The organism is Agrococcus sp. UYP10 (genome assembly GCF_040547205.1).
Taxonomy (GTDB): domain Bacteria; phylum Actinomycetota; class Actinomycetes; order Actinomycetales; family Microbacteriaceae; genus Agrococcus; species Agrococcus jenensis.
Map to the genome: position 1 here is coordinate 562,942 of NZ_JBEPPG010000001.1, position 111,050 is coordinate 673,991.

At 72.6% G+C, this 111,050-nt stretch carries 113 protein-coding genes and 1 tRNA gene (2 of these 114 only partly in view); 17 read left to right on the plus strand and 97 right to left on the minus strand.

Annotated elements, in window-relative coordinates; genetic code table 11:
- Positions 1-499, minus strand: the 5' portion of a protein-coding gene (truA, locus tag ABIB37_RS02725) for a tRNA pseudouridine(38-40) synthase TruA (protein WP_354256423.1). It extends 326 nt beyond the left edge of the window; 499 of the gene's 825 nt are visible here — the first part of the coding sequence; it begins with the start codon at positions 497-499; the stop codon falls past the left edge of the window.
- 90 nt (positions 500-589) lie between these two features.
- Here truA and ABIB37_RS02730 point away from each other — a divergent pair, with 90 nt between their 5' ends.
- Positions 590-2,377 carry a glycoside hydrolase family 15 protein gene (locus tag ABIB37_RS02730; RefSeq protein WP_354256426.1) on the plus strand — a complete coding sequence of 596 codons (1,788 nt, stop codon included), beginning with the start codon at positions 590-592 and terminating at the stop codon, positions 2,375-2,377.
- 58 nt (positions 2,378-2,435) lie between these two features.
- Here the strand turns inward: ABIB37_RS02730 and rplQ are convergent, their stop codons facing one another.
- The 20 genes from rplQ to ABIB37_RS02830 form a co-directional block, all read right to left on the minus strand.
- Entirely contained in the window at positions 2,436-3,023 is a 588-nt protein-coding gene (gene rplQ, locus ABIB37_RS02735) for a 50S ribosomal protein L17 (protein ID WP_123697082.1), read from the minus strand.
- Between the two features lie 36 nt (positions 3,024-3,059).
- A complete protein-coding gene (locus ABIB37_RS02740; protein WP_123697081.1) occupies positions 3,060-4,049 on the minus strand; it encodes a DNA-directed RNA polymerase subunit alpha in 990 nt (329 codons plus the stop codon).
- A 99-nt stretch (positions 4,050-4,148) separates the two neighbouring features.
- Positions 4,149-4,547, minus strand: coding sequence for a 30S ribosomal protein S11 (rpsK, locus tag ABIB37_RS02745; RefSeq protein WP_123697080.1), 399 nt, complete (start codon positions 4,545-4,547; stop codon positions 4,149-4,151).
- Between the two features lie 24 nt (positions 4,548-4,571).
- Positions 4,572-4,949 (minus strand): 30S ribosomal protein S13, encoded by a 378-nt coding sequence (rpsM, locus tag ABIB37_RS02750; RefSeq protein WP_123697079.1) that lies wholly within the window; start codon positions 4,947-4,949, stop codon positions 4,572-4,574.
- 258 nt (positions 4,950-5,207) lie between these two features.
- Entirely contained in the window at positions 5,208-5,321 is a 114-nt protein-coding gene (gene rpmJ, locus ABIB37_RS02755) for a 50S ribosomal protein L36 (protein ID WP_004008316.1), read from the minus strand.
- 68 nt (positions 5,322-5,389) lie between these two features.
- On the minus strand, positions 5,390-5,611 hold the full coding sequence (infA, locus tag ABIB37_RS02760) for a translation initiation factor IF-1 (RefSeq protein WP_123697078.1): 222 nt from the start codon (positions 5,609-5,611) through the stop codon (positions 5,390-5,392).
- A 116-nt stretch (positions 5,612-5,727) separates the two neighbouring features.
- Positions 5,728-6,621 carry a hypothetical protein gene (locus tag ABIB37_RS02765; RefSeq protein ID WP_354256435.1) on the minus strand — a complete coding sequence of 298 codons (894 nt, stop codon included), beginning with the start codon at positions 6,619-6,621 and terminating at the stop codon, positions 5,728-5,730.
- Between the two features lie 99 nt (positions 6,622-6,720).
- Positions 6,721-7,839, minus strand: a complete 1,119-nt coding sequence (locus ABIB37_RS02770) for a mannitol-1-phosphate 5-dehydrogenase (RefSeq protein ID WP_354256438.1) — start codon at positions 7,837-7,839, stop codon at positions 6,721-6,723.
- Positions 7,839-8,270, minus strand: a complete 432-nt coding sequence (locus ABIB37_RS02775) for a PTS mannitol transporter subunit IIA (protein WP_123697075.1) — start codon at positions 8,268-8,270, stop codon at positions 7,839-7,841. The genes ABIB37_RS02770 and ABIB37_RS02775 overlap by 1 nt, the downstream gene beginning before the upstream one ends.
- Before the next feature lie 13 nt (positions 8,271-8,283).
- Positions 8,284-9,849 carry a PTS mannitol transporter subunit IIBC gene (locus ABIB37_RS02780; RefSeq protein WP_354256441.1) on the minus strand — a complete coding sequence of 522 codons (1,566 nt, stop codon included), beginning with the start codon at positions 9,847-9,849 and terminating at the stop codon, positions 8,284-8,286.
- A 31-nt stretch (positions 9,850-9,880) separates the two neighbouring features.
- Complete coding sequence (locus tag ABIB37_RS02785) at positions 9,881-10,135, minus strand: HPr family phosphocarrier protein (protein WP_354256444.1); 255 nt, start codon at positions 10,133-10,135, stop codon at positions 9,881-9,883.
- 113 nt (positions 10,136-10,248) lie between these two features.
- A complete protein-coding gene (locus ABIB37_RS02790; RefSeq protein WP_354256447.1) occupies positions 10,249-11,016 on the minus strand; it encodes a hypothetical protein in 768 nt (255 codons plus the stop codon).
- A complete protein-coding gene (locus ABIB37_RS02795) occupies positions 11,013-11,903 on the minus strand; it encodes an ABC transporter ATP-binding protein (RefSeq protein WP_354256450.1) in 891 nt (296 codons plus the stop codon). The genes ABIB37_RS02790 and ABIB37_RS02795 overlap by 4 nt, the downstream gene beginning before the upstream one ends.
- On the minus strand, positions 11,900-12,517 hold the full coding sequence (locus tag ABIB37_RS02800; protein ID WP_354256453.1) for an ABC transporter ATP-binding protein: 618 nt from the start codon (positions 12,515-12,517) through the stop codon (positions 11,900-11,902). Before ABIB37_RS02800 ends, ABIB37_RS02795 begins: the two co-directional genes overlap by 4 nt.
- Positions 12,514-13,656, minus strand: a complete 1,143-nt coding sequence (locus ABIB37_RS02805) for a hypothetical protein (protein WP_354256455.1) — start codon at positions 13,654-13,656, stop codon at positions 12,514-12,516. The genes ABIB37_RS02800 and ABIB37_RS02805 overlap by 4 nt, the downstream gene beginning before the upstream one ends.
- Positions 13,653-14,051 carry a hypothetical protein gene (locus ABIB37_RS02810; protein WP_354256458.1) on the minus strand — a complete coding sequence of 133 codons (399 nt, stop codon included), beginning with the start codon at positions 14,049-14,051 and terminating at the stop codon, positions 13,653-13,655. Before ABIB37_RS02810 ends, ABIB37_RS02805 begins: the two co-directional genes overlap by 4 nt.
- Positions 14,048-14,599 (minus strand): hypothetical protein, encoded by a 552-nt coding sequence (locus ABIB37_RS02815; RefSeq protein ID WP_354256461.1) that lies wholly within the window; start codon positions 14,597-14,599, stop codon positions 14,048-14,050. Before ABIB37_RS02815 ends, ABIB37_RS02810 begins: the two co-directional genes overlap by 4 nt.
- A 14-nt stretch (positions 14,600-14,613) precedes the next feature.
- The gene (locus ABIB37_RS02820; RefSeq protein WP_354256463.1) at positions 14,614-15,195 is read right to left on the minus strand and encodes a stage II sporulation protein M; all 582 of its coding nucleotides are present in this window, start codon (positions 15,193-15,195) and stop codon (positions 14,614-14,616) included.
- Between the two features lies 1 nt (position 15,196).
- Positions 15,197-15,475, minus strand: a complete 279-nt coding sequence (locus ABIB37_RS02825) for an uberolysin/carnocyclin family circular bacteriocin (protein ID WP_354256464.1) — start codon at positions 15,473-15,475, stop codon at positions 15,197-15,199.
- Positions 15,476-15,560: 85 nt separating this feature from the next.
- Entirely contained in the window at positions 15,561-15,764 is a 204-nt protein-coding gene (locus ABIB37_RS02830) for a hypothetical protein (RefSeq protein ID WP_354256466.1), read from the minus strand.
- Between the two features lie 152 nt (positions 15,765-15,916).
- Here ABIB37_RS02830 and ABIB37_RS02835 point away from each other — a divergent pair, with 152 nt between their 5' ends.
- Entirely contained in the window at positions 15,917-16,390 is a 474-nt protein-coding gene (locus ABIB37_RS02835; protein WP_354256468.1) for a helix-turn-helix domain-containing protein, read from the plus strand.
- Positions 16,335-16,823: an ImmA/IrrE family metallo-endopeptidase gene (locus ABIB37_RS02840; protein ID WP_354256471.1), complete on the plus strand. Its 489-nt coding sequence runs from the start codon at positions 16,335-16,337 to the stop codon at positions 16,821-16,823. The genes ABIB37_RS02835 and ABIB37_RS02840 overlap by 56 nt, the downstream gene beginning before the upstream one ends.
- On the opposite strand, the gene map is transcribed toward ABIB37_RS02840, so the two are convergent.
- The 24 genes from map to ABIB37_RS02960 all read right to left on the minus strand — a co-directional run bounded on the left by map (position 16,750) and on the right by ABIB37_RS02960 (position 29,535).
- Complete coding sequence (gene map / locus ABIB37_RS02845; RefSeq protein WP_354256474.1) at positions 16,750-17,580, minus strand: type I methionyl aminopeptidase; 831 nt, start codon at positions 17,578-17,580, stop codon at positions 16,750-16,752. The two genes, ABIB37_RS02840 and map, sit on opposite strands and share 74 nt — an antisense overlap.
- On the minus strand, positions 17,580-18,161 hold the full coding sequence (locus ABIB37_RS02850) for an adenylate kinase (protein ID WP_123697064.1): 582 nt from the start codon (positions 18,159-18,161) through the stop codon (positions 17,580-17,582). The genes map and ABIB37_RS02850 overlap by 1 nt, the downstream gene beginning before the upstream one ends.
- Complete coding sequence (gene secY, locus ABIB37_RS02855) at positions 18,162-19,493, minus strand: preprotein translocase subunit SecY (RefSeq protein ID WP_123697063.1); 1,332 nt, start codon at positions 19,491-19,493, stop codon at positions 18,162-18,164.
- A 60-nt stretch (positions 19,494-19,553) separates the two neighbouring features.
- A complete protein-coding gene (rplO, locus tag ABIB37_RS02860) occupies positions 19,554-20,018 on the minus strand; it encodes a 50S ribosomal protein L15 (protein ID WP_354256478.1) in 465 nt (154 codons plus the stop codon).
- Entirely contained in the window at positions 20,011-20,199 is a 189-nt protein-coding gene (gene rpmD, locus ABIB37_RS02865; protein WP_123697061.1) for a 50S ribosomal protein L30, read from the minus strand. Before rpmD ends, rplO begins: the two co-directional genes overlap by 8 nt.
- On the minus strand, positions 20,196-20,915 hold the full coding sequence (gene rpsE, locus ABIB37_RS02870; protein WP_123697060.1) for a 30S ribosomal protein S5: 720 nt from the start codon (positions 20,913-20,915) through the stop codon (positions 20,196-20,198). Before rpsE ends, rpmD begins: the two co-directional genes overlap by 4 nt.
- Positions 20,912-21,283, minus strand: a complete 372-nt coding sequence (rplR, locus tag ABIB37_RS02875) for a 50S ribosomal protein L18 (protein WP_123697059.1) — start codon at positions 21,281-21,283, stop codon at positions 20,912-20,914. The genes rpsE and rplR overlap by 4 nt, the downstream gene beginning before the upstream one ends.
- A complete protein-coding gene (gene rplF / locus ABIB37_RS02880; protein WP_123697058.1) occupies positions 21,283-21,819 on the minus strand; it encodes a 50S ribosomal protein L6 in 537 nt (178 codons plus the stop codon). Before rplF ends, rplR begins: the two co-directional genes overlap by 1 nt.
- A 6-nt stretch (positions 21,820-21,825) precedes the next feature.
- Positions 21,826-22,224, minus strand: coding sequence for a 30S ribosomal protein S8 (gene rpsH, locus ABIB37_RS02885; protein ID WP_123697057.1), 399 nt, complete (start codon positions 22,222-22,224; stop codon positions 21,826-21,828).
- Positions 22,225-22,306: 82 nt separating this feature from the next.
- Positions 22,307-22,873, minus strand: coding sequence for a 50S ribosomal protein L5 (gene rplE, locus ABIB37_RS02890; protein ID WP_123697056.1), 567 nt, complete (start codon positions 22,871-22,873; stop codon positions 22,307-22,309).
- Entirely contained in the window at positions 22,866-23,237 is a 372-nt protein-coding gene (gene rplX, locus ABIB37_RS02895; protein WP_123697055.1) for a 50S ribosomal protein L24, read from the minus strand. Before rplX ends, rplE begins: the two co-directional genes overlap by 8 nt.
- Before the next feature lie 3 nt (positions 23,238-23,240).
- Positions 23,241-23,609, minus strand: coding sequence for a 50S ribosomal protein L14 (gene rplN / locus ABIB37_RS02900; protein WP_123697054.1), 369 nt, complete (start codon positions 23,607-23,609; stop codon positions 23,241-23,243).
- Between the two features lie 26 nt (positions 23,610-23,635).
- Entirely contained in the window at positions 23,636-23,920 is a 285-nt protein-coding gene (gene rpsQ, locus ABIB37_RS02905; protein WP_123697053.1) for a 30S ribosomal protein S17, read from the minus strand.
- Complete coding sequence (rpmC, locus tag ABIB37_RS02910) at positions 23,920-24,255, minus strand: 50S ribosomal protein L29 (RefSeq protein ID WP_123697052.1); 336 nt, start codon at positions 24,253-24,255, stop codon at positions 23,920-23,922. The genes rpsQ and rpmC overlap by 1 nt, the downstream gene beginning before the upstream one ends.
- On the minus strand, positions 24,255-24,674 hold the full coding sequence (rplP, locus tag ABIB37_RS02915; protein ID WP_123697051.1) for a 50S ribosomal protein L16: 420 nt from the start codon (positions 24,672-24,674) through the stop codon (positions 24,255-24,257). The genes rpmC and rplP overlap by 1 nt, the downstream gene beginning before the upstream one ends.
- Before the next feature lie 3 nt (positions 24,675-24,677).
- On the minus strand, positions 24,678-25,400 hold the full coding sequence (gene rpsC, locus ABIB37_RS02920) for a 30S ribosomal protein S3 (RefSeq protein WP_123697050.1): 723 nt from the start codon (positions 25,398-25,400) through the stop codon (positions 24,678-24,680).
- Positions 25,400-25,768 (minus strand): 50S ribosomal protein L22, encoded by a 369-nt coding sequence (gene rplV / locus ABIB37_RS02925; protein ID WP_123697049.1) that lies wholly within the window; start codon positions 25,766-25,768, stop codon positions 25,400-25,402. The genes rpsC and rplV overlap by 1 nt, the downstream gene beginning before the upstream one ends.
- A gap of 25 nt (positions 25,769-25,793) precedes the next feature.
- Positions 25,794-26,075 carry a 30S ribosomal protein S19 gene (rpsS, locus tag ABIB37_RS02930; RefSeq protein WP_123697048.1) on the minus strand — a complete coding sequence of 94 codons (282 nt, stop codon included), beginning with the start codon at positions 26,073-26,075 and terminating at the stop codon, positions 25,794-25,796.
- A gap of 12 nt (positions 26,076-26,087) precedes the next feature.
- Positions 26,088-26,927 (minus strand): 50S ribosomal protein L2, encoded by an 840-nt coding sequence (rplB, locus tag ABIB37_RS02935; protein ID WP_123697047.1) that lies wholly within the window; start codon positions 26,925-26,927, stop codon positions 26,088-26,090.
- Positions 26,928-26,946: 19 nt separating this feature from the next.
- A complete protein-coding gene (rplW, locus tag ABIB37_RS02940) occupies positions 26,947-27,246 on the minus strand; it encodes a 50S ribosomal protein L23 (protein WP_123697046.1) in 300 nt (99 codons plus the stop codon).
- Positions 27,243-27,917, minus strand: a complete 675-nt coding sequence (gene rplD, locus ABIB37_RS02945; RefSeq protein ID WP_354256489.1) for a 50S ribosomal protein L4 — start codon at positions 27,915-27,917, stop codon at positions 27,243-27,245. Before rplD ends, rplW begins: the two co-directional genes overlap by 4 nt.
- Before the next feature lie 2 nt (positions 27,918-27,919).
- Positions 27,920-28,570, minus strand: coding sequence for a 50S ribosomal protein L3 (rplC, locus tag ABIB37_RS02950; RefSeq protein WP_354256492.1), 651 nt, complete (start codon positions 28,568-28,570; stop codon positions 27,920-27,922).
- A gap of 8 nt (positions 28,571-28,578) precedes the next feature.
- On the minus strand, positions 28,579-28,887 hold the full coding sequence (rpsJ, locus tag ABIB37_RS02955; RefSeq protein ID WP_021010896.1) for a 30S ribosomal protein S10: 309 nt from the start codon (positions 28,885-28,887) through the stop codon (positions 28,579-28,581).
- A gap of 390 nt (positions 28,888-29,277) precedes the next feature.
- On the minus strand, positions 29,278-29,535 hold the full coding sequence (locus ABIB37_RS02960; protein WP_123697043.1) for an Rv0909 family putative TA system antitoxin: 258 nt from the start codon (positions 29,533-29,535) through the stop codon (positions 29,278-29,280).
- Between the two features lie 135 nt (positions 29,536-29,670).
- Between ABIB37_RS02960 and ABIB37_RS02965 the strand changes: the two genes are divergently transcribed.
- Positions 29,671-30,633, plus strand: coding sequence for an arginase family protein (locus ABIB37_RS02965; RefSeq protein WP_354256496.1), 963 nt, complete (start codon positions 29,671-29,673; stop codon positions 30,631-30,633).
- Here the strand turns inward: ABIB37_RS02965 and ABIB37_RS02970 are convergent.
- The 6 genes from ABIB37_RS02970 to hutH all read right to left on the minus strand — a co-directional run bounded on the left by ABIB37_RS02970 (position 30,614) and on the right by hutH (position 38,195).
- On the minus strand, positions 30,614-31,729 hold the full coding sequence (locus ABIB37_RS02970; RefSeq protein WP_354256499.1) for an FAD-dependent oxidoreductase: 1,116 nt from the start codon (positions 31,727-31,729) through the stop codon (positions 30,614-30,616). The genes ABIB37_RS02965 and ABIB37_RS02970 overlap by 20 nt on opposite strands.
- A complete protein-coding gene (locus ABIB37_RS02975; protein WP_354256502.1) occupies positions 31,726-32,457 on the minus strand; it encodes a methyltransferase domain-containing protein in 732 nt (243 codons plus the stop codon). Before ABIB37_RS02975 ends, ABIB37_RS02970 begins: the two co-directional genes overlap by 4 nt.
- A gap of 11 nt (positions 32,458-32,468) precedes the next feature.
- Positions 32,469-33,614 carry a type III polyketide synthase gene (locus ABIB37_RS02980; protein ID WP_354256505.1) on the minus strand — a complete coding sequence of 382 codons (1,146 nt, stop codon included), beginning with the start codon at positions 33,612-33,614 and terminating at the stop codon, positions 32,469-32,471.
- Positions 33,615-33,678: 64 nt separating this feature from the next.
- Positions 33,679-34,881, minus strand: a complete 1,203-nt coding sequence (gene hutI, locus ABIB37_RS02985) for an imidazolonepropionase (protein WP_354256508.1) — start codon at positions 34,879-34,881, stop codon at positions 33,679-33,681.
- A gap of 12 nt (positions 34,882-34,893) precedes the next feature.
- A complete protein-coding gene (gene hutU / locus ABIB37_RS02990; protein WP_354256511.1) occupies positions 34,894-36,552 on the minus strand; it encodes a urocanate hydratase in 1,659 nt (552 codons plus the stop codon).
- Positions 36,552-38,195: a histidine ammonia-lyase gene (gene hutH / locus ABIB37_RS02995; protein WP_354256514.1), complete on the minus strand. Its 1,644-nt coding sequence runs from the start codon at positions 38,193-38,195 to the stop codon at positions 36,552-36,554. Before hutH ends, hutU begins: the two co-directional genes overlap by 1 nt.
- A 126-nt stretch (positions 38,196-38,321) precedes the next feature.
- Between hutH and ABIB37_RS03000 the strand changes: the two genes are divergently transcribed.
- A complete protein-coding gene (locus tag ABIB37_RS03000) occupies positions 38,322-39,128 on the plus strand; it encodes an IclR family transcriptional regulator (protein ID WP_354256517.1) in 807 nt (268 codons plus the stop codon).
- A 41-nt stretch (positions 39,129-39,169) separates the two neighbouring features.
- Here the strand turns inward: ABIB37_RS03000 and ABIB37_RS03005 are convergent, their stop codons facing one another.
- Positions 39,170-40,402 carry an MFS transporter gene (locus tag ABIB37_RS03005; protein WP_354256520.1) on the minus strand — a complete coding sequence of 411 codons (1,233 nt, stop codon included), beginning with the start codon at positions 40,400-40,402 and terminating at the stop codon, positions 39,170-39,172.
- A 70-nt stretch (positions 40,403-40,472) separates the two neighbouring features.
- On the opposite strand from ABIB37_RS03005, the gene ABIB37_RS03010 reads away from it, so the two are divergent.
- Entirely contained in the window at positions 40,473-41,384 is a 912-nt protein-coding gene (locus tag ABIB37_RS03010; protein ID WP_354256523.1) for a LysR family transcriptional regulator, read from the plus strand.
- A gap of 18 nt (positions 41,385-41,402) precedes the next feature.
- Here the strand turns inward: ABIB37_RS03010 and ABIB37_RS03015 are convergent, their stop codons facing one another.
- From ABIB37_RS03015 to rpoB, 29 genes are all read right to left on the minus strand, one after another.
- Positions 41,403-42,065 carry a hypothetical protein gene (locus ABIB37_RS03015; protein WP_354256526.1) on the minus strand — a complete coding sequence of 221 codons (663 nt, stop codon included), beginning with the start codon at positions 42,063-42,065 and terminating at the stop codon, positions 41,403-41,405.
- Positions 42,066-42,168: 103 nt separating this feature from the next.
- Entirely contained in the window at positions 42,169-42,399 is a 231-nt protein-coding gene (locus ABIB37_RS03020) for an SCO4848 family membrane protein (protein ID WP_354256529.1), read from the minus strand.
- Positions 42,392-42,958 (minus strand): dTDP-4-dehydrorhamnose 3,5-epimerase family protein, encoded by a 567-nt coding sequence (locus ABIB37_RS03025; protein WP_354256532.1) that lies wholly within the window; start codon positions 42,956-42,958, stop codon positions 42,392-42,394. The genes ABIB37_RS03020 and ABIB37_RS03025 overlap by 8 nt, the downstream gene beginning before the upstream one ends.
- A 77-nt stretch (positions 42,959-43,035) precedes the next feature.
- A complete protein-coding gene (locus ABIB37_RS03030) occupies positions 43,036-43,461 on the minus strand; it encodes a DUF1801 domain-containing protein (protein ID WP_354256535.1) in 426 nt (141 codons plus the stop codon).
- Between the two features lie 48 nt (positions 43,462-43,509).
- On the minus strand, positions 43,510-44,274 hold the full coding sequence (locus ABIB37_RS03035) for a hypothetical protein (protein WP_354256538.1): 765 nt from the start codon (positions 44,272-44,274) through the stop codon (positions 43,510-43,512).
- 88 nt (positions 44,275-44,362) lie between these two features.
- Positions 44,363-45,556: an elongation factor Tu gene (gene tuf, locus ABIB37_RS03040; protein WP_123697029.1), complete on the minus strand. Its 1,194-nt coding sequence runs from the start codon at positions 45,554-45,556 to the stop codon at positions 44,363-44,365.
- A gap of 150 nt (positions 45,557-45,706) precedes the next feature.
- Positions 45,707-47,821 carry an elongation factor G gene (gene fusA / locus ABIB37_RS03045; RefSeq protein WP_123697028.1) on the minus strand — a complete coding sequence of 705 codons (2,115 nt, stop codon included), beginning with the start codon at positions 47,819-47,821 and terminating at the stop codon, positions 45,707-45,709.
- Positions 47,822-47,912: 91 nt separating this feature from the next.
- Positions 47,913-48,383, minus strand: a complete 471-nt coding sequence (gene rpsG / locus ABIB37_RS03050; protein WP_123697027.1) for a 30S ribosomal protein S7 — start codon at positions 48,381-48,383, stop codon at positions 47,913-47,915.
- A complete protein-coding gene (gene rpsL / locus ABIB37_RS03055; protein WP_021010916.1) occupies positions 48,383-48,757 on the minus strand; it encodes a 30S ribosomal protein S12 in 375 nt (124 codons plus the stop codon). Before rpsL ends, rpsG begins: the two co-directional genes overlap by 1 nt.
- Positions 48,758-49,014: 257 nt before the next feature.
- Positions 49,015-49,635 carry a hypothetical protein gene (locus tag ABIB37_RS03060; RefSeq protein ID WP_354256543.1) on the minus strand — a complete coding sequence of 207 codons (621 nt, stop codon included), beginning with the start codon at positions 49,633-49,635 and terminating at the stop codon, positions 49,015-49,017.
- Positions 49,632-50,423, minus strand: a complete 792-nt coding sequence (locus tag ABIB37_RS03065) for a hypothetical protein (RefSeq protein ID WP_354256546.1) — start codon at positions 50,421-50,423, stop codon at positions 49,632-49,634. Before ABIB37_RS03065 ends, ABIB37_RS03060 begins: the two co-directional genes overlap by 4 nt.
- Positions 50,420-51,025 (minus strand): hypothetical protein, encoded by a 606-nt coding sequence (locus ABIB37_RS03070; protein ID WP_354256549.1) that lies wholly within the window; start codon positions 51,023-51,025, stop codon positions 50,420-50,422. Before ABIB37_RS03070 ends, ABIB37_RS03065 begins: the two co-directional genes overlap by 4 nt.
- A gap of 43 nt (positions 51,026-51,068) precedes the next feature.
- Entirely contained in the window at positions 51,069-52,289 is a 1,221-nt protein-coding gene (locus tag ABIB37_RS03075) for a hypothetical protein (RefSeq protein WP_354256552.1), read from the minus strand.
- A gap of 21 nt (positions 52,290-52,310) precedes the next feature.
- Positions 52,311-52,619 carry a hypothetical protein gene (locus tag ABIB37_RS03080; protein ID WP_354256555.1) on the minus strand — a complete coding sequence of 103 codons (309 nt, stop codon included), beginning with the start codon at positions 52,617-52,619 and terminating at the stop codon, positions 52,311-52,313.
- A gap of 168 nt (positions 52,620-52,787) precedes the next feature.
- On the minus strand, positions 52,788-53,075 hold the full coding sequence (locus tag ABIB37_RS03085) for a WXG100 family type VII secretion target (RefSeq protein ID WP_123697022.1): 288 nt from the start codon (positions 53,073-53,075) through the stop codon (positions 52,788-52,790).
- Between the two features lie 163 nt (positions 53,076-53,238).
- Positions 53,239-53,526: a WXG100 family type VII secretion target gene (locus ABIB37_RS03090; protein ID WP_123697022.1), complete on the minus strand. Its 288-nt coding sequence runs from the start codon at positions 53,524-53,526 to the stop codon at positions 53,239-53,241.
- 70 nt (positions 53,527-53,596) lie between these two features.
- Positions 53,597-58,168 carry a type VII secretion EssC family protein gene (locus tag ABIB37_RS03095; RefSeq protein ID WP_354256558.1) on the minus strand — a complete coding sequence of 1,524 codons (4,572 nt, stop codon included), beginning with the start codon at positions 58,166-58,168 and terminating at the stop codon, positions 53,597-53,599.
- A gap of 10 nt (positions 58,169-58,178) precedes the next feature.
- Positions 58,179-58,907, minus strand: a complete 729-nt coding sequence (locus ABIB37_RS03100; RefSeq protein ID WP_425453410.1) for an FHA domain-containing protein — start codon at positions 58,905-58,907, stop codon at positions 58,179-58,181.
- Positions 58,900-60,393 (minus strand): serine/threonine-protein kinase, encoded by a 1,494-nt coding sequence (locus ABIB37_RS03105; RefSeq protein WP_354256561.1) that lies wholly within the window; start codon positions 60,391-60,393, stop codon positions 58,900-58,902. The genes ABIB37_RS03100 and ABIB37_RS03105 overlap by 8 nt, the downstream gene beginning before the upstream one ends.
- Entirely contained in the window at positions 60,390-61,865 is a 1,476-nt protein-coding gene (locus ABIB37_RS03110) for an FHA domain-containing protein (protein WP_354256564.1), read from the minus strand. The genes ABIB37_RS03105 and ABIB37_RS03110 overlap by 4 nt, the downstream gene beginning before the upstream one ends.
- On the minus strand, positions 61,862-62,689 hold the full coding sequence (locus ABIB37_RS03115; protein WP_354256567.1) for a PP2C family protein-serine/threonine phosphatase: 828 nt from the start codon (positions 62,687-62,689) through the stop codon (positions 61,862-61,864). Before ABIB37_RS03115 ends, ABIB37_RS03110 begins: the two co-directional genes overlap by 4 nt.
- A complete protein-coding gene (locus ABIB37_RS03120; RefSeq protein WP_354256570.1) occupies positions 62,686-64,236 on the minus strand; it encodes an RDD family protein in 1,551 nt (516 codons plus the stop codon). Before ABIB37_RS03120 ends, ABIB37_RS03115 begins: the two co-directional genes overlap by 4 nt.
- Positions 64,233-66,548, minus strand: coding sequence for a transglutaminase TgpA family protein (locus tag ABIB37_RS03125; RefSeq protein WP_354256573.1), 2,316 nt, complete (start codon positions 66,546-66,548; stop codon positions 64,233-64,235). Before ABIB37_RS03125 ends, ABIB37_RS03120 begins: the two co-directional genes overlap by 4 nt.
- A complete protein-coding gene (locus ABIB37_RS03130) occupies positions 66,545-67,945 on the minus strand; it encodes a DUF58 domain-containing protein (protein ID WP_354256575.1) in 1,401 nt (466 codons plus the stop codon). The genes ABIB37_RS03125 and ABIB37_RS03130 overlap by 4 nt, the downstream gene beginning before the upstream one ends.
- Complete coding sequence (locus ABIB37_RS03135; RefSeq protein WP_354261510.1) at positions 67,942-68,910, minus strand: AAA family ATPase; 969 nt, start codon at positions 68,908-68,910, stop codon at positions 67,942-67,944. Before ABIB37_RS03135 ends, ABIB37_RS03130 begins: the two co-directional genes overlap by 4 nt.
- Positions 68,911-68,953: 43 nt before the next feature.
- Entirely contained in the window at positions 68,954-75,037 is a 6,084-nt protein-coding gene (locus ABIB37_RS03140; RefSeq protein WP_354256578.1) for an Ig-like domain-containing protein, read from the minus strand.
- Between the two features lie 172 nt (positions 75,038-75,209).
- Positions 75,210-76,802 carry a hypothetical protein gene (locus ABIB37_RS03145; RefSeq protein WP_354256581.1) on the minus strand — a complete coding sequence of 531 codons (1,593 nt, stop codon included), beginning with the start codon at positions 76,800-76,802 and terminating at the stop codon, positions 75,210-75,212.
- Between the two features lie 167 nt (positions 76,803-76,969).
- Positions 76,970-80,857 carry a DNA-directed RNA polymerase subunit beta' gene (rpoC, locus tag ABIB37_RS03150; protein ID WP_354256584.1) on the minus strand — a complete coding sequence of 1,296 codons (3,888 nt, stop codon included), beginning with the start codon at positions 80,855-80,857 and terminating at the stop codon, positions 76,970-76,972.
- 37 nt (positions 80,858-80,894) lie between these two features.
- Positions 80,895-84,365: a DNA-directed RNA polymerase subunit beta gene (rpoB, locus tag ABIB37_RS03155; RefSeq protein WP_354256586.1), complete on the minus strand. Its 3,471-nt coding sequence runs from the start codon at positions 84,363-84,365 to the stop codon at positions 80,895-80,897.
- 265 nt (positions 84,366-84,630) lie between these two features.
- Here rpoB and ABIB37_RS03160 point away from each other — a divergent pair, with 265 nt between their 5' ends.
- The 4 genes from ABIB37_RS03160 (at position 84,631) to ABIB37_RS03175 (ending at position 87,691) form a co-directional block, all read left to right on the plus strand.
- Positions 84,631-85,467, plus strand: a complete 837-nt coding sequence (locus tag ABIB37_RS03160; protein WP_502914024.1) for a spermidine synthase — start codon at positions 84,631-84,633, stop codon at positions 85,465-85,467.
- Positions 85,468-85,620: 153 nt separating this feature from the next.
- Positions 85,621-86,193 carry a hypothetical protein gene (locus ABIB37_RS03165; RefSeq protein ID WP_354256591.1) on the plus strand — a complete coding sequence of 191 codons (573 nt, stop codon included), beginning with the start codon at positions 85,621-85,623 and terminating at the stop codon, positions 86,191-86,193.
- 101 nt (positions 86,194-86,294) lie between these two features.
- Entirely contained in the window at positions 86,295-86,753 is a 459-nt protein-coding gene (locus ABIB37_RS03170) for a SprT-like domain-containing protein (protein WP_354256594.1), read from the plus strand.
- Positions 86,750-87,691, plus strand: coding sequence for a spermidine synthase (locus tag ABIB37_RS03175; protein ID WP_354256596.1), 942 nt, complete (start codon positions 86,750-86,752; stop codon positions 87,689-87,691). The genes ABIB37_RS03170 and ABIB37_RS03175 overlap by 4 nt, the downstream gene beginning before the upstream one ends.
- On the opposite strand, the gene ABIB37_RS03180 is transcribed toward ABIB37_RS03175, so the two are convergent.
- A complete protein-coding gene (locus ABIB37_RS03180; protein WP_354256599.1) occupies positions 87,637-89,058 on the minus strand; it encodes an MFS transporter in 1,422 nt (473 codons plus the stop codon). The genes ABIB37_RS03175 and ABIB37_RS03180 overlap by 55 nt on opposite strands.
- A 221-nt stretch (positions 89,059-89,279) precedes the next feature.
- Here ABIB37_RS03180 and ABIB37_RS03185 point away from each other — a divergent pair, with 221 nt between their 5' ends.
- On the plus strand, positions 89,280-90,197 hold the full coding sequence (locus ABIB37_RS03185) for an endonuclease domain-containing protein (protein WP_354256602.1): 918 nt from the start codon (positions 89,280-89,282) through the stop codon (positions 90,195-90,197).
- A gap of 112 nt (positions 90,198-90,309) precedes the next feature.
- Here the strand turns inward: ABIB37_RS03185 and mgrA are convergent, their stop codons facing one another.
- The 4 genes from mgrA to ABIB37_RS03205 are packed head-to-tail and all read right to left on the minus strand — an operon-like array spanning position 90,310 to position 93,711.
- On the minus strand, positions 90,310-91,368 hold the full coding sequence (gene mgrA / locus ABIB37_RS03190; protein ID WP_354256605.1) for an L-glyceraldehyde 3-phosphate reductase: 1,059 nt from the start codon (positions 91,366-91,368) through the stop codon (positions 90,310-90,312).
- A complete protein-coding gene (locus ABIB37_RS03195) occupies positions 91,365-91,835 on the minus strand; it encodes a hypothetical protein (RefSeq protein WP_354256608.1) in 471 nt (156 codons plus the stop codon). The genes mgrA and ABIB37_RS03195 overlap by 4 nt, the downstream gene beginning before the upstream one ends.
- 55 nt (positions 91,836-91,890) lie before the next feature.
- Positions 91,891-92,430 (minus strand): NUDIX hydrolase family protein, encoded by a 540-nt coding sequence (locus ABIB37_RS03200; RefSeq protein WP_354256611.1) that lies wholly within the window; start codon positions 92,428-92,430, stop codon positions 91,891-91,893.
- Between the two features lie 42 nt (positions 92,431-92,472).
- Entirely contained in the window at positions 92,473-93,711 is a 1,239-nt protein-coding gene (locus tag ABIB37_RS03205) for a hypothetical protein (RefSeq protein WP_354256613.1), read from the minus strand.
- Positions 93,712-93,803: 92 nt separating this feature from the next.
- On the opposite strand from ABIB37_RS03205, the gene ABIB37_RS03210 reads away from it, so the two are divergent.
- Positions 93,804-94,442, plus strand: a complete 639-nt coding sequence (locus tag ABIB37_RS03210; protein WP_354256616.1) for an alpha/beta hydrolase — start codon at positions 93,804-93,806, stop codon at positions 94,440-94,442.
- A gap of 104 nt (positions 94,443-94,546) precedes the next feature.
- A complete protein-coding gene (locus ABIB37_RS03215) occupies positions 94,547-95,260 on the plus strand; it encodes a LysR substrate-binding domain-containing protein (protein WP_354256619.1) in 714 nt (237 codons plus the stop codon).
- A 44-nt stretch (positions 95,261-95,304) separates the two neighbouring features.
- Here the strand turns inward: ABIB37_RS03215 and ABIB37_RS03220 are convergent, their stop codons facing one another.
- The 4 genes from ABIB37_RS03220 to ABIB37_RS03235 form a co-directional block, all read right to left on the minus strand.
- Positions 95,305-96,150, minus strand: coding sequence for a DUF2188 domain-containing protein (locus ABIB37_RS03220; RefSeq protein WP_354256622.1), 846 nt, complete (start codon positions 96,148-96,150; stop codon positions 95,305-95,307).
- 237 nt (positions 96,151-96,387) lie between these two features.
- Positions 96,388-96,478, minus strand: a tRNA-Ser gene (locus ABIB37_RS03225).
- 11 nt (positions 96,479-96,489) lie between these two features.
- On the minus strand, positions 96,490-97,029 hold the full coding sequence (locus tag ABIB37_RS03230; protein ID WP_354256625.1) for a GNAT family N-acetyltransferase: 540 nt from the start codon (positions 97,027-97,029) through the stop codon (positions 96,490-96,492).
- Positions 97,026-97,394 (minus strand): VOC family protein, encoded by a 369-nt coding sequence (locus tag ABIB37_RS03235; RefSeq protein WP_354256628.1) that lies wholly within the window; start codon positions 97,392-97,394, stop codon positions 97,026-97,028. Before ABIB37_RS03235 ends, ABIB37_RS03230 begins: the two co-directional genes overlap by 4 nt.
- 143 nt (positions 97,395-97,537) lie before the next feature.
- Between ABIB37_RS03235 and radA the strand changes: the two genes are divergently transcribed.
- Positions 97,538-98,896 (plus strand): DNA repair protein RadA, encoded by a 1,359-nt coding sequence (gene radA / locus ABIB37_RS03240; RefSeq protein ID WP_123696996.1) that lies wholly within the window; start codon positions 97,538-97,540, stop codon positions 98,894-98,896.
- A gap of 101 nt (positions 98,897-98,997) precedes the next feature.
- On the opposite strand, the gene ABIB37_RS03245 is transcribed toward radA, so the two are convergent.
- From ABIB37_RS03245 to ABIB37_RS03260, 4 genes are all read right to left on the minus strand, one after another.
- Positions 98,998-99,660, minus strand: coding sequence for a hypothetical protein (locus ABIB37_RS03245; protein ID WP_354256631.1), 663 nt, complete (start codon positions 99,658-99,660; stop codon positions 98,998-99,000).
- 25 nt (positions 99,661-99,685) lie between these two features.
- Positions 99,686-100,174 carry an amino-acid N-acetyltransferase gene (locus ABIB37_RS03250; protein ID WP_354261512.1) on the minus strand — a complete coding sequence of 163 codons (489 nt, stop codon included), beginning with the start codon at positions 100,172-100,174 and terminating at the stop codon, positions 99,686-99,688.
- Positions 100,175-100,350: 176 nt separating this feature from the next.
- Complete coding sequence (locus ABIB37_RS03255; protein WP_354256634.1) at positions 100,351-103,293, minus strand: cell wall-binding repeat-containing protein; 2,943 nt, start codon at positions 103,291-103,293, stop codon at positions 100,351-100,353.
- A 180-nt stretch (positions 103,294-103,473) separates the two neighbouring features.
- Positions 103,474-105,954, minus strand: coding sequence for an ATP-dependent Clp protease ATP-binding subunit (locus ABIB37_RS03260; RefSeq protein WP_123696992.1), 2,481 nt, complete (start codon positions 105,952-105,954; stop codon positions 103,474-103,476).
- Positions 105,955-106,133: 179 nt separating this feature from the next.
- Between ABIB37_RS03260 and ABIB37_RS03265 the strand changes: the two genes are divergently transcribed.
- From ABIB37_RS03265 to ABIB37_RS03275, 3 genes are read left to right on the plus strand one after another with little or no spacing between them, the layout of a single operon-like run.
- The gene (locus ABIB37_RS03265) at positions 106,134-106,880 is read left to right on the plus strand and encodes a hypothetical protein (RefSeq protein WP_354256637.1); all 747 of its coding nucleotides are present in this window, start codon (positions 106,134-106,136) and stop codon (positions 106,878-106,880) included.
- On the plus strand, positions 106,880-107,128 hold the full coding sequence (locus ABIB37_RS03270) for a helix-turn-helix domain-containing protein (protein ID WP_354256640.1): 249 nt from the start codon (positions 106,880-106,882) through the stop codon (positions 107,126-107,128). The genes ABIB37_RS03265 and ABIB37_RS03270 overlap by 1 nt, the downstream gene beginning before the upstream one ends.
- A gap of 27 nt (positions 107,129-107,155) precedes the next feature.
- Positions 107,156-108,568, plus strand: coding sequence for a CPBP family intramembrane glutamic endopeptidase (locus tag ABIB37_RS03275; protein WP_354256643.1), 1,413 nt, complete (start codon positions 107,156-107,158; stop codon positions 108,566-108,568).
- A 95-nt stretch (positions 108,569-108,663) separates the two neighbouring features.
- Here the strand turns inward: ABIB37_RS03275 and ABIB37_RS03280 are convergent, their stop codons facing one another.
- The 3 genes from ABIB37_RS03280 to ABIB37_RS03290 form a co-directional block, all read right to left on the minus strand.
- On the minus strand, positions 108,664-109,662 hold the full coding sequence (locus tag ABIB37_RS03280) for an IS481 family transposase (protein ID WP_354261514.1): 999 nt from the start codon (positions 109,660-109,662) through the stop codon (positions 108,664-108,666).
- Positions 109,663-109,756: 94 nt separating this feature from the next.
- Positions 109,757-110,035, minus strand: coding sequence for a hypothetical protein (locus ABIB37_RS03285; protein WP_354256646.1), 279 nt, complete (start codon positions 110,033-110,035; stop codon positions 109,757-109,759).
- 100 nt (positions 110,036-110,135) lie between these two features.
- A protein-coding gene (locus tag ABIB37_RS03290; protein WP_354256649.1) for a lysine--tRNA ligase crosses the window boundary here: on the minus strand, positions 110,136-111,050 show its 3' portion. The gene runs 837 nt beyond the window's last position; only the last 915 of its 1,752 coding nucleotides appear in the window; its start codon lies off the right edge, out of view — the gene reads right to left on this strand; the stop codon is at positions 110,136-110,138.

Here is a 111,050-nt window from a genome sequence, read left to right on the forward strand (position 1 = left end):
GCGGCTTGCAGAAGGCCGCGAAGTCGCGCAGCCCGACGAGCTCGGCCGCCGTGCGGCGCATGGCGTCGACGTCGAGCGCCTGCGGCACGTGCGCGGCGGTGCGCCGCTCGAGCGGGTCGGCGGGACCCGCGACGATCCGGTAGCGGTACGAGCGCGACACGGCCGAGAAGCGCGCGTCGAAGCCGGCGGGCGCGACCGACGCCGCCCGCACGACGAGGTCGCCCTCGGGCGCCGCGAGCCTCGAGAGCCGGTGCGCGAGGCGCTGCGGCCGCTCGGCAGCGTCCGCCGCGATGGCGACGGGCACGTCCGCGTGCGCGACCTGCCCGCTCGCGTGGACGCCGGCATCCGTGCGGCCCGCGACCGTCACCCGCACGGGCTCGCGGGCGATCGTCGCGAGCGCCCGCTCGAGCTCTCCCTGGCACGTGCGCAGCCCCGGCTGCGCCGCCCAGCCGGCGAACCCGCTGCCGTCGTAGGCGAGGTCGAGGCGGATGCGCGGCATGCAGCAACCCTATGCACCGAGCATCCGGGGTCGCGCCGCTCGCACAGCGCCCTGGACAGGCCGCGGAGGTCGGCTCGATAGCCTCGCGACATGCCGACACCCCCGCAGCCCATCGAGGACTACGCCGTGATCGGCGACCGCACCACCGCCGCGCTCGTCGGCCGGGACGGCTCCATCGACTGGCTGTGCCTGCCCCACTTCGACTCCCCCGCGTGCTTCGCCGCCATGCTCGGCGAGCGCGAGCACGGCCGCTGGCGGATCGGCCCGACCGGCCCGGCGACGACCACGCGCCGCTACCTGCCCGGCAGCCTCGTGCTCGAGACCACGCACGAGACGGCGACCGGCACGGTGCGCATCACGGATGCGATGCCGACGGGCGACGACCGCGCCGACGTCGTGCGCATCATCGACGGCGTCGACGGCGTCGTCGAGCTCGAGCAGGACCTCGTCGTGCGCTTCGGCTACGGGCGCGTGCCGCCGTGGTTCCGGCGGATGCGCGAGCACGGCGAGGAGGTGCTCGTGGCGATCGCGGGGCCCGACCGGCTCGTGCTGCGCGGCGCGCCGCTGCCGAGGGCGCACCGGCACGCGCACCGCGCGACCTTCGAGGTGCGCGCGGGCGAGCGCTTCGAGCTCGACCTCTGCTGGCAGCACTCGTGGCTGCCGATCGCCGAGCCCGTCGGCGAGGCGGAGGTCGTGCGCACGACGATCGCCGAGTCGTCCGACTGGCTCGCGAGCCTCGACTACGAGGGCCCCTACCTCGAAGCGGTGCAGACGAGCGTGCTCGTGCTGCGCGCCCTCACCGACGACGCGACCGGCGGCATCCTGGCCGCCCCGACCACGTCGCTGCCCGAGTCGCCCGGCGGCGAGCGCAACTGGGACTACCGCTTCACCTGGCTGCGCGACGCATCGCTCTCGGTCGACGCGATGCTCGCCGTCAGCCTCGACGAGCGCGTGGGGCTGTGGCGCGACTGGCTGCTGCGCGCGATCGCCGGCGACCCGGCCGACATGCGCATCATGTACCGCCGCGACGGCGGGCGGGAGCTGCCGGAGCTCGAGCTCGACCACCTCCCCGGCTACGGCGGCGCGAGGCCCGTCCGGATCGGCAACGGCGCCGCCGAGCAGCGCCAGCACGACGTGCTCGGGCAGGTGATGCTGACGCTCGAGCGCCTGCGCGACATCGGGCTCGCCGACACCCTCGACGCCTGGCACCTGCAGCGGGCGCTGCTCGACGAGCTCGCGACGCACTGGGAGCAGCCCGACCACGGCCTGTGGGAGATGCGCGGCGAGCCGCAGCGGTTCACGCACTCGCGCGCCATGATGTGGGCTGCCTTCGACTGCGGGGTGCGCGCGGTCGAGAGCGGCTGCGACGGCGACCCGACGCGCTGGATCGAGCTGCGGGACCTGCTGCGCGACGAGGTGTTGACCCTCGGCTTCGACACCGCCACCGGCTCGTTCCGCCAGCACTACGACACGAGCGAGGTCGACGCGTCGCTGCTGCAGCTGCCGACGATCGGCATCGTCGACGCGCGGGACCCGCGCTTCCTCGGCACGATCGCGCGCATCGAGCGGGAGCTGCTCGTCGACGGGCTGCCGCTGCGGTACCGCACGACGGGCGTCGACGGCCTCGCCGGGGACGAGCATCCGTTCGTGCTGTGCGCCTTCTGGCTCGTCATCGCCTACGCGCAGTGCGGCCGGCTCGACGACGCGCGCGCGCTCATGGAGCGACTCATCGCGCTCCGCAACGACGTGGGGCTGCTCGCCGAGGAGATCGACCCCGCCACCGGCCACCACTGGGGCAACTTCCCGCAGGCCTTCTCGCACCTGGGGCTCGTGCTCGCGGCGGCGGAGATCGCGAAGGCCGAGCGGCGCGCCGGCTGATCGCGCCGCGCACGACGAAGGGCCCCGCTCGCGCGGGGCCCTTCGTCGTGGGGTGGACCTACTTGGTCTCGTCCTTGGCCGGCTCAGCCTCGACGGCCTCGTCGCCCGCCTCGGGCGCCTCGGTGGTCGCGACGTCAGCCGCAGCGGCGTCGGCCTCGGCTGCCTCGGTCGGGTCGACCACGGCCTCCTCGACCGGAGCCTCGTCGACCTTGGCCTCCTCGGCCTGCTGGTCGGCGGCTGCCGACGTCGCGGCGGCGGATGCCTTCGACTTCGAGACCTTCTTCTGCACCGGCTCGAGCACGAGCTCGATCTGCGCCATCGGGGCGTTGTCGCCCTTGCGGAAGCCGAGCTTCGTGATGCGGGTGTAGCCGCCCTCGCGCTCGGCGACGAGCGGCGCGATCTCGGTGAAGAGCTCGTGCACGACGCCCTTGTCGCCGATCACGCCGAGCACGCGACGACGCGCGTGCAGGTCGCCGCGCTTGGCGAACGTGATGAGGCGCTCAGCGATCGGGCGGAGGCGCTTGGCCTTCGTCTCGGTCGTCTTGATCGACTTGTGCGTGAAGAGCGCGGCCGCGAGGTTCGCGAGCAGCAGGCGCTCGTGCGCAGGACCGCCTCCGAGGCGGGGACCCTTGGTGGGCTTGGGCATGGTTCGTTTCCCTCTAGTTCTTCAGTCGGCCCGCGTTCAGCGAGCGTCCTCGTCGTAACCGCTGTAGAAGTGCGCGCCGTCGAAGCCGGGCACCGCGTCCTTGAGGGACAGGCCGAGCTCGACGAGCTTGTCCTTGACCTCGTCGACCGACTTCTGGCCGAAGTTGCGGATGTTCATGAGCTGCGTCTCGCTCAGCGCCACGAGCTCGGACACCGTGTTGATGCCCTCGCGCTTGAGGCAGTTGTACGAGCGGACCGACAGGTCGAGCTCCTCGATCGGCGTGGCGAGCTCGCCGGAGCCGATGGCCTCGGCCGGCGCCTGGCCGATCTCGATGCCCTCCGCCTCGGCGTTCAGGTCGCGCGTCAGGCCGAACAGCTCGACGAGCGTGCGACCGGCCGACGCGATGGCGTCGCGCGGCGTGATCGCCGGCTTCGCCTCGACGTCGACGACGAGCGAGTCGAAGTCGGTGCGCTCACCGGCACGCGTCGCGTCGACGCGGTAGGTGACCTTGAGCACGGGCGAGTAGATCGAGTCGATCGGGATGACCCCGGCCTCGGCGAACTCGTCGCGGTTCTGCGCAGCCGAGACGTAGCCGCGGCCGCGCTCGATCGTGAGCTCGAGCTGCAGCTTCGCCGAGTCGTTCAGCGTCGCGAGCACGAGCTCGGGGTTGTGGATCTCGACACCGGCCGGAGCGGTGATGTCGGCGGCCGTCACCGTGCCCGCGCCCTGGCGCGAGAGGTAGGCGACCACGGGCTCGTCGTGCTCCGACGAGACCACGAGCTGCTTGATGTTGAGGATCATCTCGGTGACGTCCTCCTTCACACCGGCGATCGTCGAGAACTCGTGCAGGACGCCATCGAGACGGATGCTCGTGACGGCTGCGCCGGGGATCGACGACAGGAGGGTGCGGCGGAGGGAGTTGCCGAGGGTGTAGCCGAAGCCTGGCTCGAGCGGCTCGATCGTGAACCGCGAGCGGTGCTCGGCGATGATCTCCTCGGTGACAGTGGGGCGCTGGGCGATCAGCACGTGTCGGTTCCTTTCGGTCGCGAGTCCGCTATATGACTCGCGTGTTCAGTGACGGCGGAATGCCGGGCGGGCGTGGACCGCCCGCCCGGCAGGAGCGACTTAGTTGCGGCGGGGCTTCGGCGGGCGAACGCCGTTGTGCGCCTGCGGCGTCACGTCGTGGATCGCACCGATCTCCAGGCCGGCGGCCTGGAGCGAGCGGATCGCCGTCTCACGGCCGGAGCCTGCGCCCTTGACGAAGACGTCGACCTTCTTCATGCCGTGGTCCTGCGCCTGGCGGGCAGCCGACTCGGCTGCCAGCTGGGCGGCGTAGGGCGTCGACTTGCGCGAGCCCTTCATGCCGACCGCACCGCCCGATGCCTGCGTGATGACGGCGCCGGTGGTGTCGGTGATCGACACGATCGTGTTGTTGAACGTCGACTTGATGTGGGCCTGGCCCACGGCGATGTTCTTCTTGTCCTTGCGACGCGGCTTGCGGACCGCGGACTTGGGAGCTGCCATTGTTCTCTACCTCTTCCCCGCGGCCTAGCGGCCGGCCTTCTTCTTGCCGGCGACCGTCTGCTTCTTGCCCTTGCGGGTGCGCGCGTTGGTCTTGGTGCGCTGGCCGTGCACGGGGAGACCGCGACGGTGGCGGATGCCCTGGTACGAGCCGATCTCGACCTTGCGGCGGATGTCCGCGGCGACCTCGCGACGGAGGTCGCCCTCCACCTTGAACGTGCCCTCGATGTGGTCGCGGAGCACGACGAGCTGGTCGTCCGTGAGGTCCTTGACGCGCGTGTTGCGATCGATGCCGGTGGCCTCGAGCGTTGCGATCGACCGGGTGCGGCCGACGCCGAAGATGTACGTCAGTGCGATCTCCACGCGCTTGTCGCGCGGGATGTCGACACCTGCGATGCGTGCCATCGTGTGTCTCCTTCAGGAGTGGTTGAGAGGTGTGGAGCAGCGGAGGTGCCTGGGCCTCTCCCCAAGGTGTCGCCCTCGTGAGAGAGCTCTTACCGCTGCTGGGTGCAACCCCATCCCGCTGGGATGAGGTTCGTATTGAGTTGTGCCTGCGCTGCCGTGGACAGCCGGCTTTCGTGACGCGCGCGCCTTGGGCGCGTGCTCCTCGACCTCAGATGCCGTCGCGCGCGACGCGACTGCGTCGCTCCGCGCGCTGCGGCATCAACCCTGCCGCTGCTTGTGGCGGGGGTTCTCGCAGATGACCATCACGCGACCGTGCCGGCGGATGACCTTGCACTTGTCGCAGATGGGCTTGACGCTGGGGTTGACCTTCATGTGTGCTTTCCTCGCTGGCCTCGTGCTCGCGCGAGTGCGCGAGCCGTTCCTTGTCCAGCAGCCAGTGGTTACTTGTAGCGGTAGACGATGCGACCGCGACTGAGGTCGTATGGGCTCAGCTCCACGATCACTCGGTCTTCCTGCAGGATGCGGATGTAGTTCTGCCGCATCTTGCCGGAGATGTGTGCGAGCACCACGTGCCCGTTCGAGAGCTCGACGCGGAACATCGCGTTCGGGAGCGCTTCGATCACCGAGCCTTCGATCTCGATGACGCCGTCTTTCTTGGCCATAGCCTCTTCTGTAACGTTTGGTTGCCGGTCATGCGAGTGCCGCGCACAGAGGGCGCGCGACACCAACGGTCAACTCTACGCGGGGTGCGGTTCGCAATGCAAGCCGGGCGTGTCGCTCACCGGTGCACGACGATCGAGCCCCACAGCATCGCCCGGTCGCGACGCGCGCGCTTCGCCGCCTCGTCGTCCATCGTGGTCGCGAACGACCGCGCGATGACGGGTCCGCCCGGGGCGACCGCACGCACGGCGGCCTTCCGCAGGTCGCGCACCCAGCGCTCATCCGCCCCGTCGACCACGTTCGAGAGCGAGACCGCGTCGTAGCGGCCGAGCTGCGAGCGCTCGAGGTGGTCGAGGAGCGGCTCGTCGATCCACTCGATCGCCGCCGGGTCGACGGCGGGCAGCCGGTGCCCTGGCAGGTCCTCCCCCAGCAGCAGCCGCCAGGCGTACGGGTTGCCGCTCGGCGGGTGCTTGCGGAGCGCGCGAGCGATGCGGCCGCGGATGGCCTCCTCGAAGTGCGGCGGGATGGGCGTCGAGAAGTCGCGCAGGATGAGCGCCGAGAGCGCGCCGGCGGGCCCGAGCATCGTGCGCAGGATCGATGACAGCGTGCGGTTGTCGAGCCGTGCCTTCCACTCCGCGGCGGCGCGGAGCGGGTCGTCCTCCTGCAGGAACTGCCGCACCCGCCGGCGGCTCCACGCCGGGCTCGCCGCGCGCACCATGCCGCGCCCGACGTCGAACAGCCGCTCCGCCGCCCCGGGCTCGAACGGCCCGCCCTCGACTCGCCGGCGGGCGTAGTCGAGCTGCTCGCGGTTCGCGCCGAGCGCGGACACCCGGTGACCGGCGGCGGCGAGCGCCGCGGCGAGCTCGCCCGCCCCGGCGGTGACCAGCACGCGGCTCGCCGGCGCGAGCTCGTCGAGCTCGATCCGCGGATCGCTCCAGTCCCAGCCGTGCAGCAGCCGCTGGCGCGGGTTGGCGCTCGAGCGGCCCTTGCGCCGCGAGCCCCGGGTCAGCACCGCCGGCTCCGCGTCAGCACGGCGCTCCGCGCGCCGCCACCCGCTCGACCCACCGCATCCGCCATGCTCCGATCCTGCCGCACCGGGATGGACGGACGCTCAGCCCTTCGCGGCCTGCACCACGCCGACGAGCTGCGCCTGCAGCGGCCCGCCGTCGATGCCGCTCACCTCGGCGACGAACGCCGCCGGGTCGAGCTCGGCGAGCAGCCGCTGCAGCTCGGCCGCCTGCTCGTCGCTCTCGGCGTCGAAGCGCAGCGCGCTCGCGTAGGCGGCGACGAGGGCGTCCGCCGACTCGCCGCGCTCGGCGAGCTCGGCGGCCGGCTGCACGAAGCGCTCGTGCCGCGACAGCTTGCGCAGCGGCTGGCGGCCGATCCGCTCGCACGTGTCGGGCAGCGCGGGGTTCTCGAAGCGCGCGATCGCGCGAGCCACGTAGGCTGCGTGCTCGTCGGGGTCGAAGCCGAACTTCGCCACGAGCAGCCGCGACGTGTCGGCGAGCGAGGCCTCGACCGCTGCGCGGATCTCGGGCGACTGCAGCGCCTCGGCGATCGTCTCGATGCCGGCCGCGTAGCCGGCGTACGCGGTCGTGGCGTGGCCCGTGTTCACCGTGAACAGCTTGCGCTCGATGAAGGGCGCGAGGTCGTCGACGAAGTGGGCGTCCGGGATCGTCGGTGCCGTGCCGCCGAACGGCCCTCGATCGATCGACCACTCGAAGAAGTCCTCGACCACGACGTCGAGGCCGTGCGGGTCCTGCGGTGGGATGATGCGGTCGACGGCCGTGTTGGCGAACACCGCTCGGTCGGCCAGCTCGGGGGCGCCGTCGAGCACGAGCTCGCGCAGCGTGTCGGAGGCGCCGATCGCGTTCTCGCACGCCATCACCGTCACCGGGTCCCCGTCGCGGAGCGCGAGCCCGGCGCGGATCACCGGGGCGATGAAGCGCAGCACCGTCGGGCCGACGGCGCACGTGACGACGTCGGCCTCCGCGACCGCGCGGGCCGCCGCATCCGGGTCGGCCGACGAGTCGATGCCCGTGAACCCCGTGACCGTGTGGATCCGGGCCTCCGGCCCCACCTCGCGCACCTGGTACGCATCGGCCTGCTGCAGCATGCCGATGAGCTCGGGGTTGACGTCGACGAAGGTCACGTCGTACCCGGCGCGGTGCAGGATCAGCCCGACGAAGCCGCGGCCGATGTTGCCGGCGCCGAAGTGGACGGCCCGCATCACTCGTTGACGTCGCCGAGCAGCTCGAGGATCGCCGCCGCGTCGGGGGCGGCCTCGAGCTTGGCGACCTCGTCCTCGTCGGCGAAGACGATGGCGATCTTCGACAGGATCTCGAGGTGCCCGCCGTCCTTGCCGGCGATGCCGACCACGAACTTCACCGGGTTGCCGTCCCAGTCGAGCGGCTCGTCGTAGCGCGCGACCGAGAGCGCCGAATCGAGGATCGCGCCCTTCGACTCGTTCGTGCCGTGCGGGATGGCGAGCAGGTTGCCCATGTACGTCGACACGCTCGCCTCCCGCTCCCGCATGGCGTCGGCGTAGTCGGTCGTGACGGCGCCCGCGGCGACGAGCATGTCGGCGGCCTCCTGGATCGCCTCGTCCTTCGTGGCGGCCTTCGGGGTGGTCGTGATCTGCTCGATCGAGAGGACGGGCATGGGGCTCCTTCTGCTACTGCGCGTTGGACTCGTCGACGAGGCGGACGACCTCGTCGTACTTCGGGCTGTTCATGAAGTTCTCGACCGAGACGTGCATGGCGTCGGGCGTGCGCTGCCGCGCGCGGTCGGTGAGGTCGCGGTGCGTGACGATCAGGTCGGCCGTCGACGCGTCGAGGTTGGCGATCGCGATGTTCGTGACCTCGACCCCCTCGATGCCCGCCTTCTTGATCTTGTTGCGCAGCACGCTCGCGCCCATCGCGCTCGAGCCCATGCCGGCGTCGCACGCGAAGACGATCTTCCGGATCGGCTCTGCAGCGACGGAGGTGCCGCCTGCTGCACCGGCCGGCGCCGTGGCGCCCGGCGCTCCCGATGCGGCGGTCAGGTTCGACAGGTGCGCCGACTCCTTGCCCTTGTTCGCCGTCGTCTGCGCGACCGCGGCACCGAGCGCGTCGTCGCCCGCCGCCTCGCGCTCGAGGTCGCGCTTGCGACCCGCGCGCAGGATGACGGCCGCCACGGCGAACGTCACCGCGGTCGCGATGACGACGGAGAGCAGCACGCCCACGAGGTTGCCGCCGCCGACGAGGCCGGCCTGGACTGCCACGGCGAAGATGCTGCCAGGGGCCGCGGGACCGGCGAGGCCCGTGTTCAGCAGCATGTTCGTCGCGACGCCGGAGGCGCCGCCGAGCACGAGCGCGAGGATGAGCGTCGGCTTCATGAGGGCGTACGGGAAGTAGACCTCGTGGATGCCGCCGAGGAACTGGATGATCGCCGCGCCCGGAGCGGTGGCGCGCGCGGCGCCGACGCCGAAGACGGAGAACGCGAGCAGCAGGCCGAGGCCCGGGCCGGGGTTCGCCTCGAGCAGGAACAGGATCGAGCTGCCGTCGTTCGCCACCTCGGTGGTGCCGAGCGGGGTGAGCACGCCGTGGTTGATCGCGTTGTTGAGGAAGAAGACCTTCGCCGGCTCGATGAGGATCGAGGCGAGCGGCAGCAGGCCGGTCTCGACGAGCCAGCCGACGGCGCCGCCGACGACCGACATGATCCAGTTGACGATCGGGGCGACGATGTAGAAGCCGACGAGCCCCATGAGGAAGGCGACGATGCCCGCCGAGAACATGTTGACGAGCATCTCGAAGCCGGCCTTGACCCTGCCGTCCCAGAGCTTGTCGAGCTGCTTCATGACCCATGCCGACAGCGGGCCGAGGATCATCGCGCCGATGAACATGTGGACGTAGCCGAGGCCGCCCTCGCCCTCGGCGTTGATCCGGTCGATGAGCAGGTCGGAGCCGGCGATCGCGCCCATGACGGCGAACGCGCCGACGACGGCGCCGCGCGTCTCGTAGACCATCCGGCCGCCGGTGCCGGCGATGAGGATGGGGAGCAGGTAGTGGATCGTCGGGCCGACGATCGTGGCGAGCCCCTCGTTCGGGAACGGGCCGACGGGGATGAAGAGCGCGGTGAGGATGCCCCACGCGATGAGCGCCGGGATGTTCGGCATGATCATGCCGGAGAGGAAGGTGCCGAACTTCTGGACGGCGACGCGAGCGCCGCCCGTCTGAGCCGGTGCTGCGGTGGTGGTCATGGTCGACTCCGTGCTGGTGCCAGTGCCTGGGTCAGGCGTCGTGATCGGTGGAGAGGAGCTGCTCGAGCTCGTCGAGCTTCGCCTCGTCGTCGGAGGCGATCGTCACCTCGTCGCCCTTCGAGACGCCGAGCGAGATGACCGACAGGATGCTGGCGGCGTTGACCTGCTTGTCGCCCTTCGTGACGGTGACGGGGCTGGACGCCTTCGCCGCAGCCTGCGCGAACAGGGATGCGGGGCGGGCGTGGAGCCCGTGCGCGGACTCGACGGTGACGGTGCGCTCGGCCATGGTGCTCCTTCGCGGTCGGGCCTGGGCGGCCCGAGATCGCTGTCACGCTACCACCGGTGCTCGGGCGCCGGGGGACGCGTGTGCGGCGCTCCGGCGCGACGTCCCCGGGCGGGTCAGCGCGGCTGCGCGCCACGGGCTCGCAGCCACGCCGCGAGCGCCGCGGCGGCAGTCCATCCGAGCACGCTCGCGAGCAGCAGCGGGAGCTGCGCCGGTGACGGCCCGTCGAGCACGACCCCCTCGCCGACCGGCACCTCGGCGAGCGATCGCAGCGCGATCCCGGGCAGCAGCCACCACCTGGCGTCGGCGACCGGGGTGATCGCGAGCAGCCCGGCGAGCGCCGGCTCGGCCACGAGCGGCAGGCCTGCCCCGATGCCGAGGGTCGCGAGCGGCGACCGCGTCGCGTGCGCGAGGCACACCAGCCACACCGACCAGACGGCGATGGCGCCGAGGTGCGCCGCGGCGGCCACGGGCAGCGCCCGGAGCGCCGACGCATCGACGAGCGCGGCACCGACCGCGGCGGACGCGATCGCGACCGCGCCGAGCCCGACGCCGACGCCCACGGCCGGCACCGCGCCCGCCGCGAGCCTGCGCCCGACGTGGGGCACCGCGAGCGCCGCGTGCATCCACGAGCCGTCGCTGTATGGGCCCGCGACGGCGAGGGCGGCGAGCACGGCGACCGCGACGGCCGCCGCCGAGCCGCGGGAGACGACGACCGTGCTCGCCTCGATGGCGGCGGCGTCGAAGGGCAGCACGAGCGCGGCCATGGCGAGCCCGCCGACGCACGATCCGGCGGCAGCCAGCACGACGGCCCACCCCAGTCGCCGTCCGCGCATCGCCGCGAGCTCGGCGGCCGCGAGGGTCCGGAAGCGCGGCCGCGTCACGGCGCAGCCCCGACGGCCGCGGCGAAGGCGTCGCTCAGCGACGTGCGTCGGGGTGCGAGCTCGGTCAGCAGCACGCCGAGGCGCGCCGCGACGCGGGCGATCGCGGGCGCATCCAGCTCGCGCACCGCGAGCGCGTCGCCGCTGCGGCGGTGCACGACGGCGCCCGCCGCCTGCAGCGCCCTCGCGAGCCGAGGCTGGTCGAGCGAGCGCACGAGCACGACCGGCGCAGCGTGCGCGCGCAGGAACGCCTCGGTCGGGCCCTCGAAGCGCACGGCTCCGGCGTGGAGGCAGACGAGCCGGTCGAGCAGCGGCTCCGCCTCGTCGAGCGCGTGCGCCGACAGCAGCACCGCGCCCCCGGCGTCGGCGTGCGCCCGCAGCCGCGCCGAGAGCCATCGGCGGCCGCCGGGGTCGAGCCCGTCGAACGGCTCGTCGAGCACGAGCACGCGCGGCTCGGCCAGCAGCGCTCCGGCGATCGCGAGCCGGCGGCGCTGACCGAGCGACAGCGTGCGGATGCGTCCGTCGACGCCCGAGAGCCCGACCTCGGCGAGCGCCCGACGTGCTGCGCCGCGGTCGAGGCCGGCGCGGAGGGCGAGCGCGTCGAGGTGCTGCGCGGCGGTCTGGCCCGGTGCGGCGCCGAGCACGTCCGGGCAGCAGCCGAGCATCGCCGCCGGTGCCTCGAGGTCGGCGTAGGCCATCCCTGCCACCCTCGCGATCCCGCCGCCGGCCTCGAGCCCGACGATGCGGCGCAGCGTCGTGGTCTTGCCCGCGCCGTTGACCCCGACGAAGCCCGTCACCGCGCCCCACGGCACGGTGAACGCGACGCCGTCGAGCACCGTCCGCCCGCCGAACGCCGCCGTGAGCCCCGCGACCTCGATGGCCGCCCTCACGGCGAGGTCCGTGCCCGCCGCGAGAGGTCGAGCGCGCACCCGCCCCACTCGCGCCGCCCGTGGTCGACCACGAGCACGAGCCGCTCCAGCGCCCACGCATCGATGCGCCGGCGGAGCGCCTCCTCGGCGGCCTCGTCGACGCCGAGCAGCGGCTCGTCGAGCAGCAGCACCGGCGCGGCGCCCAGCGTGGTGAGCCGCACCCAGGCGCGGCGCGCCTCGCCGGTCGAGAGCGCGTCGGCCCGATCGTCGAGCCGGTCGGCGAGGCCCTCATCGGCGAGCGCGCCGAGCGCCTCGAGGGCGGGCACGGCTGCGGCTCGGGCGAAGAGCGCCGCGTGCCGCCGGAGCGCCACGTGGCCGAGGAGCGCGATCTCGGTGCGGCACACGCGCCGCAGGTCGCGCGCCGCGCGCGCGTCGGCGCGCACCCCGCAGATCCGGACGTCGCCGACGGCCGGGGCGATGCCGCCCGCGAGCAGCTCGATGAGCGTGCTCTTGCCGGCGCCGTTGGCGCCGCGCACCCGCACGAGGCCCGGCCCCGAGAGCGAGAGGTCCGGCACGGGCACGGCGTGCCGGCCGCGACGCACGGCGCCGACGCCGCGGACCTCGATCGCGATCATGTGAGCCTGCGCGCGAGCACGGCGGCGCCGAGCGCCGCGATGGCGATCGGGGTCGCGACGAGCCATGCCGTCGCGGCGCCGGAGAGCAGCGCGCACGTCGTCGGTGCCGCCGCGAGCGCGAAGACGACGCTCCGCGCGAGCACCGCCGTCGGGTCGGGCGCGAGCACGAGCACGACGAGGACGGCACCCGCGATCGCCGCCGCGCCGAGGCCCGCGCGCAGTCCCGCGTCCGTCCCGGCGAGCGCCCCGGCCGCGCTCCCCACGACGAGCCCGACGGCCGCCGCCGCCGATGCCCCCGCCGCGGCGGCTCGGGCGACGAGCCCGACCGCTGCTGCACTGCAGTCGACGAGCGTCGCCTGGAGCCGGAGCCATGGTCGGGCGTCGACGACGAGGCCGTCGCCCGCGATCCAGCTGGCGGCGGCGATGGCCGCGGCCCCGACGGCGACGTCTGGCGGCGCGGCCTGGAGCACGGATGGCAGGGCCGGCCACGGCGCGACCCGCACGACCGGCAGCGCGACCGCGAGCGTCCCCACGGCCGCGAGCCGACGCGCCGCGAGCGTGCGCAGCGTCGTGCCGGCGGCGCCGACCGTGAGCCGCGCACCGGCGCGCAGCGCCGGCAGCACCGCGGCGAGCGCGCCGACGACGACCGCGGCGCCGACGGCGAGCGCTGCGGCCGGTGCGCCGCGAACCGCCAGCACGGTGGCCGCGGCCGCCCCGAGCACGGAGGTCGGGACGACCGCAGGGACGCCCACCGCGAGCGCGCCCATCCGAGCGAGCGGTGCGCCGCCGAGGTCGAGCGCGCACAGCAGCGGCGCGCAGCGCGCGAGCGCCACCGCGAGCGACGGCGGTGCGCCGAGCACGACGCGCCCGACCGGCGCGACGAGCGCGGCGAGGACGATCGCGGCGGCGACGGGTCCGCTCCCCCACGCCGCCCGCGCGAGCTCCGTCGCGACCGCGAGCGCCATGACGAACGCCGTCGCGATGCCGACGCCTGCGCCGGCGAGCGGCCACCGCAGCGATCGCACCGCCTCGGGCGGCAGCCGGAGGGGCAGCATCGCCGTCGCCAGCACGCCGGCCGTCGGGGCGAGGTCCGCGCGCAGCCCTCGAGGCGCGTGCCGGACGCGCGCCCCGCTCGTCATCCGCGGTCCCGCGGCTCGGAGCCCAGCAGGTGGTAGGCACCGGTCGCAGCACCCGCGACCACGACGGCCCACCCCAGCGCGGTCGCGAGCGCGGATGCGCCCAGCCCGATCGTGACGGCGGCGACGAGGCCGAGGCACAGCGAGGCGATGCCCGCGAGCGGGAAGCGCAGCCGGCCGTCGAGCAGCGCCGGCACGGTCGCGACGATCGCGAGCACCGAGAGCGCGAGCGCGAGCGGCGACGCGAGGTGCGCGCGACCGGCGGGGAGCTCGGCGGCGGCGAGCAGCGCCACGAGCGCGGCCGAGCCGAGCAGCGACACCGCCGCGAGCGTCCGGACGCCGACGGCGCCGAGCGGCACCCGGACCGCGAGCAGCGGCAGTCGGAACGAGCGCGTCATCCGAGGCACAGCAGCACCGCCGTCGCACCGGTCGCCGTGAGCGACCTGGCGTAGGACGCGAGCGACGAGCGCGCGTCCCGGAACGCCACGGGCACGAGCGCCGCGACCGCCGCGGCGCAGAGCCACACGGGCCAGGAGCGCTCGACGGCGGCGACACCCTCGGCCAGCGCGGCGACCTGCAGCCCGAGGACGATCGCGGCGAAGGCTGCGCCGCCCACGCCGAGCCTCGCACGGCCGCGGCGCGTGCGGAGCGCACGCGGGCCGAGCGCACGCTCCAGCAGCGCGGCGAGCAGCGCGCCGAGCCCGAGCAGGAGCAGGTGGATCGCGACCGCCGCGCCCGCCCCGACGGCGGTCGCCGCACCCGCGAGCTGCGGGTCGCCGAGCGCCTCTGCCTGCTCGGTGACCGCGGCCTCGGCGACGGCGAGGAACGCCGGCATCCGCAGGCACAGCAGGGCCGCGGCAGCGGCGATGACGACGGCCCACATCCCGGGCGAGGTGCCCGCCTCGCTGCCGGCTCGCACGCCGGTCATGCCCGATGGGTGGATCATGGTGCTCCTCTCGATCAGCGGGCGTGCCCGGCGATGACGACGGCTTCGATGCACGCGCCGATCACGACGAGCACCGCGGCGAGGAGGGTCAGCGCGAGGCTCGTCGGCAGCGCGCTCCCGTAGGCGGCGGAGAACCGCGTCCTGCTCCCTCGAGCGGCCGTCGCGATGACCGCGTGGACGGTGGGCAGCACGCCCGCGCCGGCGGCCAGCACCACCGCGGTGAGCTCGAACGCGATGTACGGGCCGACGCGCGCGAGCGCCTCCACCGGGCCGAGCGCCGCGAGCACCGCGGCGCCCGACAGGCCGAGCCCGGTGCCGAGCACGACGCCGGCGACGACGGTGAGCGTGCCGAGCGTGGGCGCTCCGGCCGCCAGGAGCGCGATCGCGCCCAGGTTCCGCACCGCGATCGCGCCGACGTCCCGGTCGCCCGCGAGCACCGCGGTGTCGAGGTCGCCGGCGGCCAGCGCCGCGGCGTTGCGCGCCGCGAGCGCACCGGCGGGGGCAGCGGTCGCGGCGACGACCGCGCCGAGCGCGAGCGATGCGAGGGCGACCGACACCCCCGCCGACCGGGGCGTCGCGAGGGTGCCGGCGGGCATCTCAGGCCATCGCCAGCCTGCGCAGCTTGCGCTTGAGGTACCAGACGATGGTCGAGATGACCGCGCCGGCGATGCCGCCGCCGAGGATGATCGAGACGACCGCGAGCGCGGCTCCGCCGATCTCGACCGCGGTCACGATCTGCGTCGCCGCCGCCGCGGACAGCCCGAAGCTGCCGACGAGCCAGGCGAGCGACAGGCCCGCCATCGCCAGCCCGACCACCGCGACGCCCGCCGACGCGGCCCACACCGCGGCCCTGGCCCTGCGCGTCTTCATGTGCATGTGCTTCCTCCTTCGTCGCACCCGCTTGCCGGGTGCCCGTGCCTGTCGGCACGAGTCGGTGGGTCGCGGCGAGTGGCGGCGCGCATCAGCCCGCGCTCCCGCGGAGCCCGATCGCGATCGCGGCGGTCAGCCGGGCGACCAGCCCCGCCGGCGGCTCCATCGCGCCGCTCTCGACGCCCATGACCGTCGCGAGCGGTGCGCCGGCGAGCAGCGCGAGCTCGGCCTGGCTGAGGCCCACGCGCGTCCGGAGCGCCATGAGCGTCGCTCCGATGCGTGATTCGACCGCCATGCGGCAAACCATGCCAGGTTTTCGACGGTTGCGCAAGTGCTTTTCGGAGCCGGTGTGGGGAAAAGCGCCTCTCGAGTCGACATCGGTCGAGAAGCAGCCCGCTTGTGCCGCGCCCGGGGCGGATACGCTGACCCTCGACGAGATGAGGTCGCATGTCCATCCACCTCCGAGGAGCGAGCGCGAGCGAGCGCCAGCGCTACGGCGAGCTCGTGCGCCCTGCCCGGATGCGCCAGGGCCTCAGCCAGAAGGCGCTCGCCGCGCTCGCCGACGTCGACCGCACGACCGTGAGCAACATCGAGCGCGGATCCGGCGCGCCGCAGGAGGACGTGCTGCGTCGCCTCTTCGCCGCCCTGGGCCTCGCGACGGATGCGCGGCCGCAGGACCCCGACGTCGAGCTGTGGACGGCCGTGATGGCCGAGCTGCTGTCGAACGTGCCGCCGGACCGCCGGCACCTGGCCGCCGACGCCGCGATCGCGACCCTCGCGGCGCACGTCCGCGCGGGCGGCGTGTCAGCGGGCGAGGCTACGGTGACCGCGATCGCAGACGCCGACGGCACCGAGGAGCACCTGCATGGACTTGCGGCGAGGCGCGGCAGCGCTCGCAGGGACGAGCCCCACGCTGACTGAGCTCGTCGCCCTGTGCCGCGAGGCCGGGGTCGAGATGCGGGTCGTGCGCCTGCCGCCGGACTGGCTGGGTGCCTACGACGACGCCGGCCGCCGCATCCTGCTCGCCCGCGGCCTGACCCCGGTCGAGCAGCGCTGCGTGCTCGCGCACGAGCTGGGCCACGCGCTGCACGGCCACGCCGGCGGCTCGCCGGCCGACGAGCGCGCGGCCGAGCGATTCGCCGCCCGCGTGCTCATCGACCCGGTCGCGCTGCGCGCCGCATCCGCGTGGGCGCGCGACGACCACGAGCTCGCCGACGAGCTCGGCGTCACGGTCGAGGTCGTGCGCGACTACCGGGCGCTGCCCGGTAGCGCCGCGTGCGTCAGCGCTCGGGGATCGGCACCGGCACGACCCCGAGCGGCGCGAGCGCCGCGGCGCCGCCGTCGAGGGCGGTGAGCACCCAGATGCCGCCGCTGTGGACGGCCACCGAGTGCTCCCACTGGCACGCGTCGGAGCCGTCGGCGCTGCGCACGGTCCAGCCGTCGCCGTCGACGGTCGTCTCGGCGCCGCCGGCGTGGATGATCGGCTCGATCGCGACGCACAGGCCGGGCTTCACGGCCGGCCCGACGACGCGGGTGCGGTAGTTGAACACCGGGGGGTCCTCGTGCATGCGGGTGCCGATGCCGTGCCCGATGTAGTCCTCGTCGATGCGGAAGTCGCTGTTCGCGTCGATGTGGTCCTCGACCGCGGCGCCGACCTCGCCGAGCTGCCGCGCGCCCGCGAGCGCGGCGATCCCCGCCCAGAGGGCGCCGCGCGTGACGTCGCTCAGGCGCTCGCGCGCCGCGGTGCGCTCGGGATCGCCGCCGGGCACCACGACGCTGATCGCGGCGTCGCCGTGGAAGCCGCCGATCGTCGCGCCGCAGTCGACGGTGACGAGGTCGCCCGGCTCCAGCACGCGATCCCCGGGGATGCCGTGCACCACGACGTCGTTGACGTTGACGCACAGGGTGTGCTCGTAGCCCGGCTCGAGCTGGAAGTTCGGCACCGCGCCGTGCTCGCGGATGACGCGCTCCGCGATGCGGTCGAGCTCGAGCGTCGTGACGCCTGCCCGGACGGCCGACTCGACCGCCTGGAGGGCGAGCGCCGTGATCCGGCCCGGCTCGCGCATGGCGGCGAGCTCGCGGCGCGACTTGTAGGGGCCGCGGCCGCGCATCACGCCGTGATGCCGCGCTCGGCGAGCCCGGCGAGCACGCGCTCGGTCACCTCGTCGACGGGCCCGATCCCGTCGACCTCGACGACGAGCCCGCGCTCCTCGAAGATCGCCACGAGCGGTGCCGTCTCGCGCTCGTACACGTCGAGGCGGTGGCGGATGACCTCCTCGGAGTCGTCGCTGCGGCCCTGGAGCTCGGCACGGGCCAGCAGCCGGCGCACGACCTCGTCGGTGTCGGCGACCAGGCGCACGACGGCGTCGAGCTGCTCGCCGCGGTGGAGGTTGACCCCGTCGAGGAACTCGACCTGCCCGGCGGTGCGCGGGTAGCCGTCGAGCAGGTAGCCCTGCTCGGCGTCCGGCTGGGCAAGGCGGTCGTCGATGAGCTCGTTCGTGAGCTCGTCCGGCACGTACTCCCCCGCGTCGAGGATGGCCGTGACCCGCTGGCCGAGCTCGGTCTGCTCCTTGATGTTCTGCCGGAAGATGTCACCGGTCGACACCGCCGGCACCCGGAGCGCCTCGGCGATGCGTGCTGCCTGCGTGCCCTTGCCCGCACCGGGCGGGCCGACGATGAGGAGGTTCGGCATCTAGCGGATCAGCCCTTCGTAGTGGCGCTGCTGCAGCTGCGCGTCGATCTGGCGGACCGTCTCGAGGCCGACGCCGACGATGATGAGGATGGACGCGCCGCCGAACGGGAAGTTCTGGTTGGCCCCCACTGTCGCGAGCGCGATCAGCGGGATGAGCGCGACGAGGCCCAGGTACAGCGAGCCCGGGAACGTGATGCGCGTCAGCACGTAGTCGAGGTACTCGGCCGTCGGGCGGCCGGCGCGGATGCCCGGGATGAAGCCGCCGTACTTCTTCATGTTGTCGGCGACGTCCTCCGGGTTGAAGGTGATCGCGACGTAGAAGTACGTGAAGCCGACGATGAGCAGGAAGAACACCAGCATGTAGAGCGGGTGGTCGCCGGTCGTGAAGTTCGCCTGCACCCACAGCACCCAGTCGGCCGGCGTGGTGCCGTCGGCGGGCATGTTGAACTGCGCGACGAGCGCCGGCAGGTAGAGCAGCGACGAGGCGAAGATGACGGGCACGACGCCGGCCATGTTGACCTTGATGGGGATGTAGGTGGACTGACCGCCGTACATCCGTCGGCCGACCATGCGCTTCGCGTACTGCACCGGGATGCGCCGCTGCGACTGCTCGACGAAGACGACGAGGCCCATGATGAGGACGCCGACGAGCAGCACCATGATGAAGGTGTTGGGACCCTGCGTCTCGAAGATGATGCCGAGGGCGCCGGGGAAGGTCGCGGCGATCGACGTGAAGATGAGCAGCGACATGCCGTTGCCGATGCCGCGCTCGGTGACGAGCTCGCCGAGCCACATGATGAGGCCGGTGCCGGCGGTCATCGTGATGATCATGAGCGCGATCGACCACCAGGAGTCGTTCGTCAGCAGGTTCTGGCACTGCGGCAGCGACGGGCCGCCGGTGGACGAGAACAGCGCGCCGGAGCGGGCGACCGTGATGAGGGTGGTCGACTGCAGCACGCCGAGCGCGATCGTGAGGTAGCGCGTGTACTGCGTGAGCTTCGCCTGGCCCGACTGGCCCTCCTTGTAGAGGGTCTCGAAGTGGGGGATGACGACGCGGAGCAGCTGCACGATGATCGACGCCGTGATGTACGGCATGATGCCCAGCGCGAAGATGCTCAGCTGCAGCAGCGCGCCGCCGGAGAACAGGTTGACGAGCTGGTACAGGCCGGTCGCGGTCTGGTTCGCGGCGATGCACGCCTGCACGTTGCTGTAGTCGACGAACGGCGCGGGGATGAACGACCCCAGCCGGAACACCGCCACGATGGCGAGCGTGAAGAGGATCTTCCGACGCAGGTCGCGCGTCTTGAAGATGCGTGCGATGGCACTGAACACGTGCAGCCTTCCGAGAATGGCAATCGGGGCGGCCCGCGCACGGACCGCCCCTCAGCCTACTTACTTGACGGAGCCGCCAGCGGCCACGATCTTCTGCTCTGCAGCAGCCGAGACCTTGTCGACGCTGATCGTCAGCGCGACCGACAGCTCGCCGCCGGCGAGCACCTTGACGAGCTCGTTCTTGCGGACGGCGCCCTTGGCGACCAGGTCGGCCACCGTCACGTCACCGCCGCCGGGGAACAGCTCGTTGAGCTGCCCGACGTTCACGACCTGGTACTCGGTGCGGAACGGGTTCTTGAAGCCGCGCAGCTTCGGAGCGCGCATGACGCTCGTCAGCTGGCCGCCCTCGAAGCCGGGGCGCACGGAGTAGCGGGCCTTGGTGCCCTTGGTGCCTCGACCGGCCGTCTTGCCCTTCGACGCCTCACCGCGACCGACGCGCGTGCGCGCCTTCTTCGCGCCCGGCGCGGGCCGGAGGTGGTGGACCTTGAGCGCCGGCAGCTCGGCCGACTCGTTCTTGTCAGTCATTCTCGATCTCCTCGACCTTGACGAGGTGCCGCACCGTGTTCACGTAGCCGCGGTTCTGCTGGGTGTCCTCGCGCTCGACCGACTGGCCGATGCGCTTGAGGCCCAGCGAGCGCAGCGTCTCGCGCTGGTACTGCTTCTCGCTGATCACAGACTTGATCTGCGTGATCTTCAGCTTGCTCACTTGGATGCCGCCTTCGCGATCTCGGCCTCGTGCTTGGTGTGCTCCGCCTCGGCGCGCAGCAGGCGAGCCGGGACGACGCGGTCCACGTCGAGGCCACGACGAGCAGCGACCGCACGGGGCTCCTCGAGGGCGCGCAGCGCAGCCACCGTCGCGTGGACGATGTTGATGGAGTTCGACGAGCCCAGCGACTTGCTCAGCACGTCGTGGATGCCGGCGCACTCGAGCACGGCGCGCACGGGGCCGCCCGCGATGACGCCGGTACCGGCGGCAGCGGGACGGAGCAGCACGACGCCGGCAGCGGCCTCGCCCTGCACCGGGTGCGGGATCGTGTTGGCGATGCGAGGGACGCGGAAGAAGTTCTTCTTCGCCTCCTCGACGCCCTTCGAGATCGCCGTGGGGACCTCGCGCGCCTTGCCGTAGCCGACGCCGACCATGCCGTCGCCGTCACCCACGACGACGAGCGCCGTGAAGCTGAAGCGGCGGCCGCCCTTGACGACCTTCGAGACGCGGTTGATCGTCACGACGCGCTCGAGGAACTGGTTCTCCGTGCGGTCGTCGCGACGGCCGCGCTCGTTGCGCGTGCCGCGATCGCGGCTGCCGCGCCGCTGCTCGCGGGGCTCGTCGCGGTGGTCCGACGACGTCGCGGCATCGGCGGCCGGAGCCGTCGCAGCCTGCGTGGTGTCCGTCACCTGCGTGTCCTTGTTCTCTTCGCTCACAGTCCCAGCCCTGCCTCTCGTGCGCCATCGGCGATGGCCGCGACGCGACCGGCGTAGCGGTTGCCACCTCGGTCGAACACGACAGACTCGACGCCTGCCGCCTTGGCGCGCTCGCCGACGAGCTCGCCGACGCGCTTGGCCTTCGCCGTCTTGTCGCCGTCGAACGCGCGGAGGTCAGCCTCCATGGTCGACGCGGACGCGACGGTGATGCCCTGCGAGTCGTCGACGACCTGCACGAACACGTGGCGTGCCGAGCGGGTGACGACGAGGCGCGGCATCGAGCCGGTGCCGACGATCTTCTTGCGGAGACGTGCGTGGCGACGACCGCGGGCAGCCGACTTGCTCTTGCCTCGGGTACCGATGCCCATCACTTACCAGCCTTTCCAGCCTTGCGGCGGATCTGCTCGCCCGCGTAGCGGACGCCCTTGCCCTTGTAGGGCTCGGGCTTGCGCAGCTTGCGGATGTTCGCAGCCACCTCGCCGACGGCCTGCTTCGAGATGCCGCTGACGGTGAGCTTGTTGTTGCCCTCGACCGCGAACGTGATGCCGGCGGGCGGCTCGACGTTGACGGGGTGCGAGAAGCCGAGCGCGAACTCGATGCCCGTGCCCTTGGCGGCGACGCGGTAGCCCGTGCCGACGACCTCGAGGGACTTCGAGTAGCCCTCGGTGACGCCGACGATGTCGTTGGCGATGAGGGTGCGGGTCAGGCCGTGGAGCGAGCGCGACTGGCGCTCGTCGTCCGGGCGCGTGACCTGGATCTGGCCGTCGGCGACCTCGACCTGGATCGGCTTCGCGATCGGGGTCTGCAGCTCGCCCTTCGGGCCCTTGACGGTGACGACGTCGTCGTGCACCGTGATCTCGACACCAGCGGGGATGTCGATGGGGAGTCGTCCGATTCGTGACATGTCAGCTCACCACACGTAGGCGAGGACTTCCCCGCCGACGCCCTTCTGCTCGGCCTCACGGTCCGTGAGGAGGCCCGAGCTCGTCGACAGGATGGCGACGCCGAGGCCGCCGTGGACCTGAGGGATCTCGGTCGAGCGTGCGTACACGCGGAGTCCGGGCTTCGAGACCCGCTTGAGGCCGGCGATCGCGCGCTCGCGGTTGCCGCCGTACTTGAGGCTGAGGGTCAGCGTCTTGCCGACGCGGGCATCCTCGACCTTCCAGGCCGAGATGAAGCCCTCGCGCTCGAGGATCTCGGCGATGCTCGCCTTGAGGGTCGACGACGGCAGCGTGACCTCGTCGTGCATCGCCGTGTTGGCGTTGCGCAGACGCGTCAGCATGTCGGCGACCGGATCGGTCATCGTCATGGGTGGTTCTCCGTTCTGGTTTCGCTGCCCGTTCCGCGGACAGCGACCTTGAAGCTGCTCGGCGCCGGCGGCGCCGATGGGGTCAGGAGTCGGTCTTGAAGGGGAAGCCGAGCGCCTTGAGCAGCGCGCGACCCTCGTCATCCGACTTCGCCGTCGTGACGACGGTGATGTCGAAACCGCGGACGCGGTCGATCTTGTCCTGGTCGATCTCGTGGAACACGGACTGCTCCTGGAGGCCGAAGGTGTAGTTGCCGTTGCCGTCGAACTGCTTCGGGCTCAGGCCGCGGAAGTCGCGGATGCGCGGGAGGGCGAGCGTCAGCAGACGGTCGAGGAACTCCCACATGCGGTCGCCGCGGAGGGTGACGTGCGCGCCGATCGGCATGCCGTCGCGCAGCTTGAACTGCGCGATCGACTTGCGAGCTGCGGTCACCATCGGCTTCTGCCCCGTGATGAGCGTGAGGTCGCGGATCGCGCCCTCGATCACCTTCGAGTCGCGCGCGGCCTCGCCGACACCCGTGTTGACGACGATCTTCGTCAGTCCGGGCACCTGCATGACGTTGCCGAAGCCGAACTCCTCGCGGAGCTGCGGCACGATCGTCTCGCGGTACTGCTGCTTGAGCCTGGGCAGGCGCACTGCGGTGTCAGTCATTGGTCTTGATCTCCTTGCCCGACTTCGTCGCCACGCGGATCTTCTGCGTGGTGGTGACGCCGTTCTTCTCGACCGACGTGACCTCGCGACGGACGCGCGTGGGCTTCTTCGACTCGGGGTCGACGAGCGCCACGTTCGAGATGTGGATCGGGGCCTCGTGGGTCTCGATGCCACCCGTGCGGGTGCCGCGGTTGGTCTGGCCGACCTTGATGTGCTTGGTGACGAGGTTGACGCCCTCGACGATCACGCGGTTCTGCTCGCGCAGGACCTCGATCACGCGACCGGTCTTGCCCCGGTCGCCGCCGCGCGACTCGCGCGCGCCGGCGATGACGACGACGAGGTCGCCCTTCTTGATGCTGGCCATGGGTCAGATCACCTCCGGTGCGAGCGAGACGATCTTCATGAAGCGCTTGTCGCGGAGCTCGCGACCGACCGGACCGAAGATGCGCGTGCCGCGCGGGTCGCCGTCGTTCTTCAGGATGACTGCTGCGTTCTCGTCGAACTTGATGTAGGAGCCGTCGGGACGGCGGGTGGACTTCACGGTGCGGACGATGACGGCCTTGACCACATCGCCCTTCTTGACCGCACCACCGGGGATGGCGTCCTTGACCGTGGCGACGATCGTGTCGCCCAGTCCGGCGTAGCGGCGGCCGGAGCCGCCGAGCACGCGGATGGTCAGGAGCTGCTTGGCGCCGGTGTTGTCGGCGACCTTGACGCGGGATTCCTGCTGGATCATGTCTGGATCTCCTTCGAGGCCGAGGCCTACTTGGCCTTCTCGAGGATCTCGACGAGGCGCCAGCGCTTGGTGGCGCTCGTCGGACGGGTCTCTGCGATCAGGACGCGGTCGCCGATGCCGGCGGCGTTCTGCTCATCGTGCGCCTTGACCTTCGACGACTTGCGGAGCACCTTGCCGTACAGCGGGTGCTTGACGCGGTCCTCGACCTCGACGACGACGGTCTTCTCCATCTTGTCGGAGACGACGTAGCCGATGCGCGACTTGCGGTAGCCGCGCTGGGCGGCCTCGCCCGTGGGCTGCTCGGTGGCCATCACTGCTCCTCAGACTTCTCGGCCGCGTCGGCCGTGGTGGCCTCGTCGGCCTTCTTGGCCTCGTCGGCCTTCTTGGACTTCTTCTTGTCCGCTGCCTTCTCGACGGGCGCCGGGGAGGCGCTGATGCCGAGCTCGCGCTCGCGGATGACGGTGTAGAGCCGCGCGATGTCGCGCTTCACGGCGCGCAGGCGGCCGTGTGCGTCCAGCTGGCCGGTGGCCGACTGGAAGCGCAGGTTGAACAGCTCTTCCTTCGCCCGCTTCAGCTCGACGACGAGTCGCTCGTCGTCCATGGTTGCGAGCTCGGCGGGCATGAGCTCCTTGGAACCGATCGCCATTATGCGTCAGCCTCCTCGCGCTTGATGATGCGTGCCTTGAGCGGCAGCTTGTGGATGGCTCGCATCATCGCCTCGCGTGCGAGCTCCTCGTTGACGCCGGCGACCTCGAAGAGGACGCGGCCGGGCTTGACGTTCGCGACCCACCACTCGGGCGAGCCCTTGCCGGAACCCATGCGGGTCTCGGCGGGCTTCTTCGTGAGGGGGCGGTCCGGGTAGATGTTGATCCACACCTTGCCGCCGCGCTTGATGTGGCGCGTCATGGCGATACGTGCGGCCTCGATCTGACGGTTCGTGACGTAGGCAGGCGTGAGCGCCTGGATGCCGTAGTCGCCGAACGACACCTTGGTGCCACCGGTGGCCTGACCGCTGCGCTTCGGGTGGTGCTGCTTGCGGTGCTTGACTCGACGGGGAATCAGCATGGTTTACGCCTCCACTGGTGCGTCGCGACGGGGGCCGCGACGCTCGCGCTGCGGCTTCTGGTTCGCCTGCTCGCGAGCGAGCTCGCGGTTGGTGAGCTCACCGTTGTAGATCCAGACCTTCACACCGATGCGACCGAAGGTGGTCTTGGCCTCGTAGAAGCCGTAGTCGATGTTCGAGCGGAGCGTGTGCAGCGGGACGCGGCCCTCGCGGTACTGCTCGCTGCGGCTCATCTCGGCGCCGCCGAGGCGGCCGGAGACCTTGATCTTGACGCCCTTGGCGCCGGCGCGCTGCGCCGACTGCAGGCCCTTGCGCATCGCGCGGCGGAACGCCACGCGAGCGCTGAGCTGCTCCGCGATGCCCTGCGCGACGAGCTGTGCCGAGGCCTCGGGGTTCTTGACCTCGAGGATGTTCAGCTGGATCTGCTTGCCGGTGAGCTTCTCGAGGTCGGCGCGGATGCGCTCGGCCTCGGCGCCGCGGCGGCCGATCACGATGCCCGGGCGGGCGGTGTGGATGTCGACGCGGACGCGGTCGCGGGTGCGCTCGATCTCGATGCGGGCGACGCCGGCGCGGTCGAGGCTCGTGGACAGCATCTTGCGGATGCGGATGTCCTCGGCCACGTAGTCGGCGTAGCGCTGCCCCGGCTTGGTCGACTCGGCGAACCAGCGCGACACGTGGTCGGTGGTGATGCCGAGGCGGAAGCCGTACGGGTTGACCTTCTGTCCCATTACTTCTCGTCCTCCGTGGTCGGCGTCGCGAGCACGACGGTGATGTGGCTCGTCCGCTTGTTGATGCGGAACGCGCGACCCTGTGCACGCGGCTGGAACCGCTTGAGCGTGGTGCCCTCGTCGACGAATGCGCGCGACACGTACAGGTCGGCGTCGTCGAGGAACTCGTTCGTCGCGTCGGCCTTGACCCGGGCGTTCGCCATCGCCGAGGCGACGAGCTTGTACACCGGCTCCGAGGCGCCCTGCGGGGCGAACTTCAGGATCGCGAGGGCTTCCTCGGCCTGCTTGCCGCGGATCATGTCGACGACACGGCGGGCCTTCTGAGGGGTCACGCGGATGTGACGAACGCGAGCGATCGACTCAACCATTGCCTTCTCCTTCTTCGCCGCCGCCTTAGCGGCGACGACCCTTCTTGTCGTCCTTCACGTGTCCACGGAAGGTGCGGGTGGGCGCGAACTCGCCCAGCTTGTGACCGACCATCGTCTCGGTGACGAAGACCGGGATGTGCTTGCGACCGTCGTGCACGGCGATCGTGTGGCCGAGCATGGCCGGCACGATCATCGAGCGGCGCGACCAGGTCTTGATGACGTTCTTGCTGCCGGCCTCGTTCTGGCGAACCACCTTGATGAGGAGGTGGTCGTCGACGAACGGACCCTTCTTGAGGCTGCGGGGCATCGGACTCTCCTACTAGCGCTTCTTCTTGCCGGTCGAGCGGCGGCGGACGATGAGCTTGTCGCTCGGCTTGTTCGGCCGGCGGGTGCGACCCTCGGACTGGCCCCACGGGCTGACGGGGTGGCGACCACCGCTCGTCTTGCCCTCGCCGCCACCGTGCGGGTGGTCGACCGGGTTCATCGCGACACCGCGGACGGTCGGACGGACGCCGAGCCAGCGCTTGCGACCGGCCTTGCCCCAGTTGATGTTCGACTGCTCGGCGTTGCCGACCTCGCCGATCGTGGCGCGGCAGCGTGCGTCGACGTTGCGGATCTCGCCCGACGGCAGGCGGAGCTGCGCGTAGGGACCGTCCTTGGCGACGAGTCGCACCGAGGCGCCGGCCGAGCGGGCCAGCTTGGCGCCGCCACCCGGACGGAGCTCGATCGCGTGGATGACCGTACCCGTGGGGATGTTGCGCAGCGGCAGGTTGTTGCCGGGCTTGATGTCGGCGCCTGCGCCCGACTCCACGATGTCGTCCTGCTTGAGCTTGTTCGGCGCGATGATGTAGCGCTTCGTGCCGTCCTCGAAGTGCAGCAGCGCGATGCGCGCCGTGCGGTTCGGGTCGTACTCGATGTGCGCGACGCGGGCGTTGACGCCGTCCTTGTCGTTGCGACGGAAGTCGATGACGCGGTACTGGCGCTTGTGACCGCCACCGATGTGACGCGTCGTGATGCGACCGCTGTTGTTGCGACCGCCCGTCTTGGGGAGCGGGCGCAGCAGCGACTTCTCGGGCGTCGATCGGGTGATCTCAGCGAAGTCTGCGACGGATGAGCCGCGACGACCGGGGGTCGTCGGCTTGTACTTGCGAATGGCCATGGTCTTGTTCCTTCCGTCCCTAGCCGACAGTCGTGAAGATGTCGATCGAGCCGGACTTCAGCTTGACGATGGCGCGCTTGACGTCTTTGCGCTTGCCGGTGCCGAAGCGGGTACGGCGCGTCTTGCCGACGCGATTGAGGGTGTTGACGCGCTCCACCTTGACGCCGAAGATCTTCTCGATCGCGAGCTTGATCTCGGTCTTCGTGGCGCGCGGGTCCACCTCGAACGTGTAGCTGCCCATGTCGATGAGGGCGTAGCTCTTCTCCGACACGATCGGGCGGATGATGATGTCGCGAGGGTCCTTGTTGTAGCCGCTCATCGGTTCTCGTCCTTCTCTGCCTCATCGGCCTTCGGGGCCTTGGGGGACTTGGCGGCGACGAACGCCTCGTAGGCGGCCTTCGTGAAGACGAGGTCGTCGCTCACGAGCACGTCGTAGGCGTTGAGCTGGTCCCACGTGAGCACGTGCACCTCGGGGAGGTTGCGCACGGCGAGCGAGGCACCCTCCTCGGCGCGGTCGAGCACGACGAGGATGTTCTTCGCGACGCCGAGCGCTGCGAGCATCTCGACGGCGACGCGCGTCTTGGGCGTGCCCTCCGTCGCGAACGACTCGACGACGTGCAGGCGGCCACCGCGAGCGCGGTCCGACAGCGAGCCGAGGAGCGCGGCGGCGATCATCTTCTTGGGGGTGCGCTGCGAGTAGTCACGCGGCGTCGGTCCGTGGACGATGCCACCACCGGTCATCTGCGGGGCGCGGATCGAGCCCTGACGAGCGCGGCCGGTGCCCTTCTGCTTGAACGGCTTGCGGCCGGCACCGGAGACCTCGCCACGACCCTTGGTCGAGTGCGTGCCCTGGCGTGCGGCAGCGAGCTGCGCGACGACGACCTGGTGGATGAGCGGAACGTTCGTCTGGACGTCGAAGATGCTCGCGGGCAGCTCGACCGAGCCTGCCTGCTTGCCCTCGGCGTCGACGATGGCGACCTGGGTGGTCATGCTCAGGCTCCCTTCACAGCGTTGCGGACGAACACGAGTCGGCCGCGGGCACCGGGGACGGCGCCCTTGACGAGCATGAGGCCCTGCTCGAGATCGATCGAGTGGACCGTGAGGTTGAGCACCGAGACGCGCTCGCCACCCATGCGGCCGGCCATGCGCATGCCGCGGAAGACGCGGCTGGGCGTGGACGAAGCACCGATCGAGCCGGGCTTGCGGTGGTTGCGGTGCGCACCGTGCGATGCGGAGACGCCGGCGAAGTTGTGGCGCTTCATGACACCGGCGAAGCCCTTGCCCTTCGACGTGCCGATGACGTCGACCTTCTGGCCGGCGGCGAACAGGTCGACGCTCAGCTCCTGGCCGAGCTCGAACGCGTCGGCGTTGTCGGTGCGGACCTCGGTGAGGTGGCGGCGCGGCGTGACGCCGGCGGCCTGGAAGTGGCCGGCAGCGGGCTGGTTGACCTTGCGCGGGTCGATCTGGCCGGCGGCGATCTGGATGGCTGCGTAGCCGTCCTTCTCGGGCGTGCGGATCTGCGTGACCACGTTCGGCGTGATCTCGAGCACCGTGACGGGGACGAGCTTGTTCTGCTCATCCCAGACCTGGGTCATCCCGAGCTTCGTGCCGAGCAGGCCGCGAGTCGTCGTGATCTTCGACATTGCGTTCCTTAGAGCTTGATCTCGATGTTGACGTCAGCGGGCAGGTCGAGGCGCATGAGCGAGTCGACCGCCTTCGGCGTCGGGTCGATGATGTCGATGAGTCGCTTGTGCGTGCGCTTCTCGAAGTGCTCGCGGCTGTCCTTGTACTTGTGAGGAGACCGGATCACCACGACCACGTTCTTCTCGGTCGGGAGGGGCACCGGGCCCACAACCGTCGCGCCCGCACGGGTCACGGTGTCGACGATCTTGCGCGCCGAGGAGTCGATGACCTCGTGGTCGTACGACTTCAGTCGGATGCGGATCTTCTGTCCCGCCATGGCTGACTCTCTTCCTGTCGACGCAGCCTGGGAGGGCTGCTCGCAACGCACCTGTCGATGCACCGCTGTTCTTCTGTCAATGCCCGCGAGGGGCGCGCACCGCACCGAGCACGGACATGCCATGCTCGAGTTCGGCGAAGTTCTTCTGTGTCGGCTGCCCGCGGCCCAGGATCGTGATCGTCCTGTGCACTGCCAGGGCAGTGAGCGGCGTGAGACGCCGCGTTTGCAACCTGTCGATTCTCGCACGGATGCGGATGCTCGTGCAACCCGGGCGTGTCGCGCCGAGTCGGCAGTGCTGGCGCGGCGGTCGCCGCGCGGGACGTCGGCCGCGGCCGCGCCCGGACATGCGGATGGGCGGGGTTCGCACCCCGCCCCTCGGTCGACCGCGCGCTAGTGGCGCGGTGCGTCGTCCTGCGGCTGCACCGTGGCAGCGTCTGCGTCGTCCTGCGGGAGCGCGGCGTCCGCGCCGCCCTGCCCGAGGAACCGGTCCGCGTGCTCCTGCACGGAGTCGGTGCGGTCGGCGAAGCGCCCGCCGCTGAGCCTGTCGAAGCCGTCGCCTGCGCCCTGGATGATCCGGTCGCTGGTCTGCTCGCCCTGCTCGCTGCTGAGCGCTTCCTTCGCCTTGTTCACGAGATCGCCGATGCCCATGCACGCCTCCTGCCTACGCTCGCGACGGTCGCGGCGTGAGGACACCGAACCACACGAGCCTCTGCGGCGCCAGTGAGCTGGCCCAGCGCTTGGGCGGCATCACGGTCCGGCGCGAGCCATCGGTACGCTCGCGGCATGTCGCCGACCCCGCCCACAGCCCCGGCCGCGCCCGCGGCCACTCCGCTGGCCACTCCCCTGCCCGACGACCCCCGCTGGCCGCGAGCGGGCGCGTGGCCGGCGCTCGACGACGGCGACGAGCGGCTCGACGCCGTCGTCCTCGGCATCGGCACGCACGCGACCTCGCTCAGCGCCACCGGCGCGCACGCGACCCCGGCGGCGGTGCGGGAGGCGCTGCGGCGCTACTCGCCGCACGCGGCGGGCACGCAGGTCGACGCGCTGCGGGTGGCCGACGCCGGCGACGCGGTCGACCCGGACCGCGACGAGGATGCCGCGACCGCGCTCGTCGCCCGCGCGGCGGGACGCGCGCGGCTCGTGATCGCGATCGGCGGCGACAACGCCGCCGCCGTCCCCGCGGCGCTCGGGAGCTGGGGCGCGTCGATCGGCACCGCCGGCCTCATCACGATCGACGCGCACCACGACCTGCGCGACGGGCGCAGCAACGGCTCCCCCGTGCGGCGCCTGCTCGAGGCGGGGCTCGACGGGCGGCGCGTGGTGCAGCTGGGCATCCAGGACTTCGCGAACTCCGCCGAGTACGTGCAGCGCGCGCGGGACGCGGGCATCACGACCATCTCCCGCGACGAGCTCGAGCAGCAGCCGCTCGCGGCGATCGCGGCGCGCGCGGTGTCGATCGCCGCGGCCGAGGGCGGACCGGTGCACCTCGACGTCGACGTCGACGCGTGCGACCGCTCGGTGGCGCCCGGCTGCCCGGCCTCGACTCCCGGCGGGCTGAGCGCCTGGCAGCTGCGCACCCTCGTGCGGGCCATCGTCGGCCACGGGGCGGTGCGCTCCGTGGACCTGACCGAGGTCGACGCGACCGCCGACGCCGAGGACGGCCGCACGGTGCGGCTCACGGCCCTGTGCGTGCTCGAGTCGCTCGCGGGCCTCGCGGGGCGAGCGGTCACAGCCCCCGCATCGTGAACGCCGCCCGCACGGCCGCGCTCCCGGGCGGCACGGCGAGCGCGCGCACGAGCGCGAGCCGGGCCTCGAGCTCCGCCCGGCCCGCGGGCGCGCCCATCGCCATGTTCCATGCCGCGCGCCGCATCGCGCGCTCGGCGGCGCGGCGGCGCGCGCGCTCGTAGGCGGCGAGCACCGCCTCGGTGTGCGCGGTCCCGGCCAGGGCGAGCGCCGCGTCGAGCGCGAGCCCGTCGAGCCAGCCGAGGCTCATGCCCTGCCCGCCGATCGGGCTCACCTCGTGCGCGGCGTCGCCCACGAGCACGACGCGACCGCGCACGAAGCGCTCCGCGAGGCGCTGGCGCGCGAGGAAGGCGCTCGTCGTGGCGTCGGCCGGCAGCCGCGGCGGGTCCGGCACGCGCTGCTCGAGGATGCGCTGCAGCTGCGCCGTCGTCATCGCCGGCTCGGGTGCGTCGAGCCGCGCGACCCAGCGCCGCTGCCCGCCCGGCATCGGGAACGACTCGACGATGCCGCCGGGCTCGAGGTGCAGCATCGCGGTCGCACCGGCGCGGGTGGCGTCGGGCGCGTCGGCCATCGCGTAGCCGCCGACGCCGCGGCGCGGCAGCATCCGGATGCCGAGCAGCTGCCGGGTCGTGCTGCGGATGCCGTCGGCGCCCACCGCCCAGCGCGCGAGGACCGCGCCATCGCCGCGCGTCGCGAGCGCGACCCGCTCGCCGTCGTCGTCGAGCCCGGCGAGCTCGACGCCGGTGCGCAGCGCCCCGGGGGCGAGCGCGTGGAGCCGCTCGCGCAGCAGCGCCTCGGTGCGGTGCTGGGGCAGCGCGAGGATGGGCCGGCCGCCGAAGCGCACGCGGGCGAGCAGCCTGCCCCGGCTGAGCGCGACGCCCGAGCGGATCTCGGTCGCCTCGTCGCGGACCGCCGCGCCGATGCCCGCGGCGTCGAGCGCGGCGAGCCCGGGCGGATGGATGCCGATCGCACGCGACGCCCGCGACGGCTCGGTGCGCCGCTCGAGCACGACGACGTCGGCGCCGCGCTGCGCGAGCAGGCACGCGAGGTGCAGCCCGACCGCGCCGCCGCCCACGATCGCGATGTCGTGGTCGCTCACGGCCGGGACCGGACGGGCTGTGCCCGCACGAGCTCGAGCCGGAACGGCACGCCCCGCCGCACGCTCCAGCCCGGCGGCACCGCGGCCGCCAGCTCGGCGGGCGTGTGGCTGCGCCGGATCGACGTCAGGCCGTCCGCGCGGATGTACGACCCGCGCAACAGCGTGGGCTCGAACGGCAGCGTGCCGGCCGCGAAGCCCGCGTAGGCGAGCGCGGAGCGCGCGATGTCGGCGTGCACCGCGACGCCGCCGGGGGCGAGCAGCGCCTCCGAGTCGGCGAGCAGCGCGCCGAGCTCGCGGGACGAGAGGTGGTGCAGCACGTGGTTCGAGACGACGACGTCGAAGCGCTCGCCGTCGGCGACGAGGTCGCCCGTCGCGGCCTGCCGCAGCTCGAGCCCCGGCACCGCGGGCTGCGCCCGGGCGTAGGCGATCGCGCGCGGCTCCGGGTCGATCGCCACCACCTCGAGGGCGCCGCCGTCCCGTGCGGCCCACTGCAGCACCCGGCGCGGCAGGTCGGCGCCGCCGGTGCCGACGTCCAGCAGCCGCACGGCGCCACCCGCGCGCAGGCGCGGACGGATCCAGCGGCGGTAGATCGCGCGCCGGCCGGAGACGACGGCGTTGACGAGGTCGAAGCGCGCGTAGGTGCGCGCGAGCATCGCCGGGTCGCAGCCCGGGTCGTCCATGAGCTCGCGCGCGTCCTCGTCGCGCGCGCGCAGCCGTCGGAGCGGCACGGCGGCCCCGCTCAGCCTCGGACGGTGAGCAGCGCCGACTCGACCGTGAGGCCCGGGCCGAACGCCATCGCCGCGACGCGGTCGCCGTCGGCGGCACCCGGGTCGCGCAGGATGCGGTCGAGCACGAAGAGCACGGTCGCGCTCGACATGTTGCCGAAGTCGCGCAGCGTCTCGCGCGCCGGCACGAGCTGCGACTCGGACAGCGCGAGCGTCGACTCGACGTGGTCCAGGATGCTGCGCCCGCCGGGGTGGATGGCCCAGTGGTCGATCGCGCCGCCCACCGCGCCGTCGCGCAGCGCGTCGACGAGCGGCGGCTCCGACTCGAGCAGCGGCTCGATCGCTCCGGTCACGTGCTCGCCGATGAGCGACGGGACCGCGTTCGACAGCACCATCTCGAAGCCGTGGTCGCCGATGCGCCACGCCATCGCGCCCTCGCCCTGCGGCGTCGTGCGCGTGGCGAAGGCGTCGAGGGCGAAGCCGCGCTCGCCGGGCTCGAGCTCGCGCGCGGTCACGATGCCTGCGCCCGCGCCGTCGCCGAAGAGCGACGTCGCGACGATGGTGTCGGGGTCGTTCGACGTGCGCAGGTGCAGCGTGCACAGCTCGACGCTCACCACCAGCACGACCGCCTCGGGGTCGGCCTGGCACAGCTGCGTCGCGAGCCGCAGCGCGGGCATCGAGGCGTAGCAGCCCATGAAGCCGAGGTGGTAGCGCTGCACGCCGGCGCGCAGGCCGAGGTCGCGCGCGATGACGAAGTCGGGCCCGGGCGCGTAGAACCCGGTGCACGAGACCGTGATGACGTGGGTCACGTCGGCCGCCTCGATGCCCGGCACCGCGGCGATCGCCGCGCCGCCCGCCTCGACGTAGAGCCGCGAGGCGTGCTCGGCGTAGACGTCGTTGCGCAGCCGCGTGCCGGGGTCGAGCAGCAGGCCGCTCGCGCGGTCGTAGAAGGCGGGGTCCTCGGCGGGCGGGCCGTCGAGCGTCAGCTCCTCGAGCACGGTGTAGCGGCGCTCGATGCCCGAGAGCCCGAACGAGGTCGAGACGATGCGCTGCGCGAGCCGCGACAGCCCCGGCTGCGAGCCGAACACCTCCTGGACGTCGGTCTGCACGAGCTGCGTCGCCGGCACGGCCGTCGACAGTCCTCTGAGGCTCACGGTCATGTCGCGAGCGTAGTGGTGCACCTTTGGAGCGGCCCTGGACGCGGCGAGCGTGCGCCGCTCCCGATCACACCACCCGCTCGCCCGCCCGCCAGAGCGCGTGCACGAGCGGTACGCCCGGCCGGTAGGCGAGGTGCGCGATCGACGGCGCGTCGAGCACCTGCAGGTCGGCGCGAGCCCCCGGGCGGATGCGCCCGAGCGGCGCGAGCGCGCGGCCGTCCGGCCCGATGCGCGGCGCATCGCGGTCGATCGCGACGGCGCCGCCGAGCGTGGCCGCGCGCACCGCCTCCTCGATCGTGAGCCCCATCTGCAGCACCGCGGTCGCGACGCAGAACGCCATCGAGGTCGTGTAGGACGTGCCGGGGTTGCAGTTCGTGGCGATCGCGACGACCGCGCCGGCGTCGAGCAGCCGGCGCGCCGGCGCGAGCGGCATGCGCGTCGAGAGGTCGCACGCGGGGAGCACGGTCGCGACCGTGCCGCGGCCGCCGTGCCAGCTCTCGGCGAGCAGCAGCACCTCCTCCTCGTCGAGGAACGCGACGTGGTCGACGCTCAGCGCGCCGAGCTCCACCGCGAGCCGCACGCCGGGGCCGGGGCCGAGCTGGTTGCCGTGCACGCGCAGCGCGAGCCCGGTGGCGCGGGCCGCCTCGAGGACCCGCCGCGACTGCCGCTCGTCGAAGGCGCCCCGCTCGCAGAAGACGTCGACCGCGTCGACGTGCGGCGCGACGGCCGCGAGCATGTCGCCGACGACGAGGTCGACGTAGGCCTCGTCGTCCGACACCTCCGCGGGCACGAGGTGCGCGCCCAGGAACGTGACCGAGTCTGCGCGGCCCGCGGCGATGCGCGCCGACCGCAGCTCGTCGGCGACCGTGAGGCCGTAGCCGGTCTTCGTCTCGAGCGCGGTGGTGCCGCCGCGCAGCGCCTCGTCGGCGAGCCGGTCGAGGTTGGCGGCGAGCTCGGCGTCGGTCGCCGCGCGCGTGGCGGCGACCGTGACGCCGATGCCGCCGGCCGCGTACGCCTCCCCCGCCATGCGGGCCTCGAACTCGGCGGTGCGGTCGCCGGCGAACACGAGGTGCGTGTGGCTGTCGACCCAGCCGGGCAGCACCGCGCGCCCGCCGACGTCGACGAGCTCGTCGGCGGCCGGCGCGGCGGATGCCTCGCCGACCCACGCGACGAGGTCGCCGTCGACGACGACGGCCGCGTCCCGCAGCCGGCCGAGCTCGTCGTCGTTCGTCGTCAGCTCGGCGATGCCGGTGAGGAGCGTGCTCGCCACGTCAGCGCCGCCTCACGCGCGATCGCGCATCGGCACGCGCACGTCGTGCTCGGCGGCGAACGTCGCGGCCTCGTCGTACCCGGCGTCGACGTGGCGGATGACGCCCATCGCGGGATCGTTCGAGAGCACGCGCGCGAGCTTCTCGGCGGCGAGCTCGGAGCCGTCGGCGACGGTCACCTGCCCGGCGTGGATCGAGCGGCCGATGCCGACGCCGCCGCCGTGGTGGATCGAGACCCAGCTCGCGCCGGACGCCGTGTTGACGAGCGCGTTGAGCAGCGGCCAGTCGGCGATCGCGTCGGAGCCGTCGCGCATGGCCTCGGTCTCGCGGTAGGGGCTCGCGACCGAGCCGGAGTCGAGGTGGTCGCGGCCGATGACGACGGGCGCCGAGAGCGTGCCGTCGGCGACCATCTCGTTGAAGCGCAGCCCGGCGCGGTCGCGCTCGCCGGCGCCGAGCCAGCAGATGCGGGCAGGGAGCCCCTGGAACTGCACGCGCTCCTGCGCCATCCGGATCCACGTCGCGAGGTGCGCGTCGTCGGGGAAGAGCTCGAGGATCGCCTCGTCGGTGCGGCGGATGTCCTCGGGGTCGCCCGAGAGCGCGGCCCAGCGGAACGGGCCCTTGCCCTCGCAGAAGAGCGGGCGGATGTACGCCGGCACGAACCCGGGGAACGCGAACGCGTCGTCGTAGCCGCCGAGCCGCGCCTCCGCGCGGATCGAGTTGCCGTAGTCGAACACCTCGGCCCCCGCCGCCTGGAACCCGACCATCGCCTCGACGTGGCGCGCCATCGAGGCGCGCGCACGCTCGGTGAAGCCCTCGGGGTCGCGCCGCCGCTCGCCGTCCCAGTCCTCGAAGGCGACGCCGCTCGGGAGGTAGGCGAGCGGGTCGTGCGCGCTCGTCTGGTCGGTGACGATGTCGATCGGCGCCCCCATGGCGAGCAGCTGCGGCACGACGTCGGCGGCGTTCCCCAGCAGGCCGATCGAGAGCGGCGTGCCGGCGTCCCGCGCCTCGACGGCGCGCGCGAGCGCATCCTCAATCGTCCTCGCCTCGACGTCGAGGTAGCGGTGCTCGATGCGCCTCGCGATGCGGCTCGGGTCGACGTCGACGCAGATGGCGACGCCGTCGTTCATCGTGACGGCGAGCGGCTGCGCGCCGCCCATGCCGCCGAGCCCGGCGGTGAGCGTGATCGTGCCTGCCAGGCTGTCGCGGCCGAGCGCACGCGCGACGGCGGCGAACGTCTCGAACGTGCCCTGCAGGATGCCCTGCGTGCCGATGTAGATCCAGCTGCCGGCCGTCATCTGCCCGTACATCGTGAGCCCCTCGGCCTCGAGGCGGCGGAACTCGGGCCACGTCGCCCAGTCGCCCACGAGGTTCGAGTTCGCGATGAGCACGCGCGGCGCCCACGCGTGCGTGCGCATGACGCCGACGGGGCGCCCCGACTGCACGAGCAGCGTCTCGTCGTCCTCGAGCGTCGTGAGCTCGCGCACGATCGCGTCGAACGACGCCCAGTCGCGGGCCGCCTTGCCGGTGCCGCCGTAGACGACGAGCTCGTCGGGGTGCTCGGCCACCTCGGGGTCGAGGTTGTTCATGAGCATCCGCAACGCGGCCTCCTGCTGCCAGCCCTTCGTGTGCAGCTCGCTGCCGCGGTGGGCTCGGACCTCGCGTGCGCCGTCCATCATCGGTCTCCTTCGTCGTTCGTGTCGGTGTCGGTCGCGGCGGTCGTGCGCCCCGCGCGGACGGCGAGGTCGCCGTCGGCGGCCCAGGAGCGCATGCGGTCGGTCAGCCCTGCCGCGAGCAGCACCGCCCCGTTCCAGACGTGCAGCCGCGTGGCCTCGATGTCCCGGGCCAGGAAGCGGTCGGGGCCGATCCCGGGCACGTGCTGCCGCAGCAGCGCGATCGCCTCGCCCGTGCGCTGCCCCGGCGGCTCGGCGCGCAGCTCGATGCCGCGCGCGGCGGTCATCACCTCGATCGCCAGCACGCGCTCGAGCCCGTCGATCGCGCGGCGCAGCTTGCGCGCGCCGCCCCAGCCCATCGAGACGTGGTCCTCCTGCATCGCGCTCGACGGGATGGAGTCGACGGATGCGGGGACGGCGAGCCGCTTGAGCTCCGACACGATGCCCGCCTGCGTGTACTGCGCGATCATGAGCCCCGAGTCGACGCCGGGGTCGTCGGCGAGGAACGGCGGCAGCCCGAAGGAGCGCGACGGGTCGAGGAACCGGTCGCTGCGCCGCTCGCTCATCGATGCGACGTCCGCGATCGAGATGGCGAGGAAGTCGAGCACGGCGGCGATCGGCGCGCCGTGGAAGTTGCCGTTCGAGACGACGCGGCCGTCCGGCATGACGACCGGGTTGTCGATCGCGCTCGCGAGCTCGACCTCGGCGACGCGCTCGGCGTGCGCCGCGGTGTCGCGCGCGGTGCCGTGCACCTGCGGCGCGCACCGCAGCGAGTAGGCGTCCTGCACGCGGGTGTCCTCCGGCCCCTTGTGGCTCGCCACGATCGCGCTGCCGCGCAGCAGCGCCGCGATCTGCGCGGCGCTCGTCGCCTGGCCGGCGTGCGGCCGGAGCGCCATGAGGTCGGCCGCGAACGGGGCGTCGGTGCCGAGCAGGCCCTCGACGCTCATCGAGGCCGCGAGGTCGGCGGTGTCGAGCAGCCGGTCGAGGTCGGCGAGCGCGAGGCACAGCATCGCGAGCATGCCGTCGGTGCCGTTGACGAGCGCGAGCCCCTCCTTCTCGGCGAGCACGACGGGCGCGAGGCCTGCCTCCGCGAGCGCCGTGGCCGCATCCATCGTCACCACCTCGCTCGTGCCGGGCTCCGCACGCGGCCGATCGACCTGCACGATGCCCTCGCCCATCGCGGCGAGCGCGACGTGCGAGAGCGGCGCGAGGTCGCCGGAGCAGCCGAGCGAGCCGTACTCGCCGACGACGGGCGTGATCCCCGCGTTGAGCATCCCCGCGTAGAGCTCGGCGGTCGCGCGGCGGATGCCCGTGCGGCCGGTCGCGAGGGTCTGCAGCCGCAGCAGCATGAGGCCGCGCACGACCTCGCGCTCGACCGGCTCGCCGCTCGAGGCGGCGTGCGAGCGGATGAGCGACTGCTGCAGGCGCGTGCGGTCGGCCGGCGCGATCGCGGTGTTCGCGAGCGCGCCGAAGCCGGTGGAGATGCCGTAGTGGGGGCGCACGTCGGCGGCGAGGTCGTCGATCACGGCGCGAGCCGCGTCGATGCGCTCGAGCGCCGCCGTGCTGAGCACGACCTCCGCGTCGAAGCGGGCGACCTGCACGACGTCGTGCCTGCTGAGGGGGGCGTCTCCGATGATCACTGGCATGCCCCCATTCCACTGCCGCGCGCCCGTCGCCGCATCGGCTCCGCATCCATTGCCGTCTGAGATCTCAGACTTGGGTACGCTCGCTGTCCACCGGGCAACGGCCGGGCGGCGAGGGCGGAGGGGCGGATGGCGGTGCCGAGGATGCCGGCGGCGCGGAGCGCGCTGCGCGTGCTGTCGCTGCTGGCCGAGCAGGCGGGGCCCGTGCGCGCGGCGACGATCGCGCGCGAGCTCGGGCTCCCGCGCTCGAGCGCCTACCAGCTGCTGCAGGTGATGCGCGACGAGGGCTTCCTCGTGCACTACCCGGAGCTCGGTGCGTGGGGGCCGAGCGCACGCGTGCAGCAGATCGGCTCGAGGGTCGCGGCCGCCACGCGGCTCGAGCGGCTCGCGCAGCCCATCCTCGACCGGCTCGTCGCCGCCGCGACGGTGCCGGCGACGAGCCACCTCGCGGTGCTCGCCGGCAGCGACGTCGCCTACGCGGGCCGCGGCGAGGGCAGGCGCTCCCCCGCGACCGTGTCGCGCGTCGGCGTGCGGCTGCCGGCGGTGCGGACAGCGACCGGCCGCGCGATGCTGGCAGCGCTCGGGGACGACCAGGTGCGCGCGCTGCTGCCGCACGACCGCGACCTGGTCGGCGAGCGGCCGGCGACGCGCGCAGCGCTGACGACGATGCTCGCCGCGGTGCGGCGGCGCGGGTGGGCGACCGAGGAGGGCGAGGTCGACCCCGCCTACGGCTCGGTGGCTGCCGCGGCCTTCGACGCGGCGGGCGTGCCCGCGGCGTCGGTCGGCCTCACCTTCCGGCTGCTGGACGCGGGGCCGGTCGACGGCCCCGCGTGGGCGGCGCTCGGCGAGCGGTGTGCCGCCGCCGCGGCGGAGCTCGGGCGCCGCCTCGGCGCGGCGCGGGCGGGGCTCGAGGCGACGCAGCCCGACGGGTCCTAGCGGGCCGGGTCCTAGCGGGCCGGGTCCTAGCGGCCCGAGTCCTAGCGGGCCGAGGCCGCCTGCATCGCGCGGCGCTCGGAGCGCTCCGCGCGCGCGGCGACGAGCGACAGCACGAGCGAGACGACGACGAGCCCCATCGCGCACGCCGTGAGCGCGGGCCAGCCGGCGGCCTCGAAGGGCAGCCCGAGCGCCCAGCCGACGACCGCCGACCCGACGTAGAAGCCGATCGTGTAGAACGCGCCGGCCTGCGACCGCGCGATCGCGCTCGCCCGCGCGCCGACCTGCGAGGCGGCGGTGGCGTGCGCCAGGAAGAAGCCGAGCGTCGCGAGCACGAGGCCCACGATCACGACCGGCAGCGGCGGCAGCGCGAGCAGCGCGAGGCCGACGAGCATGGTGCCGTGGCCCGCGAGCATCGTCGCGCGCGCCCCGATCCGGCCGGCGACCCAGCTCGACGAGCGCGACCCGATCGTGCCGGCCGCGTAGGCGACGAAGATGAGCGACGCGACCGCGGGGGCGAGCGCGTACGGCGGTGCCTCGAGGCGGAACGCCAGGTAGTTGTAGACGCCCACCTGCACGCCGACGAGCAGGAAGGCCTGCAGGTAGAGCGACCGCAGGCCGGGCCCGCGGAGCGCCTCGGCCATGCGGCGGCGGCGCGGTTCGGCCGCGGGCGGCGGCCCCGCGGTCCTGCCGCGGATGGCCAGGAGGAAGACGACGATCGCCGCAGTGCCGACCGCGACGACCACGAGCACGGCCCAGCGCCATCCGACGAGCGGCGCGAGCGGACCGACGACCAGTCGGCCGGCGGCGCCGCCCACCGAGGTGCCGGCGATGTACGCGGCTGCGACGGCGGCGGCCGCGCGACCGCTCAGCCGCTCGTACGCGACCGCGACGCTCAGCGCCGGGACCGCGCCGAGCATGGCGCCGCCCACGAACCGCACGGCGAGCAGCACCTCCGTGGTCGGCGCGAGGACCACCGCCGCCGACAGCACGATCGAGCCGATCGCCGCGAGCCGCATCATCGCGAGCCTGCCGAAGCGGTCGGCCGCGAACGCCCACGGGACCACGGAGGCCGCGAGGCCGGCGGTCGCGAGCGAGACGGTGAGCGCAGCCTCGGAGGGGCTCGCGCCCAGCTCGCGGGCGAGCTGGGGCAGCGCTCCCTGGATCGCGTAGAGCTGTGTGAAGGTCGCGAGCCCGAGCGCCAGGAGCGCGACGGTGAGCCTGCGGGGCGTGATCGCCGCCGCAGGACGCTCGAGGGTGGCGGATGCGGCGGACACGGCTCCGACGCTAAGCCATCGTCAGACGCATGACCAATGCCGCTCGGCGGGCATCCCATACGCTGAGCGCATGCATGCCGAGCCGCACGACGCACGCCTGCTGCGCGACCTGCCCGTGCTCGTCGCCGTGCGGCGCACCGGCACCGTCACCGCCGCGGCCGACGAGCTCGGCATCCCGCAGCCGAGCGCGACGCGAGCGCTGCAGCGGATCGCCGGCGTCGTCGGCGCCGCGGTCGTGCGGCGGGCGGGCAGGGGCGTCGCGCTCACGCCGGCGGGCGACGCGCTCGCCGACGCCGGGGAGGCGGCCCTGCGATCGATCGACGACGCCCTCTCGGCGATCGCCCGGGCGGGCGAGATCGGCGCGAGCGAGCTCGGCATCGCGTTCCAGACGATGCTCGGCGAGCGGCTCGTGCCCGAGGCGATCCGACGGTTCCGGGCGCGCTGGCCCGCGGTCGCGCTGCGGCTGCTCCACGGCTCCCGCGCGACGTGCCTCGAGGCGCTCGCCGGCGGCACCGCAGACATCGCCGTCGTGGCGAGCCCGCCGCCATCCCGCGGCGCCGTGACGATGCTCTACGCAGAGCCGCTCGTCGCGGTCGCCGCCCCCGACCATCCGCTCGCCGGCATGCACGAGGTGTCGGTGGAGGCGCTGCGCACCTGGCCGCAGATCATGCTCGCGCCGGGCTTCGGCATCCACGACGCCGTCCAGTCGCTCTTCGCCTCGGCGGGCGAGGTGCCGGAGCCGGCGTTCGAGGTGGGCGACTACCGCGCGGCGCGCGGCCTCGCCGCGGCAGGGCTCGGCGTCGCCGTGCTGCCCCCGAGCCCCGCGCGCATCGACGACGGCGCGCGCGAGGTGCCGGTGCGCCATCCGCTCGCGCGGCGCGAGATCGGCGCCGTCGTCGCGGACCCGCAGGAGCCGGCCGTGCAGGAGCTGCTGCGCGCGCTCGTCGAGGCCGCGGCGCGACGGGTGCCCGGCGCCACCTGAGCAGCGCCGGGCGACCGGTCAGCGGGGCACGCCGCCGTCGTAGGGGTCGTCGAGCCCGCTGGGGTCGTCGCCGCCCGACGTCGGCCGCAGCACGCCAGGACCCTGCGGGGCGTCGGGACCGGTGGGCGCACCGGGCGTCGCGGGCGCACCGGGCGCACCAGGGGCATCGGGCAGCACCGGGACCTCCGGCGCCTCCGGGCTGCTCGGGTCGGGACCGCCGGGCACGTCCGGCGCGCCGGGCCCCGGCTGGAGCGGCTCGTCGGGCACGTCGGGCGCGCCGTCGCGCTCTGCCTCGAGCTCGGCGATGCGGGCCTTGTGCTCGTCGATCGCGTCGAGCCCCTCCTGCACCGACCGCGTGTAGCGCTCGCCCGTCGCCTCCGCCGTGAAGTCGGCCTGGCCGTCGTACTGCACGTTCGGGTCCGGAGCGGGCGGCTCTCCCCCGGTGGGCACCGGCGGCTGCTCGCCGTCCGGCCCCGGCTCGTCCGCGCCGTCGAGCGGCCCGGCCGCGTCACCACCGGGCAGGGGCGCGTCGCCGTGCTCGCCGTGCCCGACGCGCGTCGTCGCGCGGTCGGTCGCCGTCTCGCCGTCGGCGCCCGCGGTCGCGCCGTCGGTCGCCGTGCGCAGCGGCTTCTCGTCGTCGAGCGGCTGGTCGCCGCCATCGCGGATCGGGCTGTCTGCCATGGTCGCACCTCTCGTCAGCTCGCCGACGCGGCTGCGCCGACTGTCCCCCAGCCAACCGGATGCGCGCTGGACGCGCCATGGACGTCCACGGCCGGGCCGCCGATCAGCGCGAGGCGAGCCACCAGATGCCGACGACCGCCTGCGCGACGGCGATGACGAGGGCCGTCGCGATGAGCGTCACGTGCACCGTGAGGAAGCGCGTGGGCTTCCCCGCCGCGTCGCGCGAGCGCGGGTCGGCCGCGATGCGGCGCAGGAACGCCGGCCAGACGATCGCGCTGAAGGCGGCGCCGATGAGCAGCAGCACGGCGCCGGCGACACCGACCGGGTCACCCACGAGCGAGCACCTCGGCGAGCGTCGGCGCGGCGAGGTCCTTCTCGCTGATGCGCGAGCGATCGCCGGTGTCGACGGGCAGCGGCCAGTCGATGCCGAGCGCAGGGTCGAGCGGCGTGATGGCGACGCCGGTCATGCCCGGCACCCACTCCGCGGTGAAGCAGTAGACGTACTGCGTCGGGCTGTCGCCGGTCGACTGGAAGCCGTTGCAGACGCCCTCCGGCACGATGATCTGCACGCCGGGCTCGAGCGCGGTCTGGAAGACGGCGCCGCGCGTCGGCGACTCGGGCCGGGCGTCGACCCATGCGCCCCACGCGGTGCCGTGGGCGATCGCGATGAGCTTCACCATCGCCTCGCCGTGCATGCCGCGGATCGCGCCCGGGTTCGTCTCGGTGACGTTCACCTGCCGGAAGGCGGGCAGCGGGATGCCGGCCGCCTCGAACGCGGAGGTGCGGAAGAACTCCCGCACCGTGCCGCGGTCCTCGATCACCTGCTTCATGCGGATGAGGGCGAGGCCCTCGATGGTCGTCTCCTGCGTCTCGAACTCGATGATCTCCACCACGCGTCCAGGCTATGGCAGTCGCACGACCCGACCGTCCGGCCGGCGAGCGGCCGCCCGGCGTCGCACCGGCCGGCTCGTCATCGAGCAGGGTCGTCGGTCCTGCTCCAGGCGATCCGGATGAGCCGCCGCAGCACGTCCTCGTCCACCTGCTCGAGGCGCTTGACGTAGACGCAGCCTGCGCCCTCCGTGTACGCGCCGAGCTCCGGCAGCAGCGCGGCGCCGTCCGGCAGGTCCTTGAGCCCGTACAGCGAGATGGCGGCCTTGCGCGGCGAGAAGGCCACCTTCGGCCAGTCGCCCTCGGTCGTCGACGTCCGGGACGGCGAGACGTAGTGGTACGAGCCGTACCCGATCATGGTCGGCCCCCACATGACGGGCTCCGCGCCCGTCTCCTCCTGCATGATCGCCGCGAGGCGGTGGCCCTCGTCGACGCGTCGCGGGGGCTGCGCCGCGTCGAGGAACTCGTGCACGCTGACGTCGGTCGGCCTCGTCCGCTGCTCTGCCACGGCTCCATCCTCCGCTCGTGCGGCGTCCGCGTCCAGTCCCGCCGGGGCTCAGCCGCGCATCGTCGCGAGCCGAGCGCGCACGGCGTCGGCGAGCTCCCTCGGCCACCACCGCTCCCCGCCCGCGAGCCGCTCGGCGAGCGCGGCGAGCCCGAGCGCCGCGGCGGCATCGGCTCGTGCGAGCAGCGCGTCGAGCGCCGCCGCGAGCTCGGGACGCGTCAGCTCCACCCGCCGCCAGGGGTCGTGCGGGTCGGCGGGTCCGAGCGGCAGCTCGAGCGCCTGCGCGAGCGCGAGCAGCGATCCGGCGGCATCGACGAGGTGCCGCCGCGCGGCGAGGCGCTCGCCGCGCGCGGCGCGCCCGCCGCCGACGAGCAGCGCGCGGTGCATCGCCGTCGCGAGCGTCGCGGGATCGCGCGGCGCGGGCTCGAGGGTCGGTCGGATGCGCGCCGGCAGGTCCCCGACGCGGTCGACGACGACGCGGTGGGCGCCGCTGCGGCTCGCGGCGAGCTCGGCGGGCGTGAACACCGCGTACTCGAGCAGGTGCCCGTCTCCGTAGACGACCCACGCGCCGTGCTCGGTGTCGCGCTCGTGCAGCGCGATCGGCGAGCGCCGGCGCGGGAGCCACGCCGCGGTCGCGCGCAGCCGCTCCACCGCGGTCGGCTCGGCGATGACGAAGAAGTCGTGGTCGCTCCACGCGTCCGGCTCGTGCCCGGCTGCGGCGGTGCTGCCGACGAGCACGAGGCCGAGCACATCGTCGGCGTCGGCCGCCCAGTCCGCGAGCCGGGTCGAGAATGCATCGAACTCGTCGCGCTCCACATCCGGATGCTAGTCGTGGGCGGCGCCGGCCGCGCACGACGAAGGGGGCCAGGCCGAAGCCTGACCCCCTCCGAGCGCAGTCGGATGACTACTTGATGATCTTCGTCACCGTGCCGGCGCCGACCGTGCGGCCACCCTCGCGGATGGCGAAGCCGAGGCCCTCCTCCATGGCGATCGGCTGGATCAGCTCGACCGTCATGTCGGTGGTGTCACCGGGCATGACCATCTCGGTGCCCTCGGGCAGCGAGATGACGCCCGTGACGTCGGTGGTGCGGAAGTAGAACTGCGGGCGGTAGTTCGTGAAGAACGGGTTGTGGCGGCCGCCCTCGTCCTTGGCGAGGATGTACGCCGTGCCCTCGAAGTTCGTGTGCGGCGTGACCGAGCCCGGCTTCACGACGACCTGGCCGCGCTCGACGTCCTCGCGCTTCGTGCCACGGAGCAGGAGACCGCAGTTCTCGCCGGCCCATGCCTCGTCGAGCTGCTTGTGGAACATCTCGATGCCCGTGACCGTGGTCTTCTGCGTCGGGCGGATGCCGACGATCTCGACCTCGGAGTTGATCGCGAGCGTGCCGCGCTCGGCGCGACCCGTGACGACCGTGCCACGGCCGGTGATCGTGAAGACGTCCTCGATCGGCATGAGGAACGGCTTGTCGCGGTCGCGGACCGGGTCCGGGATGTTCTCGTCAGCGGCGTCCATCAGGTCGACGATGGCCTGGGTCCAGGCCTCGTCGCCCTCGAGCGCCTTGAGCGCCGAGACGCGCACGACGGGAGCGTCGTCGCCGTCGAAGCCCTGGCTCGAGAGCAGCTCGCGGACCTCGAGCTCGACGAGCTCCAGGATCTCCTCGTCGTCCACCATGTCGGACTTGTTGAGCGCGACCATCAGGTACGGCACGCCGACCTGCTTGGCGAGCAGCACGTGCTCGCGCGTCTGCGCCATGGGGCCGTCGGTGGCGGCGACCACGAGGATCGCGCCGTCCATCTGGGCAGCACCCGTGATCATGTTCTTGATGTAGTCGGCGTGACCAGGAGCGTCGACGTGCGCGTAGTGGCGCTTCGGCGTCTCGTACTCGATGTGCGAGATGTTGATCGTGATGCCGCGCTGGCGCTCCTCGGGAGCGGAGTCGATCGACGCGAAGTCGCGCTGCACGTTGGTGGCCGACGGGTACTTGTCTGCCAGGACCTTCGAGATCGCAGCCGACAGCGTCGTCTTGCCGTGGTCGACGTGACCGATCGTTCCGATGTTGACGTGCGGCTTGGTCCGCTCGAACTTGGCCTTAGCCACTGTGTCCTCCTAGGACTGTTCTCATGAGTGCACCGCCGCGTCGCGGCAGGGCGTTCGGGTGGTGTGTGTTTATGGTACTTGCGACCTCGGTCAAGGTGAAACCGAGGCGAGCGGCGGTGCGCCGGGGCGGCCTCTCGGCCGCCCCGGGCGTCACTCGCCCTTGCTCTTCTGGACGATCTCGTCCGAGACGGCCCGGGGGACCTCGGAGTAGGTCGAGAACTCCATCGAGTAGACGGCACGGCCGGACGTCTTCGACCGCAGGTCGCCGACGTAGCCGAACATCTCCGACAGCGGCACGAGGGCCTTGACGACCTTCACGCCCTGGGCGTCCTCCATCGACTGGATCTGCCCGCGACGCGAGTTCAGGTCGCCGATGACGTCGCCCATGTACTCCTCCGGCGTGCGCACCTCGACCGCCATGAGCGGCTCGAGGAGCACCGGCTGAGCCTTGCGCGCTGCCTCCTTGTAGGCCATCGAGCCGGCGATCTTGAACGCCATCTCCGAGGAGTCGACGTCGTGCGCCGCACCGTCGAGCAGCGTCGCCTTGACGCCGACCGTCGGGAAGCCGGCGAGCACGCCGACCTGCATCGCGTCCTGCATGCCCGCGTCGACCGAGGGGATGTACTCACGGGGCACGCGACCGCCGGAGGTGGCGTTCACGAACTCGTAGGTCTCCTCGCCCGACAGGTCCATCGGCTCGAGCTTGATCTGCACCTTGGCGAACTGGCCGGAGCCACCCGTCTGCTTCTTGTGCGTGTAGTCGTACTTCTCGACCGTGCCCTTGATGGTCTCGCGGTAGGCCACCTGGGGCTTGCCCACGTTGGCCTCGACCTTGAACTCGCGCTTCATGCGGTCGACGAGGATGTCGAGGTGGAGCTCGCCCATGCCCTTGATGACCGTCTGACCGGTCTCGGGGTTGTTCTCGGTCCGGAAGGTCGGGTCCTCCTCCGCCAGCTTCTGGATGGCGAGGGAGAGCTTCTCCTGGTCGGCCTTCGTCTTCGGCTCGATGGCGACCTCGATGACGGGCTCGGGGAACGTCATCGACTCGAGCACGACCTGGTTGGCCGGGTCGCTCAGCGTGTCGCCGGTCGTCGTGTCCTTGAGGCCGATGACCGCGTAGATGTGACCGGCGGTCATCGAGTCGACCGGGATCTCCTTGTTGGCGTGCATCTGGAAGATCTTCCCGATGCGCTCCTTCTTGCTCTTCGTCGAGTTCGCGACCGCGGCGCCCGAGTCGACGTGACCCGAGTAGACGCGCACGTACGTGAGGCGACCGAAGAAGGGGTGCACGGCGACCTTGAAGGCGAGCGCCGCGAAGGGCTCGTCGCGGTCGGCGTGGCGCTCGATGATGACCTCTTCGTCGCGCACGTCGTGACCCGGGATGGCGGGCACGTCGAGCGGCGTCGGGAGGTAGTCCACGACCGCGTCGAGCATCGGCTGCACGCCGCGGTTCTTGAACGCGGAGCCGCAGAGCACGGGGTAGATCTCCGAGGCGACCGTCATCTTGCGGATGGCGGCCTTGATCTCGGCGACCGTGAGCTCCTCGCCCTCGAAGTACTTCTCCATGAGGGCGTCGTCCGTCTCGGCGACGGTCTCGAGCAGCGCCTTGCGGTACTCGTCGGCCTTCTCCTTGAGGTCGGCCGGGATCTCCTCGATGGCGTACTCGGCGCCCATCTTCACGTCACCCTTGGCGTCGCCGCGCCAGGTCTTCGCGTTCATCTCGACCAGGTCGACGATGCCCTCGAAGGCGCTCTCGGAGCCGATCGGCAGCTGGATGACCAGCGGACGAGCGCCGAGGCGGTTGATGATCGTGTCGACCGTGAAGTAGAAGTCGGCACCCATCTTGTCCATCTTGTTGACGAAGCAGATGCGGGGCACGTCGTACTTGTCGGCCTGGCGCCAGACGGTCTCGGACTGGGGCTCGACGCCCTCCTTGCCGTCGAACACGGCGACCGCGCCGTCGAGCACGCGGAGCGAGCGCTCCACCTCGACGGTGAAGTCGACGTGACCGGGCGTGTCGATGATGTTGATCTGGTTCTTGTCCCAGAAGCAGGTCACGGCGGCCGACGTGATCGTGATGCCGCGCTCCTGCTCCTGCTCCATCCAGTCGGTGGTCGACGCGCCGTCGTGCGTCTCGCCGATCTTGTGGTTGACGCCCGTGTAGAACAGGATGCGCTCGGTCGTCGTGGTCTTGCCGGCATCGATGTGGGCCATGATGCCGATGTTGCGGACCTTGTTCAGGTCGGTGAGCACGTCCTGTGCCACAGGGTTCCTCCGATGAGTGGATGGAGCGGGGTTTGGGGGTGTCGCGCGGACGGGGGCCCCGGCCGGGGCCGGGACCCTCGTCAGCGGACGATCACCAGCGGTAGTGCGCGAAGGCCTTGTTCGACTCGGCCATCTTGTGCGTGTCCTCGCGACGCTTCACCGCGGCGCCGAGGCCGTTCGATGCGTCGAGGATCTCGTTCTGCAGGCGCTCGGTCATGGTCTTCTCGCGACGCGCCTTGGCGTAGGAGACGAGCCAGCGCAGCGCGAGCGTGTTCGCGCGGTGCGGCTTGACCTCGACGGGGACCTGGTAGGTCGAGCCGCCGACGCGACGCGACTTCACCTCGAGGGTCGGACGGATGTTGTCGAGACCCTTCTTGAGCACGACGACCGCGTCCTGGCCGGACTTGGTGCCGACGCCGGCGAGCGCGCCGTAGACGATGCGCTCGGCGAGGCCCTTCTTGCCGTCGAGGAGGATCTTGTTGACGAGCTGCGAGACGATCGGTGCGCCGTAGACGGGGTCAGCAACGACCGGGCGCTTGGGGGCGGGACCCTTGCGAGGCATTACTTCTTCTCCATCTTCGCGCCGTAGCGGCTGCGAGCCTGCTTGCGGTTCTTCACGGCCTGGGTGTCGAGCGCGCCGCGCACGATCTTGTAGCGCACACCGGGGAGGTCCTTCACACGACCGCCGCGGACGAGCACCATCGAGTGCTCCTGGAGGTTGTGGCCCTCACCGGGGATGTAGGCGGTGACCTCGGTGCCGTTCGAGAGCTTCACGCGGGCGACCTTGCGCAGCGCCGAGTTCGGCTTCTTCGGGGTGGTGGTGTAGACGCGGGTGCAGACGCCGCGCTGCTGGGGGTTCGCCTTGAGTGCGGGCGCCTTGGTCTTCGAGACCTTCGGCGACCGACCCTTGCGGACCAGCTGCTGGATGGTGGGCACGTTGCTTCTTCCTGCTGCACGGTGACAGCGGTTCGATGTGGTTCGCCGGCATCGCCGGCACCATCGGTGATCCACCGCGCGCTCTCGCGCACTCCTCGCGGGTGGTGGATATGCCGTGGGGGATCGCGGACTCTGGTCCGCGGCCCAGTGCGGCCCGCTCGCTCCCCGCGCATGACGCAGGGCGCGCACGTGCGCACACCCGATCAAGGATAGGGCCACCGCGCATGCACGGTCAAGCGTCGGCGGGACCTCGCGGGTCAGGCGGCGGGTCGCACCCAGCGCAGGGTCGACGCGCACGCGTCGAACAGCAGCCGCAGGCCGTCGATCGCGGGGTCGTCGGCATCCATGTCGAGCGGCCTGCCGATCGTGGCGGTGAGCTGGAGCGCCTTGCGCCGCTGCGTGCCGGGCATGGGCGTGAGGTAGACGACCGTCAGCACCCGCAGCGACTCCTCGCCGACGGTCTCGAGCTGGTCGCGCTCGAACCGCACGATGCGGCGCGCGTCGTCGAGCGCCGTCGCGCCGAGCTCGCGGATCGCGTGGCGGACGACGTCGTCGAGCGAGACGTCCGGCTGCGCGCGTCGCACGGAGGCGAGCATCGAGGCGGGCGCCCAGAGGGTGTCCTCGCTCTGCTCGGACGGCGTGAAGAAGGCCACGACGTCGCCACGCCGCATCATCTCGAAGGAGTCGCGCAGCATCCCGTTGGCCTGCGCGAGCAGCTCGGGGCGGTGCGCCTGCATCGCGCGCGTGCGGATGCCGGCGAGCATCGCGTCCTGCTGCGCCTGATCGGGCCGATGCCGGGCCCAGCCGGGCGGGAGGTCGAGCTCGAAGTCGGGCTCGGGCGCGACGCCGAGCGCTGCCCGCAGGTCGGTGTCGGTCATCGCTGGAGCTCCTGGTCGAGGCGGTGGAGGGTGCCGAGCTCGACGTGCCGGGCGCGGTCGGCGATCGGGCGAGGCAGCCTGCCGCGCTCGGCGAGCAGCTCGATCGCAGCATCGCGGTCCGCGCGGATCTGCTGGAGCTCGGCGTCCGGGATGCGCGCGAGCGCCGCGCGCAGGGCGTCGCCGTCGTGCGCGCGCAGCGCTGCGTCGCGCTCGGCGTCATCGCTCGGCGCGTGACCGAGCGCGAGCAGCAGGATGCCGAACACCACGGCGAGGGCACCGGCGACGAGCACCGGGACGCGCCACGTCGCCGCGCCGCCGAACCCCTGCAGCGACGACGCCGTGCCCATCACCCACCAGGTGGTCGCCCCGAGGACGGCCGTGCCGAAGGCGAGCAGCAGCAGCGTGCCCTGTCGCTCGCGGCGGCTGCGGAGCCACCAGACGATGGCCACGGCCTGCACGACCGCGGCGATCGCGAAGCACACGCCCGCGATCGGCACCGAGGTCGAGGCATCCATGCGGTGGAAGCCGAGCGGGTCGCCGAGGATCGCGGCGAGGCCGATGAGCGGAGCGATGAGGGCGAGCAGCGCGGGGAGCATGAGCCAGAGGCCCGCCATGCCGCTGCCCTTGGCCGCGGCGACGCGCGCGAGGCCCGCGCCGTCCTCCCCCATGTGCTCGAGCGCCGCGGGGTGGCGCTGCAGGGCGTACGCCTCGAGGATCCCGAGGCGCGGCTCCGCTGCGGCGGAGAGGTCGTCGGCCCACGCGGCGGCGGTCTCGTGGCGCAGGCTCATGCCGAGCCCTCCTCGATCGGCCAGCCGCCGTCCGCGACGAAGACCGCCGGGGGCGTCGAGCGGAACGCGCTGCCGTCGGGACGCTCGACCTCGATGCGGTCGATGAGCCCCACGAGGCCCGTCATCGACAGCGCGAGCACCTCGGCGAGGGTCGGCTCGACCGAGACGACGACCGTCGACTCGCCGTCGTCGAACGCGTGGACCACGAAGGCGGCCGTCGTGCCCGGGCGGACGTCGTCGAGCGAGGCGGTCCCGCTCACCTGCACGCCGGGGCCGAGCGTCGCGCTCTCGAAGGGCGCGACCGACGCCCCGGACGCGCGCCAGTCGGGGATCGCCGCGCTCGCGACGATGCGCGCGTGCACGGTGGCGAAGACGGGCATCGCGCCGGGCCAGACCTGCCACGACAGCAGGTCGTCGGCGCTGCGGCGGGCGAGCCCGGCGGTCAGCAGCGCGGGGACGACCTGCTCGAGCTCTGGCGTCCAGCGGCCGCCGAACGCGGTGCGGAGCCCGTCGGTGCGCGCCGCGACCCAGTCCTGCGCGTCGTCATCGCCGTCGAGCGCGGGCATCCCGAGCCACCCGGGAGCGATCGTGCTCGCCGACATCCGCCATGTGCTCACTCGTCCGCCCTCCGTCGTGCGCGGCCGATCACCAGAGGATGTCGAACGCGGGGTACTGCTTCTTGATCGTCTCATGGCCGGTGAAGAGCGACACCCAGCCGTCGTACTTGAGCGGCACGCCCATCAGGCCGTGCATGAGGTCGGCGGCCGTCGCGAGCGCAGGCAGCACGCCCGTCGCGCCGGCGCTCAGCTTCTCGTACGCGGCGACGTCGCGGCCCGTGATCAGGCGCGCCATCACGTCGCCGAAGCCGTTCGGGTTGTTGCCCGTCGCGAACTGCTTCAGGCCGCCGAGCAGGCCGCTCGCGCCGCGCCCGGCGAAGAGGTAGGCGAAGCCGAGCTCTCTCGCCTGCGATCCCGCGGCGCTCCACGCCGTCTTGCCGAAGACGCCGCCGAACATGTCGTCGGCGAAGCTGAACTTGCCGCCGAAGATCTTGCCGAGCTTGCCGAACGGCAGCACCCCGACGATCGCGAGGCCGAGCTGCAGCCAGCCGGCGTCGCCGCGCACCTTCTGGTAGATCGTGAGCGCGAGCGCGATGACGCCGATCACGGCGCCGATGAGCGCGAGGATCGGCCCGCCGACGATGATCGCGAGCACGCCGACCACGAGGCCCGCCCAGCTGAGCGCCTTCTGCAGGCCGGCGACGAAGCCGTCGACGTCGTCCCAGAAGCCGTCCTTCACCTTGCCCTCGAGCACGTCGCCGATGCCCTTCGCGGCGGTGTCGAACGCGTCCTCCCAGGTGTCGTAGTCGGCGTCCCACAGCCCGGCCTCGGTCTCCCAGGCCTCGTACGCCGCGAGCTTCGCCGCGTCCTCCTCGGCCTGCTCCTTCGCCTCGGGGCTGTCGTCCTCTGGCTGGAACCAGCCGCCGGTGCCGCGCGGCTCGACCGAGCCGGGCAGCGACGAGAACGTCGCCCACAGGTCGGCGCACGTGTCGACGTGCGACCGCAGCTTCGGCTGCACCTCGCCGAGCGCCTCGCCGTAGGTGACGAGCACGGGCCCGGTCGGCTCGTAGAGCTCGCCCGCCTGTCGCAGCAGCCCGTGCGTGTCGCCGACGACCTCGCGGAGCTTCTCGACGGCGAGGCCCTTCTGGCCGTCGGCCCCGCTCTTGACCTGCTCGAGCATCGTGGCGCTCGAGAGCATCGACTGCCCGAGCGCGGTGATGCTGTTGCCCCGCTCCACGATGTGGCCGGCGTCGCCCTCGACGTACTCGATCCAGCGGCCCTTGGGCGACTGCGGTCCTGCGTGCACCATGGTGGTCTCCTCGATCTCAGGTCAGGCCGCGGCGTCCGCGGACTCGAGCTCCAGCGCGGCTTCCTCGTCGAACTTCGCGAAGCCCTCGAGCACGCCCTGCACGTGGTCGCGCACCTTCGTCATGTCGCGCGCGAGGTCGACGCGCTTGTCGTTCCAGCGGCTCTCGAAGTCGCCGGCCCGGTCGCGCAGGTCGCCGCGGCCGAAGGGCCGCCCGATGGCCGCCTCGAGCTCGCTCGACCGGTCGCCGGCACCCTCGAGCTCGGCGATGATCGAGTCGAGCTGCTTGCGGAGCGCGAGCAGCTCGTCGAACGTGATCAGCACGTCGGTCATGGTCTCCCCTTGGTCGGCACGGCGGTCGCGCTCTCGTCCATCTCAACCTAAGCGAGCTGAGGATATGTCGCGATGGGGAGGACTCCCCACGTCGCGCGGTCGCGCCGCCTCAGCCGCGAGAGCGGGGGCCGGCCACCCGGCCGGCCCCCGCTCGCTGCGTGCGTCGGCTCAGCTGCCGGCCATCTGCTCGTCGAGCGACTGGATCGCCTGCATCATGCCGCGCAGGGCCTCGCCCATGTCCGAGATGCCCTCGATGGCCTGCTCCAGGCCCGTCGTCAGCTCCTCGTAGCCCTCGCCGAACTTGCCCGACGCGTGCTGCGTCTTGAAGTCCTCGCCCAGCAGGGTGTCCACCTGGCTCTTCAGGTCCTTCAGGACCCCCGAGATGTCCTCGCGGCCGGTGTCGAGCTTGCCCGCCACCGACTCCATCTCGGCATAGGAAGCACCGAAATCGCTCATAGCCGTCTCCTCATCGAATCGTCCTCCGGGGCCCGACCGGACCACCTGCCCATAAGGTACGGAATCCTCACTGTGAGTGCCATGGGGAGAGGTGCCCATCCCTCGGGCGGGCAGACCGAAGGGGCCCGGCATCGCTGCCGGGCCCCTCGTGGTCGTGCTGGCGTCAGCTGCCGGCCATCTGCTCGTCGAGCGACTGGATCGCCTGCATCATGCCGCGCAGGGCCTCGCCCATGTCCGAGATGCCCTCGATGGCCTGCTCCAGGCCCGTCGTCAGCTCCTCGTAGCCCTCGCCGAACTTGCCCGACGCGTGCTGCGTCTTGAAGTCCTCGCCCAGCAGGGTGTCCACCTGGCTCTTCAGGTCCTTCAGGACCCCCGAGATGTCCTCGCGGCCGGTGTCGAGCTTGCCCGCCACCGACTCCATCTCTGCGTAGGAAGCGCCGAAGTCGCTCATTGGTCCGATCCCTTCATCGTTGCCGAATCCATGGCCCAGCCGGACCATCCGCGATCACGCTATGCGGTGCTCAGTGCACGCTCAATGGGGAGGACTCCCCATGCTCGACGATCGGCGCGGGCGGCCGCGCGGCGCTCTCCGGCACGAGCGGCAGCTGCACCGTGACGGCGCGCCCCTGCTGCACGAAGATGCCGCGGCCCTCCGGGAAGTCCGAGCGCTTGACCTTGGGGAACGGCACCTTGAAGACCGAGTCGCCGTCGTAGGCGTCGGGCTTCAGGATGATGCCCTTGCGTCCGGCCTTGAAGTCGCCGATGAAGCCGTAGCCGCCCGTGACCTGCGTGACGTCGGCGTCGCCGACGAGCAGGTGGTCGCTGCGGTTGATCGCCTGGAAGAGCTCCTTGAGCGCGCGCTCCGCATCGGAGTCGGCGAACTGCGGCACGTTCTCGACGACGATCATGATCCGGCCGGGGATCGTCTCGTCGGCGACGATCTCGGCGAGCTCCTTCGCCAGCTCCTTCGCCGCATCCGGCCGGGTGACGCTGCGCACCCACGGGCGCCAGTCCTGCAGCACCGAGCGGCGGCCGCCGAAGTGGAACAGCTTGACCTCCGGGTCGAAGCGCTCCATCGCCACGACGAGCGCCTTCATGGCGTTCGTCTTGCCCGACCCAGGAGGGCCGGCGACGATGAACGTGCCGATGGGATCGAAGTCGCGCGCTGCGAGCGTGTCCTCCGCGACGCCGAGGACCGGCAGCTCGTCGACGCTGTCGGGCAGCTGCTCGAGCGCGAGCCGGGTGGGCAGGGCGCCGATCTCCTCGACGTCCTTCGCGCCGTGCTCGCGCAGCGACTGCGCGAGCTGCGCCATGAGCTTCGACTGCTCGGCGACGTTGGGCGTGCCGCCGAGCACCGCCACCTGCATCTCGAGGCCGTCGACGATGCCCCTGCCCGGCGCCGAGCGGTCGTCGAGCACGTCCTTGGGCGCGCCCACGAGCATGTAGCCCGACTCGTCCGAGAGCCGCAGCACGACGCGGCGGGAGATGTTCGAGCTCACCGCGGTGGGCACGGCGCCCGAGCGGTCGGCCGTGGCGATCGCGTGGATGCCGAGCGGCCGGCCCTCGCCGAGGATGCGCATGAACACCTGGTAGAAGGGCGAGCGGGCGCTCGTGACCTCCCAGTCGGCCTTGAACTGCGGGAAGTTGTCGAGCAGCAGGAAGATGCGCGACGCGGCGGGGTCGACGAGGTCGCGGTACTCCGTGAGGTTGGCGGCGTTCGCGGCGGCGAACGCCTTGCCGCGGCGGTCCAGCTCGCGCCCGAGCGAGCGCAGCAGCCGCTGCACGCGCTCGGCGTCGTCGCCCGCGATGATCGAGCCGACGTGCGGCAGCACCTCGAGCGACTTGAGCGCACCGGAGGCGAAGTCGAGGCCGTAGACCTCGGCGCTGCCGAGCTCCGGCCGCATGCCGGCGGCCGTGCCGATCGTCTTCAGGAGCGTCGACTTGCCCGAGCCGGAGGTGCCGTACACGAGCATCGAGCCGTCGCGGTCGGGCAGGAAGTGCACCGGGTCCTGGCGCTGGCGCTCCGGGACGTCGGCCTTGCCGAGCACGATCTTCGCGTCGCCCTCGATGGGCAGGTCGCGCAGGTCGACCGTCGCGGCGAGGTCGTCGAGCCAGGGCCGCCGGGGCGCGGGGATGCGCGCCTGCTGGGTCGCGGCGATGAGCGTGCGCACGATGCGCTTCTGGTCGTTGGGGCCGAGGTCCTCGTCGTGCGAGTCCGATTCCGGCGCGGTCTCGGGCTCCCAGCGCTGCTCGGAGCCGAACCGCAGCTCCGCCACCTTCACGTCGGCGACCTGCACCTCGTCGGGCCGGGTCCAGCCGCCCGCGTAGGCGGCCTGGAAGGGCACGAGCCTGCCGGGTCCGGTCTTCGCGATGCCGCGGCCGGGGATCGAGGGCGGGAAGGATGCCGCGATCGTGTCGTCGACGACGTCCTTGGAGTCCGACTCGTCGGCCATCCGCAGCGCGACGCGCAGGTTCGTGTTCGCGCGCAGGTTGTCCTTGATCACGCCGGCGGGGCGCTGCGTCGCGAGGATGAGGTGGATGCCGAGCGAGCGGCCGCGCTGGGCGATGTCGACGACGCCGTCGACGAACTCCGGCACCTCCCCCGCGAGCGCCGCGAACTCGTCGACGACGAGCACGAGCGCGGGCGGCGTCTCCGGGTCCTGCCGCTTCTCGAGCTCGAGCAGGTCCTTCGCCTTCTTACGGTTGAACAGGTGCTCGCGGTGGTGCAGCTCGGCGCGCAGGCTCGTGAGCGCGCGGCGCACGAGGTGCGGGCTGAGGTCGGTGACGAGGCCCACGCAGTGCGGCAGCTCGACGCAGTCGGCGAAGGCCGAGCCGCCCTTGTAGTCGACGAAGAGGAAGGTGACGCGGTCGGGGCTGTGCGCCGCCGCCATGCCGAGCACCCACGCCTGCAGGAACTCCGACTTGCCGGAGCCGGTCGTGCCGCCGACGAGCGCGTGCGGGCCCTGCGTGCGCAGGTCGAGCGTCATCGCGTCGGTCGCGCCCTGGCCCATGATGGCGCGCAGGGTGCCCGACTTCTTGAGCCGCGGCTTCGCGCCGCCCGAGCGGTCGAGGATGGTGTTGTTCTGCCGCCAGCGGTCGATGACCGCGCCGGGCTCCTCGGCGAGGTCCGGGCCGACGAGCGACAGGAACGACACCTGCTCGGGGATGTCGGAGGAGTCGTTGATGACGATGCTCGCGTCGACCACCGGGGCGAGGCGCTTCGCGAACATCTGCATGTACTCGCCGGAGACGCCCTCGACGCGCACGCCCTCGTAGTCGACGCCCGAGCGCACGGTGCCGACGCGCGCCGCCTCGAGCCCGCCGCTCACGTCGACGAAGCTGCGGCACACGGCGGGGAGCGACTCGACGGTCGGCGCGACGAACACGCCGTAGACGCCGACCGCGGCGCCGCGCTCGAGGATCTGCGTGAGGCGCGGCCGGTCGACGGGGGCGTCGTTCGTCACCACGAGCACGACCGAGGTCTGGATGCTCGTGACGGTGTCCTTCGCGGCGCGCTCGACGTCGGAGCCGTAGCGCATGGGGTCCCAGTCCTCGTCGAACGGGGTCTTGCGATCGGGCGCCGCCTGCTTCGACCGGCCGAGCACGAGCTCCTCGAGCGCGTTGAGCAGCGCGGTGCCGGCGGTCGAGGAGTCGGCGAGCGGCATCTGGCTGAACGGGCTCGTCTCGCTCGTCGTGTGGGGCAGCCACTTCATCCACTCGAGCTCGCTCGTCCACGCCGCGTCGCAGATCGCGACGGTCACGAGCTCGTTCGGCGCGTGCAGGCCGTAGAGCTGCACGGCCAGGCCGCGCAGCGCATCCGCGGTGAGCGACTTCGGGCCGGCGATGCCGATCGATCCGACCGCCGAGAACGACTCGACGATCGGCACGTCGTCGACGTAGCGGTAGCGCTCGCGCAGCCGGTCGACCCGCTCGACGTACTCGGGCAGGCCGTCCTGGATCTCCTCCTCCTTGATGGAGTTGCGCGACTCGGCGCGGCACGTGCCGAGCCGCACGGAGAGGAAGTTCCAGTGCTCGGGCCTGCGCGTCCAGAGCATGGGCCCGAGCCGCATCGCGTGCTCGAAGACCTCGGCGACGGGCGGCACCTCCATGCCGCGCACCTGCTCCTCCTTGGGCTTCTCGCGGTAGAGCAGCTCCTCGAGCTCCTCGTACCGCGACTCGAACATCTGCACCTCGAACTTCTGCTTCTGGCCGTTCTGCGTCTTCATGTTGATGAAGTTGCCGAGCAGCATGAGCGGCGTCATGAGCGCGATGATGATCGAGCGCGGGTTGTTCGTCATCGCGAACATCGCGCCCGCGAGCAGGATGGGGGTGACGAGCATCGGCCACGGGAAGAGCCGCTGGATGATCTCCTTCGGCATCCGCGGGCCCTTGAAGTCGGTGCCCGGATAGCGTGCCTCGACGCGCGGCGACCGGTTGAACATCAGGGCGCCGCCGCGCTCGAGCACGGGGTCGGGGCCGGATGCGTCGAAGGCGCCCGCGAGCGACACGGTCAGCTCGGTGTCGCCGATCGTGAAGCGCGCACCGGGGACGACGCGCAGGCGCGAGACGAGGCCGCCGTCGACGAGCACGCCGTTCGCGGAGTTGAGGTCGACGACCTCGATGTGCGCACCGACCTCGATGCGCGCGTGGCGCTTCGAGACGAGCTGGTCGGCGAGCACGATGTCGTTCGACGCGTCGCGGCCGATCGTGGCGTGGCCGCGCCCGAGCTGGAACTCCTGCCCCGCGAGCGGGCCGCTCACGGCGCGCAGCACCGCGACGACCTCGAGCGCGCTGCCCGCGGGCCCGCCGCGGCGCGCGCCGCCGGCGCCGAGGTTGACGACCTGGGTGTGGAAGCCCGAGCCGATCGGCGCCTCGCCGATGAGCGCGTCGGGCTGCAGCTGCACGAGCGCCTGCTCCGTCGGCGGGGCGACCGCGAGCGAGAGCGTGTCGGTGTCGGCGAACGGGATCGAGCGCGCGGGGTCCGCGAGCGCGATCTGGCGCGCGACGTCCTCGACGGTCGCGGTCGAGTCGGCCGTGATGACGACGTCGGTGGGATCCGTCGCCGTCCGGTGCAGGGTGAGCTTGACCTTCACGTGGCTCCGATCAGTCCTGGTCGTCCGCCGCGCGGAGCGCGGGGTCGTCGAGCAGCGCGAGGTCGCTCCGGGTGACGAGCTGCGACGAGACGGCGTACTCGACGAGCCGGGCGCGGCGGTTGCTCGCGAGCTTGCCGACCCCGCCCCGCAGCCCCTGCACGCCCATCCGATCGAGCTTGTCGCAGACGTTGTCGAGCTTGCGGTTGAAGCGGCTCATGGTCCAGCCGAGCCGCTCGGCAGCGGCACCGCTCGAGGGCAGCTCGCTCACGCCCACGCCGTCGCGCCGCAGCATCGGCTCCGCGAGCGCCACGATGAGCAGCTTCTGCAGCTCGGTGAGGCCGACCGGCATGACGGTCGTCTCGCCCGAGGAGCGGCGGCGGTGCTCGGTCGACATCGCGAACGCGGCGTCGTCGGAGTGCACGCCGATCTCGTAGGTCGTGGGGCCGGCGGTGAAGACGATCGAGCACTCGGAGAAGACGATCGGCAGGCGCGCGCCGGGCGACAGCCATGACTGCACGGCGCCGCTGCCGCTCGAGATCGTCGCCGACAGCCGCGATCCGACGTTCGACAGCCACCAGAGGCCGTCGACGTGCCGCAGCTCGAGGAACGCCCGGTGGAGGTACTGGTTGTCGTCGACGGTCAGGTCGCCCTCGCGGCCGATGACGAAGGGGCGATCGGGGTCGAGCGTCATCCACTCCCCCGCGAACTCCAGCTGCAGCTGCGGCGCCGGGTCAGCCATCGACGCACCCTCTCGTGTCGGTGGAGGCGCGCCCGTCGGCGCGCACGAGGCTCACGAGGATGCACGACTCCCCGTCGGGGTCGCGCTCGAGCGTCACCGACGGCGACGGCACGGTGGAGGTCACCGGGTCGGCGCCGCTGCGCTCGTAGCGGTACTGGAAGGCGTCGCCCTCCTGCGGCTGCGGGTTCGTCCACCGGAAGACGACCGTCTCGCCGGTGACCTCGCCCGCGACCGCGATCGGGGCAGGCGGCCGCTGCGCGGTCTGCGGCCCGGCGACCGTCTGCGTGGGGTCGGCGGGCGGCGCCTGTCCGCCCGCGGCGAGCGCCATCCACACGATGCCGCCGCCGACGAGCACCACGACGGCGCTGCCGATGATCGTGGCGAGCGTGCGCCGGCGGCTCGCCGGCGTGGGCGCGGGCGGCTCGAGGGCGTGGTCCTCGGGTCCGCCTGGCACCGGCTGGCCGGGACGCGGCCGGCGGATCGTCGCATCGGGAAGCGCCTGCGCGCCGGCCGCCAGACTCGCCCTCGGCGAGTCTGCATGCGGGTCGATCGAGACCACCCCGCGGATGCGCGTGGCGCCGCCGTCCTCCTCGTCGACCGCGTCGGGCTCGAGCGCGTCGTCGAGCACGTCGAGCGGCGTGACGGGCAGCGCCATCTCGGCCTCGACCTGCTGCAGCGCGCGCCCGAAGGCCACGGCCGTCGCGTAGCGGCGGGCGGGATCGGGGTCCATCGCGGAGGCGAGCACGGCCTCGAGCCGCGGCGGCACGTCGTGGCGGGCGAGCGGGGAGATGTCGCCGCGCTGGCACCGGTCGATGAGGTCGACGCTCGTGTTGCTGCCACCGGGCAGCTCGAAGGGCGTCCTGCCGGCGAGCAGCGTCCAGAGCGTCGCCGCGAGCGAGAAGACGTCGGACGCCGGGCTCGAGGCCGGCGGGTCCTGGAAGGCCTCGGGGGGCGACCACGGGATCGACATGCCGCTCGCGTCGTCGCCGGCGCCGGCGCTCGTGGCGATGCCGAAGTCGGTGAGCGCCGGCCGGTTGTAGGCCGTGACGAGGATGTTGGCCGGCTTGATGTCGCGGTGGAGGATGCCCGCGCGATGCGCGGTCTCGACGGCACCCGCGATCTGCACGCCGAGCGAGAGCACCTCGGGCACCGCGAAGCGGTCGCGGCGGTACCGCACGCCGAGGTTCGGCTTCGGGCAGTACTCCATCGCCAGGAACGGCCGGCCGTCGGGTGCCACGGCGGCCCCGTAGATCGTCACGATCGACGGGTGCGTCGACAGCTGGGCCATGACGTTGGCCTCGTGCCGGAAGTTCTCGATCAGCTCGCGGTTGACGGCGTCGGGCAGCAGCACCTTGATCGCGACCTTCCGCGACGGGAGCAGCTGCTGGTAGAGGAAGACGTCGGCGAAGCCGCCGGAGCCGAGCAGCGACACGTAGTCGTAGCCCGGCAGCGCCGGGGGCGCCGAGGGCGCGCGCTTCGGGCTCACGAGGTCTGCCCGCTCGACGCCGGCTCGATCGTGACGACGACGCCGTCGCCGAGGTCGAGGCGGTCGCCGAGCTGGAGGATGGTCGCGACCTCGGGCCGCAGCCGCTGCGGCGCCGCGCCCTCGCGCAGCAGCAGCGTGCCGTTCGTCGAGCTGAGGTCGACGCCCACGAGGTTCCAGTCGTCGACGCGCAGCTCGAGGTGGCTGCGCGAGATGTCCTCGTTCGGGCTCTCGACCGTCACGAGCCGTGGCACGCGCCCGTCGGGCGCACGGCGGGAGCGCGGTCGGCGCCCCAGCACGACGCCCCTGCCGAGCGGCACGCGCTCGCCCGCGGGCAGCACGACGACGGCGACCTCCGGGCGGGGGCGCTGCGCGGCCGAGCCGTCGGCGACGGCCGCGCCGCACTGCGCGCACTGCACCGTGCCCGGCGCGTTCACGTGCCCGTTCGGGCACAGCGTCGAGAGCACGAGCGGACCGGTCGCGGGAGCGCTCGGCTGCGCGGGCTGCGCGGCCTGCGGCACGGGTGCGGCGGCGCGCGCCCGCTCCTCCTGCAGCCGGCGCGCCTGCTCGGCGGTGATCGTCATGCCGTCGTGGTCGCCGGCGGCGAGCGGCGCCGGCGGCGCTGCGGGCGCGGATGCGGCCGGCGCCGGCCGGGTCTCGGGCGCGGCGGCGCGCAGGTCGACGGCGGGCCGGATGAAGCCGGGCACGGAGTCGATGAGGCCGCCGATGGGGTTGGCCTCGGCGGCACGCGGCGCCTCGGGCTCGGGCTCGGGCTCGGGCTCGGGCTCGGGCGCAGGCTCTGGCTCCGGCTCCGGCTCCGGCTCCGGCTCCGGCGCAGGATCCGGCTCGGGCGCAGGCGCGGGCGCCGGCTCGATCGGCTCAGGCTCGACCCGCTCCGGCTCGACCCGCTCCGGCTCGACGCGCTCCGGCTCGACCCGCTCGGGCTCGACCCGCGCGGGCTCGACGCGCTGCGGCGCCGCGGCGGGCGGCAGCGTCTCGCCGAAGGCGCCGGTGCGCGGCTCGGCCTCGGCCTCCGGCGGCGCGCTCTGCGCGTCGGGAGCCGGCGGTCGCGGGGCGGCCCGCACGGCGGCGACGCGCACGACGCCGCCGTCGAGCGGCAGCACGTCGCCGGCGAGCGCACCGAGGCCGCCCGCGGTGATCGTCGCGGCCGGGTCGGCGTCGTCGAGCGCCCAGTCAGCGCCGAACCGGTCGGGCAGCTGCCGATCGTCGGCGGTCGCGGGCACGCCGTGGCGCCGCAGCAGCGCGCGGCGGTCGTCGAGGTCGACGAGCCCGAGCAGGGCGGCCGGCTCGGCGTCGAGCACGGCGCGCAGCCCCTCGAGCGACTCGACTGCGGCCACGGCGTCGTGCAGCGCCCTCGCCCGCACGGCCGGCAGGTCGCGCTCGCACACCAGCACGACGCGACCGGCGGCGATGCACCAGGCCTCCCCCGGCGCGTACTCGATCCGAGCGCTCACGGGCGGGCCTCCCTGGGGACGGTGTCGTCGAGATCCGGCACGTGCGTGTCGAACAGGTCCTCGTCGGCGATCGCCACGGCGTCCACGTCGACGACGACGATCGAGACGTTGTCGGGGGCGCCGGCATCGAGCGCCCGGCGCAGCAGCAGCGCGGCTGCGGCGGCGGGCGACGCGACGTCGCCGAGGATCTCGGCGATCTCGGCGTCGTCGACCTCGCCGGTGAGGCCGTCGGAGCACACCAGCAGGCGCTGCCCGCGCTCCGCCGGGCGCAGCCACGCGTCGGCGGGCTGCCGCTCGCCGGCGCCGAGCGCGCGGGTGATGACGTTGCGGTGCGGGTGGCGGCGGGCGTCCGCGCGGCGCAGCGCGCCGGTCTCGACGAGCTCCTGCACCACGGAGTGGTCGATCGTCACCTGCTCGAGGCTGCCCTGCTCGTAGAGGTAGGTGCGCGAGTCGCCGATGTTGAGCACGAGCCAGTGCGCGACGCCCGAGACGTCGACGAGCACCGAGCCCGAGAGCGTCGTGCCGCCGATCTCCTCGTCGGCCGCGCGCGCGCTCACCTGCTCGAACGCGTGCTCGACCGCCGCCTCGACGCACTCGACGTCGGCGAGCGTGCGGCCCTTGAGGCTGCGGAAGGCCTCGACCGCGAGCGCGCTCGCCACGTCGCCGGCCGCGTGGCCGCCCATCCCGTCGGCGACGACGAAGACCGGGAACGACGCGAAGACGGAGTCCTCGTTCACCGTCCGGCGCATGCCGGCGTGCGTCGCGCCCGCCCAGCGGAGCGAGATCGACGGGTGGCTGAAGCGGAACTCCCCGATGGCGCTCATGCAGCGCCCTCGATCGTGAAGGTGCGGTCGCCGAAGCGCACGACGTCGCCGGGCACGAGGGCGAACGGCGTGCCGGGCTCGAGCTGGCGCTCGACGCCGCCGCGCACGACGGCGGAGCCGTTCGTGGATGCGCGATCGACGACCGCGAGCGGCGCGACGGTCACGAGCACGTGGGTCTTCGACACCGTGCGGGTGTCGTCGGCGAAGGGCAGCAGGTGCTCGACGACCTCCCCGGCGCTCGGCGACGGGTTGCGCCCCACGAGCGCGGCGCCGGTGAGCGCGAAGCGGTCGCCGGTGTCGAACGCGAGCGTGGCGACGGCTGGGCGACCGGCGGACCTGGCGCGGGTCGCCTCGAGGTCCTCGTCATCGGCGATCTCGACGCGCCGCACCGTGCGGTCGTCGACGTCGTCGATGTCGGGCTCGATGACGGTCTCGTCCCGGATCGCGCTCGCGGCGGGCGCAGCGCTCGGCGTCGCCGCCGGTACGGCGGCCGCAGGTACCGCGGCCGGCGCCGGGCGCGCGAAGCCGGGCGCGCTGTCGATGATCGGGCCGCCGAGCGGCGCCGACGGCTGCGGCGCCGACGGCTGCTGCGCCGACGGCTGCGGGGCGGACGGCTGCGGCGCCGAGGCTGCGGCGGTCGCGGATGCCTGCGGCGTCGCGGGCTGCGGTGCGGCCGCGCCGCTCAGCTCGCCGGGGCGGTAGCCGCCGAGCCGCGCGCCGCCCGCCGGCATGCCCGGCACGGTGTGCGACGGCAGGTCGGCGGCCGGCTGCGACGCGAGCCCCACCTGCTCGGTGCCGAGCTGCTGCGGCCTCGCGGCACCGACGACGCCGGAGCTGATGCGAGCGCCGGGGCGGTAGGCCTGCGCGAGGCTGTCGGCCGGGGTGGCGAGCGACGGGAGCTGCGACTTCGCCGCCTCCGGCGCCGCGGAGACCGTCTTCCGCGCGATGCGCATCTTCTTGTCGTGGTACGGGTCGAGCCCGTCGTTGACGTCGACGAACCAGGTGCCGCCGACCTTGTCGAGCCAGCCGCGGCCGCGCTTCTCGCGGTCGAGGAGCGGCGAGATGAAGAACAGCACCGGCCCGACGACCGGCACGAGGAACACCGCCCACAGCACGAGGCCGCGCAGCACGGCCCGGCCGATGCCCGGCCGGGCGAGCGTCGCGACGTTGACGCTGCGGATGCCGGTGAGCGCCTTGCCGAGCGTGACGCCCCTCCGGCCGTGGAGCACGAGCTGGACCACGACGAACGCGATCGTCAGCACGGCGGACGCGACGGTCGCGACGATCATCCACACGAGGTCCGGGTGGCTCGCGAGCCCGTAGGGCTGCAGCGCCCCGGTGGCGACCTTGATGACCGCGGGCAGCGCCACGAGCCAGTACGGCAGCTGCAGCAGGCTGAAGATCGCGAGCTCGATGGTCGTGGCGAGCGCTCGACGGCCGAGCGGCGCCGGCTTGAGCCCGAGCGCCGCGGCGTAGGCAGGGTCGGGCCGGCCGTCCTCGTCGAGGCCCTCGACGACCTTCCGGCCCTCGTCGATCTCCCAGATCATCGGCGTCTCCGCTCTCTCCTCCGTCGGGCGAACGACCGCAGCGACAGCCTGCCGAGCAGTCGTCGCCGCGCCGACGTCTCTGCGCGCATCCCCTTGACGCTGCGCTCGACGTCGAGCCAGAAGGCGTCGACCTCGGCCGCGTCGGGATCGCCGGGGCCGAAGACGCCCTCATCGACGAAGTCGCCGATCTCGGTCGCTCTCGATCGAGGGTAGCGATCCTCCACCACTGCGGCGACCTCGCGGCGGGTGACGCCGGCGGGCACCGGCAGGCCCAGGTCGACCGCCTCGTCGATCACCTCGTGCCAGCCGCCCGACAGCCGGTCGCTCTCGCGCTCCGCGCGGCGGCGGCGCTTGCGGCGAGCGGCCTTGAGCGCCCCGACGACGAGGAACGGCAGGAGCAGCAGCACGAGCAGCAGCAGCACGCCGCCCGCGATCCACAGCCACAGCGTCCACGACTCGTCCTCGAGCTCCTCGTCGTCCTCCTGACCCTCGTCGGCGACGGTGTCGGGCGACATCTCCGCCGGCTCCTCGGGCGGCTGCGGCGGCTGCAGCACCTGCGGCTTCGGCTCCGGCTGCGGCTCGGGCTCCGGCTGGATGTTGTCCTGGTCCTCGGGCGGGGTGGCGTCGAAGCGCACCCAGCCGAGGCCCTCGAACGGCACCTCCACCCACGCGTGCATGTCGCCGCCCGTGAGCTCGACCGGCTGGTCGCCGCCCGGGAACCCGTCGTCGGGGTAGAGCCCCATCACGACGCGCGACGGCACGTTGATGCGCGACAGCGCGAGCGCGAAGGCGACGGCGTACTGCTCGTCGTCGCCGACGAGCACCTCCTGCTCGAACATCGACTGCACGCGCGAGGCGCCGTGACCGGCGAGCGACGGGATGGTGTCGTCCTCGAGCCCGTGGCTGAAGCTGCCTGCCTGCATGAGCCGCTGCATCGTCTGGATGTTCTCGAGCTGCGTGCGGCCGCTGACGCCGTGCTCGACGACCCACGCCTGCAGCAGGTCGGGGACGATCGCCGGCTCGGGCACCTGGAGGTCGGTGACCGTCGCGCGCTCGAGCTCCTCGGGCGACGGCTGCGCGGGCACGATCGCCTCGAGCTCGTAGGCGTCGCCGGTGCCGAGGCCGTCGAGCGCGATCGCCGTGCCCGTCTGGCCGTTGTAGTGGAGCGAGCCCTGCAGGTCGTCGGCGCGCGCGCCCTCGAACCGCAGCGACTGGATGAAGCCGACGTCGGGCACCCAGATGCCGGAGTAGTCCTGCACCTCGACGCGCACGGTGGCCGGGTCGCCCGACTGCTGCACGAGCACCTCGTCGCCGATGCGGGCGAAGGAGCCCGAGCCGCTCGACTCGCGCGCGCCCGCGACGGCGAAGACGGTGCCGTCGTAGTGGTCGAAGGTCGCGAGCCGCAGCCGGCTCTCCTCCGGCATCCCGGTGACGGTGAGGAGCGTCTCGTCCTCGAAGCTCTTGAGCCAGTTGCGGTAGCCGGCGAGCGGGCTCGGGTACTCGGCGAGCTCGATGGGCGGCTCGACGACGTCGCGGAGCACCGCGCGCTCGTGCGGCTGGATCGGGATGCTGACGAGGCCGGCGACGAGCAGCGAGCCCGCGATCATGGCGACGGCGCCGCGGGTGCGCTCGCGACGGGCGCGACCGCGGTGCCGCGTGTCGTTCGTGACCTCGACCTCCTCGTTGAGCCCGGTGCGCCATCCCGCGCGGCGCCAGGCGCACCAGGCGACGATCACGCCCGCGACGACGATGCCGAGCACGACCGGCCAGAACGCGATCTTCGTGCCGAAGGCGATGCCGACGGCGAGCGCGACGACGCCCGGCAGCATCGCGAACGGCGCGCCGCGGCGGAGGCGCAGCGCCAGCACCGTCGCGAGCGTCGAGCACACGAGCATCGTGAGGAACGGCACGACGAGCAGGCTCGGGAAGCCCTCGGCGGGCGGCTCCGCGGTCAGCAGGCCCTTCCAGGAGTAGACGACGCCGAGCAGCAGCTCGCGCCACGCCTCGAGCGTCGGGATCACCCCGGCGATCGTCGAGCGCGGCACGGCCAGGGCGGGGCCGAAGACGACGAGCACGAGCATGACGCCCGCGACGGTCATGAGCCAGCCGCGCAGCGGGCGCAGCGACGTGGCGACGCCCACCCCGATGCCGAGCACCGCGGCGCCGAGCCCCGCCAGGAGGTAGGCGGTGCCGCCGAAGACGGGACCGAACGAGAGGGTCGCCGCGAGCATGACGAGGAGGATGGCGGCGCAGTCGATCGCCGCGTGCATGGGTCTGCGCGGCAGCAGCCGCCCGGGGCGCGCGTCGCTCACTGGAGGCCCACCCCTCGCATGATGCGCGGCAGGTCGCTCACCGAGCCGAGCGTGGCGAGCGAGACGTCGCCGATCGGCTGCAGGCGCGGCTTCGCGGCCTTGACCACGGTGAAGACGATCACGCGCGCCTGCGCCGGCAGCAGCGTGCGGGCGCGGCGCACGAGCGCGGGATCGACGGTCGCGCCGGCGTGCAGCATGATCACGGAGGCGCCGGCGTGCTCGCGCGCGATCGTGGCCGCGAGGTCGAGGAAGCGGTCGTGCCGCGGCGACCAGTCGACGCCCGAGAGCGCGTCGAGCAGCCGCTTGCCGGTCGTGGCGGGCAGCGTGCCGCGCGAGGTGCGCACGACGAGGTCCGTCTCGTCGCGCACCGCCTGCAGCCCGACGGAGCCGAGGATCGAGATGGCCGTCTCGAACTCCAGCGGGTCGGCGTAGTCGTCGACCGCGGTCGAGAGGCCGAGGGCGAGCACGCTCCTGCGGGTCTGCTCGAACTGCCGCACCATGAGCTGGCCGGTGCGGGCGGACGACTTCCAGTGGATGTAGCGGCGGTCGTCGCCGGCGACGTAGTCGCGCAGCGCGTGGAAGGCGATGTCGCTGTTCGTGAGGTCGCGGGTCGTGATGCCCTCGAGGTCGCGGATGAGGCCGGGCGCGGTCTCGTCGAGCTGCACCGTCTTCGGGTGCACGTACAGCTCGACCGGGTCGGTCCACTTCACCTGCCGGCGCAGCAGGCCGACGGGATCGCCGCGCACCGAGCGCACGGGGCCGACCTGCAGGATCGTGCGGCGGCTCGTCGGGATCGCGAAGACGTCCTCGTGCACGTCCCCGGGACGCATCCTCGGCAGGTGGAACGAGGCGAGCGCGCGGCCGACCGGCACTTCGATCGTCGCGGGCAGGAGTGGCTTCTGCGACGCGGAGTGGATCTCGATGCGGCCGAGCGCGCGCTCGCCCACCACGACGCGCGTGTAGGCGAGGTCGAGCTCGATCCGGTACCGGTTGCGGCCGATGATGAAGGCGATCGCGGCGAGCAGCAGCAGCGCCCCGGCGATGCCGATGACGATGAGCTCCTTCCAGCCGAGCGCGATGCCGAGCACGAGGGTGCCGATCGTCCCGACGAGCACCGCCCAGCCGAAGCCCGTGATCGGCTCGAGCACCGGCCAGATGACGCGGCGCACCCAGCCGGTGGCCCGCTTCGCGCCCGCCGCGACGACCGACTCCTCGCCGACCAGCCGATCGCGAGCGCGCTGCAGCGGCGTCCGGTCGCGCTCGACCACCCGCCGCAGGCGGGTGGTGTCGGACGGACCGGTCGTGCCGAGTGTCGTCCGGACGGACGAGCCGGTCGACGTGCCGGTGTCGGGGTCAGGTGCGGGGGTCGAGGTCGCCCGCGGGGGCGCCTGCGTCATGCAGCGTGCTGCCGGTCCTGGGGCGCCGAGACGTCGGCGACGGCGCGGTCGATGATGCGGTCGCCGGTGACGCCCGAGAACTCGGCCTCGGGGTCGATGACGATGCGGTGCGCCCAGACGGGCTGCGCGAGCTCCTTGACGTCGTCGGGCAGCACGAACGCGCGGCCCTTGCTGGCCGCGAGCACCTTGACGGCGCGCACGAGCGCCATGGCGCCGCGCACCGAGACGCCGAGGCGGGTGTCCTTCGACTCGCGCGTGTGCTCCGAGAGCTGCGCGACGTAGTCGAGCACCGCGTCGTCGACGTGCACGGTCGCGGCGAGGTCGATCATCTCGGCGATCGCGCCCGTCGTGATGACGGGCTGCACGGTCGACGACGCGTTGCGGTTCGCGGAGCCCGCGAGGATCCGCACCGTCTGCTCGCGGCCGGGGTAGCCGATCGACGTCTTCATGAGGAAGCGGTCGAGCTGCGCCTCGGGCAGCCGGTAGGTGCCGGCCTGCTCGATCGGGTTCTGGGTGGCGATCACCATGAACGGCCTGCCGACGCTGTAGGGCGTGCCGTCGACGGTGACGCGCCCCTCCTCCATGACCTCGAGCAGCGCCGACTGCGTCTTCGGGCTCGCGCGGTTGATCTCGTCGGCGAGCACGATCGACGCGAAGATCGGTCCCTTGTGGAACTCGAACTCGCCCGTCTTCTGGTCGTAGACGGTCACGCCGGTGACGTCGGAGGGCAGCAGGTCGGGCGTGAACTGGATGCGGTGGTTCGTGCCCTGCACGGTCGCGCCCATCGACTTCGCCAGCTGCGTCTTGCCGGTGCCGGGCGCGTCCTCGAGCAGCAGGTGCCCCTCCGCGAGCATCGCCGTGAAGGCGAGCCGGATGACCGCGTCCTTGCCGAGCACGGCGGTGCCGACGTTGTCGACGAGTCGGGTGAACGTCTCTGCGAACCAGGCTGCCTGCTCGCGGGTCATCGATGCGCTCACGGGCGCTCCTCTCGATCGGTCAAGCTGTGCATCACGGCCAGTCCACCCTTCCGGTGCTCCAGCTCTTGCCGTTGGCGTAGAGCACCATCCAGCCCTGGCCGTCGTAGCCGGACATGCAGAAGGTGTAGACGTTGCGGGGCGACGTCCCGTTGGCGGACGGGGCGACCCAGTTGCCGTCGCGGAACATGCCGCTCGAGGTGGAGTAGCACTCGTACCGGTACTGCTGCCCGGGGATCAGGTTGGTCCAGTCGAGCACGTAGTTCGTGCCCGTCTGGCCGTTGGGGGCCGTCACGTTGCCGCCGCGGCTGAGGCCCAGGACCGGCTCGGGCAGGTCGGGGATCCGTCCGCTCGCGCCCGCGGTCGTGCGCTGCGTGCCGTGCCCCGGCAGCGGATCGTTGCCCGCCTGGAAGGCCGCAGAGGTGACGCGGACGTCGATCGAGTGGTCGGAGCTCGGCTGGCCCTGCACCGTCTCGCGGCCGCTCGCGGCCACCGCGCGCCACTGCCCGCCGTCGATCCGGATCTCCGTGGTGAGGGCGCGGCCGTTGGCGGGCGGCGAGCTCCAGCTGAAGGTGATCTGCCGCTGCTCGCTGCCCGCGACGCCCGCGCTCGGGTTGCCGATGGCACCGAACGGCCGCACCTGGTTGCCCGCGGCTGTCCATCCGCTCGAGTACTCCACGCCGTCGACGACCGCGAACGCGCGCACCTCGAAGGTGTAGGGGCCGCCGTTGTTGTTCATCCCGGTGTAGGTGCCGCCGGGCCCGAAGCTCTGCGCGCCGGCGCCGCCGCCGCGCGTCTGGTACGCCACCTCGTTCTCGCGCAGCCCGTTCGAGCTGCCGGGCGTCCAGGTCACGACCGAGTTCGTGTCGCCGTCCGTCGCGCTGACGTTCGACGGCGCCGCCGGCGCGGTGAACACGCGCACGGCCGCCGAGGGCGCCGAGGGCTGGCTCGTGCCCGCGTCGTTCGTCGCGGTCACGGTGAACGTCACGTTCTCGCCCGTCGCGTCGAAGCGGAAGCTCGCGGTCGTGCCGGTGACCTGCGCAGCTGCCGCGCCGTTCGAGGGCGTCACGGTGTAGCCGGTGATCGGTGCGCCGTTCGCATCCGGCGCCGTCCACTGCACGCGCATCTGCACCTCGCCGGGCACGTCGCGGTTGGGCGTCGCGCTGACGCCCTGCACCTGCATCGGCGGGCCGGCCGGCGTGACCGACTGCGAGTACGCGGAGAAGTCGCTCGGCTCGTCGGCGAGGTTCACGGCCTGGATGCGGAACTGGTAGGCGACGCCGTTCGTGAGCCCCGTCCACGTGTGGCTCGTGCCCGCCGCCTGCTGCTGCACGACGCCACCGGGTGCCGGCGGCGAGATCTCGACGGTGTAGCTCTGGATCGGCGAGCCGCGGTTCACCGGCGGCTCCCACGACAGCATCACCTGCGTGTCGCCACGGACGACGCTCGGCGGCGCGGGCTGCTCGGGCCGCACGTCGGGCCGCGCCTCGTTCGACGCCGCCGACGGATCGGAGTCGCCGACCTCGTTCTGCGCGACGACCTGGAACGTGTAGGTCGTGTTGTTCACGAGCCCCGTGATCGTGCACGTCGTGGACGAGCACGGGAAGCTGATCGCGCCGTCGGTCGAGCGCACGATGTAGCCGGTGATCGGCGCACCGTTCGCCGACGGCGGCGCCCACGTGAGCGTCACCTGCGAGTCGCCGACCGCGTCGACGTTCGGGCGCGGCGGTGCGTCCGGCCGCGCCTTCACGTTGAGCGTCAGCGTGCCCGTGACCTGGCGCTCGATGCGCTCGGTCGCGTCCTGGACCGTGTAGCGCACGGTCAGCACGCCCGAGAAGTCGGCGCCCGGGGTGACGGTCACCTCGCGATCGGTGTGCGAGACCTGGCCCTGGCCCGCGACGACCTCGGCGGCGACGACGCGCAGCGGGAGGCCCTCGTTCTTGTACGGGTTGAAGTCGTTCTCGATGACGTCGGTCGTGAGCGCGATGCTCGCCGTCGCCTCGCCGGAGTCGGGAGTCGTCTGCGCGAGCGGGCGGGTGGTCGCGACCACCTCGACGACGACCGTGCCGGGCGCCTCGTTGCCGTGCGGGTCGATGACGGCGATCTGGAACGAGCCGCTGCCGCCGGGAGGCGTGTCGACGGCCGCGGTCGCCGAGAAGACGCCGTCGGAGAGCGACACCTCGACGCCGGCCATCGAGCCGCCGCGCGCCTCGAAGCGCATCGCCTCGAGATCGCCGGGGTCGGGGTCGGACGTGGCGTCGCGCAGGTCGAACGTCGCGGCGCCCTCGCCGGCCTCGGCGCGCACGACGGCGCCCGCGAAGGTGGGCGGGACGACGCTCGACGGCACGACCTCGATCGGGATCGTCAGGGTCGCGAGGTTGCCGTTGTCGGGCCCGGTGCCGTCGGTCACCTCGAACGTGATCGACGCGGGGCCGACGTAGCCCGCGGGCGACTGGAAGCGCAGGGTGTCGTTGTCGACGATGAGGCCGCTGCCGTCGCTGTTGACCGCCGTGACCTTCTCGCCGGTGGTCACCCGCGGCGTGTTCGTGGTCGAGACGGTGACGTACTCGCGCAGCTCCATGAGGAGCTCGAGTCCGGAGCCGACCTGCACGGGCTCCGCGGAGGTGAGGAAGGGCGCGCGGTCGCGCACGGGCGGGACGGAGACGAACGCCTCCGCCGTGAGGCCGTCGAGGTCGGTCGCGCGATAGGTGACCACCTGGAAGGCGTCGCTCGGCGTGACCTGGATCGTGTCGCCGACCACGCGGCCGGGGCCGGTGACGACCGAGAGCTCGAGGTCGCTCGGGTCGCCGTCGGCGTCGAGGTCGTTCTCGAGCACCGGCACGTCGAGCGGCACGTCGACCTGGAGGTCGTCGCGCGGCAGCGGGTCGTCGCGGGCGACCGGCGGCTGCAGCTCGGCGTCCTCGGCGACCGTGAGCATGACGGTGCCGGTCGTCGACGCGCCGCGCGCATCCACGACGCCGTAGGTGAACTGGTAGACGCCCGGCTCGGACGGCGAGCGGAGGTCGACGGTGCTGCGCTCGCCGTTCACGACGGCGCCCTCGAGCTCGGTCGGCAGCTCGAGCCGGTCGGACTGCAGCGTGAGCGCGTCCTGATCGGGGTCGGAGTCGTTCTCGAGCACGGCGATCGCCACGGCGCGGTCGGGCCGGACGGTCACGAGGTCGGGCTGCGCGAAGGGCGTCTGGTTGACGTCCGCGGCCTGCGCGATGCCGATCACGACGGTCGCGGTGCCGTCGGCGCCCCAGCGGTCGCGCACCCGGTAGGTGAACTCCACCGTGCCCGCGCTGCCCGGGAACGCCTCGAAGTCGAAGTAGTCGGGACCGATCGTGCGCAGGATCAGGCCGCCCTCGGGCGCCGTGTCGTAGCCGACGAGCTCGACGCCGTCGCCGTCCGGGTCGATGCCGTCGAGCGGGATCGGGATGCGCACGGTCGAGCCGGCGAGCACGCGCGACGTCACCGTCTCGGGCGCGGGCGGCGTGTTCTGCTCGGCCTCGCGCGGCACGATGGTGATCGCGACGGTCGCGGAGTCGCGGTTGCCGAAGCCGTCGGCGATCTCGTACGTCACCGTCGCCCGGGTGGGCGCGCCCTCGAGCGCGTGGACGCGCAGCTTGCCCTCCGAGAGGAACGCGACGCCCTCCTCCTCGCTCGCGAAGCTCGTCTCGACGATGCGCTCGATCGTGAACGGCGTGCCGTCCGGCGAGAAGTCGTTGCCGATCACGTCGACGGTCGCGTAGTCGCCGGCGCGCACCGTCGCCTGATCGTCGACGGCCTTCGGCGGGCGCGGCTGGGTGGGCGGCGTCACCGGGATCACCTCGACGGTGCCGGTCTCGGAGAAGCGGCCGTTCGACACCGTGTAGGTGAACTGGAACGGCGCCTCGAGCCGGTTGTCGACGATGCTGACGATGCGCCGGTCGCGCAGCTCGACGGTGACCGGCGCGGCGCTCTCGATCGTGAACTGCTGCACGACGAGCACGCCGCCCGCCGGGTCGACGTCGTTCGCGAGCAGGTCGACGAGCGTCGAGCCCTGCTGCGGCAGCAGCGCGGTGTCGCGCACCGCGACGGGGCGGGCCTCGTCGTCGGGCGTGCGGATGTCGACGCGGATCCGGCCCGTGCTCGAGAGCGCGCCGTCGGCGACGAGGTAGGTGAGGTAGTGGCTGCCGACCGGACCGCCCGTGACGCGGATGGTGCCGGAGTCGAGGTCGACCGTGGTCTCGAGGCTCGGGTTCGGCTCGACGGATGCGAGGCGGAGCGGCCTGCCGGAGGGCGAGAAGTCGTTGAGGAGCGGCCGCGCCGTCGCCTCGCGGCCCTCGACGGTCGAGACGAAGTCGGCGTTCGCGAGCGGCGGGGCATCGCCGCGCTCGCGCACGTCGACGAGGATCTCGGCGGTCGTGTCTGCGCGACCGTCCGAGACGGTGACGACGACGGTCTCGATGCCGACCTCGCCCGTCGCGGTGTAGATGAGGCGACCCGACGGATCCGTCTGGATCGTGTCGCCCGAGTCGGTCGTCGCACCGCGGAGGTACATGTCGTCGCCGTCGGGGTCGACCCACTCGCTCAGCACCTGGTACTCGTACTCACCGCCCTGCTCGACCGCGAACGCCTGCTCGCGCATCGGCTCGGGCACCGCGTTCTCGCCCTCGCCGCGCACCCGCACGGTGACGCGCCCGTCGTCCTCGCCGCCGCGCCCGTCGGCGACCCGGTAGTCGACCGTGAAGGAGGCCGGCGCGAAGTCGGCAGGCAGCTCGACCTGCAGCTGCGAGTCGTTGGCGACCGGCGCGATCTGCACGCCGGAGGGCAGCTCGCCGAGCACGCGCGCGGTGAGCACGTCGCCGTCCGGGTCGGAGTCGTTCCAGAGCACCGGCAGCATCGTCGAGCGACCCGTGCGCGCGCCGAAGTCGTCGTCGTTCGCGATCGGGTCGGTGTTCTCCTCGTTGATGGGCGGCGGCTGGTTGGTGAGCAGGTCCTCGGTCGACTCGGAGTCCTCCTCGTCGCTCTGCTCCTCCGACTGCGGCGGCACGAGGTCCTGCCAGTTGTCGACGAGCACGAGGGTGTCGGCGAGCAGCCACGAGTTGCCCTGCACGAACTGGTTGAGCACGACCTGGTCGCGGTTGATGCGGAACGCGACCGGAGAGCCGTCCATGCCGTCGACCGGCTGGTCGAGGTCGCGCGCGTCGTCCGCGCAGTCGCGCAGGAAGGTCGAGCTGCCCGGCCACACCGCGTAGACGCAGCCGCCCAGCTGCACGGGCTCGACGGCCTCGCCGCCGCCCTGGCGCTGCTGCACCTCGGCCTCGCCGCCGCCGAGCGGCTGGCGGATGAGCGACGTCGGCGTCGCGAGGATCACGCGGTCGGAGGCGTCGCCGACGAGCTGCAGCTTCGCGTCCGCCGGCGCCTCGACGGCGCCGCCCGGCACGAGGAGCGTGGAGGTGGCGGTGTCGAGCACGACCGCCTCGCTGCCGACGGCGCTGACGACCGGGTCCTGCATGCCGGCGAGCTCGCCGCGGTCGCGCACGGTCGGCTCGCCGAGGCCACCCTCCTCGAGCACGGCGATCGACAGCTGCTGGCCGTCGCGAGGCGAGACCGCGTGCACGGTGCCGTCGCGGTCGACGGTCGCGGCCGCGCCCTCGCCGAGCTCGAGCAGCGGCTCGGTGCTCTCGGCCGAGTAGCCGCCGATGTCGGCGAAGGGCATCGCCCACAGGTCGCCGTCGGCCGGGTCGACGATGACGACGGTGCCGCCGTTCAGCGCGATCTCGCCCTGCGGCGGCAGCTGCACGACGGCACCGGTGACGACCTGCACCGGGTCGACGATCATGACCGACGACGCCTCGCGGTTGTGGAGGAGGACCGCGGTGTCGTCCTGCAGCACGTCGAAGTCTGCGGTCGGCGAGATCAGTCCGGCGTCGAGCTCCTCCGCCTGCACGTTGATCCGGCCGAGCTGCTGGGAGTCCTGCTTCGTGACCCACACGCCGCCGTCGTTGAGGTCGACGTCGGTCGTCGTGAAGCCGTCGTACGTGAAGGCGATGATCCCGAGCGCGACGGAGACCGCCGTGACGAGCGCACCGGCTGCCGTCGACTTGCGATGGCGCGTGACCCACCGGAGCAAGCTGCTCTCCCTCTCGTCGTGACCCGAGATCCAGAGCCGGCGCTGGGGTGCGCACAGGCTCGCGCACAGTCTGTCAGACGAGAGGTGTCCGGAGCATCCATGCGCCGCATGAACATCTGCGCCTCCTGCACGCGGCGCTCGTCACGAGGCGGGATCCCGTCCCGCGAGCGGCTCAGCGCGAGAGCCGGTCGGCGTTCTCCGCGTTGAAGTCGTCCATCGCCTGGCGGTTGTGCTCGCGAGCCTTGCGGCCGCGCCGGGCGACGATGCCGCCGACCCAGATCGGCACCTCGCGGGCCAGCACGAACGCCAGCACCGAGAGCGGCGCGAGCAGGAGCTCGCTGAGCGCCCGCGCGTCGATGCCAGGCAGCGCGGTGTAGCCCGCCCAGCCGCCCTGCGTCTCCATGTGCGCGCCCGCCAGGTGCGCGACGTACACGAGCAGCGCCACGATGAAGCCGCCGAGCACGTGCGCCCACCAGCCGGCGCGGTTCACGATGAGCGTCAGCAGCCAGTAGCCGAGGAAGAACACGATGACCGGCAGCAGGTACGAGGGCAGCAGCCAGAGCGTCTGCAGCGTCTCGGTCGCGTCGAACGCCCGGTCGAAGAGGTAGCCCACGGCGAAGAAGGCGGCCGCGAACAGGATCGCGAAGATGAGCGTCGCGAGCAGCGCGACGGCGAAGCCGACGGCGCGCGCGCCCTTGCGGCGCGGCGGCACGGGCTCCTCGACGAGCACGACCGGCGTGCCGGCGGCCGCGGGGGCCGCGACAGTGCTGTCGTCGGCGCCGAGCGCGGCAGGCGTGTCGTCGCGCACGATGCCGAAGCGCTGCGGGCGCGTCTCGGCCGCCGGCTCCTGCGCCTCGAGCACGCGGGTGTCGCCCGCGGCCTCGCCGTCGGTGCCCCGCGTGCCGATCGGGCGCGTGGCGTCGTCGCTGCGATCGCCGAGCCGCTCGTCGCGCGGCTGCTGGTCGATGGCCTGCGTCGGCTCCGGCTCGACGAACTCGCGCTCCTCGCGCGGGCGCGCGGCGGTCGCGCCGCCCGCGGCTGCGCCGCCCGCCGCGGCGAGGCCCGCGAGCGAGGCGACGGCAGCGGGGTCGGTGGCGCCCCGGTCCGAGGTGCCGCGGTCGGTGGCGTCGTGGTCGGTGCCGTCGTGGTCGGTGGCGCCGAGACCGGCGTCGGCATCGTGGCCGCTCTGGCGGCGCAGGCCGAAGGACGGGCGGCGCGGCTCGACGAGCGCGGGCGGCTCGGTGGCGACAGGATCCGTGGCGATGGCCTCGGTGGGCGCGTCCTCGGCGTGCGTGACGTCGGCGCTCGGCTCGTCCGCGTGGTGCACCTGCGCGATCTCCGGACGCTCCAGCGAGCTCGTCTCCGCGTCGCCCTGGGGCTGCACGCGTGCGGTGTCGTCGGGGTGGGCCGCCGAGTGCGACGGTCCGCGGAGGGTCGAGGGCGCGATGACGGTGGGCTCGATGGGGCTGTCGGCGGCGCGGGCGTCGCCCTGGTGCTCGACGAGCGGCTGGTGGTCGTCGTGCTCGTCGACCGAGGTCGATGCGATCTCGGCGTCGTGCGCTCCGCCGTCCGCGGCGCGGAGCGGCTGGGTGCTGGTGTCCTCGGCGGGCGCGTCGTCGTGCCCGGCCGGGTTGGCCACGTGACCGGACTGGTCTGCACCCTGACCGGACTGGGCGCCCTGGTCCGTGGGCTCCGTCGCCCGCTCGGGCGCAGGGCCGCTGCCGAAGAAGCGGTCGCGCCAGGACGTCGGCTGCTCGTCGCTCATGGTCCTACCTCCTGCGGCGGCACGGTGCCGCGTCGTCGGCCGATTGTAGGGGGACGTCGACGGCGTCGGCGGGCGGCGCACCGCCGGGGAACGCGATTGGCGGTACGCGGAAGGGCCGCACCCTCGCGGGTGCGGCCCTTCGCTGACCTCAGGTCGTGCGGTGCTGCCTAGACGTACTGCCCCGGCTCCTGCTCGCCCAGCTCGCCGCCGGTGAAGGCGTCGAAGTCGAGGTACGAGAGGTCGGCCTCGTCGACGCTGCCCGCGTCGGCGAACAGGCGGTTCGGGTACCGCTCCGCCTTCGCCTCCTCGGTGGCCTCGACCGTGACGTCGCGGTAGCGCGACAGGCCGGTTCCCGCGGGGATGAGCTTGCCGATGATGACGTTCTCCTTGAGGCCGAGCAGCGGGTCGCGCTTGCCGGCCAGAGCCGCCTCGGTGAGCACCTTGGTCGTCTCCTGGAAGGAGGCGGCCGACAGCCACGACTCCGTCGCGAGCGACGCCTTCGTGATGCCCATGACCTCCTGGCGCGCCGAGGCGGTCTTGAGGCCCTCGGTCAGCGCGGCACGGTTGATCTCGTTGTACTTCGAGCGGTCGACCAGCTCACCGGGCAGCAGGCTCGTCTCGCCGTGGTCGACGACCGTGACCTTGCGGAGCATCTGGCGGACGATGACCTCGATGTGCTTGTCGTGGATCGGCACACCCTGCGAGCGGTACACGTCCTGGACGCCCGAGACCAGGTGCTTCTGCACCTCGCGGACGCCGCGCACGCGCAGCACCTCCTTGGGGTCCACCGAGCCGACCTGCAGCTGCTGGCCCTGCTCGACGCGGTCGCCGTCGGCGACCTCGAGGGTTGCGCGGCGGAGCACCGGGTAGGCGAACTCCTCGTCGCCGTCATCGGGCGTGAGCACGATGCGCTTCGACTTCTCGTCCTCCTCGATGCGCACACGGCCAGCGGCCTCGGCGATGGGCGAGGAGTTCTTCGGGGTGCGAGCCTCGAAGAGCTCCGTCACGCGGGGCAGACCCTGCGTGATGTCGCTCGCGCCGACGGAGCCGCCGGTGTGGAACGTGCGCATCGTGAGCTGCGTGCCGGGCTCGCCGATCGACTGGGCGGCGATGATGCCGACCGCCTCGCCGATGTCCACGAGCTTGCCGGTCGCGAGCGAGCGGCCGTAGCAGTGGGCGCAGACGCCGACCGCGGACTCGCACGTCAGGACCGAGCGGACCTTGACCTGCTCGATGCCGGCCTCGACGAACGCGCGGATCTCGCGGTCGCCGATGTCGGAGCCGCCCGTGGCGAGCACGGTGCCGTCCGACGCCACGACGTCGACCGCGAGGTTGCGGGCGTAGACCGCCGACTCCACGTTCTCGTGCAGCGTCAGCTGGCCGTCGATGACCTCGGCGATCGGCACCTCGAGGCCGCGCTCGGTGCCGCAGTCGTCCTCACGGATGATGACGTCCTGCGACACGTCGACGAGGCGACGCGTCAGGTAGCCGGAGTCGGCCGTGCGGAGCGCCGTGTCGGCCGAGCCCTTGCGGGCACCGTGCGTGGCGATGAAGTACTCCGCCACGGTCAGGCCCTCGCGGTACGAGGAGATGATCGGACGCGGGATGACCTCGCCCTTCGGGTTGGTCACGAGACCGCGCATGCCGGTGATGTTGCGCACCTGGATCCAGTTGCCGTTCGCGCCGGCGGTGACCATGCGGTAGATGGAGTTGTTCTCGTCGAACGCCTCCTGCGTGGCCTTCTGCACCTCGTTGGTGGCCTTGGTCCACAGCTCGGTGAGGTCGGTGCGACGCTCCGAGTCGGTGATGAGGCCCTTCTCGAACTTGCCCTGGACCTTGCTCGCCGAGGCCTCGGCGGCCGCCACGATCTCGCCCTTGCGGGCCGGCGTGATGACGTCCGAGAGCGCGACGGTGATGCCGGAGCGCGTGGCCCAGTAGAAGCCGGCGTCCTTGATCTTGTCGAGCGTCGCCGCCACCACGGTCTTCGGGTAGCGCTCTGCGAGCGCGTTCACGATGAGCGAGATGACCGGCTTCGCCGCGACCTCCGCCACGAACGGGAAGTCCGCGGGCAGCAGCTCGTTGAAGAGCGCGCGACCCAGGGTCGTCTCGTGCAGGAACGGCTCGCCGTCGACGAAGCCCTCGGGGCGGTCCTGGTCGCGGAAGACCAGGCCGTGCAGACGGATCCGCACGGGCGCACCCAGGTCGAGCGAGTGCTGGTCCATCGCCATGATCGCCTCGGCGACCGACGAGAACGCACGGCCCTTGCCGACACCCTCCGGCTTGAGGGTCGTCAGGTGGTGCAGGCCCGAGACGATCTCGTGGGTCGGCAGGGTCACCGGACGGCCGTCGGACGGCTTCAGGATGTTGTTCGACGCGAGCATGAGCACGCGGGCCTCGGCCTGCGCCTCGACCGACAGCGGCAGATGGACAGCCATCTGGTCGCCGTCGAAGTCGGCGTTGAACGCCGAGCACACGAGCGGGTGCAGCTGGATGGCCTTGCCCTCGACGAGCAGCGGCTCGAAGGCCTGGATGCCGAGGCGGTGCAGCGTGGGCGCGCGGTTCAGCAGCACGGGGCGCTCGCGGATGATCTCCTCGAGCACGTCCCAGACCTGCGGCTTCGACCGCTCGACCATGCGCTTCGCGTGCTTGATGTTCTGCGAGTGGCCCAGGTCGATGAGGCGCTTGATGACGAACGGCTTGAACAGCTCGAGCGCCATCTGCTTCGGCAGGCCGCACTGGTGCAGCTGCAGCTGCGGGCCGACCACGATGACCGAGCGGCCCGAGTAGTCGACGCGCTTGCCGAGCAGGTTCTGGCGGAACCGGCCCTGCTTGCCCTTGAGCATGTCGGAGAGCGACTTCAGCGCGCGGTTGCCGGTGCCCGTGACGGGACGGCCGCGGCGGCCGTTGTCGAACAGGGCGTCGACCGCCTCCTGCAGCATGCGCTTCTCGTTGTTCACGATGATCTCGGGAGCACCGAGGTCGAGCAGGCGGCGGAGTCGGTTGTTGCGGTTGATGACGCGGCGGTAGAGGTCGTTCAGGTCGCTCGTCGCGAACCGGCCACCGTCGAGCTGCACCATCGGGCGCAGCTCCGGCGGGATGACCGGGACGACGTCGAGCACCATCGCGGCCGGGCTGTTGCCCGTCTGCAGGAACGAGTTCACGACCTTGAGGCGCTTGATCGCACGGATCTTGCGCTGGCCCTTGCCCTCGGCGATCTGCTTGTGCAGGTCCTCGGACTCGGCCGCCAGGTCGAACGCCAGCAGGCGGAGCTTGATGGCCTCCGCGCCCATGTGGCCGTCGAAGAACTCGCCGTACAGGTCGACGAGGTCGTGGTAGACCGCGTCCTCCGCCTTGAGGTCGCCGACCTTCAGCGAGCGGAAGTCGTCGAAGACCCGCTCGAGGTGGGCGATCTGGTCGTCGGCGATCTTGCGCAGCTGCGCCATCTCGCGCTCACCGGCGTCGCGGACCTTGCGCTTCTGGTCCGCCTTGGCACCCTCCTCCTCGAGCTGGGCGACGTCCGTCTCCAGCTGCGCGAGGCGCTCGGCGATGTCGGCGTCACGGCGCTTCTCGATCTCGCCCGTCTTGAGGCGCAGCTCCTGCTCCAGCTGGGGCAGGCGCTCGTGACGAGCATCCGCGTCCACCCGGATGATCATGTACGCGGCGAAGTAGATGACCTTCTCGAGGTCCTTCGGCGCCATGTCCAGCAGGTAGCCGAGGCGGCTCGGCACGCCCTTGAAGTACCAGATGTGCGTGACGGGGGCGGCGAGCTCGATGTGGCCCATGCGCTCGCGGCGCACCGACGACTTCGTGACCTCGACGCCGCATCGCTCGCAGACGATGCCCTTGAAGCGCACGCGCTTGTACTTGCCGCACGCGCACTCCCAGTCGCGCGACGGGCCGAAGATCTGCTCGCCGAACAGGCCGTCCTTCTCCGGCTTCAGCGTGCGGTAGTTGATGGTCTCCGGCTTCTTGACCTCGCCGTAGGACCAGGCACGGATGTGGTCGGCCGTGGCCAGGCCGATCCGCAGTTCATCGAACGTGGTTGCGTCGATCAATGCAATTCCCTCTTGTCTGAGTTCAGTTCGCGGCGGATCAGATGTCGTCGATCGACGACATCTCCGGCCTGGAGATGTTGATGCCGAGCTCCTCGGCCGTGCGCAGCGCCTCGTCCTCGTCGTCGCGCAGCGTGACGAGCTCGCCGGCTGCGTTCAGCACCTCGACGTTCAGGCACAGCGACTGCATCTCCTTCATGAGCACCTTGAAGGACTCGGGGATGCCGGGCTCCTGGATGTTCTCGCCCTTGACGATCGCCTCGTACACCTTCACGCGGCCGACGATGTCGTCCGACTTGATGGTGAGCAGCTCCTGCAGCGTGTAGGCGGCGCCGTACGCCTCGAGCGCCCAGACCTCCATCTCGCCGAACCGCTGGCCGCCGAACTGGGCCTTACCGCCCAGGGGCTGCTGCGTGATCATCGAGTACGGGCCGGTCGAGCGGGCGTGGATCTTGTCGTCGACGAGGTGGTGGAGCTTGAGGATGTACATGTAGCCGACCGAGATCGGGTACGGGTACGGCTCACCGGAGCGTCCGTCGAACAGGCTCGCCTTGCCGGAGCCGTCGACGAGCCGCTGGCCGTCGCGCGTCGGGAGCGTCGCGTCGAGCAGGCCGATGATGGCCTCCTCGGTCGCGCCGTCGAACACCGGCGTGGCGACCTTCGTGTCGGCGGGCGCCTCGAGCGTGCGCGGGTCGAGACCCTCCGCCCACTCCGGGGTGCCCTCGACCTTCCAGCCCGTCTTCGCGATCCAGCCGAGGTGCGTCTCGAGCACCTGGCCGAAGTTCATGCGCTTCGGGATGCCGAGCGGGTTCAGCACGATGTCGACCGGCGTGCCGTCGGAGAGGAACGGCATGTCCTCCTCGGGCAGGATCTTCGCGATGACGCCCTTGTTGCCGTGACGGCCGGCGAGCTTGTCGCCCTCGGTGATCTTGCGCTTCTGCGCGATGTAGACCACGACCTTCTCGTGCACGCCCGAGCCCAGCTCGTCGTCGCCGTCCTCAGCGCGGAACTGCTTGACCGCGATGACCGTGCCCTGCTCGCCGTGGGGCACCTTGAGCGACGTGTCGCGCACCTCGCGGCTCTTCTCGTTGAAGATCGCGCGGAGCAGGCGCTCCTCGGCGCTCAGCTCGGTCTCGCCCTTCGGCGTGACCTTGCCGACCAGGATGTCGCCGGGGACGACCTCGGCACCGATGCGGATGATGCCGCGCTCGTCGAGGTCGGCCAGCAGGTCCGGGCCGACGTTGGGGAGGTCACGGGTGACCTCCTCCTTGCCGAGCTTCGTGTCGCGGGCGTCGACCTCGTACTCCTCGATGTGGATCGACGAGAGCACGTCGTCCTTCACGAGGTTCTGGCTGAGGATGATCGCGTCCTCGTAGTTGTGGCCCTCCCACGGCATGAACGCCACGAGCAGGTTGCGGCCGAGGGCGAGCTCGCCCTGGTCGGTCGCGGGGCCGTCGGCGATGACCTCGCCGGCCTCGATGCGGTCGCCCGCCGAGACGATGACGCGGTGGTTGTACGACGTGCCCTGGTTCGAGCGGTCGAACTTGCGCAGGAAGTACTGCTGCGTGCCGCCCTCGTCGAGCTGGATCGAGACCATGTCGGCCGAGACCTCTGCGACCACGCCCGCGCCCTGCGCGGTGATGACGTCGCCGGAGTCGATGGCCGCGAAGCCCTCCATGCCGGTGCCGACGAACGGCGACTCGCTGCGGACCAGCGGCACCGCCTGGCGCTGCATGTTCGCACCCATGAGAGCGCGGTTCGCGTCGTCGTGCTCGAGGAACGGGATGAGGCTCGTCGCGACCGACACCATCTGGCGCGGCGAGACGTCCATGTAGTCGACCTCGGTCGGGACGACCAGCTCGACCTCCTCGCCCTTGCGGCGGGCGACGACGCGCTCCTCGATGAACTGCTGCTTCGAGTTGAGGCGGTTGTTCGCGTGCGCGACGACGAACTCGTCCTCCTCCGAGGCGGTCAGGTAGTCGATCTTCTCGGAGACGACGCCGTTCTCGACGCGGCGGTACGGCGTCTCGATGAAGCCGAACGAGTTGATGCGCGCGAAGGTCGCGAGCGAGCCGATGAGGCCGATGTTCGGGCCTTCCGGCGTCTCGATCGGGCACATGCGGCCGTAGTGCGACGGGTGGACGTCACGGACCTCGACGCCGGCGCGCTCACGGGAGAGGCCGCCGGGGCCGAGCGCCGACAGGCGGCGCTTGTGGGTCAGGCCCGCGAGCGGGTTGTTCTGGTCCATGAACTGCGACAGCTGCGAGGTGCCGAAGAACTCCTTGATCGCAGCGCTGACCGGACGCACGTTGATGAGCGTCTGGGGCGTGATCGCCTCGATGTCCTGCGTCGACATGCGCTCGCGCACGACGCGCTCCATGCGGGCCAGGCCCGTGCGGACCTGGTTCTGGATGAGCTCGCCGACCGCACGGATGCGGCGGTTGCCGAAGTGGTCGATGTCGTCGACGTCGAGGCGGATCTCGACGGGCTCGCCCTTGCGGACGCCCGGGAGGGTCGTCTGCTCGGCGTGCAGCGCGACGAGGTACTTGATCGTCGCGACGATGTCCTCGACCGACAGGACCGAGTCGCTCATCGGCACGTCGATGCCGAGCTTGCGGTTGATCTTGTAGCGACCCACCTTGGCGAGGTCGTAGCGCTTCGGGTTGAAGTAGAAGTTGTCGAGCAGCGCGCGGGCGGCCTCGGCGGCGACCTGCTCGCCCGGACGCAGCTTGCGGTAGATGTCGCGGAGGGCGTCCTCCTTCGACATCGGCGCATCCTTCTCGAGCGTCGCGATGATCGACTCGTAGCCGGCGAACTCCTTGGCGATGTCCTCGCTCGTCATGCCGAGGGCCTTGAGGAAGACGGTGACCGACTGCTTGCGCTTGCGGTCGATGCGCACGCCGACGGCGTCGCGCTTGTCGACCTCGAACTCGAGCCATGCGCCGCGGCTCGGGATGACGCGAGCCGAGTAGACGTCCTTGTCCGAGTTCTTCTCGGGGGTGCGCTCGAAGTAGACACCGGGGCTGCGCACGAGCTGCGAGACGACGACGCGCTCGGTGCCGTTCACGATGAACGTGCCCTTCTCGGTCATGAGCGGGAAGTCGCCCATGAAGACGGTCTGCGACTTGATCTCGCCCGTCTCGTGGTTCATGAACTCGGCCGACACGTACAGCGGCGCGGCGTACGTCTTGCCGCGCTCCTTGCACTCGTCGATCGTGTACTTGGGCACGTCGAGCACCGGCTCCGAGAACGAGAGCTGCATCTTCTCGCTCAGGTCCTCGATCGGGGAGATCTCCTCGAAGATCTCCTCGAGGCCCGAGTGCGCGGGGATGTCGTCGCGACCCTCGGCGTTCGCCTCATCGAGGCGCGCCTTCCAGGCGTCGTCACCGATGAGCCATTCGAAGCTCTCGGTCTGGAGCGCCAGCAGGTCGGGGACGGTGAGCGTCTCCGAGATGTGCGCGAAGCTCAGTCGGCTTGCGCGCCGACCGGTCTTGGGGGCCAGTTCAGCCAAGGCAGATACCTCCGGGCCGGGAAGGGTTGCGGGTCTTCCCGGGATCGTGTCGTCGGTGAGAGACTCGTCAACACCCTGAAGCGCCCTGTCCGGGCGCGCGCCGACCGCAATATGAAGGCAGAGGGGATGTCTGTGAGCGCAACTAGCTACGATACGCCGCTGGACCCTGCGTGTCCAGTCCCTCGGCGTGTCGTCCTGCGGGTCGCCGTCGGCCGGTGGTAGCGCGCGTCCGGATGGCGGACGCAGCGGGGCCGCACGCGGGAGGATGGTGCCCGTGAGCACCCCCAGCCGCCGCCTCTCGAGCGGCCTGCACGCGGAGATGCGCTACGCCTCGTCGGGCTGGCAGCTCGTCGTCGACGGCACCCCGCAGTCGCACGTCGATCCCGAGCGGCCGCAGCTGCTCATGTACGAGTACGTGCAGCAGATCGGCCACGTCGTCGATGCGCTGCCCGCCGGCCCGATCACCGCCGTGCACCTCGGGGCAGGCGCGCTCACGCTGCCCCGCTACGTCGACGCGACCCGGCCCGGCTCTCGGCAGCAGGTGATCGAGCTCGAGCCGCTGCTCGTCGAGCTCGTGCGCGAGGTGGCCCCGCTCCCCCGCGGCGCGAGCGTGCGCGTGCGCTACGGCGACGCCCGCGAGCAGCTCTCCCGCCTGCCCGCGGGGCTCCGCGGGACCGTCGACCTCGTCATCGTCGACGTCTTCTCGGGCGCGCAGACGCCCGCGCACGTCACCACTGTCGAGTTCCACGCGCTCGTGCGCGACCTCCTCGCCCCCACGGGGGTGGTGGTGGTGAACATCGCCGACGACCGCACGCTCGCGTTCGCGAAGCGGCAGCTCGCCGCCCTGCTCGAGGTGCACGAGGACGCGGCGGCGCTCGCCGACCCCGGCATGCTCAAGGGCAGGCGCTTCGGCAACGTCGTGGCGGTCGCCGGCCGCGAGCTGCCCGACCTCGACGACATCGGCCGCGCGCTGCGCCGCGACCCGCTGCCCGGCAAGGTCGTGGCCGGCGCCGAGCTGCGCCGCTTCCTCGGCGGTGCCTCGCCGGCCCGCGACGCCGACGCGACGCCGAGCCCCGCGCCCGGCAGGGGCGTCTTCGGCTGACCACGATCTCGACGTCGCCTGTGGTCGCTCGCGCCGCATGCGGCGTCGTTCGACCACCCGCGACGTTGAGATCCCATCCTGCGCAGGGACGGCTCGTCGCGGATCGCGGCGCGTGCTCCGGGCAAACCGGTGCCGATGCGCGACGATGTGGGGATGAGCGAGTCGATCGGCTACGACCAGACCGCGCTGCGGAACGCCGTCGACGTCGCGGCGGCGGCCCGCAGGCTGCGCCAGCTCGGCCGCGAGCGCTCGCTCGCCGCGGTGTCGGAGCGCGCGTGGCTGCTCGAGAGCATCGGCAGGCTCGACGAGGCGCTGACGGCCGCGACCGAGGCCGTGACGCTCGCCCGCGCATCCGGCTCGCGCGACCGCGTCGCCGAGGCCCGGCTGCTGCGCGCATCCGTCGTGCAGACGCGCGGCGACCTGCGCACGGCGCTGCGCGAGTGCACGGCGCTCATCGCCGAGTCCCGCTCGAACGACTGGGTCGAGCTGTGGGCGCACGCGCTGCAGCAGCGCGGCACGGTGCACTTCGCGCTGCACCAGTGGCACGACGCGTGCGTCGACTTCACCGTGGCCGTCGAGCTGTGCCGCGAGGCCGACCTGCCCGCCGAGCAGCTGCAGGCTGCCGAGGTCGCGCTGCTCGTGGCGACCGACCGCGCGCAGACCGAGGCGCTCCGCGCCGAGCAGGACGTGCCGCGCGCGACGCACCCGATCTGGGGCGGTCGCTGAGCCGCATCCACAGTATGCGGTCGCCGGTTCGCGCCGGATCGACGGCGGCTGGCATGCTCGCGGGGTCGGATGCAGGGCTGAGCAGGCGGAAGGGGCTCGCGGTGGCGGATCTCGAGCGCGTGCGCGTGTGGGCCGAGGCCCTCATCCGGCTGCACCTCGACGACGACTGGACGTTCGGCTTCGACCGGGCCGTGAAGCGCGCCGGGCTCACCGACTACACCGCGCGCCGCATCTCGGTCTCCAAGCACCTCGCCGCGCGCTGGGACGACGACGACGTGCACCAGACGCTGCTGCACGAGGTCGCGCACGCGATGGCGGGCCCCGGCGCCGGGCACGGTCCGCGGTGGCAGCGCACGGCGCGCGAGCTCGGCTACGTCGGCGGGCGCACGCACCAGGGCGAGATCGCGTCGGAGCGCGCCGGGTGGGTCGGCTCCTGCCCCGGCGGGCACGAGCACGTGCGGTTCCGCGCGCCGCGCGGGCGCTACGCCTGCCGGGCGTGCACGCGCGCCGCGCGCCGGGTCGTCGAGATCCGCTGGCAGCGGCGCACGAGCGCCGCGTGACGCGGCGCGACGCGCCTCCTGCGCGGCGGACGCTCTCGAACGGGCTCGAGGCGACCCTCCGCCCCGACGCGCACGGGCTCGTCCTCGTGATCGACGGCATCGAGCAGTCGCACCTCGGGGAGCCGGGCGCGCCGCCGCGGCACGCCTCGCATCGCTGGATGCTCGCGGCCTCGATCGCCGCGCTCGGTGCGCGGACGGATGCGCTGCAGCCCGGCGGCGAGCCGCTCCTCGCCAGCGGTGCCGAGCCCCGCGTCAGCGGCGGCACCGCCGCACTGCACCTCGGCGGCGGCGCTGCCGCGCTGCCGCGCGCGCTGCAGCATGCGCTGCCGGGGCTCCGGCAGTGCGTCGTCGAGCTCGAGCCGGCGCTCGTCGACCTCGTCGCCGAGGGCGCGCCGCTGCCGCCCGGCATCGAGGTCGTCGTCGGCGACGGTCGCGCCGTGCTCGAGCGCGTGCCGTCGCCGGTCGCGCTCGCGACGATCGACGTCTTCGGGGCCGGGAGCGTCCCCGCGGCCTTCACGACCGTCGAGTGCTTCTCGGCGGCGCGAGCCGCGCTCGTCCCCGGCGGCACGCTCGTCGTGAACACCGCCGACGGCCCGCCGCTGCGCTTCGTGCGGAGCCAGGTCGCCACGCTGCAGGCGGTCTTCGCGCACGTCGCGCTCATCTCGACGGGCTCCACGCTCGCGGGCGCCCGCCACAGCAACCTCGTGCTCGTCGCGAGCGATGCGCCGCTGCCGGTCGACGACATCCGCGAGCGCGTCCGCGTCGGTCCGCCGCCGGCCGCGGTCGTCGCGGGGCGGCGGCTCGCGCGCTTCGTCGCCGACACGGCGCCGGCGCCGGTGCGCGACGCGACGGCGTTCGACTCCCCCGCGCCCGTGCGGTCGGCCTACCTGGGCTCCGCCTCGCTGCCGCCCTCGCTCACGGACCCGACGGACGACTGACCGGCGTCGGCGTCGGGCGCATCCTCGCCCTCGGCCGCCGGTGCCGATGCGTCGTACGACGCGCTGATCCGGTGGTACGAGCGGGTGAGGAACGCGAGCATCGCCGCCAGCACCATGATCGCGCCGCCGATGACGAAGACGAGCGCGATGCCGCGGGTGCTGCCCGTGCCGAGCCAGGGCTCGAGGGTCGCGGATCCCTCGTCGGAGCGCGCCCAGGGGATCACCCAGAACTCGGCGATCGGGGCGATGAGGAACGCGGTGATGGGCGCGGCAGCCGACTCGAACGCCATCGCGAAGCCGAAGACCCTGCCCTGCCGGCTGAGCGGCACGACGCGCTGGATGACCGTCTGCTCGGCCGCCTCGGCCGCGGGGATCAAGCACATGTAGAGCCAGATGCCGCCGGCGTACAGCCACCACTGCTCTCGGACGGCGAAGAGCGCGCCGAGCACGCCCATCGCGATCACGACGAGCAGCAGCGTGCGGATGGGCCGCTTGCCCAGCCCGAAGCGCGCGATCGCGAGGCCGCCGATGATGAAGCCGGTCGCCGTGACGCCGAGCACGAGGCCCCACATCTCGACCGAGAAGATCTCGAGCCCGTAGGGGTCCATGAGCGCCATGTAGAGGCCGCCGATGAGGTTGTTGAAGGTCGAGAAGACGATGAGCGCGAAGAGGCCGCCGATCGCGAGCACCGCCCGGATCGAGCCGCGGAGGTCGATCCCGCGCGCGGTGTCGTCGTCGTCGAGCGCGACGATGTCCTGCGGCATCCGCAGCGTCGCGAGGTGGCCGAGGCTCACGGTCGTGAGCGCGATGGCGATCGCGATCGTCCACCCCATCCCGAGCTGCCCGATCGCGAGGCCGGAGAACACGCTCGTGATGATGAAGGCGAGGCCCTGCACCGTGCCGACCATGCCGTTCGCGTTCGCGTGCCGCTCGTCGGGCACCAGGATCGTGACGGTCGTCGACAGCGCGATGTTGCGCATGTGCTCGACGACGGCACCGGCGAGGATGATCGTCGTGAAGAGCCAGAACCACGGCTGGGTCAGGTCGAGCAGCGCCGGCTCCGGCAGCAGCAGGTACATCGCGCCGGCGAGCGCGAACGCCGTGAGCGTGATGCTGCCCGAGAGCAGCATGACCCGCAGCTTGCGGTGGTGGTCGACGATCGAGCCGAACAGCATGCTGCTGAACGCGACGAACAGCATGTACGCGCCGCCGATGATGCCGGTGGCGAGCACCGATCGGGTCTCGAGGTAGACCCAGAACGTGAGCGCGAACCACAGGAAGCTCGTCGTGATGTTCGCGAGCGCGGTGTTCGCCAGCACGTGGAGGAACGTGCGCTCACCGGACGTCGTGGGCTTCGTCGCCGTCATGGCCGACACGCTAGCCGGGGCCGCCCACACGCGACACCCGCGAGTCGCCGGGCCGCCGGAGCGAAGGTTGCACCGATCTGCGGCTCTCAGCGCGGTTTCACCGCAGTTGCGTGCAACCTGTTCGAGCCATCGCCGGGGCGACGCCCGACGCGCGGGTGCGTCGTCCACAGCCCGCCCAGCAGCGGCCACGCGCTGCGCCTCCCTGGAGCCAAGGTTCGCGCATGCGCACCCCTGCCCCGCTGCCGGCACCGCTCGACGGATCGCCCTTCTTGGTCGCCGACGCGCTCCGCGCGGGTGTCACCCCCGCCCGCCTCCGCAGCAGCGACCTCGTCATGCCGTTCCACGGCGTGCGCGCCGCGAGCGCCGACAGCCTGCTCGAGCTCGCTGGCGCCTACGCCGTGCGGATGCCCGCGCATCACGCGTACGGCGGGATCACCGCCGGCCGGATCTGGGGCTTCCCGCTGCCGACGGATTGGACGCCCGGCGAGGCCCTCGTCGTCGCTCGGCCCACCGGCACCACCCGAGGCCGCTCACAGGGCACGACGCACATCGCCGTGGATGCGCGGCTGCGCGCGACGATCCATCGCGGGCTGCCCGTGCTCGCTCCCGCGGCCACGGCGGTGACGCTCGGCCGGGTGCTCGAGCACGAGCACCTCGTGCACGTCGTCGACGCGCTGCTCGCCACCTCCTGGAACTACCCAGACCTCGACCTGCCGCGTCGGCCCCACGCGACGGTCGACGAGCTCACGACGTTCCTCGCGCGCTGCGTCGGCGTCCCAGGCGTGCCGGCGCTCCGCGCCGCCCTCGACGACGCGAGAGCCGGCGTCGAGTCCCGCTTCGAGAGCATCACCCGGCGGTGCATCGTCCTCGCCGGGCTGCCGGAGCCGGTCGTGCATCCCCTCGTCGTCGTCGACGGCATCGCGCTCCACCCCGACCTGGGCTACCCGGACCTCAGGATCGCGATCGAGTACGAGGGCGACGGACACCGCGAAGCCGGCCGCTGGGATCGCGACATCGACCGCTACGCGCGGCTCGAGGCAGCCGGCTGGATCGTCGTGCGCATCACGAAGGCGCACCTTGCGCGCGGCGGCGACCGCGCGATCCGCCGCGTCGAAGCGGCGATCGCGCGACGCCGATGACGCGGGCACCGTGTCCCGGGGGTGCGTCGAGAGGATGCACGGATCCGCGGCTCTGCGATCCGCACGCCGAGCGATCGGTGCAACCCCGACCGATCGACCGCGGGAGCGCCGATCAGCCTCGCGAGTCGCGCGCCTGCGCCCAGAGGTCGACGCCCGGCTCGTCCTGCGCGAGCTCATCGATCGCGGCGAGCTCCGCGTCGGTGAAGTCGAGGCGATCGAGCGCGCCGATGTTCTGCTCGAGCTGCTCGACGCGCGAGGCGCCGATCGTGAGCGAGGTCACGCGCGGGTCGCGCAGCGCCCACGCGAGCGCGAGCTGCGCGAGCGACTGCCCGCGGTCCTCCGCGATGCTCGCGAGGCCGCGGATGCGCTCCATCGCCTCGGGCGAGACGTTCGGGTCGAGCGGCTTGCGCGCGCTGCCGCGGCCAGCGCGCGAGTCGGACGGCACGCCCTCGAGGTACTTGCCGGTCAGCAGCCCCTGGGCGAGCGCGGTGAAGCCGATCACGCCGATCCCGAGCTCGCCCGCGGCATCGAGCAGGCCGTCCCGCTCGATCCAGCGGTTCAGCATCGAGTACGAGGGCTGGTGGATCGTGAGCGGCGTGCCGAGCGACGCGAGGATCTCGTGCGCGCGGCGCGTGTCCTCGGCGGAGTAGCTCGAGACGCCCACGTAGAGGGCGCGGCCGGTGCGCACGATGTGGTCGAGCGCGGCCATCGTCTCCTCGAGCGGCGTCTCGGGGTCGGGACGGTGGTGGTAGTAGATGTCGACGTAGTCGAGCCCCATGCGCGCGAGCGACTGGTCGAGGCTCGCGATGAGGTACTTGCGGCTGCCGCCGATGCCGTACGGGCCGGGCCACATGTCCCAGCCCGCCTTCGTGGTGACGAGGATCTCGTCGCGGTGCGCGTGCAGGTCGCTCGCCATCACGCGCCCGAAGTTCTGCTCCGAGGCGCCGAAGGGCGGGCCGTAGTTGTTCGCGAGGTCGAAGTGCGTGATGCCGCGGTCGAACGCGGTGGTCAGCAGGTCGCGCTGGCGGTCGAGCGGCACGTCGTCGCCGAAGTTGTGCCACATGCCGAGCGTCAGCAGCGGCAGCTTCAGTCCGGATGCACCGGCGCGGCGATACTGCATGGCACCGGGGCGCTCGGCGTCGTAGCGTGCGGGGTCGGCCTGCCAGGTCATCGTTCGGCTCCTGCTCGGTGGTCGGTCGCGGACTGGATCGCGGCGGCGTCGGCCGCGACGAGGGTCCCGGTGGCGCCGCGCAGCGCGACGGCGGCCGCGCACGCGGCGGCGCACGCGGGGCTGTGGAAGTCGATGCCGAGCTCGGCGAGCTCGTCCACGACGCGGCCGGCGACGAGCAGGTCGGCAGCGGTGGGCCGCAGCGAGCCGTCGGTCCACCGCGCGCCGGCGGCGACGATCGCGATCGAGGCGCGGTCGCCGCGCCGCTCCTGCTCGTCGAGCGCGGCGCGGGCGACGGCGGATGCGCTCGCGAGCGTCGCGTCGAGCACGAGCGACGTGCGCGGGGCGAGGTCGTGCAGCTCAGCCGTCTCGGCTCCGCGATCCGCGTCGGCGATGACGACGACGTCGGCAGCGGCCGCGCGCATGGCTGCCGCTCCCCACTCGAGGGTCACCTGGTACTGGGCGCTCATGCGGCAAGCCTACGGACGCGGGCCGGACGCATCCCGAGCGTCGGCGACGCGCCGCTCAGCGGAGCGCGCCGCAGTGGGCGAGCGCTGCGCGCACGAGGCTGCCGCGGCCGCCCTCCATCTCAGTGGCGATGAGCTCTGAGGCCGCTGCCTCCGGGCTCAGCCACGTGAGCTCGAGGGCGTCCTGCCGCGGATCGCACGACCCCGTCACCGGCACGATGTAGCAGAGCGATACGGCGTGCTGGCGGTCGTCGGAGTAGAGCCCGTCGCCGTGGATCGGGAAGTACTCGGCGATGTGGAACGGCACCGGGCTCGCCGGCAGCTGCGGGAAGGCCATCGGGCCCAGGTCCTTCTCGAGGTGGCGGTAGAGCGCGTCGCGCACCCGCTCCCCGCGCATGACCCGGCCGGAGACGATCGTGCGCGTCATCTGGCTCTGCTCGTTCATGCGCAGCAGCAGGCCGACGTCGGTCACCTGACCGATGCCGTCGAGCCGCACCGGGATCGCCTCGACGTAGAGGATCGGCAGGCGCTCGCGCGCCTGCTGCAGCTCCTCGTCGCTGAGCCAGCCTGGATTGGGGTCGGGGGTGCGCACAGCCATGGCCCCATTGTGCCCGCTCGCGCTCGTCGCGCGATGCGGGCGTCAGGGACGCAGCCGCACGCCCCGGCGGTGCGCCCAGAGCGCGAGCGCGAGCCACGCCGCGACGACGAGCAGGCCGAGCACGATCGACGGGATGTCGCCGAGCGCCGCGAACCAGCCGACCGGGTCCGGGTCGGGCAGCGCCTCGAGCAGCGTGCGCACGGCGAGCGTCGTCCCGACCGCGACCAGGCTGATGCGGCCGACGGCGGCGAAGGGCTCCGCGAAGGCGCCGAGCGCCGACGTGCCTCCGCGGAGGTCGGTGTCGACCGTCGGATGCGTCACGCTCGCGAGCACGGCGATGAGGCTCGCGACCGCGAGCGTGAGCGGCGGCGTCCACAGCGCGGTCGCGGGCTCGAGCGGCGGGTGGAGCCAGACGGTGGGCGTGAAGTAGGCGAGGATGCCGAGCACGCCGAAGAGCACCGCGGCGAGCAGGCCGTAGCCCACGACGCGGCCGCGCTGGCGGGCGTCGACGCTGCGAGCCCGCAGCAGCGCGTGCACGAGCGCGGCCCCCGCGGCGGCCGGCAGCGCGAGGCCCAGCCCGGCGATCACCGTCGTGACCGCCTGCGTGACGGCGGGGTCGGCGGGCACGCCCGCCGCATCCGCGATGCCGCCCACGAGGAGCGTCGCCGGGCTGCAGGCGTCGCTCAGCCCGCCCTGCGGGGCGCCGCAGAGGCCGGCGCTCAGCCACAGCGTGCCCGAGCCGATCGCGGCGGTGATCACGGTCGCCCACGCCCAGCCGGCCCAGGTGCTCGCGAGCAGGCCGAGGAAGCCGAGCGCGGCGAGCGCGACGCCGAGCTGCAGCAGCGGGCCGGCGACGCGCATCCGCTCGAGTCCGCCGAGGGTGCCCGCCGCCGGGTCGAAGGCGATGCCCGCCGCGACGCCGCCGATGAGCCCGACCGCCGCCGCGAGCGCGAGGCCGGCGACGAGCAGCAGCGCGACGCGGCCGAGCACGCGCGCGCCGCTCGTCCAGCCGCGGTGCTGCGCCATCGCGAAGCCGCAGCCGGCGATGACGGCGAAGGCGGGCAGCGCGATGGCGTCGAGGCCGACGGCGCCCCACGGCTCCGACGCCGGGAACGGCCGGCGCGGCGCGGCGAGCCACGCGACCGTCGCGAGCACGAGCAGGCCGCGGGCGGCATCGAGCGAGACGACCCGGCCGATCGCCCTGCCGCGGGGCCGGCGGGCGGCACCGCTCCGGGCGCGCGCCGTCGGCATCACCCGGGTGGTGGCCGAGGTGCTCGTCATGTGCCGCACTCCATGCTTCGAGGCTACGGTGTGAGGGACGGCGCGGGCAGCCCGGCCGTGACGGTCGGCCGTCTTGGCCGGAGGGGGTCACCATGCAGCAGATCGACGCGGATGCGGTGCGCTGGCGCGAGGGCGAGCACGACGCCGGCGAGCACGACTCCGGCGAGGGCGACCTGCTCGTCGTGCTGCACGGCCTCGGCTCGCACGAGGGCGACCTCTTCGGCCTCGCCCCGCACCTGCCGTCGTCGCTCACGATCGCCTCGCTGCGCGCTCCCTTCCCCTACGGCGGCGGCTTCGCCTGGTTCGACCCGTCGCCCATCGACCCCGACGAGCGCGCGCGCGACGCGAGCGCCGAGGGCGTGCTGCACTGGCTCGACGGGCTCGATCGCCGCTTCGAGCGCGTGCACCTGCTCGGCTTCTCGCAGGGCGGCGTGATGGCCGTGCAGCTCGCGCGGCTCGCGCCCGAGCGGTTCTCGTCGATCGTGCACCTCGCGTCGTTCGTGCACGACGGGGAGCTGCCAGGCGATGCGGTGCTCGCCGCGCGCGAGCCGCGCATCCCGATGCTCACCACGATCGGCGACCTCGACGACGTGATCCACCGCGACAGGATCGAGCGCGCGGCGCCGTGGCTCGACGCGCACTTCGACGTCGAGCGCCGCACGTACCACCGCGCGCACTCGATCGTCGCGGAGGAGCTCGCCGACGTCGTCGCGTTCCTCGAGCGGGTCTGACCGGCGCCCCGACCCGCGCGTCCGATCGGGCTGAGCGCGGCACCGCGCCCGCATCCCGCCCACCTCGGCGCTCAGGCCGATCGAGCGCACGGCAGACTGAGGGCATGGAACGGTTCCGACTGGGCGGTGTGCCCGGCGTCACGCCCGCGAAGTGGATGCGGGTGTGGGCCGAGCGCATGCCCGACGTGCCGATCGACCTCGTCGCGGTCGACGACGCGGATGCGGCGGGCGCGCTCCACGACGGGCGGGTCGACGCGGTGCTCGCGCGGCTGCCGCTCGACGAGGACGCGCTCGACGAGCTGCACGTCGTCGGGCTCTACGAGGAGCTTCCGGTCGTGGTCGCCGCGAAGGGCCACCCGATCGTCGCGTTCGACACCGTGGCCGTCGCCGACCTCGAGGGCGAGACGATGCTCGAGGCCGACGGCATGACGTCGGCGCAGCTGCTCGAGGTCGTCGCGACGGGTGCGGGCATCGCGATCGTGCCGATGTCGGTCGCCCGCGCGCTCGGCGGCGAGGAGACTCGGCACCGCGTGGTCACGGACGTGCCCTCCACGACGATCGCACTGGCCTGGCTGCGCACCGCCGACTCCCCGCTGCACCAGGAGCTCATCGGCATCGCACGCGGCCGCAAGCCCGGCTCGTCCCGCGGCGCCGAGCGCGAGCAGGGCGAGCGGGAGCACAGCGTCCAGCCGGGCCAGTCGGCGACGGGCGCGAAGCCGCGCGCCTCGAAGCCGAAGCAGCCGCCGCGCCCGAACCGCCCGCGCCGTCCCGGGGGCCCCGGCAGGTCAGGGCGCCCCGGTCCCGGGCGCCGCCGCTGACCCAGTCCGGAGGATTCGGGCTGACAGACGGCGAGCGGAGCCTCTCAGGCGAAGGACTTCGTCAAGTCGTGAGCGCGCCAACCGACGAGCACGCCGCTTCCGATCGCGAGCACGAGGCCGACAGCGCCGTACACGAACGCTCCACCGACGAGAGCGGTCCAGATGATGAACCCAGCGCCCGCAGCGACGCGTGCATACCAGGGCCCCGACGACATGAGACGCTCGAGGTCCGCGTAGGCCGCGGGGTCGTCAGTCAACGTCGTCGACTGTCCAACCGCGTCGGCGACCCCGTTGGACACCACCAGCGCCACAGCGATCACCACGATCGCGTACACGCCGCCGTAGTTGCCCTTCACGGTGCCTTGAGTTCGCGCGAGGATGACGAATGCAAGGAAGACGCCGAGGGAGATGGCGAGGGTTGAGAGGAAGACTGCGAGCACGCCGCCCTCGAGCCCTGGCGTGAGAAGAGATACTCCGACTACTGGGGCAAGCAGACCCGCCGCGATCGCCACCACATCGAACCAGAGATTCGCTGACCGAGCCACGCGTCTGCTTGCCGTATCGGGTCCCAGCAGCAGTGCCCTGCTCATCGCCGCGTCTCCATCACTGTCCGCGTCCTCACCGCGCACGCGCGCGATGGCAGCATCGGCCGCCGCCCAGGCATCTGCAGGCGAAAGCGCAGCATTGGGGTCGCCCACGTCAAGACGGCGAGCGGATCCGCTCAGCTCGTGCACATGGAGCTGGCCGCCGCCCCTTGAAAGCAGCAGCCCGCGAGCGGCTTCGACCGCACTCGCTTGCGTGCCGTGCCGACTGACAGGGATGGGCTGTTCTGCAACATGGATCACCCACTGACCCGCGTCAGGTCGAACATGGAGAACGTTGTTCGTCACCTTGCGACTCCGCTCTACCCCCAGGCGCGACGATCCTCCTGGGTGCATGCAGTGTCAATGACCGTCTACCTGGCTTGGGCACAACAGCTCGCGAGCCTCCCGCGTCCGCAAACTGTCGCTGACGAGGAGGCGGCAGCTACGCGAAGCGATGGACCGAGTCCACCCGCGGCACATCCGGCGGCGCGACTGGGGACGACGAAGGCCCCGCTCCCTTGCGGGATGCGGGGCCTTCGCCTCTGGCGGTGACGGTGGGATTTGAACCCACGGTGGAGGGTTACTCCACACGACTTTTCGAGAGTCGCACCTTCGGCCGCTCGGACACGTCACCAAGGGACGATCCTACACGAGGCTCGGGGCCGAGCCCAATCGCTCCGAGAACAGGCGCACGCGACGCTCCTCGTGCATGCCCTCCTCGACCTTCCGGCCGCCGTCGGCGTGCCAGCCGTGCTGCTCGTAGAAGGCCGCGGCACGGGCGTTGCCGGCCAGCACCCACAGGTACGCGCCCTCGTGCCCGTCGGCGATGAGCCGACGCTCGACCTCCATGAGCAGCGCGTGCCCGACGCCGCGCGACCACCGCTCGGCGATCGCGTAGATCGCGTAGAGCTCGCCGGTCGCGGGCGGGTCGGGATCGCGGGCGCGGCCCGCGAACGCCCAGCCGACCACCTCGCTGTCGGCGACCGCGACGAGGTCGTGGGCGGCCGCATCCGCGTGGTGCTCGTCCCACCGCTCGATCCGCAGGATCGTCTCGCGCTCGACGCTCAGCCGGTCGAGCACCTCCTGCGGCACGAGGCCGCGATAGGCGGCGCGCCAGGTCTCGATGCGCACGCGGGCGATGCCGGCCGAGTCGGCGACCGTCGCCTCGCGCACGTGGGCGCTCATGCCGCATCCCCCGGTGAGGCGTCGACGACGCAGAAGCGGTTGCCCTCGGGGTCCTCCATGATGAGGTAGTCGGCGTCCGGCGGGCGCTTGGGCCAGTGCACGCGCTGCGCCCCGAGCGACTCGAGGCGCTCGACCTCGGCGGACTGGTCGTCGGCGTACAGGTCGAGGTGGATGCGCGGCGGCAGCACCCGCTCGGAGGGGTTCGCATCGAGCGACACGTTGGGCCCGGTGTCCGCGCGCGGCCGCAGCAGCACGAAGTCGTCGTCGATCGGCAGGCGCGGCTCGTAGTCGAGCGCGGCTGTCCAGAACAGCAGCTGACGCTCGAGGTCGCTGCACCGGATCACGATCGAGCCGACGGTGAGCATGGGGTCACGGTAGCCGGTCGTCGGCCATTTGCGCCGCAATCCGAGCCATCTTCGTCTCCGCGCGCCCGCGCGGACCGGCGCGTCGCCCCGCGCCTGGGGAGCGTCGCCGGGCGGGGTGGGCGGTCGCCGATAGCCTCGCAGACATGGTCAAGGCACCCGCGTACCGCTGCTCCGAGTGCGGCTGGACGACCCTGAAGTGGGTCGGTCGCTGCGGCGAGTGCCAGCAGTGGGGCACGGTCGGCGAGGCCGGCGTGCAGGCGAGGCGCGTGGCGCCCGCCGCGGTGCCTGACGCGCGCGCCGCGCGCCCCATCACCGAGCTGCGTACGGCCGAGGCGCCGCGCTGGCCCAGCGGGATCGCCGAGTTCGACCGGGTGCTCGGCGGCGGCCTCGTGCCCGGCGCGGTCGTGCTGTGCTCGGGCGAGCCGGGCGTCGGCAAGTCGACCCTGCTGCTCGCGGTCGCCGCGAAGGCCGCGCACTCGGGTCGTCGCGTGCTCTACGTCTCGGGCGAGGAGTCGCTCGCGCAGGTGCGGCTGCGCGCCGAGCGCACCGGCGCGCTCGAGCCGCAGCTGTACCTCGCGAGCGAGACCGACCTCGCCACGATCCTCGGGCAGATCCGCGACACCGACCCGGAGCTCGTGATCATCGACTCGGTGCAGACGGTCGCGAACGCCGAGAACGAGGCGCTCGCGGGCGGGCCGAGCCAGGTGCGCGATGTGGCTGCCGCGCTCACGCGAGCGGCGAAGGACGCGGACGTGCCGCTGCTGCTCGTCGGCCACGTCACGAAGGACGGCTCGGTCGCCGGCCCGCGCGTGCTCGAGCACCTCGTCGACGTGGTCGCGCACTTCGACGGCGACCGGCAGACGGCGCTGCGCTTCGTGCGCGCGTCGAAGAACCGCTTCGGCCCCACGGATGAGGTCGGCTGCTTCGAGATGACGGGCGACGGGATCGTCGAGGTGCCCGACCCCTCCGGCCTCTTCCTGTCGCGCTCGGCGACGCCCCTCGCCGGCACGTGCGTCACGATCGCGCTCGAAGGCCGACGGGCACTCCCGGTCGAGGTGCAGGCGCTCGTCGTGCCCGCCTCGACCGCGCAGCCTCGAAGGGTCGTGAACGGCGTCGACGCGTCGCGCGTCGCGATGGTGCTCGCGGTGCTCGAGCGGCACGCGCTGCTGAGCCTCGGCAGCCACGACGTCTACGTCTCGACGGTCGGCGGCATCAAGCTCACCGAGCCCGGCGCCGACCTGGCCATCGCGCTGTCGATCGCGAGCGCCCACCGCAACGTCGCACTGCCGCGCGCGCTCGCCGCGGTGGGCGAGATCTCGCTCGCGGGCGAGATCCGCGCGGCGTCCGCGACGAAGCGGCGCGAGGGCGAGGCACGACGACTCGGCTACTCGCGCTTCGTCGACGACGGCGTGGCGCTCGTGCGCATCGCGGTCGCCGAGACGATCGCCGCCGGCCGCAAGCAGGCGGAGCCGAGCCACCTCGTGGCCGTCCCCGAATTTTGAGCCCGGAGGCCGCAATGCCGCGAAGCGGCCTTGCGGCTGTAGGGCTCAAGGTCGAGTAGCACGCGGCGAAGCCGCGCGCGTACCGAGACCCAAGAGCTGGCCTACTGCAGCACGAACTGCGCGCTCTGCTGGCTCGCGTAGTCGCCCACGCGCACCGCGAGCGTGTACGTGGCGCCGCCGGCGTCGACCTGCGGCCGCTCCGCGGTGCACGTCTCGATCGACGAGGCGGTGCGGTCCCACTCGATCGGCACGGTCGACTGGGCCACGCCCGGCTCGAGCTGCACGACGTTGTCCTGCACGTCTGCTGCGCAGTCCGACCAGCGGTAGACGACCTGGTCCCCCGCGCGGATCTCGTACTCCTGCACGCTCGTGCCGGCGTTGAGCGAGCAGGCGCCCTCGCCGGTGTTCTCGATCGTGAACGACAGCTGCACCCGCTCGTCGGCCGCGTAGGTGTCCTTGTCGACCGAGGGGGTGATGGCGATCTGCTCCGCCGCGCACGGCTCGGTCGGCTCGCCGGTCTCGTCGCTGCCGCCGACGGGCGTGAAGGGCCCGGTCGGCGTGGGCGTCGGCGTCTCGCTCGGTGCGGGGCTGTCGACGGGAGCCGCGGCGCTGCCGCTCGGCGCGGGCACGACGGCCTCCGGCGCCTGCCACGGGCGCCACACGAGCAGCACGACGGCGACGACGGCGAGGATCGCGAGCAGGGCCAGCAGCGTGCGTCGCCGGCGCACGGCGGCGCGGCGCTTCGCAGTGGGTGCCTTGCTCATCGATCCAGGGTAGGCGAGCGGCGGCTCAGAGCCGCTTGAGCATGCGCGTGTTGCCGAGCGTGTTCGGCTTGACGTGCGCGAGGTCGAGGAACTCGGCCATGCCGCCGTCGGGCGAGCGGACGAGCTCGGCGAACACGTCGGGGCTCACGACCTGCTCGGCGACCTCGACGTAGCCGTGGCGGCCGAAGAACGCGGTCTCGAACGTCAGGCAGAAGAGCCGCGAGAGCCCGAGGTCGATGGCACGCTGCTCGAGCGCCTCGAGCATCGCGTGCCCGACGCCGCGGCCGAGGGCCCCCTCGGCGACCGCGATCGTGCGCACCTCACCGATGTCCTCCCACAGCACGTGCAGCGCACCGCATCCGACGATCTGCCCGTCGCGCTCGGCCACGACGAACTCCTGGACGGCCTCGAACAGCGTGACGAGCTCCTTGCCGAGCAGGATGCGCCGCTCGACGTATGGCTCGATGAGGTCGCGCATCGCCCGCACGTCGCCGGTTCGGGCACGACGGACCACGAGCGCCGAGGGGTCGAGTGCGGGTGCGCCGGCTGCGGGCGCCTCGGTGGGGACTGCGTCGGTGGTCACGGTCATCGAGCCTACGCGCGCGGGAGCTGAGCGCGGGGCCATGAGCCAGCCGACGCCGAAGGGGCGGAGCCGCAGCCCCGCCCCTCCGCGTCGATCAGATCAGCCGATCAGCCGCAGACGGTCAGCGACGCGACCGCCTGGTGCAGCGTCGGCTCGCCGCCGATGAGCGACACGCTCGACACCTGCAGGCGCTCGAGCTCGTCGTGCACCCGCTCCGGCACGCACGTGGCGCGCGTGATGAGCAGCGGCACGTCGGTCGCGCCGGCCACCGCGGCGCCCGCGAGGGCGTCGGGGTAGTTCTCGCCGGACGCGAGGTACGCCATCTCGACCGGAGCGTCGAACGCCGAGGCCGTGATGATGGCCGACGTCGCGAAGCGATCGATGCCGCCGAGCCGGCTCACGGTGAAGCCGGCGTCGACGAGCTCGCCGGCGATCGCCGACGGGATCGTGACGATCGAGCCGGTGACGCGCACGCGGTCCACGCCCAGCGCGTCGAGCGAGCCGAGCGTCGCGGCGGGGATCCGCTCGTCCGGGTCGACGAGCAGCAGCGGCTGGTCGAGGTGACCGGCAGCCGCGCCGGCCGACAGGGCGTCGGGGAAGCTGCGACCGGTTGCCACGTAGGCACCCGTCGCCGACTCGAAGGCGTAGTCCGCGACCAGCTGCGCGGTCTCGTAGCGGTCGTCGCCCGCGAGGCGCTGGACCGTCGTGACCGATGCGAGCGCGTCGATCTGCGCCTGCGTCGCCGTGCTGATCGTCGGCTCGCCGCCCACGATCACGACGCGGCCGGCGCCGAGGCGCTCGATCTCGTCGAGCACGATCTGCGGAGCCTCGCCCTTGCGGACGAGGAGCAGCGGGCCGCCCTCGTGCGCTGCGGCGGGGCCGGCGGCGAGCGCGTCGGGCCAGTTCTCGCCGCTCGCGACGTAGACGACGTCAGCGCCGTCGGCGTACGTGCTCGCCGAGAGCTCGACGGCGGTCGCGAAGCGGTCGTCGCCCGCGACGCGGTCCGACTCGAACGCGATCGAGATCGCGAGCGGCACCGCGGTGCCCAAGTCGGTGCGCAGCTCGAAGCGGTCGTCGCCGCGCAGCAGCGGCACGTCGAACGTGACGGTCGCCGAGTCGTCGGTGACGGGGTACGAGCCGAGCAGCTCCTCGCCGTAGTAGAGGTCGAGCTCCACGCTCTCGGGGGTGCCGAGCGAGGTGAGGTCGATCTCGTCCACGGTCAGCGACACCTCGGAGCCCACGGCGACCGGGGCGGTCGGCATGCCGACGACCTCGAGCTGGCGGCGCGAGTAGTCGGGCGAGATCGGGGACTGCGCCTCGAGGTACGCCTCGAAGGCCTCGGAGTCGACGAGACCCGAGTCGCGGTCGTCCGTGCCGGCGATGAAGCCGCGGAAGTTGTCGCCGCCCGACAGCAGGAAGCTGGGCACGGCCACGCGGAACGTGTCGGCCGCCGAGACCCACTGCTCGTCGACCCAGATGCCCGTGATGCGGGAGCCCTCGGGGAGCGTCGAGTCGTAGGTGTACTCGAGGTTGTCGCTGAAGCCGAGCTGCAGGTAGGCGCGCGAGGGCACGGTGCCGTCGGCGGCCCGCTGCCACTGCTGCTCGAGCACGACCTTCAGCTGCTCGCCCGTGAGCGTCGTCGTCCAGAGGTTGTTCGCGAACGGCAGCACCGCGGCGGCCTCGCCGACGGTCACGATGCCGTCCTCGGACTCGCCCTCGGCGGCCTCGAAGTAGAACTCGTCGCGGAGGCCGCCCGGGTTCGTGATGCCGATCTCGGCGCCGCCGCGGTTGTCTGCGGAGAGCTGGTCGCGCAGCATGTTGCCGACGAGCGTGCCCATCGTGGATGCGCTGGCGCGGTCGTCGCGGGCCTCGCCGACGAAGGCGGTGGTGATGTCGCCGGTGATCTCGCCCAGCGGCTCGCGACCGATGACCGCCGCCTGCTCGAGCGCCGCGGTCGTGATCGTGTCGACGGCCGCGACCCGCGGGTACGCGGCGATCAGCTCGGACGCCGGCGTCGTCGTGCGCGCGACGTTCTGCACCGTCGGGAAGCTCGCGGCGCCGGTGGCGGGGTCGATGACGACGACCACCTGGCTCACGTTCTCGGCGTACTGGCCGCTCTGCACGACCGGGCGCACGTCCTGCTGGCTGCCCTCGGGCGCGGGCGCGAGCCAGGAGTACGGCTTGTGCGTGTGGCCGTTGAAGATCACGTCGACGGCGGGGGCGGTCTCCTCGACGATCGAGCGGAACGCGGCGGACGAATCCATCGACGCCTCGAGCGCTGCGGCCTGGACGTCCTGCGGCGCGTTGAGCGCGAGCGTCGCCTGCGAGCCCTCGTGGTACTCGGCGATGAGCAGCTCGGCCTCGCCGTTGGCGGCGTCGCCGTCGGAGAGCCGCGCGGCGATCGCGTTGACCGCGTCGACCGGGTCGGTGAAGACCACGCCCTGGATGCCGGACGGGTCGACGAGCGTCGGGGTCTCGAGCGTGACGGCGCCGATGACGCCGACGGTGACGCCGTTGACCTCGAAGAGCTCGTAGCCCTGGTCGATCGGGGTGCCGTCGCGCGTGACGTTCGCCGCGAGGTAGGGGAAGTCGGCGGTGTCGCGGACGCGGCCCTGGAGGTCGTCGATGCCGCGGTCGAACTCGTGGTTGCCGGCGGCCGCCGCGTCGACCTCGAGCGCGTTCAGGACCTCCAGCGTGGGGGTGTCCTGCTGCGACGCGGAGGCGTAGAGCGAGGCGCCGATGTTGTCGCCGCCGGAGAGCAGGAGCGAGGCGTCGTCGCCGTGCGTGGCGCGCAGCTGCTCGATCGTGCCGGCGAAGCCCACCGTGCCGCCGCGCGGCGTCGGGTCGGCGGAGGTGCCGGCCGGTGCCTGCAAGCGACCGTGGAAGTCGTTGAAGTGGAGGATGTTCACGAGGCCAGGGGTGGCGGCCGCGGCGCCGACGTCGGCGGTGCCGGCGCCAGTGGCGACCGCCGCCTGCGGGGCGACGAGCAGCCCCATGGCGACGGCGCAGGCGGCGCCAGCCGCCAGGTTGCGCTTCATGTGCTTGATCACGGGTGTTTCTCCGATGCGAAGGGATCCAGACGGCGAGCAGGACACGCCACTGGTGAGCCTATGAAGTCGGAGGCCGAATCGCGAGGACCAATCGTTGCAGCGAGGTGAACAGCCGGTGACGATGCCGGAGACGCAGAAGAGGGGACCCCGCGGGGTCCCCTCTTCTGCGTCGCTCGTCGATCAGGCGTCGGCGGGCGCGAGCTCCGGCTGGTGCGGCTCGGGGCTCGTGTGCGTGAACACGAACTCGTTGTCGGCGAAGTCGACCGTCACGTGCTCGCCCGATCCGAGCTCGCCGTGCAGGATCTTCTCGCTCAGCACGTCCTCGATCTCGTGCTGCACCGCGCGACGCAGCGGCCGTGCGCCGAGCGCCGGGTCGTGACCGACCTGGATGAGCCGCTTCTTGGCGGGCTCGGTGAGCTCGATCGTCATGTCGCGGTCCAGCAGGCGCTCCTGGAGCCGCTTGATGAACAGGTCGACGATCTGCAGCAGCTCGTCGTTGCTGAGCTGCGGGAAGACGATCGTCTCGTCGACGCGGTTGAGGAACTCCGGCTTGAAGTTGCGCTTGAGCTCCTCGCGGACCTTCGCGCGCATCTGCTCGTAGTCGCCGTGCGTCGAGCCCTCGAGCACGAAGCCGACGGGGCCGCCGGAGATGTCCTTCGTGCCGAGGTTCGTCGTCATGATGATGACGGTGTTCTTGAAGTCGACGACGCGGCCCTGGCCGTCGGTGAGACGACCCTCCTCGAGGATCTGCAGCAGCGAGTTGAAGATATCGTTGTGCGCCTTCTCGATCTCGTCGAAGAGCACCACCGAGAACGGCTTGCGGCGCACCTTCTCGGTGAGCTGGCCGCCCTCCTCGAAGCCGACGAACCCGGGAGGGGCGCCGAAGAGCCGCGAGACGGTGTGCTTCTCGCTGTACTCCGACATGTCGAGCGAGATCAGCGCGTCCTGGTCGTCGAAGAGGAACTCCGCGAGCGCCTTCGCGAGCTCCGTCTTGCCGACGCCCGTGGGGCCGGCGAAGATGAACGAGCCCGAGGGGCGGCGGGGGTCCTTGAGGCCCGCGCGCTGCCGGCGGATGGTCTTGGCGAGCACGCTGATCGCCTCGTCCTGGCCGATGACGCGCTGGTGCAGCGCCTTCTCCATGAAGATGAGTCGAGCCGACTCCTCCTCGGTGAGCTTGAACACGGGGATGCCGGTCGCGTTGGCGAGCACCTCCGCGATCACGCCCTCGTCGAGCACGCCGGTCGGACCGCCGTTGCCGTTGCGCCACTGCTTCTCGGTGCGGAGCCGCTCGCCGAGCAGCTCCTTCTCCTCGTCGCGCAGTCGAGCGGCGGCCTCGAAGTCCTGGCCGTCGATGGCGGCCTCCTTGCGGGTGCGCACGCCGGCGATCCGCTCGTCGAACTCGCGGAGCTCGGGCGGTGCCGAGAGGATCGAGAGGCGCAGGCGGGCGCCGCCCTCGTCGATCAGGTCGATCGCCTTGTCGGGCAGGAAGCGGTCCTGCACGTAGCGGTCCGCCAGGTTGGCGGCCGCGACGAGCGCGCCGTCGGTGATCGTGACCTTGTGGTGCGACTCGTAGCGGTCGCGCAGGCCCTTGAGGATGTTGATCGTGTGCGCGACCGACGGCTCCTGCACCTGGATGGGCTGGAAGCGCCGCTCGAGCGCGGCATCCTTCTCGAAGTGCTTGCGGTACTCGTCGAGCGTCGTGGCGCCGATGGTCTGCAGCTCGCCACGGGCGAGCAGCGGCTTCAGGATGTTGGCGGCGTCGATCGCGCCCTCGGCAGCACCTGCGCCGACGAGCGTGTGGATCTCGTCGATGAAGGTGATGATGTCGCCGCGGGTGCGGATCTCCTTCGTCACCTTCTTGAGGCGCTCCTCGAAGTCGCCGCGGTAGCGGCTGCCCGCGATGAGCGAGCCGAGGTCGAGCGTGTAGACCTGCTTGTCCTTGAGCGTCTCGGGCACCTCGCCCTTGACGATCGCCTGCGCGAGGCCCTCGACGACGGCGGTCTTGCCGACGCCGGGCTCGCCGATCAGCACCGGGTTGTTCTTCGAGCGGCGCGAGAGGATCTGCATGACCCGCTCGATCTCCTTCTCGCGACCGATGACCGGGTCGAGCTTGCCGTCGCGGGCAGCCTGCGTGAGGTTGCGCCCGAACTGGTCGAGGATCTGCGAGCCCTTGGCGTCGGTCTGCTGCGTCTGCTCGCCGCCGACGGCCGTCGTCTCCTTGCCCTGGTAGCCGGCCAGGAGCTGGTTGACCGTCTGGCGCACGCGGTTGAGGTCGGCGCCGAGCTTGACGAGCACCTGTGCGGCGACGCCCTCGCCCTCGCGGATGAGGCCGAGCAGCACGTGCTCGGTGCCGATGTAGTTGTGGCCCAGCTGCAGCGCCTCGCGCAGGCTGAGCTCGAGCACCTTCTTGGCGCGCGGCGTGAACGGGATGTGCCCCGTCGTCTGCTGGCTGCCGGTGCCGATCATGTCCTGGACCTGGGCGCGCACGGCATCGAGCGAGATGCCGAGCTGCTCGAGGGCCTTCGCGGCGACGCCGTCACCCTCGTGGATGAGCCCGAGCAGGATGTGCTCCGTGCCGATGTAGTTGTGGTTGAGCAGCTTCGCCTCTTCTTGGGCGAGCACCACGACGCGGCGAGCGCGGTCGGTGAATCTCTCGAACATCGCTGGCTCCCTTCCTTGACTGCGAGCGTAGTCGCGGGGGTTCTCGCGAGGGGCCGTGTTCGCTGTCGGCGCGACACGGGAGGACGCCGACCGACGCTTGCGCGCGCTCGACCGATGCTGCATGCTTCACGAAGATCGTTAATAACGATCATCGATATGGTCGAGCGAGGGAGTACGCCATGTCCGGAGTCATCGGAGCATTCGCGGGTGCGGCCGTGCTCTTCGTCATGTTGCTGACCGTCGGGCTCGTGCTCGCAGCGCTGCGGGCCCGCCGTGACGGCGACGCCGGGCCGGTCGTGACCGCCGCGCTCGTCGTCGCCGTGGTGACCGCGGTCCTCGCGCTCATCGGGGGCACCATCGCCGTGCTCGCGACCTTGCTGGGACCACAGGTCTCGATCGTCGTGCCGGTCCGCGAGTTCTGGCCCCAGCTCCCCGACGGCGCGGCCATCGATGGCACGAGCGCGACGCGCGTGGCTGGAGGCTTCACCGCGGCGACCCTGCTCGTCGACGGGCTCAGCACCGGAGCCCGGGTCTGCTGGGCGATCGCGCAGGGGCTGGCATGGTTCGTGCCCGGCCTGGTCGCCGTGCTGGTCGCGGTGGGCTGCAGGCAGCTCCAGGCCGGTCGGCCGTTCGCGCCGGTGCTCGCGCGGCTCACGATGATCACGGCCGCCGTCGTCCTCGTCGGCGGGCTCGCCGCACAGGTGCTCGGCGATGTCGCGGGCAGCATGGCGGCCGCAGAGGTGCTCGAGTGGACGAGCGCGACGCTGCCCGGCGCCGTCGACGACCCGAACGTGCTGATGCCCGCGGCGACGTTCGCCGTCGAGGTGCCCATGTGGCCGGTCGGCGCGGGCCTCGGCCTCGCCGCGCTCGCCGCGGTCCTGCGCGTCGGCGGACGACTGCAGCGCGACACCGAGGGCCTCGTCTAGTGCCCGCCGAGGAGGACATCTCCCGGCTCCACTGCCGGCTGGACGAGCTGCTCGTCGAGCGGGGCATGACGCTCACCGCCCTCGCCGACGCGGTCGGCGTCAGCCTCGTCAACCTCTCGGTGCTGAAGAACGATCGCGCGCGGGCGATCCGGTTCTCGACGCTCATCGCGCTGTGCGACGCGCTCGACTGCCAGCCCGGCGACCTCTTCGCAGTCGACACCCATCGAACGCAGAAGCGGCCTCGGTAGCCTCGAGGTTCAGACGCGAGGAGCATGGTGACCGATCAGCCCGCCCAGCCCTGGAGCCAGCCGCAGCACGACCAGGGCATGCAGCAGCAGGTGCAGCCCCCGTACGGGCAGCAGCCGCAGTACGGGCAGCAGCCCCAGTACGGACACCCTCAGTACGGGCAGCCTCAGTACGGGCAGCCCGCCTACGGGCAGCAGCCGTACGGGCAGCCGCCCTACGTCCGGGGCGCTCCGCATCCGTCGTACGCGCCCGCGCCCCACGGCCAGCCCGGCCTCGCGCCGCAGCCCGCGCCGCCGAAGAAGCCTGCGCTGCTGCCGGCCGCACTGCCCGTCGACGGCCAGCCCTACGCGATGGCGTTCCAGCCGCTCGAGCGACGCGTGGGCCGCTGGTTCCTCGCCTGGGCGATCGCCATCGGCTTCTTCTTCGGCGGCCAGGTGGTCTCGGTCGCGCTGCTCATGCCCGGCATGGTCGACTTCTTCAGCACCCTCGACCCGGCGACCGCGAGCGACCCGGACATCGCCGCCGACCTGCTCGGCGAGATCCTCGGCACGCCGCTCGGCATGGCGGGCGTCAACATGGCGTGGGCCGCGATGATCCCGGGCGCGATCGTCGCGATGGCGGCGTTCGGCAAGGGCGCCGCGGGCTACGCATCGAGCGTCGTGGGCCGCTGGCGCTGGGGCACCGTCGGCCGCGCCGCGATCGTGATCCTGCCGATCTTCGCCGTCTACATCGGCATCTCGCTGTGGCTCGACCCGTCGGTCGAGTGGCAGTGGAACCCGAACTGGGGGCTCGTGGCGATCGTGCTGCTGACGACGCCGCTGCAGGCGACGGGCGAGGAGTTCACCTTCCGCGGCCTGCTGCCGCAGATGATGGCCGGCTGGCGCGTGCACCGCTACGTGCCTGCGCTCGTGATGCTGCTGCCGGTCGCCGCCGTGATGGTGCTGCAGCCCGCCACCTGGTACCTCTCGCTGCTCGCGCTCGTCGCGGCCGCGGTCGGGCCGTGGGTGCTGCGCGGACGCTTCGGCAACGCGATCTGGACCGGCCTCGCGACCGGGCTGCTCTTCGGCGCCATGCACGCGCATCCGTCGATCTCGGCGACGCTGCAGCTCTCGCTCGTCGGCTTCACCTGCTCGATGCTCACCTACCGCACGGGTGGGCTCGAGGCCGCGTCGGTGCTGCACACCGCGAACAACGTCTTCATCATGGTGCCGCTCGCGCTCACCGGCACGTCGGCGTTCGCCTCGTCGCAGCCCGTGGCCGGCGAGGACTGGATGTCGTTCGGCATCACCGCGCTCGCGCTCGGCCTCGCCTACGTGGCCGTGCACTTCTTCCTCGCGAGGTCGCAGCGCTCGACGGTCGGCGCTCCGGGCGCGGAGCTGCTCGAGCCCCAGCCGGAGGCGACGCGCGTGCAGCCGACGCCCGAGCCGGTCGGGGCGCGCTGAGCGGCGGGCACGCGCTGCGCGGAGGGCACTGAGCGGTGCGCTGCGCGGAGCGCCGATCGGAGCACTGAGCAGCGCACCGGTGAGCGCGCGCTGCGCTAGGTGTAGTTCCTCGTGACGTTGTGAACGCGTTGGGCGGGTGTCTGGCCGTTCAGCGCGGTGTGGGGTCTGTGGTGATTGTAGGTGTGGACCCAGGCGTCGTAGGTGGCTGCCCGCTCGGCCTCTGACCGGTAGGTGCTCGCGTAGGCCCATTCGTTCGCGAGGGTGCGGTTGAAGCGTTCGACCTTGCCGTTCGTCTGTGGCCGATAGGGCCGGGTGCGGCGGTGCTGGATGCCCTCGAGCGCGTCGCGGAACACGTGGGAGCGGTAGCAGGAGCCGTTGTCGGTCATCACTGCCGTGACCTCGAAGCCGGCGGCGCGGAAGAAGTCGCGGGCGCGTGACCAGAAGCCCGCTGCGGTCTCGCGGCGCTCATCGGTGAGGATCTCGGAGTAGGCGAGCCTGGAGTGGTCGTCGACCGCATGATGCAGGAATGCGTAGCCGCGGCTGCCGGCGGCGCCTGCTCTGGCCGCTCGGTCGCGGACGGCGCCGGCGGCGCGGTCCTGGGCGGAGCCGCGGCCGTGGACGCGCCAGCCGCCTCCGTCGGGGATACGACCGAGCTTCTTGATGTCGACATGGACCAGCTGGCCGGGCGCGGCCGCCTCGTAGCGGACCGGTCGCGGGCGGCGGGTCGGGAGACCGGTGGCCTGGTCCAGGTGGGCCAGCAGCGGCATCCGGTAGCGGCTCAGGACGTGGCTGACCGTGGAGCGCGGGATGCGCAGGTGATAGCCGATGCGGTGCGGTCCCCAACGGCGCGTGAACCGGAGGCAGATGATCCGCCGCTCCAGCCGCGATGGCGTCCGACGCGGAGACGACAGAGGCCGCGAAGAGCGATCGGTCATCGGCTCGCCCTCAGCCCGCCGAGACGACCACCGCGACACGGTCGCCGGAGAGCACTGGAACCGCTCCGCGACCCGACGGACGGGCCAGCCGCTCTCGAGCACCAGCCGCGCGATCCTCTCCCTGGTGGCAGGTGAGAGCGCGAGATTACGGTTGGACATGAAGGCCTCCTGGACGACGTGAGTGTGGTTACCCACATCCTCCGAGGAGGCCTTCACCTATGCCAAGCGTTCACAACCTCCCGAGGAAGTACAGCTAGGCGGAGGTGCGGTCCTGCCCGGGCGCTGCCTCGGGCGGCCGCTCGGCCGCCGTGGCCGTCGTCGCGGCAGGCTGGCCGGCGACGGGCGCGGCGGCAGCGGTCGCGCGCGGCGGCAGGCCGGCCTTCGCGCGCTCCTCGGCCTCGATCTGGTCGTACTTGAGGCGGGCGGTGCGATCGCCGCGGATGATCATCCGCATGACCATCCAGAAGATGAGCCCGAGCACGATCGTCGGGATGAGCGAGAAGATCGCGTTCCCCCACCAGCTCTCAGGCATGCATCCAGGGTACCGCGCCCGCCCGGCCACGACGCCGAGCTTCCCCGAACCGCGGGTTCCTCGCGCCGAACCCCGCGGTTGAGGGAAGTTCGCGAGGGGGTCAGGTGGTGAGCAGCGCGCGGACGCGCTCGGAGCCGATCGCCAGCAGCAGAGTCGGGATGCGCGGGCCGGTGTCGCGCCCGACGAGCAGGCGGTAGAGCAGCGCGAAGAACGCGCGCTGCGCGGCGGAGAGCGCCTTGTCGCCCTTCACGATCGCGTCGGGCTCGAGCCCGCGCTGCACCTTCGCGACGCCGTAGGTCTGGTGGGTGAGGCCGTCGAGCGTCCAGCTGTCCTCGATGGCGGGCAGCCCCTGACCGCCGTCGAGCAGCAGGCCCAGCGCCTCGCGCTCGACCTCGGTGAGCGCGTCGAGCGCCTCGCGGTCGGGCGACTCCCGCACGGTCGTGTGCTCGTCGGCGGGCATGTGCGTCGCGACCCACGCCTCCACCCGGTCGAGCCGGGGCCGCAGCGGGTCCAGGTCGACGATCGGGTCGGTCTCGTCGAGCCCGCGCAAGATGCGCAGGATCTGCGCCTCGTCGCCGAACGTGATGTCGACGACGGATGCGAGGGTGCGGTACGCGACGCGGCGCGGCGTCTGGGGCAGCCGCTCGTGGGCCGTCGCGGTCGCGCGCTCGAGCGCGGCGAGCTCGGCAGGCTGCGCTGTGCCGGCGGCCGCCTTGCGCAGCAGCGCATCCCACTCGTCGTAGGTGCGCTGCAGGTCGGAGCCGAACGCGACGTCGAACGACTGGTTCATGCGACGCCGAGCGTAGAGCCAGCGCAGCACCGGCGCCTCCATGACCGCGAGTGCATCCGCCGGCACCGGGGCGCCGCCGCGCGACGACGACATCTTCGCGACGCCGCCGAAGCCGACGAACGCGTACATCGGGCCGAGCGGCCGCTCCCAGCCGAACACCGGTGCGAGCTCGAGGCCGACCTGGAACGACGACCCTGGCGACTGGTGGTCGACGCCCGAGGGCTC

Bases quoted from the DNA above. Each gene is read 5' to 3' on its own strand.
- map (WP_354256474.1), bottom strand. From the start codon at position 17,580: ATGCGCGGCCGCGGCCCCTACAAGTCGCGCCGCGAGCTCGCCGCCATG.
- ABIB37_RS02800 (WP_354256453.1), bottom strand. From the start codon at position 12,517: ATGATCGCGATCGAGGTCCGCGGCGTCGGCGCCGTGCGTCGCGGCCGG.
- ABIB37_RS02965 (WP_354256496.1), top strand. From the start codon at position 29,671: ATGTCGCCGACCCCGCCCACAGCCCCGGCCGCGCCCGCGGCCACTCCG.
- ABIB37_RS03115 (WP_354256567.1), bottom strand. From the start codon at position 62,689: ATGAGCGCCATCGGGGAGTTCCGCTTCAGCCACCCGTCGATCTCGCTC.
- ABIB37_RS02980 (WP_354256505.1), bottom strand. From the start codon at position 33,614: ATGACCGTGAGCCTCAGAGGACTGTCGACGGCCGTGCCGGCGACGCAG.
- ABIB37_RS03285 (WP_354256646.1), bottom strand. From the start codon at position 110,035: ATGCCTGAGAGCTGGTGGGGGAACGCGATCTTCTCGCTCATCCCGACG.
- ABIB37_RS03075 (WP_354256552.1), bottom strand. From the start codon at position 52,289: ATGGTGCACGCAGGACCGCAGTCGCCCAAGGGCCGCTGGATCGAGTAC.
- ABIB37_RS03205 (WP_354256613.1), bottom strand. From the start codon at position 93,711: ATGACGAGCACCTCGGCCACCACCCGGGTGATGCCGACGGCGCGCGCC.
- ABIB37_RS02730 (WP_354256426.1), top strand. From the start codon at position 590: ATGCCGACACCCCCGCAGCCCATCGAGGACTACGCCGTGATCGGCGAC.
- ABIB37_RS03015 (WP_354256526.1), bottom strand. From the start codon at position 42,065: ATGGCAGACAGCCCGATCCGCGATGGCGGCGACCAGCCGCTCGACGAC.
- ABIB37_RS03065 (WP_354256546.1), bottom strand. From the start codon at position 50,423: ATGAGCCTGCGCCACGAGACCGCCGCCGCGTGGGCCGACGACCTCTCC.
- rplC (WP_354256492.1), bottom strand. From the start codon at position 28,570: ATGTCGAAGATCACGACGACTCGCGGCCTGCTCGGCACGAAGCTCGGG.
- rplF (WP_123697058.1), bottom strand. From the start codon at position 21,819: ATGTCACGAATCGGACGACTCCCCATCGACATCCCCGCTGGTGTCGAG.
- ABIB37_RS02840 (WP_354256471.1), top strand. From the start codon at position 16,335: ATGGACTTGCGGCGAGGCGCGGCAGCGCTCGCAGGGACGAGCCCCACG.
- rpmC (WP_123697052.1), bottom strand. From the start codon at position 24,255: ATGGCGATCGGTTCCAAGGAGCTCATGCCCGCCGAGCTCGCAACCATG.
- ABIB37_RS03245 (WP_354256631.1), bottom strand. From the start codon at position 99,660: ATGAGCAAGGCACCCACTGCGAAGCGCCGCGCCGCCGTGCGCCGGCGA.
- ABIB37_RS03120 (WP_354256570.1), bottom strand. From the start codon at position 64,236: ATGATCTGGGAGATCGACGAGGGCCGGAAGGTCGTCGAGGGCCTCGAC.
- ABIB37_RS03235 (WP_354256628.1), bottom strand. From the start codon at position 97,394: ATGCTCACCGTCGGCTCGATCGTGATCCGGTGCAGCGACCTCGAGCGT.
- ABIB37_RS02960 (WP_123697043.1), bottom strand. From the start codon at position 29,535: ATGGGCATCGGCGATCTCGTGAACAAGGCGAAGGAAGCGCTCAGCAGC.
- ABIB37_RS03230 (WP_354256625.1), bottom strand. From the start codon at position 97,029: ATGAGCGCCCACGTGCGCGAGGCGACGGTCGCCGACTCGGCCGGCATC.
- ABIB37_RS02810 (WP_354256458.1), bottom strand. From the start codon at position 14,051: ATGACGCGCTCGTTCCGACTGCCGCTGCTCGCGGTCCGGGTGCCGCTC.
- rplQ (WP_123697082.1), bottom strand. From the start codon at position 3,023: ATGCCCAAGCCCACCAAGGGTCCCCGCCTCGGAGGCGGTCCTGCGCAC.
- ABIB37_RS03080 (WP_354256555.1), bottom strand. From the start codon at position 52,619: ATGACCGACGTGCTGATCACGTTCGACGAGCTGCTCGCGCTCCGCAAG.
- radA (WP_123696996.1), top strand. From the start codon at position 97,538: ATGGTCAAGGCACCCGCGTACCGCTGCTCCGAGTGCGGCTGGACGACC.
- rplN (WP_123697054.1), bottom strand. From the start codon at position 23,609: ATGATCCAGCAGGAATCCCGCGTCAAGGTCGCCGACAACACCGGCGCC.
- rpmJ (WP_004008316.1), bottom strand. From the start codon at position 5,321: ATGAAGGTCAACCCCAGCGTCAAGCCCATCTGCGACAAGTGCAAGGTC.
- rpsS (WP_123697048.1), bottom strand. From the start codon at position 26,075: ATGCCCCGCAGCCTCAAGAAGGGTCCGTTCGTCGACGACCACCTCCTC.
- rpsC (WP_123697050.1), bottom strand. From the start codon at position 25,400: ATGGGACAGAAGGTCAACCCGTACGGCTTCCGCCTCGGCATCACCACC.
- ABIB37_RS03085 (WP_123697022.1), bottom strand. From the start codon at position 53,075: ATGAGCGATTTCGGTGCTTCCTATGCCGAGATGGAGTCGGTGGCGGGC.
- ABIB37_RS03185 (WP_354256602.1), top strand. From the start codon at position 89,280: ATGCGCACCCCTGCCCCGCTGCCGGCACCGCTCGACGGATCGCCCTTC.
- rplV (WP_123697049.1), bottom strand. From the start codon at position 25,768: ATGGTTGAGTCGATCGCTCGCGTTCGTCACATCCGCGTGACCCCTCAG.
- rpsM (WP_123697079.1), bottom strand. From the start codon at position 4,949: ATGGCACGCATCGCAGGTGTCGACATCCCGCGCGACAAGCGCGTGGAG.
- ABIB37_RS02820 (WP_354256463.1), bottom strand. From the start codon at position 15,195: ATGCCCGCCGGCACCCTCGCGACGCCCCGGTCGGCGGGGGTGTCGGTC.
- ABIB37_RS03145 (WP_354256581.1), bottom strand. From the start codon at position 76,802: ATGAGCGACGAGCAGCCGACGTCCTGGCGCGACCGCTTCTTCGGCAGC.
- ABIB37_RS02805 (WP_354256455.1), bottom strand. From the start codon at position 13,656: ATGACGAGCGGGGCGCGCGTCCGGCACGCGCCTCGAGGGCTGCGCGCG.
- rpsJ (WP_021010896.1), bottom strand. From the start codon at position 28,887: ATGGCGGGACAGAAGATCCGCATCCGACTGAAGTCGTACGACCACGAG.
- ABIB37_RS03070 (WP_354256549.1), bottom strand. From the start codon at position 51,025: ATGTCGGCGAGCACGATCGCTCCCGGGTGGCTCGGGATGCCCGCGCTC.
- ABIB37_RS02850 (WP_123697064.1), bottom strand. From the start codon at position 18,161: ATGCCGAACCTCCTCATCGTCGGCCCGCCCGGTGCGGGCAAGGGCACG.
- ABIB37_RS02830 (WP_354256466.1), bottom strand. From the start codon at position 15,764: ATGGCGGTCGAATCACGCATCGGAGCGACGCTCATGGCGCTCCGGACG.
- ABIB37_RS03010 (WP_354256523.1), top strand. From the start codon at position 40,473: ATGCATGCCGAGCCGCACGACGCACGCCTGCTGCGCGACCTGCCCGTG.
- ABIB37_RS03215 (WP_354256619.1), top strand. From the start codon at position 94,547: ATGGAACGGTTCCGACTGGGCGGTGTGCCCGGCGTCACGCCCGCGAAG.
- rplO (WP_354256478.1), bottom strand. From the start codon at position 20,018: ATGACTGACAAGAACGAGTCGGCCGAGCTGCCGGCGCTCAAGGTCCAC.
- ABIB37_RS03100 (WP_425453410.1), bottom strand. From the start codon at position 58,907: ATGGCTGACCCGGCGCCGCAGCTGCAGCTGGAGTTCGCGGGGGAGTGG.
- ABIB37_RS03165 (WP_354256591.1), top strand. From the start codon at position 85,621: ATGAGCGAGTCGATCGGCTACGACCAGACCGCGCTGCGGAACGCCGTC.
- ABIB37_RS02815 (WP_354256461.1), bottom strand. From the start codon at position 14,599: ATGATCCACCCATCGGGCATGACCGGCGTGCGAGCCGGCAGCGAGGCG.
- ABIB37_RS03135 (WP_354261510.1), bottom strand. From the start codon at position 68,910: ATGACCCGCGAGCAGGCAGCCTGGTTCGCAGAGACGTTCACCCGACTC.
- ABIB37_RS03000 (WP_354256517.1), top strand. From the start codon at position 38,322: ATGGCGGTGCCGAGGATGCCGGCGGCGCGGAGCGCGCTGCGCGTGCTG.
- rplX (WP_123697055.1), bottom strand. From the start codon at position 23,237: ATGGCCAGCATCAAGAAGGGCGACCTCGTCGTCGTCATCGCCGGCGCG.
- rpsQ (WP_123697053.1), bottom strand. From the start codon at position 23,920: ATGGCCACCGAGCAGCCCACGGGCGAGGCCGCCCAGCGCGGCTACCGC.
- ABIB37_RS03180 (WP_354256599.1), bottom strand. From the start codon at position 89,058: ATGACGGCGACGAAGCCCACGACGTCCGGTGAGCGCACGTTCCTCCAC.
- ABIB37_RS02775 (WP_123697075.1), bottom strand. From the start codon at position 8,270: ATGCCCGTCCTCTCGATCGAGCAGATCACGACCACCCCGAAGGCCGCC.
- hutU (WP_354256511.1), bottom strand. From the start codon at position 36,552: ATGGACGGCGCACGCGAGGTCCGAGCCCACCGCGGCAGCGAGCTGCAC.
- ABIB37_RS03280 (WP_354261514.1), bottom strand. From the start codon at position 109,662: ATGTCCAACCGTAATCTCGCGCTCTCACCTGCCACCAGGGAGAGGATC.
- ABIB37_RS03130 (WP_354256575.1), bottom strand. From the start codon at position 67,945: ATGACGCAGGCGCCCCCGCGGGCGACCTCGACCCCCGCACCTGACCCC.
- ABIB37_RS03200 (WP_354256611.1), bottom strand. From the start codon at position 92,430: ATGGCTGTGCGCACCCCCGACCCCAATCCAGGCTGGCTCAGCGACGAG.
- infA (WP_123697078.1), bottom strand. From the start codon at position 5,611: ATGGCCAAGAAAGACGGCGTCATCGAGATCGAAGGCTCGGTGATCGAA.
- ABIB37_RS03260 (WP_123696992.1), bottom strand. From the start codon at position 105,954: ATGTTCGAGAGATTCACCGACCGCGCTCGCCGCGTCGTGGTGCTCGCC.
- rplP (WP_123697051.1), bottom strand. From the start codon at position 24,674: ATGCTGATTCCCCGTCGAGTCAAGCACCGCAAGCAGCACCACCCGAAG.
- ABIB37_RS02835 (WP_354256468.1), top strand. From the start codon at position 15,917: ATGTCCATCCACCTCCGAGGAGCGAGCGCGAGCGAGCGCCAGCGCTAC.
- ABIB37_RS03195 (WP_354256608.1), bottom strand. From the start codon at position 91,835: ATGAGCGCCCAGTACCAGGTGACCCTCGAGTGGGGAGCGGCAGCCATG.
- ABIB37_RS03210 (WP_354256616.1), top strand. From the start codon at position 93,804: ATGCAGCAGATCGACGCGGATGCGGTGCGCTGGCGCGAGGGCGAGCAC.
- rplB (WP_123697047.1), bottom strand. From the start codon at position 26,927: ATGGCCATTCGCAAGTACAAGCCGACGACCCCCGGTCGTCGCGGCTCA.
- ABIB37_RS02770 (WP_354256438.1), bottom strand. From the start codon at position 7,839: ATGCGGGCCGTCCACTTCGGCGCCGGCAACATCGGCCGCGGCTTCGTC.
- ABIB37_RS03060 (WP_354256543.1), bottom strand. From the start codon at position 49,635: ATGACCGACACCGACCTGCGGGCAGCGCTCGGCGTCGCGCCCGAGCCC.
- mgrA (WP_354256605.1), bottom strand. From the start codon at position 91,368: ATGACCTGGCAGGCCGACCCCGCACGCTACGACGCCGAGCGCCCCGGT.
- rplR (WP_123697059.1), bottom strand. From the start codon at position 21,283: ATGGGCATCGGTACCCGAGGCAAGAGCAAGTCGGCTGCCCGCGGTCGT.
- ABIB37_RS03265 (WP_354256637.1), top strand. From the start codon at position 106,134: ATGTCCGGAGTCATCGGAGCATTCGCGGGTGCGGCCGTGCTCTTCGTC.
- ABIB37_RS02825 (WP_354256464.1), bottom strand. From the start codon at position 15,475: ATGCACATGAAGACGCGCAGGGCCAGGGCCGCGGTGTGGGCCGCGTCG.
- ABIB37_RS03160 (WP_502914024.1), top strand. From the start codon at position 84,631: ATGGTGCCCGTGAGCACCCCCAGCCGCCGCCTCTCGAGCGGCCTGCAC.
- rplW (WP_123697046.1), bottom strand. From the start codon at position 27,246: ATGAGCGGCTACAACAAGGACCCTCGCGACATCATCATCCGCCCGATC.
- rpsH (WP_123697057.1), bottom strand. From the start codon at position 22,224: ATGACGATGACCGATCCGGTCGCCGACATGCTGACGCGTCTGCGCAAC.
- ABIB37_RS02785 (WP_354256444.1), bottom strand. From the start codon at position 10,135: ATGGCCGAGCGCACCGTCACCGTCGAGTCCGCGCACGGGCTCCACGCC.
- rplD (WP_354256489.1), bottom strand. From the start codon at position 27,917: ATGACCACCCAGGTCGCCATCGTCGACGCCGAGGGCAAGCAGGCAGGC.
- rpsG (WP_123697027.1), bottom strand. From the start codon at position 48,383: ATGCCTCGCAAGGGTCCCGCCCCCAAGCGCCCGGTCGTTGCTGACCCC.
- rplE (WP_123697056.1), bottom strand. From the start codon at position 22,873: ATGACTGACACCGCAGTGCGCCTGCCCAGGCTCAAGCAGCAGTACCGC.
- rpsK (WP_123697080.1), bottom strand. From the start codon at position 4,547: ATGGCAGCTCCCAAGTCCGCGGTCCGCAAGCCGCGTCGCAAGGACAAG.
- ABIB37_RS03090 (WP_123697022.1), bottom strand. From the start codon at position 53,526: ATGAGCGACTTCGGCGCTTCCTACGCAGAGATGGAGTCGGTGGCGGGC.
- hutH (WP_354256514.1), bottom strand. From the start codon at position 38,195: ATGCCAGTGATCATCGGAGACGCCCCCCTCAGCAGGCACGACGTCGTG.
- ABIB37_RS02780 (WP_354256441.1), bottom strand. From the start codon at position 9,849: ATGACCACCACCGCAGCACCGGCTCAGACGGGCGGCGCTCGCGTCGCC.